This window comes from Mesorhizobium sp. P2_E10 (assembly GCF_056404235.1).
On record NZ_JBFUEK010000006.1, the window covers coordinates 279,363 to 388,786 of the forward strand.

General features: G+C 63.2%; 114 protein-coding genes, 1 tRNA gene and 1 riboswitch (2 of these 116 cut by a window edge). Of the genes, 65 read left to right on the forward strand and 50 right to left on the reverse strand.

All coding sequences use genetic code 11. The annotated features are described in order from the left end of the window. Positions 1-395 carry the 5' end (the start) of a response regulator gene (locus AC1D0N_RS18550; protein ID WP_477246376.1) on the reverse strand. The gene continues 400 nt to the left of window position 1, outside the view, so 395 of the gene's 795 nt are visible here — the first part of the coding sequence; its start codon is at positions 393-395; its stop codon lies off the left edge, out of view. Between the two features lie 222 nt (positions 396-617). Here AC1D0N_RS18550 and AC1D0N_RS18555 point away from each other — a divergent pair, with 222 nt between their 5' ends. Further along, complete coding sequence (locus tag AC1D0N_RS18555) at positions 618-821, forward strand: NepR family anti-sigma factor (RefSeq protein ID WP_477246621.1); 204 nt, start codon at positions 618-620, stop codon at positions 819-821. A 3-nt stretch (positions 822-824) separates the two neighbouring features. Continuing rightward, the gene (locus AC1D0N_RS18560) at positions 825-1,376 is read left to right on the forward strand and encodes a sigma-70 family RNA polymerase sigma factor (RefSeq protein ID WP_258607097.1); all 552 of its coding nucleotides are present in this window, start codon (positions 825-827) and stop codon (positions 1,374-1,376) included. A 32-nt stretch (positions 1,377-1,408) separates the two neighbouring features. Here the strand turns inward: AC1D0N_RS18560 and AC1D0N_RS18565 are convergent, their stop codons facing one another. Next, a complete protein-coding gene (locus AC1D0N_RS18565) occupies positions 1,409-1,729 on the reverse strand; it encodes a response regulator (protein ID WP_477246623.1) in 321 nt (106 codons plus the stop codon). A 207-nt stretch (positions 1,730-1,936) separates the two neighbouring features. Here AC1D0N_RS18565 and AC1D0N_RS18570 point away from each other — a divergent pair, with 207 nt between their 5' ends. The 3 genes from AC1D0N_RS18570 (at position 1,937) to AC1D0N_RS18580 (ending at position 3,634) form a co-directional block, all read left to right on the forward strand. Then, positions 1,937-2,698 (forward strand): Crp/Fnr family transcriptional regulator, encoded by a 762-nt coding sequence (locus AC1D0N_RS18570; RefSeq protein WP_477246378.1) that lies wholly within the window; start codon positions 1,937-1,939, stop codon positions 2,696-2,698. 133 nt (positions 2,699-2,831) lie between these two features. After that, on the forward strand, positions 2,832-3,158 hold the full coding sequence (locus AC1D0N_RS18575; RefSeq protein WP_477246380.1) for an ElaB/YgaM/YqjD family protein: 327 nt from the start codon (positions 2,832-2,834) through the stop codon (positions 3,156-3,158). A gap of 11 nt (positions 3,159-3,169) precedes the next feature. Beyond that, a complete protein-coding gene (locus AC1D0N_RS18580) occupies positions 3,170-3,634 on the forward strand; it encodes a hypothetical protein (RefSeq protein WP_477246382.1) in 465 nt (154 codons plus the stop codon). A 13-nt stretch (positions 3,635-3,647) separates the two neighbouring features. Here the strand turns inward: AC1D0N_RS18580 and AC1D0N_RS18585 are convergent, their stop codons facing one another. Beyond that, the gene (locus tag AC1D0N_RS18585) at positions 3,648-5,180 is read right to left on the reverse strand and encodes a sensor histidine kinase (RefSeq protein WP_477246383.1); all 1,533 of its coding nucleotides are present in this window, start codon (positions 5,178-5,180) and stop codon (positions 3,648-3,650) included. 151 nt (positions 5,181-5,331) lie between these two features. Between AC1D0N_RS18585 and AC1D0N_RS18590 the strand changes: the two genes are divergently transcribed. Then, positions 5,332-5,547, forward strand: coding sequence for a hypothetical protein (locus AC1D0N_RS18590; protein WP_477246385.1), 216 nt, complete (start codon positions 5,332-5,334; stop codon positions 5,545-5,547). Here AC1D0N_RS18590 and AC1D0N_RS18595 read toward each other — a convergent pair. Next, positions 5,529-6,449, reverse strand: a complete 921-nt coding sequence (locus tag AC1D0N_RS18595) for a diacylglycerol/lipid kinase family protein (RefSeq protein WP_477246387.1) — start codon at positions 6,447-6,449, stop codon at positions 5,529-5,531. The two genes, AC1D0N_RS18590 and AC1D0N_RS18595, sit on opposite strands and share 19 nt — an antisense overlap. 110 nt (positions 6,450-6,559) lie before the next feature. Further along, entirely contained in the window at positions 6,560-8,140 is a 1,581-nt protein-coding gene (locus AC1D0N_RS18600) for an alkaline phosphatase family protein (protein ID WP_477246389.1), read from the reverse strand. A gap of 234 nt (positions 8,141-8,374) precedes the next feature. Between AC1D0N_RS18600 and AC1D0N_RS18605 the strand changes: the two genes are divergently transcribed. The 4 genes from AC1D0N_RS18605 to AC1D0N_RS18620 all read left to right on the forward strand — a co-directional run bounded on the left by AC1D0N_RS18605 (position 8,375) and on the right by AC1D0N_RS18620 (position 11,452). Then, positions 8,375-9,307 (forward strand): VOC family protein, encoded by a 933-nt coding sequence (locus AC1D0N_RS18605; RefSeq protein WP_477246391.1) that lies wholly within the window; start codon positions 8,375-8,377, stop codon positions 9,305-9,307. 4 nt (positions 9,308-9,311) lie between these two features. Beyond that, a complete protein-coding gene (locus tag AC1D0N_RS18610; RefSeq protein WP_477246393.1) occupies positions 9,312-9,944 on the forward strand; it encodes an alpha/beta hydrolase in 633 nt (210 codons plus the stop codon). Then, positions 9,937-10,236 (forward strand): GNAT family N-acetyltransferase, encoded by a 300-nt coding sequence (locus AC1D0N_RS18615; protein WP_477246395.1) that lies wholly within the window; start codon positions 9,937-9,939, stop codon positions 10,234-10,236. The genes AC1D0N_RS18610 and AC1D0N_RS18615 overlap by 8 nt, the downstream gene beginning before the upstream one ends. 157 nt (positions 10,237-10,393) lie before the next feature. Beyond that, positions 10,394-11,452, forward strand: a complete 1,059-nt coding sequence (locus tag AC1D0N_RS18620) for a dipeptidase (RefSeq protein ID WP_477246397.1) — start codon at positions 10,394-10,396, stop codon at positions 11,450-11,452. 151 nt (positions 11,453-11,603) lie between these two features. On the opposite strand, the gene AC1D0N_RS18625 is transcribed toward AC1D0N_RS18620, so the two are convergent. The 4 genes from AC1D0N_RS18625 to AC1D0N_RS18640 are packed head-to-tail and all read right to left on the reverse strand — an operon-like array spanning position 11,604 to position 16,298. After that, the gene (locus AC1D0N_RS18625) at positions 11,604-11,861 is read right to left on the reverse strand and encodes a hypothetical protein (RefSeq protein ID WP_477246398.1); all 258 of its coding nucleotides are present in this window, start codon (positions 11,859-11,861) and stop codon (positions 11,604-11,606) included. 2 nt (positions 11,862-11,863) lie between these two features. Continuing rightward, positions 11,864-13,123 carry an aminomethyl transferase family protein gene (locus AC1D0N_RS18630; protein ID WP_477246400.1) on the reverse strand — a complete coding sequence of 420 codons (1,260 nt, stop codon included), beginning with the start codon at positions 13,121-13,123 and terminating at the stop codon, positions 11,864-11,866. Between the two features lie 3 nt (positions 13,124-13,126). Continuing rightward, complete coding sequence (locus AC1D0N_RS18635; RefSeq protein ID WP_477246402.1) at positions 13,127-14,692, reverse strand: phytoene desaturase family protein; 1,566 nt, start codon at positions 14,690-14,692, stop codon at positions 13,127-13,129. Next, positions 14,679-16,298 (reverse strand): phytoene desaturase family protein, encoded by a 1,620-nt coding sequence (locus AC1D0N_RS18640; RefSeq protein WP_477246404.1) that lies wholly within the window; start codon positions 16,296-16,298, stop codon positions 14,679-14,681. The genes AC1D0N_RS18635 and AC1D0N_RS18640 overlap by 14 nt, the downstream gene beginning before the upstream one ends. 200 nt (positions 16,299-16,498) lie before the next feature. Between AC1D0N_RS18640 and AC1D0N_RS18645 the strand changes: the two genes are divergently transcribed. The 5 genes from AC1D0N_RS18645 to AC1D0N_RS18665 all read left to right on the forward strand — a co-directional run bounded on the left by AC1D0N_RS18645 (position 16,499) and on the right by AC1D0N_RS18665 (position 21,624). Next, positions 16,499-17,299 carry a methyltransferase domain-containing protein gene (locus AC1D0N_RS18645; protein WP_477246406.1) on the forward strand — a complete coding sequence of 267 codons (801 nt, stop codon included), beginning with the start codon at positions 16,499-16,501 and terminating at the stop codon, positions 17,297-17,299. Positions 17,300-17,326: 27 nt separating this feature from the next. After that, entirely contained in the window at positions 17,327-17,992 is a 666-nt protein-coding gene (gene betI / locus AC1D0N_RS18650; protein ID WP_477246408.1) for a transcriptional regulator BetI, read from the forward strand. 54 nt (positions 17,993-18,046) lie between these two features. After that, positions 18,047-19,129 carry an ABC transporter substrate-binding protein gene (locus AC1D0N_RS18655; RefSeq protein ID WP_477246410.1) on the forward strand — a complete coding sequence of 361 codons (1,083 nt, stop codon included), beginning with the start codon at positions 18,047-18,049 and terminating at the stop codon, positions 19,127-19,129. Positions 19,130-19,240: 111 nt separating this feature from the next. After that, entirely contained in the window at positions 19,241-20,317 is a 1,077-nt protein-coding gene (locus tag AC1D0N_RS18660; RefSeq protein ID WP_477246412.1) for an extracellular solute-binding protein, read from the forward strand. Continuing rightward, entirely contained in the window at positions 20,314-21,624 is a 1,311-nt protein-coding gene (locus AC1D0N_RS18665; RefSeq protein WP_477246414.1) for a flavin monoamine oxidase family protein, read from the forward strand. The genes AC1D0N_RS18660 and AC1D0N_RS18665 overlap by 4 nt, the downstream gene beginning before the upstream one ends. Here the strand turns inward: AC1D0N_RS18665 and AC1D0N_RS18670 are convergent. From AC1D0N_RS18670 to AC1D0N_RS18680, 3 genes are read right to left on the reverse strand one after another with little or no spacing between them, the layout of a single operon-like run. After that, a complete protein-coding gene (locus tag AC1D0N_RS18670; RefSeq protein ID WP_477246625.1) occupies positions 21,588-22,661 on the reverse strand; it encodes an ABC transporter ATP-binding protein in 1,074 nt (357 codons plus the stop codon). The two genes, AC1D0N_RS18665 and AC1D0N_RS18670, sit on opposite strands and share 37 nt — an antisense overlap. A gap of 37 nt (positions 22,662-22,698) precedes the next feature. Continuing rightward, the gene (locus AC1D0N_RS18675; RefSeq protein WP_477246416.1) at positions 22,699-23,523 is read right to left on the reverse strand and encodes an ABC transporter permease; all 825 of its coding nucleotides are present in this window, start codon (positions 23,521-23,523) and stop codon (positions 22,699-22,701) included. Then, entirely contained in the window at positions 23,520-24,437 is a 918-nt protein-coding gene (locus AC1D0N_RS18680; RefSeq protein ID WP_477246418.1) for an ABC transporter permease, read from the reverse strand. Before AC1D0N_RS18680 ends, AC1D0N_RS18675 begins: the two co-directional genes overlap by 4 nt. Positions 24,438-24,708: 271 nt before the next feature. Between AC1D0N_RS18680 and AC1D0N_RS18685 the strand changes: the two genes are divergently transcribed. After that, entirely contained in the window at positions 24,709-26,124 is a 1,416-nt protein-coding gene (locus AC1D0N_RS18685; RefSeq protein WP_477246419.1) for an aminotransferase, read from the forward strand. Between the two features lie 183 nt (positions 26,125-26,307). Here the strand turns inward: AC1D0N_RS18685 and AC1D0N_RS18690 are convergent, their stop codons facing one another. Further along, the gene (locus AC1D0N_RS18690) at positions 26,308-27,510 is read right to left on the reverse strand and encodes an aromatic ring-hydroxylating oxygenase subunit alpha (RefSeq protein ID WP_477246421.1); all 1,203 of its coding nucleotides are present in this window, start codon (positions 27,508-27,510) and stop codon (positions 26,308-26,310) included. Between the two features lie 442 nt (positions 27,511-27,952). Here AC1D0N_RS18690 and AC1D0N_RS18695 point away from each other — a divergent pair, with 442 nt between their 5' ends. Next, positions 27,953-28,363, forward strand: coding sequence for a hypothetical protein (locus tag AC1D0N_RS18695; protein WP_477246423.1), 411 nt, complete (start codon positions 27,953-27,955; stop codon positions 28,361-28,363). 190 nt (positions 28,364-28,553) lie between these two features. Here AC1D0N_RS18695 and AC1D0N_RS18700 read toward each other — a convergent pair whose 3' ends face one another. Continuing rightward, the gene (locus AC1D0N_RS18700) at positions 28,554-30,641 is read right to left on the reverse strand and encodes a GAF domain-containing sensor histidine kinase (RefSeq protein WP_477246424.1); all 2,088 of its coding nucleotides are present in this window, start codon (positions 30,639-30,641) and stop codon (positions 28,554-28,556) included. Positions 30,642-30,695: 54 nt separating this feature from the next. Continuing rightward, positions 30,696-31,427: a response regulator gene (locus tag AC1D0N_RS18705; protein ID WP_477246426.1), complete on the reverse strand. Its 732-nt coding sequence runs from the start codon at positions 31,425-31,427 to the stop codon at positions 30,696-30,698. 94 nt (positions 31,428-31,521) lie between these two features. Here AC1D0N_RS18705 and AC1D0N_RS18710 point away from each other — a divergent pair, with 94 nt between their 5' ends. Then, positions 31,522-32,208 (forward strand): response regulator transcription factor, encoded by a 687-nt coding sequence (locus tag AC1D0N_RS18710; RefSeq protein ID WP_477246428.1) that lies wholly within the window; start codon positions 31,522-31,524, stop codon positions 32,206-32,208. Between the two features lie 19 nt (positions 32,209-32,227). On the opposite strand, the gene AC1D0N_RS18715 is transcribed toward AC1D0N_RS18710, so the two are convergent. Both AC1D0N_RS18715 and AC1D0N_RS18720 read right to left on the reverse strand, forming a co-directional pair. After that, a complete protein-coding gene (locus AC1D0N_RS18715; protein ID WP_477246430.1) occupies positions 32,228-32,437 on the reverse strand; it encodes a hypothetical protein in 210 nt (69 codons plus the stop codon). 34 nt (positions 32,438-32,471) lie between these two features. Next, positions 32,472-32,804 carry a hypothetical protein gene (locus AC1D0N_RS18720; RefSeq protein WP_477246432.1) on the reverse strand — a complete coding sequence of 111 codons (333 nt, stop codon included), beginning with the start codon at positions 32,802-32,804 and terminating at the stop codon, positions 32,472-32,474. Positions 32,805-33,161: 357 nt separating this feature from the next. Between AC1D0N_RS18720 and AC1D0N_RS18725 the strand changes: the two genes are divergently transcribed. Beyond that, complete coding sequence (locus AC1D0N_RS18725; protein WP_477246434.1) at positions 33,162-33,626, forward strand: L,D-transpeptidase; 465 nt, start codon at positions 33,162-33,164, stop codon at positions 33,624-33,626. A 148-nt stretch (positions 33,627-33,774) separates the two neighbouring features. On the opposite strand, the gene AC1D0N_RS18730 is transcribed toward AC1D0N_RS18725, so the two are convergent. Further along, the gene (locus AC1D0N_RS18730; protein ID WP_477246436.1) at positions 33,775-36,858 is read right to left on the reverse strand and encodes an efflux RND transporter permease subunit; all 3,084 of its coding nucleotides are present in this window, start codon (positions 36,856-36,858) and stop codon (positions 33,775-33,777) included. Further along, positions 36,858-38,165 (reverse strand): efflux RND transporter periplasmic adaptor subunit, encoded by a 1,308-nt coding sequence (locus AC1D0N_RS18735; RefSeq protein WP_477246438.1) that lies wholly within the window; start codon positions 38,163-38,165, stop codon positions 36,858-36,860. The genes AC1D0N_RS18730 and AC1D0N_RS18735 overlap by 1 nt, the downstream gene beginning before the upstream one ends. A gap of 148 nt (positions 38,166-38,313) precedes the next feature. Here AC1D0N_RS18735 and AC1D0N_RS18740 point away from each other — a divergent pair, with 148 nt between their 5' ends. The 6 genes from AC1D0N_RS18740 (at position 38,314) to AC1D0N_RS18765 (ending at position 44,530) form a co-directional block, all read left to right on the forward strand. Continuing rightward, entirely contained in the window at positions 38,314-38,850 is a 537-nt protein-coding gene (locus AC1D0N_RS18740; protein ID WP_477246440.1) for a TetR/AcrR family transcriptional regulator, read from the forward strand. Positions 38,851-39,356: 506 nt separating this feature from the next. Next, positions 39,357-40,145 carry a 3-hydroxybutyrate dehydrogenase gene (locus tag AC1D0N_RS18745; RefSeq protein ID WP_477246442.1) on the forward strand — a complete coding sequence of 263 codons (789 nt, stop codon included), beginning with the start codon at positions 39,357-39,359 and terminating at the stop codon, positions 40,143-40,145. A gap of 163 nt (positions 40,146-40,308) precedes the next feature. Then, positions 40,309-41,127, forward strand: a complete 819-nt coding sequence (locus AC1D0N_RS18750; protein ID WP_477246444.1) for a chromate resistance protein ChrB domain-containing protein — start codon at positions 40,309-40,311, stop codon at positions 41,125-41,127. Next, on the forward strand, positions 41,124-42,512 hold the full coding sequence (gene chrA / locus AC1D0N_RS18755; protein ID WP_477246446.1) for a chromate efflux transporter: 1,389 nt from the start codon (positions 41,124-41,126) through the stop codon (positions 42,510-42,512). The genes AC1D0N_RS18750 and chrA overlap by 4 nt, the downstream gene beginning before the upstream one ends. 85 nt (positions 42,513-42,597) lie before the next feature. Then, complete coding sequence (locus AC1D0N_RS18760) at positions 42,598-43,419, forward strand: M15 family metallopeptidase (RefSeq protein WP_477246448.1); 822 nt, start codon at positions 42,598-42,600, stop codon at positions 43,417-43,419. Positions 43,420-43,543: 124 nt separating this feature from the next. Continuing rightward, a complete protein-coding gene (locus AC1D0N_RS18765) occupies positions 43,544-44,530 on the forward strand; it encodes a methyltransferase (protein WP_477246450.1) in 987 nt (328 codons plus the stop codon). Between the two features lie 21 nt (positions 44,531-44,551). On the opposite strand, the gene AC1D0N_RS18770 is transcribed toward AC1D0N_RS18765, so the two are convergent. After that, a complete protein-coding gene (locus AC1D0N_RS18770; protein ID WP_477246452.1) occupies positions 44,552-45,439 on the reverse strand; it encodes a metal-dependent phosphohydrolase in 888 nt (295 codons plus the stop codon). Between the two features lie 376 nt (positions 45,440-45,815). Between AC1D0N_RS18770 and AC1D0N_RS18775 the strand changes: the two genes are divergently transcribed. The 4 genes from AC1D0N_RS18775 to AC1D0N_RS18790 all read left to right on the forward strand — a co-directional run bounded on the left by AC1D0N_RS18775 (position 45,816) and on the right by AC1D0N_RS18790 (position 48,009). Further along, positions 45,816-46,130 (forward strand): DNA methyltransferase, encoded by a 315-nt coding sequence (locus AC1D0N_RS18775; RefSeq protein WP_477246627.1) that lies wholly within the window; start codon positions 45,816-45,818, stop codon positions 46,128-46,130. Continuing rightward, positions 46,114-46,392: a DUF5681 domain-containing protein gene (locus AC1D0N_RS18780; protein WP_477246454.1), complete on the forward strand. Its 279-nt coding sequence runs from the start codon at positions 46,114-46,116 to the stop codon at positions 46,390-46,392. The genes AC1D0N_RS18775 and AC1D0N_RS18780 overlap by 17 nt, the downstream gene beginning before the upstream one ends. 250 nt (positions 46,393-46,642) lie before the next feature. After that, positions 46,643-46,924: a hypothetical protein gene (locus AC1D0N_RS18785; protein ID WP_477246455.1), complete on the forward strand. Its 282-nt coding sequence runs from the start codon at positions 46,643-46,645 to the stop codon at positions 46,922-46,924. A gap of 197 nt (positions 46,925-47,121) precedes the next feature. Further along, positions 47,122-48,009 carry a MurR/RpiR family transcriptional regulator gene (locus tag AC1D0N_RS18790; protein ID WP_477246457.1) on the forward strand — a complete coding sequence of 296 codons (888 nt, stop codon included), beginning with the start codon at positions 47,122-47,124 and terminating at the stop codon, positions 48,007-48,009. Between the two features lie 275 nt (positions 48,010-48,284). On the opposite strand, the gene AC1D0N_RS18795 is transcribed toward AC1D0N_RS18790, so the two are convergent. Next, positions 48,285-48,361 (reverse strand) — tRNA-Arg (locus AC1D0N_RS18795). 187 nt (positions 48,362-48,548) lie between these two features. Next, complete coding sequence (locus AC1D0N_RS18800) at positions 48,549-49,712, reverse strand: M20 aminoacylase family protein (RefSeq protein WP_477246458.1); 1,164 nt, start codon at positions 49,710-49,712, stop codon at positions 48,549-48,551. Between the two features lie 217 nt (positions 49,713-49,929). Between AC1D0N_RS18800 and AC1D0N_RS18805 the strand changes: the two genes are divergently transcribed. Continuing rightward, positions 49,930-51,108, forward strand: a complete 1,179-nt coding sequence (locus tag AC1D0N_RS18805; protein WP_477246460.1) for a D-alanyl-D-alanine carboxypeptidase family protein — start codon at positions 49,930-49,932, stop codon at positions 51,106-51,108. A gap of 4 nt (positions 51,109-51,112) precedes the next feature. After that, positions 51,113-52,225, forward strand: a complete 1,113-nt coding sequence (locus AC1D0N_RS18810) for a CobW family GTP-binding protein (protein WP_477246462.1) — start codon at positions 51,113-51,115, stop codon at positions 52,223-52,225. Between the two features lie 3 nt (positions 52,226-52,228). Here the strand turns inward: AC1D0N_RS18810 and AC1D0N_RS18815 are convergent, their stop codons facing one another. From AC1D0N_RS18815 to AC1D0N_RS18835, 5 genes are all read right to left on the reverse strand, one after another. Then, on the reverse strand, positions 52,229-52,471 hold the full coding sequence (locus AC1D0N_RS18815) for a sulfurtransferase TusA family protein (RefSeq protein ID WP_477246464.1): 243 nt from the start codon (positions 52,469-52,471) through the stop codon (positions 52,229-52,231). A gap of 10 nt (positions 52,472-52,481) precedes the next feature. Next, complete coding sequence (locus tag AC1D0N_RS18820; protein ID WP_477246466.1) at positions 52,482-53,759, reverse strand: L,D-transpeptidase family protein; 1,278 nt, start codon at positions 53,757-53,759, stop codon at positions 52,482-52,484. Positions 53,760-53,976: 217 nt separating this feature from the next. Further along, on the reverse strand, positions 53,977-54,927 hold the full coding sequence (locus AC1D0N_RS18825; RefSeq protein WP_477246467.1) for an acetyl-CoA carboxylase carboxyltransferase subunit alpha: 951 nt from the start codon (positions 54,925-54,927) through the stop codon (positions 53,977-53,979). A 99-nt stretch (positions 54,928-55,026) separates the two neighbouring features. Beyond that, on the reverse strand, positions 55,027-55,944 hold the full coding sequence (locus AC1D0N_RS18830) for a site-specific tyrosine recombinase XerD (RefSeq protein ID WP_477246469.1): 918 nt from the start codon (positions 55,942-55,944) through the stop codon (positions 55,027-55,029). A gap of 4 nt (positions 55,945-55,948) precedes the next feature. After that, a complete protein-coding gene (locus AC1D0N_RS18835) occupies positions 55,949-56,101 on the reverse strand; it encodes a histidine kinase (RefSeq protein ID WP_477246470.1) in 153 nt (50 codons plus the stop codon). A gap of 162 nt (positions 56,102-56,263) precedes the next feature. Between AC1D0N_RS18835 and AC1D0N_RS18840 the strand changes: the two genes are divergently transcribed. The 5 genes from AC1D0N_RS18840 to AC1D0N_RS18860 all read left to right on the forward strand — a co-directional run bounded on the left by AC1D0N_RS18840 (position 56,264) and on the right by AC1D0N_RS18860 (position 61,752). After that, positions 56,264-56,875: a shikimate kinase gene (locus AC1D0N_RS18840; RefSeq protein ID WP_477246472.1), complete on the forward strand. Its 612-nt coding sequence runs from the start codon at positions 56,264-56,266 to the stop codon at positions 56,873-56,875. Beyond that, positions 56,872-58,008: a 3-dehydroquinate synthase gene (aroB, locus tag AC1D0N_RS18845; protein WP_477246474.1), complete on the forward strand. Its 1,137-nt coding sequence runs from the start codon at positions 56,872-56,874 to the stop codon at positions 58,006-58,008. The genes AC1D0N_RS18840 and aroB overlap by 4 nt, the downstream gene beginning before the upstream one ends. Beyond that, positions 58,008-58,901, forward strand: a complete 894-nt coding sequence (locus AC1D0N_RS18850) for an HlyC/CorC family transporter (RefSeq protein ID WP_477246476.1) — start codon at positions 58,008-58,010, stop codon at positions 58,899-58,901. Before aroB ends, AC1D0N_RS18850 begins: the two co-directional genes overlap by 1 nt. A 365-nt stretch (positions 58,902-59,266) precedes the next feature. After that, positions 59,267-60,070 (forward strand): alpha/beta hydrolase, encoded by an 804-nt coding sequence (locus tag AC1D0N_RS18855; RefSeq protein WP_477246478.1) that lies wholly within the window; start codon positions 59,267-59,269, stop codon positions 60,068-60,070. A gap of 128 nt (positions 60,071-60,198) precedes the next feature. Then, entirely contained in the window at positions 60,199-61,752 is a 1,554-nt protein-coding gene (locus AC1D0N_RS18860) for an acetolactate synthase large subunit (protein WP_477246479.1), read from the forward strand. Positions 61,753-61,778: 26 nt separating this feature from the next. Here the strand turns inward: AC1D0N_RS18860 and AC1D0N_RS18865 are convergent, their stop codons facing one another. Beyond that, positions 61,779-62,081: a BolA family protein gene (locus tag AC1D0N_RS18865; RefSeq protein WP_477246481.1), complete on the reverse strand. Its 303-nt coding sequence runs from the start codon at positions 62,079-62,081 to the stop codon at positions 61,779-61,781. 135 nt (positions 62,082-62,216) lie between these two features. On the opposite strand from AC1D0N_RS18865, the gene AC1D0N_RS18870 reads away from it, so the two are divergent. From AC1D0N_RS18870 to AC1D0N_RS18895, 6 genes are all read left to right on the forward strand, one after another. Continuing rightward, positions 62,217-62,846 (forward strand): J domain-containing protein, encoded by a 630-nt coding sequence (locus AC1D0N_RS18870; RefSeq protein ID WP_477246483.1) that lies wholly within the window; start codon positions 62,217-62,219, stop codon positions 62,844-62,846. Between the two features lie 123 nt (positions 62,847-62,969). Further along, on the forward strand, positions 62,970-63,956 hold the full coding sequence (gene cobS / locus AC1D0N_RS18875) for a cobaltochelatase subunit CobS (protein ID WP_258590079.1): 987 nt from the start codon (positions 62,970-62,972) through the stop codon (positions 63,954-63,956). An 11-nt stretch (positions 63,957-63,967) separates the two neighbouring features. After that, positions 63,968-65,866, forward strand: a complete 1,899-nt coding sequence (gene cobT / locus AC1D0N_RS18880; protein ID WP_477246485.1) for a cobaltochelatase subunit CobT — start codon at positions 63,968-63,970, stop codon at positions 65,864-65,866. Then, complete coding sequence (locus tag AC1D0N_RS18885; protein WP_477246487.1) at positions 65,863-66,888, forward strand: esterase-like activity of phytase family protein; 1,026 nt, start codon at positions 65,863-65,865, stop codon at positions 66,886-66,888. The genes cobT and AC1D0N_RS18885 overlap by 4 nt, the downstream gene beginning before the upstream one ends. Before the next feature lie 140 nt (positions 66,889-67,028). Next, positions 67,029-67,406: an ArsR/SmtB family transcription factor gene (locus tag AC1D0N_RS18890; RefSeq protein ID WP_477246629.1), complete on the forward strand. Its 378-nt coding sequence runs from the start codon at positions 67,029-67,031 to the stop codon at positions 67,404-67,406. Then, positions 67,403-67,888, forward strand: coding sequence for an SRPBCC family protein (locus tag AC1D0N_RS18895; RefSeq protein ID WP_477246489.1), 486 nt, complete (start codon positions 67,403-67,405; stop codon positions 67,886-67,888). Before AC1D0N_RS18890 ends, AC1D0N_RS18895 begins: the two co-directional genes overlap by 4 nt. Positions 67,889-67,951: 63 nt before the next feature. Here AC1D0N_RS18895 and AC1D0N_RS18900 read toward each other — a convergent pair whose 3' ends face one another. From AC1D0N_RS18900 to rpmB, 3 genes are all read right to left on the reverse strand, one after another. Continuing rightward, positions 67,952-68,632: a spermidine synthase gene (locus tag AC1D0N_RS18900; protein ID WP_477246491.1), complete on the reverse strand. Its 681-nt coding sequence runs from the start codon at positions 68,630-68,632 to the stop codon at positions 67,952-67,954. Between the two features lie 65 nt (positions 68,633-68,697). After that, entirely contained in the window at positions 68,698-69,378 is a 681-nt protein-coding gene (locus tag AC1D0N_RS18905; protein WP_477246493.1) for a queuosine precursor transporter, read from the reverse strand. A gap of 89 nt (positions 69,379-69,467) precedes the next feature. Then, positions 69,468-69,764 (reverse strand): 50S ribosomal protein L28, encoded by a 297-nt coding sequence (rpmB, locus tag AC1D0N_RS18910; protein ID WP_477246495.1) that lies wholly within the window; start codon positions 69,762-69,764, stop codon positions 69,468-69,470. Between the two features lie 256 nt (positions 69,765-70,020). On the opposite strand from rpmB, the gene AC1D0N_RS18915 reads away from it, so the two are divergent. Genes AC1D0N_RS18915 through AC1D0N_RS18925 form a run of 3 tightly spaced genes read left to right on the forward strand, consistent with a single transcriptional unit; the run spans position 70,021 to position 72,408 of the window. Further along, positions 70,021-70,827, forward strand: a complete 807-nt coding sequence (locus AC1D0N_RS18915) for a DUF3108 domain-containing protein (protein ID WP_477246497.1) — start codon at positions 70,021-70,023, stop codon at positions 70,825-70,827. A gap of 28 nt (positions 70,828-70,855) precedes the next feature. Further along, positions 70,856-71,743 (forward strand): aromatic amino acid exporter YddG, encoded by an 888-nt coding sequence (yddG, locus tag AC1D0N_RS18920; RefSeq protein WP_477246499.1) that lies wholly within the window; start codon positions 70,856-70,858, stop codon positions 71,741-71,743. Next, positions 71,740-72,408, forward strand: coding sequence for a lysoplasmalogenase family protein (locus AC1D0N_RS18925; RefSeq protein ID WP_477246501.1), 669 nt, complete (start codon positions 71,740-71,742; stop codon positions 72,406-72,408). The genes yddG and AC1D0N_RS18925 overlap by 4 nt, the downstream gene beginning before the upstream one ends. Here AC1D0N_RS18925 and AC1D0N_RS18930 read toward each other — a convergent pair. Further along, positions 72,405-72,845, reverse strand: a complete 441-nt coding sequence (locus AC1D0N_RS18930; RefSeq protein ID WP_477246503.1) for a cupin domain-containing protein — start codon at positions 72,843-72,845, stop codon at positions 72,405-72,407. The genes AC1D0N_RS18925 and AC1D0N_RS18930 overlap by 4 nt on opposite strands. Before the next feature lie 22 nt (positions 72,846-72,867). Continuing rightward, positions 72,868-73,635 (reverse strand): hydroxyacylglutathione hydrolase, encoded by a 768-nt coding sequence (gene gloB / locus AC1D0N_RS18935; protein ID WP_477246505.1) that lies wholly within the window; start codon positions 73,633-73,635, stop codon positions 72,868-72,870. Positions 73,636-73,750: 115 nt separating this feature from the next. Between gloB and AC1D0N_RS18940 the strand changes: the two genes are divergently transcribed. From AC1D0N_RS18940 to AC1D0N_RS18950, 3 genes are all read left to right on the forward strand, one after another. Beyond that, a complete protein-coding gene (locus tag AC1D0N_RS18940; RefSeq protein ID WP_477246631.1) occupies positions 73,751-74,539 on the forward strand; it encodes a class I SAM-dependent methyltransferase in 789 nt (262 codons plus the stop codon). Positions 74,540-74,660: 121 nt separating this feature from the next. Next, positions 74,661-76,487, forward strand: a complete 1,827-nt coding sequence (locus AC1D0N_RS18945; protein WP_477246507.1) for an ABC transporter ATP-binding protein/permease — start codon at positions 74,661-74,663, stop codon at positions 76,485-76,487. Between the two features lie 84 nt (positions 76,488-76,571). Beyond that, positions 76,572-77,366, forward strand: a complete 795-nt coding sequence (locus AC1D0N_RS18950; protein ID WP_477246509.1) for a DUF1194 domain-containing protein — start codon at positions 76,572-76,574, stop codon at positions 77,364-77,366. 26 nt (positions 77,367-77,392) lie between these two features. On the opposite strand, the gene AC1D0N_RS18955 is transcribed toward AC1D0N_RS18950, so the two are convergent. The 3 genes from AC1D0N_RS18955 to metX form a co-directional block, all read right to left on the reverse strand. After that, the gene (locus tag AC1D0N_RS18955; protein ID WP_477246511.1) at positions 77,393-78,328 is read right to left on the reverse strand and encodes a glycosyltransferase family 2 protein; all 936 of its coding nucleotides are present in this window, start codon (positions 78,326-78,328) and stop codon (positions 77,393-77,395) included. A 347-nt stretch (positions 78,329-78,675) separates the two neighbouring features. Beyond that, positions 78,676-79,290, reverse strand: coding sequence for a methionine biosynthesis protein MetW (gene metW / locus AC1D0N_RS18960; protein WP_477246513.1), 615 nt, complete (start codon positions 79,288-79,290; stop codon positions 78,676-78,678). Continuing rightward, the gene (gene metX, locus AC1D0N_RS18965) at positions 79,287-80,456 is read right to left on the reverse strand and encodes a homoserine O-acetyltransferase MetX (RefSeq protein ID WP_477246514.1); all 1,170 of its coding nucleotides are present in this window, start codon (positions 80,454-80,456) and stop codon (positions 79,287-79,289) included. The genes metW and metX overlap by 4 nt, the downstream gene beginning before the upstream one ends. A gap of 73 nt (positions 80,457-80,529) precedes the next feature. Then, a riboswitch (SAM riboswitch) is annotated at positions 80,530-80,607 on the reverse strand. A 154-nt stretch (positions 80,608-80,761) separates the two neighbouring features. Between metX and hisC the strand changes: the two genes are divergently transcribed. Beyond that, on the forward strand, positions 80,762-81,871 hold the full coding sequence (gene hisC / locus AC1D0N_RS18970; protein ID WP_477246516.1) for a histidinol-phosphate transaminase: 1,110 nt from the start codon (positions 80,762-80,764) through the stop codon (positions 81,869-81,871). Positions 81,872-81,876: 5 nt separating this feature from the next. Further along, complete coding sequence (locus AC1D0N_RS18975; RefSeq protein WP_477246518.1) at positions 81,877-82,812, forward strand: prephenate/arogenate dehydrogenase family protein; 936 nt, start codon at positions 81,877-81,879, stop codon at positions 82,810-82,812. A gap of 121 nt (positions 82,813-82,933) precedes the next feature. Here AC1D0N_RS18975 and AC1D0N_RS18980 read toward each other — a convergent pair whose 3' ends face one another. Together AC1D0N_RS18980 and AC1D0N_RS18985 are read right to left on the reverse strand one after the other, a co-directional pair. Next, positions 82,934-83,878, reverse strand: a complete 945-nt coding sequence (locus AC1D0N_RS18980) for a sugar kinase (protein ID WP_477246520.1) — start codon at positions 83,876-83,878, stop codon at positions 82,934-82,936. 9 nt (positions 83,879-83,887) lie between these two features. After that, positions 83,888-84,886, reverse strand: coding sequence for a DUF2125 domain-containing protein (locus AC1D0N_RS18985; protein WP_477246521.1), 999 nt, complete (start codon positions 84,884-84,886; stop codon positions 83,888-83,890). Positions 84,887-85,036: 150 nt separating this feature from the next. Between AC1D0N_RS18985 and AC1D0N_RS18990 the strand changes: the two genes are divergently transcribed. The 3 genes from AC1D0N_RS18990 (at position 85,037) to AC1D0N_RS19000 (ending at position 87,317) form a co-directional block, all read left to right on the forward strand. After that, complete coding sequence (locus tag AC1D0N_RS18990; protein WP_477246523.1) at positions 85,037-85,558, forward strand: gamma-glutamylcyclotransferase; 522 nt, start codon at positions 85,037-85,039, stop codon at positions 85,556-85,558. Positions 85,559-85,668: 110 nt separating this feature from the next. Continuing rightward, positions 85,669-86,616, forward strand: coding sequence for an aldo/keto reductase (locus AC1D0N_RS18995; protein ID WP_477246525.1), 948 nt, complete (start codon positions 85,669-85,671; stop codon positions 86,614-86,616). Positions 86,617-86,699: 83 nt separating this feature from the next. Next, entirely contained in the window at positions 86,700-87,317 is a 618-nt protein-coding gene (locus tag AC1D0N_RS19000) for a LysE family translocator (RefSeq protein ID WP_477246527.1), read from the forward strand. A 9-nt stretch (positions 87,318-87,326) separates the two neighbouring features. Here AC1D0N_RS19000 and AC1D0N_RS19005 read toward each other — a convergent pair whose 3' ends face one another. Both AC1D0N_RS19005 and AC1D0N_RS19010 read right to left on the reverse strand, forming a co-directional pair. Further along, positions 87,327-88,127: a lysophospholipid acyltransferase family protein gene (locus tag AC1D0N_RS19005; RefSeq protein WP_477246529.1), complete on the reverse strand. Its 801-nt coding sequence runs from the start codon at positions 88,125-88,127 to the stop codon at positions 87,327-87,329. A 102-nt stretch (positions 88,128-88,229) separates the two neighbouring features. Next, the gene (locus AC1D0N_RS19010) at positions 88,230-89,141 is read right to left on the reverse strand and encodes a LysR family transcriptional regulator (protein WP_477246531.1); all 912 of its coding nucleotides are present in this window, start codon (positions 89,139-89,141) and stop codon (positions 88,230-88,232) included. Positions 89,142-89,255: 114 nt separating this feature from the next. Between AC1D0N_RS19010 and AC1D0N_RS19015 the strand changes: the two genes are divergently transcribed. Next, positions 89,256-89,879, forward strand: a complete 624-nt coding sequence (locus AC1D0N_RS19015) for a pyridoxamine 5'-phosphate oxidase family protein (RefSeq protein WP_477246533.1) — start codon at positions 89,256-89,258, stop codon at positions 89,877-89,879. Between the two features lie 16 nt (positions 89,880-89,895). Here the strand turns inward: AC1D0N_RS19015 and AC1D0N_RS19020 are convergent, their stop codons facing one another. From AC1D0N_RS19020 to ftsE, 3 genes are all read right to left on the reverse strand, one after another. Then, positions 89,896-90,618: a YdcF family protein gene (locus AC1D0N_RS19020; protein WP_477246535.1), complete on the reverse strand. Its 723-nt coding sequence runs from the start codon at positions 90,616-90,618 to the stop codon at positions 89,896-89,898. A 135-nt stretch (positions 90,619-90,753) separates the two neighbouring features. Further along, entirely contained in the window at positions 90,754-91,743 is a 990-nt protein-coding gene (locus tag AC1D0N_RS19025; RefSeq protein WP_477246537.1) for a cell division protein FtsX, read from the reverse strand. Beyond that, positions 91,736-92,395 carry a cell division ATP-binding protein FtsE gene (gene ftsE, locus AC1D0N_RS19030; RefSeq protein ID WP_258607522.1) on the reverse strand — a complete coding sequence of 220 codons (660 nt, stop codon included), beginning with the start codon at positions 92,393-92,395 and terminating at the stop codon, positions 91,736-91,738. The genes AC1D0N_RS19025 and ftsE overlap by 8 nt, the downstream gene beginning before the upstream one ends. A 190-nt stretch (positions 92,396-92,585) precedes the next feature. Here ftsE and AC1D0N_RS19035 point away from each other — a divergent pair, with 190 nt between their 5' ends. The 3 genes from AC1D0N_RS19035 to AC1D0N_RS19045 all read left to right on the forward strand — a co-directional run bounded on the left by AC1D0N_RS19035 (position 92,586) and on the right by AC1D0N_RS19045 (position 94,307). Further along, entirely contained in the window at positions 92,586-93,233 is a 648-nt protein-coding gene (locus AC1D0N_RS19035; RefSeq protein ID WP_477246539.1) for a hypothetical protein, read from the forward strand. A gap of 95 nt (positions 93,234-93,328) precedes the next feature. Further along, positions 93,329-93,871 carry a hypoxanthine phosphoribosyltransferase gene (gene hpt, locus AC1D0N_RS19040; protein ID WP_477246541.1) on the forward strand — a complete coding sequence of 181 codons (543 nt, stop codon included), beginning with the start codon at positions 93,329-93,331 and terminating at the stop codon, positions 93,869-93,871. 64 nt (positions 93,872-93,935) lie between these two features. Next, on the forward strand, positions 93,936-94,307 hold the full coding sequence (locus tag AC1D0N_RS19045; protein ID WP_477246543.1) for a response regulator: 372 nt from the start codon (positions 93,936-93,938) through the stop codon (positions 94,305-94,307). 3 nt (positions 94,308-94,310) lie between these two features. Here the strand turns inward: AC1D0N_RS19045 and AC1D0N_RS19050 are convergent, their stop codons facing one another. Beyond that, complete coding sequence (locus tag AC1D0N_RS19050) at positions 94,311-95,261, reverse strand: DMT family transporter (RefSeq protein WP_477246545.1); 951 nt, start codon at positions 95,259-95,261, stop codon at positions 94,311-94,313. Between the two features lie 230 nt (positions 95,262-95,491). Between AC1D0N_RS19050 and AC1D0N_RS19055 the strand changes: the two genes are divergently transcribed. Next, a complete protein-coding gene (locus tag AC1D0N_RS19055) occupies positions 95,492-96,373 on the forward strand; it encodes a LysR family transcriptional regulator (protein WP_477246547.1) in 882 nt (293 codons plus the stop codon). Here the strand turns inward: AC1D0N_RS19055 and AC1D0N_RS19060 are convergent. The 3 genes from AC1D0N_RS19060 to AC1D0N_RS19070 all read right to left on the reverse strand — a co-directional run bounded on the left by AC1D0N_RS19060 (position 96,352) and on the right by AC1D0N_RS19070 (position 100,408). Continuing rightward, positions 96,352-96,723: a glyoxalase superfamily protein gene (locus tag AC1D0N_RS19060; protein ID WP_477246549.1), complete on the reverse strand. Its 372-nt coding sequence runs from the start codon at positions 96,721-96,723 to the stop codon at positions 96,352-96,354. The two genes, AC1D0N_RS19055 and AC1D0N_RS19060, sit on opposite strands and share 22 nt — an antisense overlap. Before the next feature lie 38 nt (positions 96,724-96,761). Next, positions 96,762-99,353 carry a TIGR02302 family protein gene (locus AC1D0N_RS19065; RefSeq protein WP_477246551.1) on the reverse strand — a complete coding sequence of 864 codons (2,592 nt, stop codon included), beginning with the start codon at positions 99,351-99,353 and terminating at the stop codon, positions 96,762-96,764. A gap of 113 nt (positions 99,354-99,466) precedes the next feature. After that, the gene (locus AC1D0N_RS19070) at positions 99,467-100,408 is read right to left on the reverse strand and encodes a threonine/serine dehydratase (protein ID WP_477246552.1); all 942 of its coding nucleotides are present in this window, start codon (positions 100,406-100,408) and stop codon (positions 99,467-99,469) included. A gap of 52 nt (positions 100,409-100,460) precedes the next feature. Between AC1D0N_RS19070 and AC1D0N_RS19075 the strand changes: the two genes are divergently transcribed. Then, entirely contained in the window at positions 100,461-100,763 is a 303-nt protein-coding gene (locus tag AC1D0N_RS19075; protein ID WP_477246554.1) for an ArsR/SmtB family transcription factor, read from the forward strand. A 13-nt stretch (positions 100,764-100,776) separates the two neighbouring features. On the opposite strand, the gene lysA is transcribed toward AC1D0N_RS19075, so the two are convergent. From lysA to argH, 3 genes are all read right to left on the reverse strand, one after another. Beyond that, on the reverse strand, positions 100,777-102,045 hold the full coding sequence (gene lysA, locus AC1D0N_RS19080; protein ID WP_477246556.1) for a diaminopimelate decarboxylase: 1,269 nt from the start codon (positions 102,043-102,045) through the stop codon (positions 100,777-100,779). Positions 102,046-102,064: 19 nt separating this feature from the next. After that, positions 102,065-102,271 carry a hypothetical protein gene (locus tag AC1D0N_RS19085; protein ID WP_477246558.1) on the reverse strand — a complete coding sequence of 69 codons (207 nt, stop codon included), beginning with the start codon at positions 102,269-102,271 and terminating at the stop codon, positions 102,065-102,067. A 70-nt stretch (positions 102,272-102,341) separates the two neighbouring features. Next, complete coding sequence (gene argH / locus AC1D0N_RS19090) at positions 102,342-103,742, reverse strand: argininosuccinate lyase (RefSeq protein WP_477246560.1); 1,401 nt, start codon at positions 103,740-103,742, stop codon at positions 102,342-102,344. A 35-nt stretch (positions 103,743-103,777) separates the two neighbouring features. Between argH and tlpA the strand changes: the two genes are divergently transcribed. The 6 genes from tlpA to AC1D0N_RS19120 form a co-directional block, all read left to right on the forward strand. Then, the gene (tlpA, locus tag AC1D0N_RS19095) at positions 103,778-104,458 is read left to right on the forward strand and encodes a thiol:disulfide interchange protein TlpA (RefSeq protein ID WP_477246562.1); all 681 of its coding nucleotides are present in this window, start codon (positions 103,778-103,780) and stop codon (positions 104,456-104,458) included. A 311-nt stretch (positions 104,459-104,769) separates the two neighbouring features. Continuing rightward, positions 104,770-106,122, forward strand: coding sequence for an extracellular solute-binding protein (locus AC1D0N_RS19100; protein ID WP_477246563.1), 1,353 nt, complete (start codon positions 104,770-104,772; stop codon positions 106,120-106,122). Positions 106,123-106,225: 103 nt separating this feature from the next. Continuing rightward, positions 106,226-107,110, forward strand: a complete 885-nt coding sequence (locus tag AC1D0N_RS19105) for a carbohydrate ABC transporter permease (RefSeq protein ID WP_477246565.1) — start codon at positions 106,226-106,228, stop codon at positions 107,108-107,110. A 7-nt stretch (positions 107,111-107,117) separates the two neighbouring features. Further along, the gene (locus AC1D0N_RS19110; protein ID WP_477246567.1) at positions 107,118-108,032 is read left to right on the forward strand and encodes an ABC transporter permease subunit; all 915 of its coding nucleotides are present in this window, start codon (positions 107,118-107,120) and stop codon (positions 108,030-108,032) included. A gap of 19 nt (positions 108,033-108,051) precedes the next feature. Beyond that, positions 108,052-109,152 (forward strand): sn-glycerol-3-phosphate ABC transporter ATP-binding protein UgpC, encoded by a 1,101-nt coding sequence (gene ugpC / locus AC1D0N_RS19115; protein ID WP_477246569.1) that lies wholly within the window; start codon positions 108,052-108,054, stop codon positions 109,150-109,152. A gap of 44 nt (positions 109,153-109,196) precedes the next feature. After that, positions 109,197-109,424, forward strand: the 5' portion of a protein-coding gene (locus tag AC1D0N_RS19120) for a phosphodiesterase (RefSeq protein WP_477246571.1). Its footprint extends 576 nt past the window's final position; only the first 228 of its 804 coding nucleotides appear in the window; its start codon is at positions 109,197-109,199; the stop codon falls past the right edge of the window.

Here is a 109,424-nt window from a genome sequence, read left to right on the forward strand (position 1 = left end):
TTGCTCGCCTGGGCGAGGAGTTCGGAGAATTCCTTGTCGCCGACATCGAGGATTTCCGCCGCCTCGTCTTCGCTGAAGCCTTCGACGGCGACGAGCAGGAAGGCCTGGCGGGGAAGCGGTGCGATCGCGTTCAGATTGGCCGCGGCGCGCTGTTCCCACGCCGACTGCGCCTGCTCCTGCGGAACGCGGATGGCGACCGAGGTGAAAAGCTTGGCGAAAATCTTGTAGAGCGCGATGCGGTCGTTCGATGCGTCGGGAAAGATATCGACATCGGCGATGATGGCCTCGAGCATCGCGGCGACCAGCGCATCGCCGCTCTCCTGCGATCCGGAAACGGCGCGCGAGAAGCGGCGCAGGAACGGCAGGTGCGGGGCGATGGTTGCAGATAGGCTCATGGTAGACGTCTCCCTCAGATGACGTGATTGCACAGGTCGCAGGTCAAGCTGATTGCAAGCCCCGAAGACACAAACGCCGGTTTTCGCAAAAAGTTCCGATCACCATGGAACTAATATACCGGGGCGGCGTTTCAGGGTCGGGATGGGCAACCAGACGAGGGTGCCGCTTGCCTTGCGTATGTAACTAGTAGAGCGGCTCGGGTGCTGGAAATAAAGGGCGACATGAAGGACATGACGAGAGATACAATGGCTGGCGCCGCAGACAGGCGCCGGGCTGCTTCCGGTGACCCGCTCGGGCCGAATTCGGAAATCGGCCGCAAACTCAAACAATATTATGACGAGCTTGTCTCCGACAATGTGCCGGATCGCTTCGCCCAGCTGCTCAGCCAGCTGGAACAGGCCGAACCCGCACAGAAGAAGGACTGAGGCATGGCGGCTGTCTCTCAGGGCTTCAAGACCGATCTGCTCGGCTCGATCCCGAGCCTGCGCGCCTTTGCCGTGTCGCTGACACAAAATGCCGACAAGGCCGACGACCTGGTGCAGGAAACGCTGGTCAAGGCCTGGGACAAGCATGAAAGCTTCCAGCCGGGCACCAACCTCAAGGCATGGCTGTTCACCATCCTGCGCAATGAATTCTATTCGCAGATGCGCAAGCGTGGCCGCGAGGTGCAGGACAGCGACGGCATCATGACGGCCAGGCTTGCCGTTCATCCGGCCCAGCATGGCCAGCTCGACCTCAAGGATTTTCGCGGCGCGCTCGAGCAATTGCCCGAGGACCAGCGCGAAGCCATCATCCTCATCGGCGCGTCGGGCTTCTCCTATGAGGAAGCCGCCGAAATCTGCGGCTGCGCGGTCGGAACGATCAAGAGCCGCGTCAGCCGTGCCCGCACGCGGCTGCAGGAAATCCTGAAGATTTCAGGCGAAGACGAGTATGGGCCGGATGCAATTTCGGCGCAGGTGACGGGGTCAAACGCCGCTTAGGGCGTGACGGCTTGAACGGTCTGCGAGCAGTGTCACGCCGCAGACCGTCGTCCGCAGGCCGCCGCCACCGCCTCGACGAGATCGTCTCCCGAATAGGGTTTGGTGACCAGTCTGATGCCCGGAAAGGACGCCTTGATCTCGTCGGCGTCCGAATAGCCGGAGGCGAAGATGAAGGGCACGCCCGACTGGCGCAGCCGCGAGGCGAAATCGACCGTTGACGCCCCGCCCAGCATGAGGTCGACGATGGCCGCGTCGAATTGCGTTGCAACCTTCTGCTGATCGATTTCGGTCAGATCGCGGGCAATGACCACCTCGCCGGCGCCATAGTCGCGGCAAAGCTGCTCGACATCCATGGCGATCAGGAATTCGTCCTCCAGGACCAGTATCCGCAGTCCGTTGAGCAATGGGGGCACTTCGCAAAGTCTCCTTGGAACAGAGCGAGTCATGATCGTTATTTGGCAGCCTGTCATTTAAAAAAGACATGCTGATGCCGGAACTCCGATCGCTGCGAGACGTTTGCCTTCAGCCTGTCTCAAGCAGGCTTTCGAAGAGGGGTCGAAATGTCTGGCCAGAACGGTCGTTCTTTCTCCAGCCGCCAGTATCCATGCGAGAAATGCCCGCTGCGGCCGCTACCAGTGTTCCGGGAGTTCGAAAAGCCGGAACTCGCCTTCATCAGCACGTTCAAAAAAGGCGAACTCGCGGTCGACAAGGGCGCGACGGTGCTGGTCGAGGGCAGCCACAGCGCCCATCTCTACACGGTGCTGTCGGGCTGGGCTTTCCGCTACAAATTGCTGTCGGACGGCCGGCGCCAGATCCTCAATTATCTGATGCCCGGCGATCTCATCGGCCTGCAAGGCAGCGTGATGGGAGAGATGCAGCATTCGGTCGAGGCATTGTCGCCCATGCTGCTGTGCGTCTTCGAGCGCGAGTATCTGCACGAACTCTACCGCAACCATCCGGGCCTGGCCTACGACATCACCTGGATCGCCTCGCGGGAAGAGCGGATGCTGGACGAGAACCTGCTCAGCGTTGGCCGCCGCAGTGCGATCGAGCGCCTGGCCTATCTGATCGCCTTTATCGGCTGCCGGGCCAAGGTGGTCGGGCTCAACGGCAAGGCACCGGTTCAAATCCCGATCACCCAGCAGCATGTCGCCGATACGCTCGGCCTGTCGCTGGTTCACACCAACAAGACGATCCGCAAGCTGATGGACCGCAAGTTGATCGTCTGGCGCGACGGCGGCTGCGAGGTGGTCGACAATGAGGGGCTTCAGAACCTCGCGCGTTGGGAAGGACTGGGCGAAGGGCGCCGGCCGCTGATTTGAGCGAGCGGGGTTGGATGACGTTCGGCCGGGCTGGACTCATCCGTGGAAACATCTTTTGATGGAGCTTGTTCCGATTTCGGAACCTTGGCCTGTATCGAGCGTTTGAAACCAAGCAAACGCAAGGAGTTAAGCAATGGCAACTGCCACAGGAAAAACCGCTGGCGACAGCCGGACGAATACGGACCTTGAAGCCGACATCAAGCAATTGAAGGCCGATATCGAAAAACTCACCAAGCAGTTGGCCAAGACCGGCGAGCATGGCTACGGGACGGCGCGGCGCGCCGCCACCGAGGGTGTCGAACAATTGCGCGCCCAGGGCGAGGCAGCCTTCGACAATCTGCGCAGCAACGCCAAGGACATCGAAGCACAGATGATGGCCAGCGTGCGCGAGAAACCGGTGACGTCGCTGGCGATCGCTGCCGGCGTCGGCTTTCTCTTCGCGCTTCTGGCGCGGCGCTAGTTCCTGTCCAGATGGGAATGCTGGCATCGTTGATCTCGGCCTTCGCCTCGGGCGAAACAATTGCCGCCGTGCGCCGCGCGCGCACGGCGGCAATTGTCTATGGGTTCGCGGCGCTTATGGCGCTCTGCGGTCTCGGCTTCCTACTTGGGGCCGCCTATATATGGGCGGCCGACCGCTACGGCTCGCTGGCAGCCTGCCTCGGCTTCGGCGCCGGCTTCCTGGTGATTGCCGGGCTCATCCTGCTCATTCACCAGATATCGGCGGGTTCGCGCGCGCGGCGCCGTGCCAGACGGCGTAGTGCCGATATGAAGGCGATCGGCATCACAGCGGCTCTCGCCGTGCTGCCGGCGCTGCTCAAGGGTAGAGGCGGCCTGGGCGTCATTCTCGGCCCGGTAGTGGCGCTCGCCGCCTACGCCATCTATCGCGAAAACGTAAAGCCCGGCCCTGACGATCCGGATGGCGGCGGCGACAACTAGCGCTACCCGCGCGTCACTTCGACAGGTCTTCGAGCGGCATCGATATTTCGGCGAACACGCCCTCCGGGCGAAATTCGTGGATCACCTCGCTGGAGATGACCTTGGCGAGGCTGCGGCGGATGAGGATCGAGCCGAAGCCGTGGCGCTCGGGCGCCGAGACTGGCGGGCCGCCGCTTTCGCGCCAGGTCAATATCAGGCGCTGTGCGCCTTTCTTGCCCTGTGTCTTCCAGTCGAGCTGAACCTTGCCCGAAGCTACGGACAGCGATCCGTATTGCAGCGCGTTGCTGGCCAGTTCGTGCAGGATCAGGCCGAGCCCAACCGCCTGATCGGGCGAAAGCAGCAGGTCGGCGCCGGAGATCGCCATGCGCGGCTGCGAGGCGCTGTCGAACGGTTTCACTTCGATCTGCACCAGTTCGGCAATGCCGATGCCGCGCCATTCGCGATCCGACAACAGATTGTGGGCGGCACCCAGGGCCTGCAGCCGGGCGCCGAAAGCCTCGAGAAATTCGCTTGGCTGGCGGGCATGGCGCACGGTCTGCGTCGCCAGCGCCTGAACGGTCGCCAGCGTGTTCTTGACGCGGTGGTTCAGTTCGCGCAGCAACAGCCTTTGCCGCTCGTCGCCGAGCTTGCGTTCGGTGATGTCGTAATTGACGCCGAAGATCAGCGTCGGCTTGCCGTCGCCGTCGCGCTCGATGACTCGGCCGCGCGTGGCGATCCAGCGCGGCGGATTGAAACCCTTGACGCGGTACTCGCCGAAATAGTCGTCGCTGCCGGTCAGGGCGTCGCGAAAGCGCGTCTCGGTCTGGTAGACATCGCGCGGGTCGATGGCGCCAAGAATGTCGCGTGCTTTCAGCCGGTTTGAGCGTGGCAGGTTGAACAGTTCGGACAAAAGCACGTCGCATTCGATCATGTCGGTGCGGATGTCCCATGCCCAGCTGGCAAGCGAGGCGGCATCGAGCGCGATGGCGCGGCGCTTTTCCTCGCGCACGAGTGCTGCCTCGGCCAGCGCTCCGTTGCGGGTGGCGTCCTTCAAGGTGAACAGGCTGGCGGCGAGTGCGGCCAGAGTCTTGAGCTGATCGAGCTTGGCGGCAGACGGATGTGCATGCGGCTTTCGGTCGAGCACGCAGAGCGTACCGATCCGCGCGCCGGCCACCACCATCGGCGCGCCGGCATAAAAGCGGACATGGTGCTCGCCAGTGACCAGCGGATTGTTTGAAAAACGCGAGTCGATTGTGGCATCGGTCACCACCATCGGCTCGTCGCCGGCGGCGATCGCATGGGCGCAGAACGAAATGTTGGTTGCCGTCTCCGTCTCGTCCAGGCCGTAGCAGGCCTTGAACCATTGTCGCTCGACATCGAGCAGCGTGACCAGTGCGATCGGCGTTTGCATCACCGCGGCGGCAAGCCGGCTGATGCGATCGAAGTCGGGATCGGCAGCGGTGTCGAGCGCGTCGAGGCTGTGCAGCACGGCAAGCCGGTCCGCAGCGTTTACCGCGCGGCGTACATCGGCCGGCAGGCCCGGCGCCTTCTGTACCTTGCTATCCACCAAGCCCCCAATGACTTGCCTGCGGTCCGTCTGTGCCGCGCCGACGGTTGGCCGCTGGCCGCAGTATCCGGAACTTTTGTAGTGGAGAATCGTTACCCGACCATGCTTTGCCAGACACGCCTGTCGGCGCCACGCGATAGGGAGGCCGGCCTTGGTCAAGATCATTCCTGAAAATAAAGCCCGTCAGGGAGGCTGGGGGCGACATGGCCTGCGCATCCTGATTGCCGCGATGCTGCTGGTGTTCGTCGCCTGGGGCATCGCCGAAATCTATGGCGAGATGATCGACACGCCCGCCAGCCAGGGGCAGACGCCCAACAGCCAGGGTTTGCGGCTTGATGGCCTTGGACATCAAGCGGCCTTGGCCTGAGTGGCGCGCCGCGGTACCAGCACGTTCAGCACGCCGGGATGAATTTCGATCGTCGTCTCGCGGTCAAGTCTGACCAGCTCGCCATCGATGACGGCGCGGAATTTCTTGGCTGGCGAATGGATTTTGAGGGTCGCCCGCTCGGCCTGGTGTATCTCGACATGCTCGTTGTCGCGCCATTTGCCGCGCGCCATGTTGAAGAAGAATTTCACCAGTTCGCCGCGCTGGCGCGCCACGGTAACGTAGATACCGAGCACGCCGCCAGCGGGGTTGTCGGCGTAGGGCAAGTGGCCCTCGCCAAACAAATTGTTGGTGATGCCGATGCCGGTGATGCGTGTCACGATCTCGGCTTTGCCGACGGTCAGCGTCACCTTCATCGCCGGTGGGTTGTTGATCGTCGACCAGGCGGCCTTTGCCGAGGCGCGGATCTTTCCCAGCCGGGAGCCGAATTCCATGTTCTGGCGCAGCTGCACCATCCTGGCATGCATGCCGATCGAGAATTGATGCACGAAAGGCCGTCCGTTGGCGCTGGCGACGTCGACGGCGATCACCTCGCCGTCGGCGAATGATTTCAGCGCCGCGTCGAGGGTCTGCGGGATACCAAGCCCGCGGGCAAACAGGTTCATGGTGCCGGCCGGCAGAATTGCCAAGGCCTTCTTGCCGTTCATCAGCCGGGCCGCCGCAGCCGAAATAGTGCCGTCACCGCCGCCGGCCAGCACGACATCGATGCCGCGCCGTGCGGCGATCTTTGCGAGCGCTGCCTCAACGTCTTTGCCGGCAACGATGTCGATATCGATGGAGTGGCCAGCCGCTTCCAGCGTCTGGCGCATCCGATCGGAAAAGGCTGGAAGATCGGTCGTGCGCAAGGTGCCGCCGTCCCGGTTCAGCACCGCCGCAAATCGCATGCCCCACTCCGTATGCTCTGCAATCATTGAGCCGGAACAGGCCCAGCCACAGGCTGAAACGGAGCTGCGGAAGAAAGGTTCCGCCTGACGAGGCGAAATCTGTGCAAGCTCTATCGCGTTCCGGAAAGCGGCAAGCCGGCGACATGGCCGGCAACCCCGGCTTCAGTCAGTTCGGCAAGCGCCAGCGACTGGTCGAGATGCTCGGCCCGCCAGGCGAGCAGCCGTTCGGCGAACTCCAGCCGCACCACGAGATAGGCCGGGTCCATCGCGACATTGTTCAGCTCTCCGGGATCCTTCTTCAGGTCGAACAGCAGCGGCAGCAGGCCGCCACCGAAATGCACATATTTGAATTCCTTTGTGCGGATGACGGCGAGGTTGCACTGGCGCGGGCCGATGCCGAAATGCCGCTCCGCCTCACCCTCGGCAATCGAGCGGAAATCGAACTCCCAATGTGCGGCGTCGCGCCAGTCCTGGGGCGCTTCATTCGCCAGGAATGGTTTTAGCGAGCGGCCGTCGAGATGCGGCGGCGGCGCCTCGCCGAGCAGGTCGAGCAGCGTCGGCGCTATATCCACCGCCTCGGTGAAGCGGTCGACACTTGTGCCGGCTGCCTTGCCATGACGCGGGTCGCGAATGATCAGCGGAATATGGAAACTGCCGTCGAAGAAGCCGCCCTTGCCGAGCATGAAATGGTCGCCCATCATCTCGGCGTGGTCGGAGGTCAAAACGATGATGGTGTCGTCCCAGGCGCCCGCCGCCTTGAGCGTTTGCCAGATGCGGCCGAGCTGCGCATCGACCTCAGAGATCATGCCGTAGTAGAGCGCGCGGATGCGGCGGAAATTGTCGTCGCCCCAGTCGCGCACCAGGCCCTCGGCGCCGGGACGGAAATTCGCCCGCCGCTGCCGGCCCATACCGTAAGCGAGATAGGGGTGGCTCCCGGCTTCGGTCTGCCAGCTCCCGGCACGACGGAAGGCTGGACCGGCGGCCGGATCGTATAGGGTGTTGTAGGGCTCCGGCACGATGAAGGGCGGATGCGGGCTGAGGAAAGAGACATGCGCGAACCATGGCGTGTCGCGCTGTTCGCCAAGCCAGCGGACGAATTCGCCGGTCAGGAAAGCCGCCGGAGTTTCGTCATTCGAATAGATCGGCGCAGCATTGGTGACCGGCTCGTCGGTCTTGTTTCCCGAGGCCTCGCCAGCGGGGCGATGGATGTCGGGAAAGCCGGCGCCGGCATCGACACCGCGCAGTGCCAGCCAGGACAGCCAGGGCTTCTGGTGCTCGGGCAGAAGCTGGCGCACGCTAAATCCCGGCAGCACGCCTTCATAGGTTGTCAGCCTGGGGTCGCCGGGCGCCAAGGTGCGCGGATCGAGCGAGACGTCGGTGTAGCCGAACAGCGTCGGATCATAGCCGAGGCTTCGCGCCGAAAGCGCGATGTTGCCGTGGCGGGCGTCGAGCGGCGTGCCGTTGCGGCAGACGCGATTGTTCATCTGGTAGAGGCCGGTGTAGAGGCAGGCACGTGCAGGTGAACAGGGTGCGGCGCCGCCAAAATGCTGCCGAAACAGCACGCCCTCGGCGGCCAGCGCATCGGCGTTCGGCGTTTTCACCACCTCGTGGCCGGCAGCCGACAGACAGTCGCCGCGCCACTGGTCGCAAGAGATCAAGAGAACATTCGGGCGTCTGTTTTTGTCGGCCAATCGCGGTATCCTCGTCCTCACCAGGCGCCTGGAAGAGCGCCGCTCATGGAACCGAAATTTCGCGACTGCGCAAGCCTGACCGATTTGCAAAACAGTGAACAAGGACCGCGCCACTGTTCACCATTAGCGCACAGTCCATTCTGTGTTTGCTGCCTTTGATCCGGACGGCCAGGCCCTCATATTGGCGTGGACAGCGGCATGGGCCGCGCAGATACAAAGGGAAGGAGCAGGAAAATGCTCGACCAGATCAAAGGGCTGCACCACGTCACCTCGATGGCCAGGGATGCGCGCCAGAACAATGAATTCTTCACGAAGAAGCTCGGCCTGCGCCGGGTCAAGAAGACCGTCAATTTCGACGCGCCCGACGTCTACCACCTCTACTATGGCGACGAGGTCGGCACGCCAGGTTCGGTGATGACCTATTTTCCGTTCCCCAACATCGGCAAGGGACGCCATGGCGTCGGCGAAGTCGGAGCCACGGTCTATTCGGTGCCTGAAGGCACGCTCGGCTATTGGGAGAAGCGGTTTGCCGACGAGGGCGTGGCCGGGCTTTCTCGCGAAGAGACATTCGGCGAGAAGCGGCTGGCCTTCGCCGGTCCGGACGGCGACGGTTTCGCGCTGGTCGAGGATAAGGCCGACGCCAGAGCACCGTGGGCGAAGGGCAGCGTTCCCGCCGATGAGGCGATCCGCGGCTTTCACTCGGTGTCGCTGCGGCTGAAGGACGGCGGCGCCACCGAAGAGCTGCTGAAATTCATGGGCTATGAGGAGATCGACAAGTCCGGCGCTATCAGCCGGCTGGCAGTGAAGAACGGCAACGGCGCCGATATAGTCGACATCGAATCGCTGCCCGGCGCGGGCTTTGCCAATCTCGGTGCCGGCTCGGTCCACCATGTCGCTTTCGCCGTCGAGAACCGCGCCAAGCAGCTCGAAGTGCGCAAGGCGCTGATGGATACCGGCTACCAGGTGACGCCGGTGATCGACCGCGATTACTTCTGGGCGATCTATTTCCGCACGCCGGGCGGCGTGCTGTTCGAGGTCGCCACCAACGAGCCCGGCTTCGATCGCGATGAGGATACCGCTCATTTGGGCGAGGCGCTGAAGCTGCCGTCGCAGCACCAGCACCTGCGGCCCTATCTCGAAGAACATCTGCAGAAGCTGGAAGGCTGAGGTCATGAGCAAGGACGCTTATATCCACAAGGTGCTGGCAGGTTCGCCTGACGGCCCGCTGCTGTTCGTCTTCCACGGCACCGGGGCGGACGAGAACCAGCTGCTGTCACTTGGGCGCGATCTCGTACCGCAGGCCACCATCATCTCGGCGCGCGGCGATGTCTCCGAACAAGGTGCGGCGCGCTTCTTTCGCCGAACCGGCGAGGGCGTCTACGACATGGACGACCTGGCGCGGGCGACTGAGAAGATGGCGGGCTTCGTCAAGGCGCATATCGAAGCGGCAAAACCGTCCTCGGTGCTCGGCCTCGGCTATTCCAACGGCGCCAACATCCTGGCCTCGGTGGTGTTCGCGGCACCTTCGCTGTTCAATGCTGCGGTGCTGATGCATCCGCTGATCCCGTTTGAACCCGAGGTGAAGGGCAGTCTCGCCGGCCGCCGCATGCTGGTCACCGCCGGCAAGCGCGATCCGATCTGTCCACCGAACCTGACGTCGCGGCTCGAAGCCTATTTGCGCGCCGATGGCGCCGATGTCACAGTGGAGTGGCATGAAGGCGGCCACGAGGTGCGGCCGAACGAGATCGAAGCGGCGCGGCGGTTCTTCGCTGCCGTACCGGTTGAAGGAGCAAGCAATGCCTGACCAACTGCCTGAAATCGAACTGGAGGATCGCGGCTCCAAGGGCCGCTATTTCCTGCGCGGACCTGATGGCGCCGAGGCGGAGACGACCTTCACCAAGATCGGCGAGCACCAGATCATTATCGATCACACCGAGGTGCCGGATGCGTTCCGCGGCCAGGGTGCGGGGCTTCGCCTCGTCACCCGCGCCGTCGAGGATGCGCGGGCAGCGGGCAAGAAGATCATCCCGCTCTGCCCATTCGCCAACGCCCAGTTTCGGCGCCATCCGGAATGGGCTGACGTGCTCAAACAGTAAGGTCCATTCGCCTGCGTGGCGGGCGGCAAGATGGTGGAGAGCGGACAGCCACAAGGAGTTATTGTCTCTGGCATTTGCGCAGCCCGGCCATCTTGCCTAAGTAGACGGTTCGCCTGCAGACTGGCGCTCCGTCTCCCTTGAACCGAATGGCTCCTTGATGTCCGAACTCGATCTCGTCCCCGTCTTCGACGGCCACAACGACACGCTGCTCAGACTCTACCAGTCGAAAGACACCGATGTCGAAAAGCTGTTCATCGAGGGGACTCAGGGCGGCCATATCGACCTGCCGCGCGCCAAAAAAGGCGGCTTTGCCGGCGGCATGTTCGCGATCTTTCCGCCACCGGTCGAGAAATCCAAGCGTGCCGCGGTGCCGCCGGTACCCACCGACGATGAGCCGTTGCCGCCCGAGCTGCCGCGCACTGACGCGCTGACGTCCACCATCGCCATGGCCTCGATCCTGTTTCGGCTGGAGCGGGCCGGGGCGCTCTCCGTTTGCCGCAGCGCCGGCGACGTGCGCAATGCGATGGCCAAAGGCTCGATCGCCGCGGTGTTCCACATAGAAGGCGTCGAGGCGATCGATCCCGAACTCACCCTGCTCGACGTGCTGTATGAAGCCGGCCTGCGCTCGCTCGGCATCGTCTGGAGCCGTCCGAACGCTTTCGGCAATGGCGTGCCGTTCCGCTTTCCCTCGTCGCCCGACACCGGGCCAGGCCTGACCGACGCGGGCAAGGCGCTGGTCAAGGCCTGCAACCAGCTCAAGATCATGATCGACCTCTCGCATCTCAACGAGAAGGGCTTTCGCGATGTCGCCGCGCTCAGCGATGCGCCGCTGGTCGCCACCCACTCCAACGTGCATGCGCTCTGCACCCATTCGCGCAATCTCACCGACTGGCAGCTTGGCGCGATCCGTGAGTCCGGCGGCATGGTCGGGCTGAATTTCGCCACCGGCTTCCTGCGCGAGGATGGCAGGATGAATGCCGACACCAGCCTCGACATTATGGTGCGCCACGTCGATTCGCTGCTGCAGGCGCTGGGCGAAGACGGCGTCGGCCTCGGTTCGGATTTCGACGGCGCCATGATCCCGGCGCCGATCGGCGATGTCGCCGGCCTGCCGAAGCTGATCGATGCACTGGCCGCGCGTGGCTTCGGTCGTGCGCTGATCGAGAAGATCGCCTATCGCAACTGGATCAATATGCTGGAAAAAACCATAGGGTAGGCCTGTTGATATTCAGGTGAGGCCAGCCTGCAAACGGCGGCTTCCTGCGCTTCCGGTGCTCACGTACTTTAAGTACGCTCCGCTCCGGTTCTCGGAAGCCACCGTTTTCGACTCGGCCTGACCTGAATCTCAACAGACCTTCGGCGAAATACTAGGCACCCATGCGCTGCAGCCAGTCCTGGCCGACGCCACGATCGCGGACGATGGGCAGCGGATCGGTGGAATCCAGCCGGGCACAGATGCGGTAGACTTCGAGTGTCTCGGCGCTCAACTCGCCGCGTTTGTAGAAGAACATGGCGGCGGCATAGCGGGTGCGGCCCGACCATTTTTCGCCGAGCGGCGTGTTGACCAGCTCCCACTGCTCGGCGGCATCACCGTCATCATCCGGTGTGTCGGCCTCGTCGGTCATGCTCAGAAATCCGCCGGTGGATTGGCGGTGCGGCGGTCGAGCTTGATGAACGGCCGCGCCACCACCTTGGCCCGCTTCATCAGCTTCTGGTACTGCAGCTCGCGCATGGCATAGATCTCGACCCAGAGGTCTTCGGCCATCGTATCACCATAGGGACGCGCCAGCGAGGCGATGGCGATGTTGCGCTTGGCCATCGGCGACCACATGGCTGCGCTGACTAGCCCGACCTCCTGTGACTTCTTGTAGTAGACGATGGCGTGTTCGGCCGGGATGTTGCCTTCGATCTCCAGTCCGACCAGCACATGGCGCAGTCTGCGTTTGGCGCGGGCTTCGAGGATGGCGCGGCGGCCGTTGAAATGACCTTTTTCGAGGTCGATCATGAAGCCGAGACCGATCTCGTCCGGCATGCGCAAGCGGTCGGCGCGGATGGCATGCTCGGAGGTGGTGAAGTCCGCATTGGCGACGATCAGCCCGGCTTCCAGACGGGCGCGGTTCAAGGCCATGTAGCCAATGGCGCGAATGCCGCGTAACTCGCCCGCCATCATCAGCCGGTCCCAGAGGCTCAGCGCCTTGTCTGAGGGTACGAACAGCTCGTAGCCGAGATCGCCGGTGAAACCGGTGCGCGAGATGGTGACAGTGCCACCATCATGTGAGAAATCGGCGAGGTCGAACACCTTGAGTTTTTCGACGCCGGCAAAGCCGGCATCGCGCAGCACGGCGAAGGAGGTCGGTCCTTGCAAGGCCAGACCGGCGACGGCTTCGGTCTCTTCCTCGACCGTTACGTCGAAGCCTATGGCGCTGTCCAGCAGCCAAGGCAGATGCCGCTCCTGCGAACACAGCCGGAAGCGCGTCGGCGACAGGCGGAACAGCGTGCCGTCGTCGAGGACAAAACCCTCGTCGTCGCACCAGGCTGTGTAGTGGACGCGACCAGGCTTGAGCTTTGCCACATCGCGCAGCGTGACGCGATTGAGCAAGGCTTCGGCGTCCGGCCCCTCGATGCGGTATTTGGTCATCGGTGAGATGTCGAACAGCGCCGCCTGACTGCGGATGGCGAAATATTCGAGCTCCTCGTCCCACAGCGAATGCGGGGCGCGGTAGCCGGCCCAATTGTACCAGTCCTGGGTTCTGGCCAGCGCATCGATGCGCGGCTGGAACGGCGTGCCGAGACGAAGCGTGCGGAAATGCGATTGCGCCGCGATGCGGGCCGGGATGAGCGGGCTCGTCTTTGCCGCGTCTGGCTTCTTTTTGGTTGCTTGCGCCATGGCTTAGCCCTTCATCGCGATAATGCGCTTCGCCGCATTGAAGCCCGGTGCGCCGGAGACACCGCCACCCGGATGCGAGCCGGCGCCGGCAAGGAACAGCCCTTCGATCGGCGTGTCATAGCCTGACCAGCCGGACACCGGTCGCGACATCAGCATCTGGTCGGCCTGCAGTTCGCCATGGTGCCAGTGGCCGCCCGGCATCCGGTAGCGCGTCTCGATGTCGGCCGGCGTCAAAAGTTCGGTGTGGAGCACGGACTTGCCGATTCCCGGCGCGTAGGTCTCGAGCTGAGCCATGATCGCCTTCAGGAATTTCGGCTTGCCGGCGCTCCAGCCCTCTTTCAGCGCATAGGGCGCATACTGCACCACCGCCGACAGCACACAGGCGCCAGCCGGCGCGAGCGACGGATCGGCAAGGCTGAGCAGCGTGATCTCCATCACCGGTTCGGGCGAGAACTCGCCATATTTCGATGGATTGAAGGCGCGTTCGACATGGTCGGGCGAGGGCGCAATGACCAGCCGGCCCTTGTGGCCAGCGGCGTCGACACCGGTGAATTGCGGCGGCCGGTCGAGGGCCAGATGGAGCTTGGCCGCATCGCCCTTCATGCGGATGTTTTTCACCTTGCGCGCGAAGCCGGTATCGACTTCGCGCGGCCCAACCAGATCGAGGACAGTGGTCGCCGGATTGATGGCGGAAACGATTGTTTTCGCCCGAAGCACTTCGCCGTTCTCGAGGGCGACGCCGACGGCTCGGCCCTTCTCAACCACGATTTTCGCCACCGGCGACGCGGTGCGGATGGTGACGCCAGCCTGTTCCGCGGCTGCGCGAATGGCGGTGACGACCGCGCCCATCCCGCCCTTCGGTACGATCTGCGCGCCGGCCTTGCCGCCGGTCTCGCCCGCCAGCCGGTAGTAGAGGCCGAGCAACGAGGTCGGCGAGCGTGGGCCGAGATGGCTGCCGAGCGTCGCGTCGAAGGCGAGCAGGCCCTTCAACCTGGTATCGGCAAGCTGCTCGTCGAGCAGGTCGGCAACGTTCATCAACAGCACACGCAGGAAATCGCGCATGTCTTCCTTGCCGAGTTTCTTCAGCGCCAGCGCGGTCTGGCCAAGCGCTGCCGTCTCAAGCAGCGACATGGCGCCGAGGTCGGGTGGCCGGCGCGACAGGAACGGCTTCAGGATGGCGGCATAGCGCAGCAGCTGGGCGCGCAGTTCCTTCCATGCTGTCTGCTCGGAGGCACTGGAGCCGGTCAGCACCTCGCCATAGGCGCCATGCAGGACAAGCGGCGGGCCGTCCTTCGACAGTGCCAGCGACGGCACGAAGTCGCTGCGTTCGATCTGCAGTCCGTGCTTTTCCAGCTCCAGGGTCTTCACCACATCGGGATGCAAGCGGTTCAGCAGATGGGCGATGGAGGAGACGCGAAAGCCGGGCGCGAATTCTTCGGTGCGCGCGGCGCCGCCGACATCGGCGGCGGCCTCCAGCACCAGCACCTTGCGGCCGGCCTTGGCCAGCGTGGCGGCGGCGACAAGGCCGTTGTGGCCGCCGCCGATGATGATGGCATCAAATGACGTCATGGGCCGGGCTCATATGCGAGGTGGATTTGGCGAGGTCGCGCAGGATCTCTGCGGCGGCATTGCGGCCCGGCGCGCCCATGACACCACCACCGGGATGGGTCGAGGAGCCGCACATATAGAGGCCGCCGACCGGCGAACGGTATTGCGCGTAGCCCGGCACCGGGCGGTTGAACAAAAGCTGGTCGAAGGTCAGCTCGCCCTGGAAGATGTTGCCTTCGGTGAGGCCGACCTCGGCCTCGATCTCGCGCGGCGTGCGCACCTCCATATGGACGATGCGGTCGCGGAATCCAGGCGAATAATCGGCGATCTGCGCAACCACGCTTTCGGCAAAACCGTCGCGATCGGCATCGGTCCAGTCGCGACCGCCGATCTTCGGCGGCGCGTATTGCACGAAGCAGCTCATGAAATGCTTGCCGGGTGGCGCCATGGTCGGGTCGAGCGTTGTCGGAATGACCATGTCGAGGAAGGGATCGGCCGACCAGCGCCCGGCCTTCCAGTCGTCATAGGCGCGCTCCATGCGCTCCACCGAATCGGTGAAATGCATGTCGCCGCGACAGACCGGCGAATCCTTCGGCAGCGCCGGGAATTCGGGCAGCGAATCGAGCGCAATGTTGACCTTGCCCGACGAGCCGCGAATCTTGAAGTTCTTCACCCGGCGCAGGAAAATGTCGGGCAGTTCCTTCTCCTCGACCAGTTTCAGGAAGGTGCGTTTCACGTCGGCATTGGAGACGACGAGCTTGCCGTAGATCTCCTCGCCGCCGGCGAGCACGACACCCTTGGCCTTGCCGTGCCGGATCAGGACGTGATCGACCTCAGCGCCGGTGCGGATGGTGCCGCCCGAGGCCTGGAAGGACGCGGCGAGCGCCTTGGTGACCGCACCCATGCCGCCGCGCGCATAGCCCCAGGCGCCGACCGAGCCGTCGACCTCGCCCATATAGTGGTGCAACAGCACGTAAGCGGTGCCCGGTGACATCGGGCCGAGCGCGGTGCCGATGATGCCGGATAGCGCGAAGTTGGCCTTGATGACATCGGTCTCGAAATATTCGTCGAGGAACTCCGAGATCGACATGGTCCAGAAGCGCAACGTCAGCGCCATTTCCTCGGCTGAGAGGCCGGCAAACTTCTTGCCGAGATAGAGCAATTCGCCGATGTCGCGCGGCCGAAAACTGGTCGGGTCGGGCGCGGTGCGCATCAGCAGCGGCTGGATGAAGCGGCACTGCCGTGTCACGTCGCGGGCGTAGCGGTCATAGGCTTCGGCATCGCGCTTGGAGAAGCGGGCGAACTCGCGCCGATGGGCATCGTGGTCACGGTAGTTGGCGAGGTAGTCGCCATCCTTGGTGAATACCGCGCCGCCCTCATAGGAGATCACCTGCAGGCCGAAGCGCGGCAGTTCGAGGTCGCGCATGATCTCGGGGCGAAACAGCGAGCAGACATAGGAGCAGTTGGAATAGAGGAAGCCCGGTGTCAGCTCGCGGCTGGTGGCGGCGCCGCCGACCCAGCCGTTCTTCTCGACCACCAGCACATCGAGCCCGGCGCGCTGCAGATAGCAGGCATTGACCAACCCGTTGTGACCGCCGCCGACAATGATCGCGTCCCAAGCCTTCATTCGCGCCCAGCCTTCATCGTGCTCGACCCTTCATTTTTGCGTGATCAATCCCCGAATGCGCGGAATTTGGCACGGCAGCAGCCGTTCTGTCCAGCCATTCTGAATGAATGTTCAACAAATTATATTGCGTTTTCCTTGATATACGCTACGCTTTGCCGGCATTCGAACCTGCGCAATTCGGCCGATGGGACTGAGGTCTGATGATCGAAACGGCAGAAGCCGAGCCGGAGTATGACGACACCGCGATCCGCTTCCTCGAGGCGCTGTGGGGCGACGGCTATCTGTCGCCGGGTGGGCCGGACGAGGTCGATCGCGTCGTCGACGGGCTTGCGCTCAAGGGCAAGACGATCCTCGACATAGGCTGCGGCTCCGGCGGCATCACGCTGCATCTGATCGAGCGTCATGGCGCGGCGCACGCCACCGGCTTCGACGTTGAAAGGCCGGTGATCGATACAGCCAGGCGGCGGGCAGCGGCGCGCGGGCTCGGCAGCCGCGCCAGCTTTGTCCAGGCGCCGCCCGGGCCGCTGCCTTTTGCCGACGGCGCCTTCGATGTCGTGTTCTCCAAGGATGCGCTTTTGCATGTGCCGGACAAGGACGCGCTGTTTGCCGAGATCTTCCGCGTGCTGAGACCGGGCGGCGTCTTTGCGGCGTCGAACTGGATGATCTCGCATGACGGCGAGCCATCGCCGGAGATGAAAGCCTATGTCGCGGCGGAAGGCTTGTCCTTCGCCATGGCCTCGCCGGAGCGCTATGCGCAGGCGATGCGCCGTGCCGGCTTCACCGATGTCACCGTGCGCGACCGCAATCCCTGGTATCGCGATGTAGCACGCGGCGAGCTCGAAAGGCTCAAAGGTCCGCTCTATCCGACGGTCGCGGCGGTGGTCGGGGCAGCCTATGTCGACAAGAACATACGAACCTGGGAGGCCATGCAGAAGGTGCTTGACAGCGGTGAGCACCGTCCCACTCATCTTCGCGGGTGGAAGCCGGCTATGGTGGGATAGCCGGCAATGTGGAGCATGACGGCACCGATGAAAACTGCAGCGCGCGAAGAGCGATCCTCAGACATTTCCGGAAAAAGCGAACCGGAAAAACGCGGCCGCAAGGCATCGAAGGAAGTCAGGCAGCTGCAGCTGATCGAGGCGACCATCGATTCGCTGGCCAAGCGCGGCTATGCCGAGACGACGATGGCAGATGTCGCCGACGGCGCCGGCCTGTCGCGCGGCATCGTCAACTTCCATTTCGAGAGCAAGGAGAAGCTGCTCGTCGCCACGCTGCAGCATATGTATGACGAGTATTCGGCGCATTGGCGCGCTGCCTTGCAGAAAGCAGGTGAGGATCCAGCCCGCCAACTGCAGGTCCTGGTGTGGGCCGACTTCGACCGCTCGATCTGCAACAAGCGCAAGCTCGCCGCCTGGTGCGCGTTCTGGGGCGAGGCCAAGTCGCGGCCGACCTATCAGGCGCTGAGCAGTTCCCGGGACGCGTACTACCAGCAGGTCTTCATCGATCTCTGTGCGACGCTCAAGCAGAGCGGCGGCTATGCCTATGAGCCGCAGGTGATGGCGCTGGCGCTGTCGGCGATGCTGGAAGGGTTGTGGCTGCGGCTGATGATGGGAACCGAAGACACCACGCGCGAAACCGCCCTGCAAGCGGCGAACGCATTCCTCGCCGCGGCCTTTCCCAAGCACTACCGATAACCAGAAGCCAGCCAGTCGAGCCGGCAACGCAACAACAAAGAGGATGGAACTGCAATGAGAAAATTGAGCCGACGCCTGACACTGACTTTAGCCCTCGCCGGAACCCTCGCCGCTTCGGCGGCGGCGATTGCCGTCGCCGCCGACAAGGACCTGATCGTGTTCGACTGGTCCGGCTATGAGGACCCGAGCTTCCATCCGAAATATGTCGAGAAGAACGGCGACTCGCCGACCTTCGCCTTTTTCGGCGACGAGGATGAGGCGTTCGAAAAGGTTCGCTCCGGCTTCAAGGCCGATCTCGGTCATCCCTGTTCGCAAAGCGTGACGAAGTGGCGCGAGGCCGGATTGCTGCAGCCGCTCGACACCTCGAAAATATCAGGCTGGAAGGACCTCAATCCCGGCATCATGGCGATGAAGAACCTCGCCACTACCGACGACGGCAAGGCCTGGTTCATGCCTTGGGACTGGGGTAACACGCAGGTCACCTTCAACACCTCCAAGATCGACGAGAAGGACGTGCAGTCGCTGAAGGCCTTCGCCGATCCGAAGTTCAAAGGCCGGGTTTCGATCGGCGACAATGTCGACGATGCCTATGCGCTGGCCAGCCTCGCCATCGGCCTCAAGGACTGGACCAAGATGACGGACGACCAGTTCAAGCAGGCCTCGGACTTCCTGCGCCAGGTGCACAAGAATGTCCGATCCTACTGGACCGACACCACCGACGTCGTCCAGCTGCTGAGCGGCGGCGAGGTCGATCTCGCCTGGGCGTGGAACGACGCCACGGTGCAGTCGGTGGCCGCCGGCGTGCCGATCAAGTCCAAGAAGGACACCGACGAAGGTATTTCGACCTGGGTCTGCGGCTATGTGCTGTTCAAGGATGCGCCGGGCAATATCGACAAGGCCTATGATTTTCTGAACGCGGTCAACGATCCGGAAACCGCCAAGGTGCTGGTCAAGGACTGGGGTTATGGCCAGGCCAACGCCAAAGGCATGGCCGGCGTCGACCAGGCCGTGCTGAAGGAAAAAGGCTATGACGACGTCGGGAAATTCGTCGACAAGACGCTGTTCCAGTCGCCCGTTCCGTCGGAACTCAAGCTCAAGATGATCGCCGAGTTTGAGAAGATCAAAGCCGGCTATTGATCTCCGTTCTGCACCTCCCGTCTGCCTGCCATATGGCGGGCAGACAGGCTCGCCAAAGCCGCGGAATTTTCCTAACCTCGCTTCGGTTCCCGCGATGAGGAGTTTCGCGCCATGGATTCCATGCTTCGCCGCCTTGTCCTTGCCGCCGTCTTCACCATCGGCGCTGGCGCGGCCTATGCGCTTGCCGAAGGCGGCGGCGACCTCGTCGTGTTCGACTGGTCGGGCTATGAGGATCCGCTGCTGCATCCCGCCTATGCTGCCAAATACGGTGCCGCGCCGACCTTCGCCTTCTTCGGCGACGAGGACGAAGCGTTCCAGAAGATGCGGGCCGGCTTCAAGGCCGATATCGCGCACCCCTGCTCGCAAAGCGTGGTGAAGTGGCGCGAGGCCGGCATGCTGCAGCCCCTAGACACCTCGAAGATATCTGGCTGGAAAGACCTCAATCCCGGCATCATGGCGATGAAGGATCTTGCCACCACCGCCGACGGCAAGGCCTGGTTCATGCCCTTCGACTGGGGCAACACCTCATTGCTCTATCGCACCGACAAGGTGACGGCGGACGAGGCGCAGTCGCTCAGGATCTTCGCCGATCCGAAGTTCAAAGGTCGCGTCACTATCGGCGACAATGTCGACGACGCCTATGCGCTGGCCAGCCTGGTCATCGGTCTGAAAGACTGGACCAAGATGACCGACGCGCAGTTCAAGGAGGCGTCGGCTTTCCTGCGCGACGTGCACAAGAACGTCCGCTTCTACTGGACCGACGACACCGACCTCAACCAGGCGTTCATCGGCAATGAGGTCGATCTCGTCTGGGGCTGGAATGAAACCTTCGTGACGCTGAAAGGACAAGGACTGCCGATCGCCATGAACCGCGGCACCAGGGAAGGCATATCCACCTGGGTGTGCGGCTATGTGCTGATGAAGGACGCGCCTGATAATCTCGACCAGGCCTATGAATTCCTGAACGCGGTCAACGCGCCTGGTGTCTCCGACTACTTGGTCAAGACCTTTGGTTATGGCCACGGTAACGGCACCGGCATGGCGGCGATCGATGCCAAGGTCCTAAGCGAGCGCGGTTTCGACAATCTCGACAAGTTCCTCGACAAGACATTGTTCCAGCAACCGGTGCCGCCCGAGCTGAAGCAGCGGATGATCGACGAGTTCGAGAAGATCAAGGCCGGCTATTGAAGACCGGGATCGAGAGAACCGATGTCGTCATTGTCGGCGCCGGCTTCACTGGCCTGTCGGCGGCGCTTGAGCTGAAGAAGGCCAGCATCGATTTCATCCTGCTCGAAGCACGCGATCGCGTCGGCGGACGGGTGGAGTCCAGAGACAATGGGCTTGGCGAGCGCATCGACAGCGGCGGCCAGTTCTTCTGCGAGGATATGCCGGAATTGATGGCGCTGGTCAGGGCCTGCGCCAAGACATTGGTCGAGACCCATGTCGATGGCGACTTCATCGCCCAGCCGTCGATGTCGGCGCGGGAAGCGGAACGCGCCTATGCCGGGTCGATGGCGATCCGTGACCGCATGAATGCGATCGCGCCTGATGCCCCTGAGATCGCCGGGCTGACCGTCGCCGCCTGGCTCGAACGGCAGAATGATCCCGACCAAGCCAAGGCCGCCTTCCGGTCGATGATCGAGGGCCTATGGTGCCTGGCGCTGGAGAAGGTGCCGCTGTGGCACCTCATCGACAACGACCGCCGCATCACCAACGAGGTGCCGGAGCTACAATATTTTCTGCACGAAACCATGCAGTCGGTGGCCGAGGATCTGGCCAGCGATCTCGGCGGCCGGCTGCGCTTGAACACGCCCGTCACACTCATCGAACACGGACCGGAGGGGGTTCGTCTGGCTTCAGTGACCGGCGCGATCGAGGCACGAACGGTACTGATCGCGGTGCCGCCGGTGATGGCCTCGAAACTGGCGTTCGCGCCACCGCTTCCGGCTGCGCTCGGACGAGCCCTCAGCGTCTGGGAAAGCGGAGCTGTGATCAAGGTGCTGGTGCGCTATGACAACGCCTTCTGGCGCGACAAGGGCTTGAGCGGCATGGTGATGTGGCGCGACCTGCCGGGCCTGTTTGCCTGTGACGTCAGCAAGGACGACGACCATGCGGCGCTGGTCGTCTTCATTGGTGGTCCGCTGGCCCTGCGCTGGCGCGAGTTCGGCGATGCGGCGTTGCGCGACGAGGTGACGGCAAGATTGCAGGACGCGCTGGGCGACCATGCGAGCAAGATGCTCGATCTCAGCTATCGCGACTGGACGGACGACCGCTGGAGCGGCGGCGCCTACAGCGACCTGATCACGGATGTGACGGCAACCGACGCAGAGCGGACAATCCTGGCCGGCTCGCCGCCGCTGTATTTTGCGTCGTCGGAGCTGTCGCCGTCATTTCCCGGTTATGTCGAGGGCGCTATCATCGCTGGACGCATCGCCGCGCGAAAGATCATTTCCGAAATTCAGTCCGCCATCGCCACCAGCGCTTCCGGGTCGTAGGCGAGGCGGATCGAGGTGCCGACCGGGATGTCATCGGCGCCGAAATCATTGGTCTCGGTCACCGACAACGGCTTTTCCAGCCCCGGGATTTCGACGACCAGATGGGTGATCTCGCCGAAGTAATGGCGCTCGACCACCTTGCCTGCGACCTCGAATTTCGCCGTGGCATTGTCCCACAGCACACGCAGCCGTTCCGGCCGGATGCCCAGCGTGGCAGCGCCGCCATTGCGGACAAAGGCCTTCGGCTTGTCGGTCTTGACCCGGCCGAAGCCGAGCGTGTCGACAACCAGCGAGGCGCCGTTTTCCTCGACGATCTCAGCCTTGACGAAATTCATGCCGCCGAGGAAGTCGGCCACCTGGCGGTTGACCGGCCGCTGGTAGATTTCCTTGGGCGAGGCGACCTGGGCGATCTTGCCGCCGAACATCACGGCGATGCGGTCGGACATGGCGAGCGCCTCATACTGGTCGTGGGTGACCAGCACGAAGGTGATGCCAACGGCCTGCTGCAGGCGGCGCAGTTCGACTTGCATCTGTTCGCGCAGTTTCTTGTCCAGCGCCGACAGCGGCTCGTCGAGCAGCAGCACTTTGGGGCGCATCACCAGTGCACGCGCTAAGGCGACGCGCTGCCGCTGGCCGCCGGAGAGCTCGGTGGCGAGACGCTTGCCGAGGCCGGTCAACGAGACCTGCGCCAGCGCTTCCTCGACGCGGCGCTTTTCCTCCGAGCCTTCCAGCTTCAACCGCTTTAGCCCATAGGCGACATTCTGCTCGACATTGAGATGCGGGAAGATGGCATAGCTCTGGAACACCATGTTGGTGGGGCGGCGATTGGCCGGGATGCCTTCCATCGACTGGCCGTCGACCGAGATCGTACCGCTGGTCGGGTTGTCGAAGCCGGCGATCATGCGCAGCAGCGTGGTCTTGCCGCAGCCGGAGGGGCCGAGCAGCGAGAAGAATTCGCCCTCCTTGATGGTCAGCGAGGAGTCGTCGAGTGCCTTGAACGATCCATAGCTGCGGGTGACGTTCTTGATCTCGATCATCGGCCGTTCGGCTTGCGATCGTTCGGCTTGCGGCCGCTCAGGCATAGAGGCCTCCCTCGTTCTGGGTGCGTTTTGCCGCGCGGCGGCGCAGGATTTCGGCGACGGTCATCAACAGGAAGGAGGCCACCAGCAACAGCGTGCCCAGCGCCAGCACGCCCGGCAGTTTGGCGGCAAAGCGCAGCTGGCCCCAGATGTAGATCGGCAGCGTTGCCTCGGTGCCGGTCAGGAAGAAGGCGATGATGAATTCATCGAGCGAGATGGTGAAGCAGACCAGCAGGCTGGAAATGATCGCCGGCGCCACCATCGGCAATGTCACTCGCCGAAACGTGCCGAAGGCGCTCTCGCCGAGATCGGCGGAGGCTTCCTCCAGGCTGCGGTCGAAACCCTCGAAGCCGGAGGTCAGCACCGTCATCGAATAGGGAATGCAGACCAGGACATGGCCGAGCACGACGGTGAACAGCGACAGGCTCAAACCCAGCTGCAGCATCACCAGCAGCATGGAGATGGCGACAATGACTTCCGGCAGCACCAGCGGCGCCATGATCAGGCCGTTGATGGTGCGGCGGCCGGGGTAGCGGTAGCGGGTGATCGAGCGTGCCGCGAGGATGCCGAGAACGGTCGAAAGGATGGAAGCTGAGACGCCGACGACCAGGCTGTTCCAGGCGGCGTCGAGCAGTGCCGGCGTGCGCGGCAGATCCTCGTACCAATGCAAGGTGAGGCCGGTGAGCGGGAATTTCGGCGTCGCCGCGGTGTTCACCGAGAAGATCGGCAGGAAGATAACCGGCAGATAGAGGAAGACGACATAGAGAAACGCATAGGTCGACAGCCAGCCATTGGCCAGGAAGCGCCGCACGGCCGTCATCGCGCCAGCCTCTGGATGGCGCGGATGATCAGCACCGTGGCGCCCGCCATCAAGGTCACAATCAGCATGGTGGTTACCGAAAGGGCTGCACCCAGCGGCCAGTTTGACGCCTTGCCGAATTGCGCCTGGATGGCGTTGGCGATCATGACGCCATCCTTGCCACCGACAAGTTTTGGCGTGACGTAGTCGCCGACTGTCGGGATCATGACGATGAGCGCCGCCGAAATGACGCCGGGCGCCGACAGCGGCAGCGTCACGCGCAGGAACGAGCGCAACGGGCCGTCGCCAAGGTCCTTGGCCGCCTCGACCAAAGTGCGGTCGACCTTTTCCAGCGAGACGAAGATCGGCAGGATGGCAAAGGCCGCCCAGGCGTGGGTCAGCGTGATGATGACGGCGGTCGAATTGTAAAGCAGCGCGGTCGAAGGCTCGTCTATGATGCCGAGGCCCATCAGCCCGGAATTCAAGACGCCGTTATAGCCGAGGATGACCTTCCACGACATCACGCGCAGCAGATAGCTGGTCCAGAACGGAATGGTGATCAGGAACAGCCACAGGCTCTTGTGGCGGCCGCCATGGAACGAAATGAAGTAGGCGATCGGGTAGGCGAGCACGACCGTGAAGAAGCTCACCGTCAGCGAGATGTAGAGCGAGCGCCACAAGAGGTCGCGATAGATCGGCTCGGTCAGCGCGATGCGGTAGTTTTCCAGCGTGAAGGTGTGGTCGATGGTGAGGTAGTTCTGCGTCCAGAAAGAGTGGGCGATGACCACTAGGATCGGCCCCACCAAAAGGATCAGCGCATAGAGTAGGGTCGGGCTGATCAGCGCAAAGCCCTGGACGGGTTCGGACTGCAGAAGGGCGTTTCGCCTGGCCCGCGTCATGCCGAATGGAGGCGATCCTTCAGCCGCCGCCGTCATTGCAGCGCCCCTGGCGCGATCGCGGTTTCTGGCTCGGACTGTCCCGCCATGCGGCTCCCATTGTCTAACAGATCCTGGCGCCGGCTGCCTGTTCCCCATGCTCGCCGGCTTTCTTTCATCATGCGCGCATCCGTGGATTGAAATCAAGCGCTAATTCTGCAATATTGATTGAACGGACATTCAAAATGAAGTGAAGAAAGCCGACATTTCCAATGCTTGGTGCTTCGTTTCGTGTTCGACCATATCTGCGATCAAACAAGGCGAGGCGACAATGGCGGCTGCAAGAGATCTGAGGGCGACTGAAACGGCAGGGCCCGCCGACGATGCCGTCGAACTGGCCAAGCGCCATCTCGTCCAGCCCTGGCCGTTCGCCGGCTCGGTTGGGGCCGAGGCGCGTGCGCTGATCGGCGAGGGCGACGGCATCTACATCACCGACGCTGCCGGCAAAAGGCTGATCGACGGGCCGGCCGGCATGTGGTGCATCAATGTCGGCCATCGCCGCGAGGAACTGGCGAGGGTGATGTACGACCAGGCGATGAAGCTGTCCTACAACACGCCGTGGTACACGATGAACGCGCCGTCGGCGGAGCTTGCCATGCGCATCGCCGGCCATGCGCCGGGCGATCTCAGCCATGTCTTCTTCACCACCGGCGGTTCCTCCGCGGTCGAGACGGCGCTGCGCTTCATGCAATTCTACAACAATGTGCGCGGTCGCCCGGAAAAGAAGCTGATCCTCAGCCGCGGCGGCGCCTATCACGGCTCGACCTATCTGTCTGCCTCGCTCAATGGCCGCCCGCGCGACCGCGACTGGATGGACGGCGCCGACGAACTGGTCGTCAAACTGTCGTCGCCCGATCCGTTCCGGCGCCCGAAAGGCATGAGCCTTGCTGCCTTCACCGATTTCCTGGTCGATCAGTTCCGCGATACGGTCGCCCGTGTCGGCGCCGACAAGATCGGCGCTTTCGTCGGCGAGCCGGTGCAGGCATCGGGCGGTGTCATCGTGCCGCCGGATGGCTATCTCAAGCGCATCCGCGAGATCTGCCGCGACAACGATATCCTCTATATCTCCGACGAGGTGGTGACCGCCTTCGGCCGGCTCGGCCATGTCTTTGCCTCGGGCGACGTGTTCGGCATCGATCCTGATATGATCACTTTTGCCAAGGGCGTGACCTCGGGCTATTTCCCGCTTGGCGGTGTCATCATCTCGGAACGGCTGCTGCAGGAATTGCGCCGTTCGAATCATCCGGACGCCATGTTCGGCCATGGCCTGACCTACACCAGTCATCCGGTCGGCTGCGCCGTGGCGCTGAAGAACCTCGATATCCTGGGAGACAATGTGCTCGCCCACACGCGCGAGGTCGCGCCCTATTTTCAGGCGCAACTGAAGACGCTGGAGGAGCTGCCGCTGGTCGGCGAAGTCCGCGGCATGGGGCTGATGGGCTGCGTCGAATGCGTCGCCGATCGCGAAAGCAAGGACCCGCTGCAGCTCGACAAGGATGTCGGCAAACGCATCGATGCGCATTGCCACGAACTTGGCCTGCTGGTGCGGCCGCTGATCAATATGTGCGTGATGTCGCCGCCGCTGATCATTACGCGCGAGCAGATCGACGACATGGTGGCAATCCTGCGCGAAGGCATTTCGCGCACGATGGATGATCTGAGGAAAGAAGGGGTTTGGCAGGGGTGAGTTTCTCCCTTCTCCCCGTTCACGGGGAGAAGGTGCCCGAAGGGCGGATGAGGGGCGGCGCTGACATCGGCAGTTGGTCGTGTTCGACCCGAGTTGAACCTTGCTGGCCTCGCGCTGCCCCTCACCTGCCTGCCGGCATCCTCTCCCCGTATAGAGACGGGGGAGAGGACGCTCTGCTTGCTCCTACACCTGCGACCGAATGGCCTCGTTGAGGTTCCACATCTCCTTCTCGTCCGGCGCCGTCTCCAGCCCCAGGACGGGAATCTGCTTGCGCAGATGGTCGTGGTGGGTGCGCACGCCATATTCGAGGTCGGAGAGGTAAAAGCCCTCGAAGGCTTCCGACAGCATGGATTCGTTCGACCACACCGAGAGCTGCACGTCCTCGTTCATGGTGTCGCGATCGATGCGGTAGGCGAGGTAGCGTGCCGCCGCCTGTTCCCGGGTTTCGTCGGGGTAGCGGTAGATGGCGCCGCGCAGCAGCGTCTCGCCGGTCGTCAGCGGGAACTCCTGATAGAACTGCACTGATTCCGGCATGATCGACAGCGCGTTGTTGGGGAACATGCCGTAGTAGATCCAGGCCTTGCGCAGGTGCTCCGGCAGGTGCTCGGCCGCCGGCGCGTGCTTGATGTATTCACGCACGCTCCAGCGCCGTCCGGCATGCGGATTGTAGGTGGCGAAGGAACGCGACACGCCGTTGATGAACGGTTCGTCGAAATAGGTCGCGCCGTAGAGGTCCTGCAGCGCCGGATGCGCCATGGCGACGTGATAGCCTTCATTGTCGACGTCGCGCACCGACTTCCAGTTGACCGGGGACTTCTGGGTCCAGATGCCCCAGGACGGCACCATGTCGGCGACGCCATAGTGCGCCATCTCGGCTTCGATCGGCCTCAGCAGTTCTGCGACCGACGGCTGCGGGCCGCCCTTGCGGAAACGGATGAAGATAAACCCCATCCAGATTTCGAGGTCGAGCGGCATCAGGCCGAATTCGGTCTTGTCGAGATCGGGGAAGGAGCGCGGGCGGGCAGCGCCGCGCAACGTGCCGTCGAGATTGTAGACCCAGCCGTGGAACGGGCAGACCAGGGCGTTCTTGCAGTTGCCCTGGCTGTCGGCGACGACGCGGCTGCCGCGATGACGGCACATATTGTTGAAGGCGCGCACGACGCCATCCTTGCCACGCACGATCAGCGCCCGCTCGCCGACCACGTCCATGGTCATGTAGTCGCCGGCATTCGGCACGTCTGAGACATGGCCGGCAATCTGCCAATGGTTGCGGAAGACGTATTCTTTCTCGAGTTCGAGGAGGGCGTCGGAATGATAACTCCAGCCCGGCAAACCCCGCCGGTCCCAATCGTTGGGGATCGCCACGTCACGGAGGTGCGGGTTCATGGGCAGCTCTTCTTTTTGTTGAATACTCATTCAATATAATCATATTTTGCATTGAAATGCAATGACTTGTGGAAATCACAAGGTTTCCACCCGGCCAGTTCGCGTAGGTTCAACGCCCGTGCTGCAGCAGAAAATCCGGGGATTTCCGAGCGTTAACCAGGGTTGTGATGCGGGCGCGTTGGATCGGGATTGGCACTCGCCGTGTCGGCAAAATCGCGCCGGGAAAGAGCTGCCGTTCGCAATTTATTTCGGGAGTGTGAGATTGGTCATAGTTCGATCGAGCGGATGCGCGCTTTGCTGTCTGACCGAATATGCCCGGTAATGCCCGAATTATCTGTTTCGCCGCTGTTACACGGGCAGACTAGATGCATCATTCGTCGGTTACACAGCGCGATTAAGTTCGCTTCATAGCAAAAGAAATAAGAAACGAAGGGGAATGACGATGTACACGAAGGTTGAGACTGCCGACAGCGACATCCGCCTCCAGGCTCCGGAGCGCAACGACCGGCGCCCAAAACTGGCGCTGCGCCAGCGCGCAAGTGACCATCCGATGGCGATGTTCATGATGCTGAGCGCTGTCGCCTTTGTCGGGATGATGTTCACTCCGACGATTGGTCCCGCCTTCGCGTCACTCAATCCGCCGGCCAACGTTGTCGACGGTGCGCCGACCACCATCAAGACCGCGCGCCTGCCGATGCCGGAGATCGATTTTGCCTGCAAGGGCCAGGCCTGGGGCGCCGAGAGCGCGGACTGCCTGCGCGTCATTGCCGCGCAGTCGGGCAAGCACAGGGACCGCGCGGTTCGCATGATCGCCAATGCCGCGCCGCTGACCAATACGCCCAACGTCTTTTGATCTTTGTTGAACGTGACCGCGAAACATTCCCTGCTTCGCGATCATGCTTTGACCTCCCCGAGCGCTCCTCTTGCGCTCAGTCAGGCTCCCGCCGCACCGTCGGTCGGGAGCCTCTTTTTTGGAATCAATTGATATTCAGGTGAGGCCGGCCTGACCTGAATCTCAACAGATCCCGGGAAGGCGCTGAATTTCAGCTCGCAACAGCCGCCTGCTCGGCAATGGCCGAGAGCACGCCGCGGACGTCCAGCGTGCTGAAAGGCTTTTCCAGGATCTGCGGCCGCTGCGCTGCCGGCAGGGCCTCGATCTCGGCCTTCGCGCCGATCAGGTCGCCGGTGACCAGCACGAAGCGCCGTGCCAGATCCGGTTTTTCAGCGAGCAGTTCGCGATAGATTGATATGCCGCTGATGCCGGGCATGCGCAGGTCGGAAAAGACGATGTCGGGCGGCATGTGGCCGGTCAGGGTCGCAACGGCCGATGTCCAGGCCGGGACGATCCGCGACTTGATGCCCATCAGCTCCAGAATGTCGGAGAGCGAGCCGGCGACATCCGGCTCGTCGTCGATGATCAGTGCGTGGCGCAATCCGCTCGAGCGGGCCGGGCTGTCGCCGGCGGCGGCGACGCCGGCGGTGATCGCCGGCAACTGGACGACGAACCGCGCGCCCCTCGGCAACACCTCCTCGAACCAGACATTGCCATTGTGCCGCTCGATGATCGATTTCGAGATCGACAGGCCGATGCCGGTGCCGACACCGACCGGCTTGGTGGTGAAATAGGATTCGAAGATGCGCGAGCGAATCGCCTCGGGCACGCCCGGTCCGTTGTCCTCGACCGAAAATCCGGGATTGCCGCGGTCGCTGCGAAATGTGCGCACCTTGATCAGCCGGTCGCCGGCGACGCCTGCCAGCGCGTGCTGGCTGTTGATGAGGAAGTTGGCGGCTACCTGCGTCACATGGTCGGCATCGGCCATGGCCAGCAACGGGCCGGTGGCGAAATCGGTGTCGATGATGATGCCGCTCGACCTGGCGCCATAGGCGGTCACTTCGAGCGCGGCGCGGATCACCTGGTTGAGATCGGTCTCGGCCTGCGCCGTGGGGTGCAGGCGGACCATCGACAGGAAGCTTTTGACGATGCGGCCGCAGCGTTCGGCGGCGGCGCGCACTTTTTCGGCGCGCACCTTGGTCTGCGGGTCTGAGGCGAATTCATGCAGCAGCGTCGATTGCGCGACGACCACGGCCAGCGGATTGTTCAACTCGTGCGAAACGCCGGCAAGCAGCGAGCCCATCGCCGCCATCTTCTCGTTCTGGTGCAGCTTTTCGCGCTGGCGGCCGATCTCCTCCTCGGCGCGCAATTTGTCGCGCAGGTCGCGGATCGAGCCGAAGATGAGGCAGCGGTCGGCAACCCGCATCTCGGTCGCCGTCAGCTCGATCGGAAACACCTCGCCGGCTGCGTTTTGGGTGACGGTTTCGAGCCGCTGGCCGACCATCGGCGCGCCGCGGCCGGTCATGTATTCGGCCCCCGACGCATAGCCCTTGCGGTAATAGATCGGTACGATGGTGTCGAGCAGGTCCTTGCCGAGGATGTCTGAGCGCTGGAAGCCGAACATCTTTTCGGCGGCCGGATTGAATTCGATGATTGAGCCGGTCTCGTCGATGACGACGATGGCGTCGAGCGAGGCCTGCAGCATGGTGCGGCGGATGACTTCGCTGGCATGGGCTTCGGACGGCGATCGTTCGATGGCGTCGCCGATGGCGAGCGCGACGATATGCAGTGTCGCCTCCTCCTCGTCGCTCCATTCGCGCTCGTTGACGCAGTCGTTGACGGCGAGCGTGCCCCACAGATGGCCGTGCGCAAACACCGAAACCGACAGGAACGACTTGATGTTCTGCTTCTCGAAATCGGTTCTGAGGAAGCCTTCAAGGTTGCGTGTGTGTCCGGCGAAGATCTTGCCCTGCCGCTCATCCTCCGCCAGACGCTCCAGCAGCGGGTCCGAGTTGACGATCGACTGCATGATGACTGTCGGTGATGCCAGTTCGGTGCCGAAGCGGGGGGCGATCCAGTAGGCTGCAACCGACTGGGCGAAGCCCTGGCCGGGCAGTTCGCGCAGCCTGAACAGGATGCCGCGCTGGCAATCCATGGCAACGCAGAGCGTCTCGAGGATGCCCACCATCTCGCGCTGCCAATCGCCGGCCTCGCGGAGCCGCCGAACGACGCGGACAGCCGCCATTGCGGCGCCCTGACGGGTGCCTTGCATGTCCGTGCGTGCCGGTTCAGCAGTCATGGTCAGTCGTTACCCAGGTCGTGCCGGTGAGGTCACAGCAGCCTATCGCGCCGCTCAGTGTCCGTCGCCGGTCGGCAGCGAAAAGATATAGCCTTCGCCGCGCACCGTGCGCAGAAATTTCGGATTGGCCGGATCCGCCTCGATCTTCTTTCGCAGCCGCATGATGCGGATGTCGACCGCGCGTGACGATTCAGGGTCCTCCACGAAGCCGATCGCTTCGGAAATTGCCGCACGCGTCAACAGCCGGTTGGCGCGGGTCAGGAAAACCTCGAGCACGTCGAACTCGCTCTTGGCCATGTCGATGACCGCGCCATTGGCGCCGGTGACCAGCCTGCCGTCGAGATCGGCCTGGAAAGAGCCGAAGCTCATGAAGCGGCGGCCGGCACCGGTTTCGACCTTGGCGGCTTGCGGCGCGGTCGGCTGCGGCACGCGGCGCAGCACGCTGCGAACCCGCGCCAGCACTTCACGCAGTTCGTAAGGCTTGACGATATAGTCGTCGGCGCCGAGTTCCAGCCCGACGATGCGGTCGAGCGCAGTGCCGGCGGCGGTGGCATAGATGATGCCGATCGGCATTTTCGAGCGCAGCCAGCGGCCGAAAGACAGGCCGTCCTCGCCTGGCATGGCGATGTCGAGGATGGCCAGATGAAACGACTGTGTTTCCAGCAAGGTGCGAGCTTCGGCGGCGCTTTCGGCCGTGGTCATTTCGTAACCATTGGCGCCGAGATACTCGGCGACCGCGTCCCTCAGATCGGGCTCGTCCTCGACGATGATAATTCGTGCCCGCACTATGATCTCGCTCCCGCTTTCAGCGGAAAGTAGATTGGGTATAAACATCATGTCCAGCACTCATCTCGGGTTGCGAAGGGAACGGTAAGAAAACATGGCCGCACGATCCGTCATCGCGCTTGTTTCCGTCGCCGAAGTGGTGGCAACCGATCTCGCCGACCATCTCGAGCGGCGTGGCCATGATGTGCGCGAGGCGCGCCAGCCATGGGAGGCCGAATCGCTGCTTTCGGCAAAGGGCATCGACATCGTCATTGTCGGCGACAGCCTCAGCCAGGCCGAGGGGCGCGACCTGCTCAGGCGCCATGGCGGCGAGGGTGGGCCCGATTTCATCCTGATCTGCCGGCCGGCCGACCTGGTCGACAAGGTGCTGGCGCTCGAACTCGGCGCCGCCGACGTCATCGAAAGTCCGCTTAATGTCAGGGAGCTTGCCGCACGCATTGGCGGCCTCTTGGCGCGGCGCGGCCGCAACACCGGGGAATTGCTCGTGCTGGAGAACGCTACCGTCGACCTCAGGTCTGCCATGGTCATGCATCGTTCTGGTACCGAGGAACAGCTGTCGCCCGGTCAGGTGGCGTTGCTGAAACTGTTTCTGGCCAGTCCGCGCAAGGTGCTGACGCGCGACGACATCATTGCCGCCGCACCAGCCGAAAATGCCGATGCGTTCGATCGCTCGATCGATTCGCGGATCGTGCGGCTGCGCCGCAAGCTCGACACCGAAACCATCACCACGATACGGGGCGCCGGCTACCGGTTCGATCCGCCGACACAGCGCGCCGATTGAGGGCAACGCGTCTTTTTGTTTAGCATCGGATTTTCCCAAAACCGGTTTCCCCTTTTGGGTCCGATGCGCCTGCACTCAGCGCACCTCCAGATGGCATTTCGCTGGCCACGACGACTTCACTGGCGTGAGCGCGGTCCTTCAGCAGCACGGTGGCGAGACCGGCAAAGCCGAGCAGGCCTTGTGTGTAGAGCAGTGCGGAAAGCACCGAAGCGGCAAATTTCGTGTTCATCTGTCTCTTCCCCAATTTCAGAATTGTCGGTGCTTCAGGAAACCCCCGAAGTGCCCGCGCCGCCCACGGAGCCCCCCGTCGCGGCGCGGGCCTTCGGTCCTCTCGGCAGCAAGTTGCCGGAGGGGCCGCGCATCCCCGTCAGTCCAAAGCCGACCCGCCAGAGGGCCTTGAAGCGGTTGATGCGCAGACTGGAAACAATCCAGACCAAGGCAATGAACAGCGCGGCATGCAGCGTCGAAACCTCGCCCGAGTTCATGGCCGCAAGCGTCGTCATCGGGCTGCCGGCGACTGTGCCGACGCCGCCGACGATGACCGCGGCAATGCTTATCCTGAGTAGCCAGGACAGGGTGTTCGATTTGATGCTCATCTTCGTTTGCGCCGGCTGTTTTCGTTACGTCAACTGTGCCGTCGGCCCGTATCCAGATCATGCCGCCCAGGCCGCGCTTTGTTGCAGATTGGTTTCGAGCCAGACGAAATGTCTTTCACATAAGGGAAGGTCGCACGTTCGTTTGACGGCAACCCTGGCATCTTGATCCTGCGAGGCAGATTACAAGGCCGACGATGGCATCCCTTGTTTCGCTGCTTTGCCTGTCATTCTCGTTAACCTGAGGAAACAGATTCGAAACACAAACGAGCAGCAAGCGAAATCAGCTTGAAACATGACGTTGGGATAAGCCGGTCATCGAATTGGAACCGGCCCGACCGGCAAAAACAGGGGAACATCATGTACGCTGCCATTTCCGCCAAGCTCATCAACATCACCGCCGCCGCCCTGACCGGTGCGGCTCTTCTCTTCAGTGCCGGCAATGGCGCTGCCCACGCCGCCGCAAGTCAGATCGTGGCGCGTGTCTCGCTGTCGCAGCAGACCATGGAAGTCCTGGTCGATGGCCGCCCGACCTTCGCCTGGAAGGTCTCGACCGGCGACCGGGCGCATATCACCCCGACCGGCTCGTTCAAGCCGACCCGCATGCATGAGATGTGGTACTCGAAGAAATACGACAACGCGCCGATGCCGCATTCGGTGTTCTTCAGCGGCGGCTACGCGGTGCATGCGACCTACGCCATCAAGCGTCTTGGCCAGCCGGCTTCGCATGGCTGCGTGCGGCTGCACCCGGACAATGCCGCCGACTTCTATCAGCTGGTCGAGACCTTCGGCCCGGCCAATACCAGCATCGTCATCGTCAAGTAGTCGGCTGTGGTTGGAGCGGTCGCGCGGCGCAGCTGCACAGCAAGCTCCCGCCTGAAGCTCCACTGAGCTTCGCGGTAATCAATCCAGTCAAAGAAAGAGGCCGGAATTGTCCGGCCTCTTTTTTTGTTTGTTCGTTGGTGTTCGCAGTTCAGTCGACGGGCACCGGCATCAGCTTCGGGTCCGGCTTTTCGGCATGATGCGGCAGGTCCTTGCTTGCGATGAAGGTGTAGAACATCGGCACCACGAACAGAGTGAACATGGTACCGACCAGGATGCCGGTGAAGATCACCAGGCCCATCGAATAGCGCGCCGCGGCACCAGCACCACTGGAGATGATCAGCGGCACCACGCCGAGCGCCATCGCCGCCGTCGTCATCAGGATCGGCCGCAGCCGCACCTTGGCCGAGGCGATGATCGCTTCCCTGCGTGACATCCCATGCTTCTCGCGCTGCTGGTTGGCGAACTCGACCAGCAGGATGCCGTGCTTTGTGATCAGGCCGATCAGCGTGATCAGGCCGACCTGCGTGTAGATGTTGAGTGTTCCCAGCCCCAGATTGAGCGGCACGATGGCGCCGAAGATCGACAGCGGCACTGCCATCATGATGATCAGCGGATCGCGGAAGCTTTCGAACTGCGCCGCCAGCACCAGATAGATGACGAGGATTGCGGCTGCGAAGGCGATCAGGATGGTGCTGCCTTGCTCCTTCTCCTGCCGCGACTGGCCGGAATAATCGATGAAGAAGGTGTCGGGCAGGCTCTCCTTGGCGATGTCCTCGATGGCCTTGAGCCCGTCGCCGGTGGTGACGCCGGGCAGCGGCAGCGCGGAAATCGTTGCCGAGTTCAGCTGGTTGAATTGCTCGATCGCGGCCGGCGAGGCGTTGGTCGAGATCTTGACCACGGCCGAGAGCGGCACCATCTGGCCCGAAACGCTGCGCACGAAGTATTCTGCCAGCTTTTCAGGATTGTCGCGGAAATCTTGTGGCACCTGCGGGATGATATCGTAGCTGTTTGAATCGCGGTCGAACTGCGCCACTTCGGCGCCGCCGACCAGCAAGGTCAGCGTGCGGCCGATATCGGCGATGGGCAGGTTGAGGGCCGCGGCGCGGTCACGGTCTATCGTTACCGTCACCTGTGGCGCGTCGTAGGCCATCGAGTTCTGCACAACAATGAAGCGACCGGAAGCCTGCGCCTTGTTCTTGATCTGCTCGGCTGCCTCGAAAACATCGGAAGCATTGCCGGTCGAACGCACCACCATGGTGATCGGCAGACCGCCACCGGAGCCAGGCAGCGTTGGCGGCGCGAAGACGAAAGCCTCGACACCGGCGACCTTGGCGAGGCGTCCCTGGATGTCGGCCTGGATCTCCTTCGAGCTGCGCGTGCGTTCGGCCCAGTCCTTGAAGGCAAAGCCAACGAAGGCACCGCTGGTCTGGCCGCCAAACGCGACTGCCGAGAACTGCGCCCGCGTCTCCGGTATGTCCTTGACCAGGCCAAGCATCTGGTTGACGTAGAGTTCGGTATAGTCCGACGTCGCATAACGCGGCGCGTTGACGATCGACAACAGGAAGCCCTGATCTTCTTCCGGCGCCAGTTCGCTAGAGGTTTTGGTGAACGCAAACCCGGTGACGGCGACCAGCGCAATGACGATTATCAGCGTCAGTGGGCGATAGTTCAGAGATCCGGTGACCGCCTTTTCATAGACGCGTTCGACGCGTCCGAAAGTGCCGTCGACAATGCGCTGGAAGCGGCCGGGTGACCCGGCTTTCAGCAGGCGCGCCGACATCATCGGCGTGATGGTGACGGCGATGACACCCGAAAGCACCACCGAGCCGGCAAGCGTCACCGCAAATTCGCGGAACAGGGCGCCGGTCAGGCCGCCGGTGAAGGCCAGTGGTGCGAACACGGCGGCCAATGTCACCGTCATGGCGACGATGGCGGAAAAGATTTCCCGCATGCCGTTGAAGGCCGCCTGCATCGGCGACATGTGGTCTTCTTCCATGTGGCGATGGATGTTTTCCACCACCACGATGGCGTCGTCGACGACGAGACCGATCGCCAGCACCATGGCCAGCAACGACAACAGGTTGATCGAATAGCCCACCGAATACAGCAGGAAGCAAACGCCGATCAACGACAGCGGAATGGTGACGATCGGCATCATCACCGAGCGGAACGAACCAAGGAAGAGCAGGATGACGACGATGACGATGGCGACGGCCTCGGCAATGGTCTTGAACACCTCGTAGATCGAGGCGCTGATCTGCTCGGTTGAATCGTAGACGATCTCGATCGTCATGCCTTGCGGCAGCGTGTCCTGGATCAGCGGCACGATCTTGTGGATCGCCGCCGCCGTCGTCAGCGGGTTTGCCGCCGGTGTCGGGAAGATCGCAAGGAAGGTGCCGGGCTTGCCGTTGAAACTGACCCTGGTGTCGGTGCTTGCCGCGGCTAGTTCGACACGCGCCACGTCGCGCAGTCGCACCACATTGCCATCCGTCGAGCGCAGCGGCAGTTCGGCGAAGGCCTCAGGCGTCTGCAGTGTCGAGCGCACCGTTATCGAGGAGACGACATATTCGTTCTGGGTGTTGCCGGGAGCCGAAAGGAAATTGGAATTGTTGATCGCGGCCAGCACTTCGGATGCGGTCACGCCGCGCGCGGCGAGCTTGACCGGGTCGATCCAGACACGCATCGAATATTCCTGGGCGCCGAAGATCTGCACGTCGGCGACGCCTTCCACCGTCGACATGCGTGGCCGGATGACGCGCTCGATATACTCGGTCAACTGCTCCTTCGTCATGTTCGGATTCTGCATTGAGATGTACATCATCGCGAACTGATCGCCGGTGCCCTTGACGATGACCGGGTCCTTGGACGCATCGGGCAAGGTACCGCGCACGCCTTGCACCTTCGACAGCACTTCGGTCAGCGCGACATCGGGATTGGAGCCGAGCTTCATCTGCACCGTCACGGTGCTGGAAGAGGGACGGCTCGACGAGGTGACGTAGTCGATGTTCTCGGTCGAGGCGACGGCACGGGCAATAGGCGCCGAAATGAAGCCTTGGATCAGGTCGGCGCTAGCACCCGGATAGGCCGTCGTGATCGTGATGGCCGTTTCATCGACCTTCGGATATTGCCGGATCGACAGGTTGAAAATGCCCTGGAAGCCCAGGAGCAGGATCATGCAAGCCAGAACCGTCGACAGAACCGGGCGGCGGATGAAGATGTCGGAGACGTTCATTACTGGGCGGCCTGCTTGTTTGCCGATTGGGTCGGGTCGATGGTGTTGTCGACAGCAACGGACATGCCATTGAAGAGCCGGTTCTGGCCGGCGGTGACAACCTCGTCGCCAGCCGTCAGACCTTCAAGGATCTCGACCATGCCGGCGTTGCGGCGGCCAGGCTTGACGAACACCTGTGACAGGACGAGCTCGGGCTTTTGTTCTTCCGCCGCCGGTTTAGCCGGGTCGGCAGCCGCCTTGTCAGCGGGTTTTGCCGCGGCAGTGTCGGCAGGCTTGGCGGCATCAGCGGGCTTGGCCGCATCGGTAGGCTTGGCTGCATCGGCAGGCTTGGCTGCATCGGCAGGTTTGGCTGCATCGGCAGGTTGGCCTTCAGGTGCCTTGGCCGGACGCACCACGTAGATGAAGTCGCCGTAGAGGCTGGACGTCAGCGCCGTTTGCGGCAGCGCCAGCACATTGTTTTCCTCGGGCAGTTCGACGCGTACCTGCACAAACTGGCCGGGGGTGAGCTTGCCTTCGGTGTTAGCGACCTCCGCCCGGATGGTGACCAGCCGGCTGGTGGGGTCGATCTTGGGATCGATGCCGCGGATCTTGCCGGCGTAGGGCAAGTCGCCGCCACCGATGCCCAGTCGCACCTTTTGCTCGATCTTCAGCAGCGGGAGCTGCTGTTCGGGAACGGAGAAGTCGACCCGCATCGTGTCCAGGTCTTGCAAGGTCACCACCGCCGTGCCGGGCGTCAGATACTGGCCAAGATCGATTTTCGGAATGCCCACCGTGCCGCTGAAAGGTGCGGTCAATTGCTTCTGGTCGAGCACCGCCTGCAGCTTGTTCACCTGCGAGGCGGAGACCGATGCCGCTGCCCGCGCCGCGTCGAGCGTTGCGTCGGTGCCGACGCCGCGCCGCTGCAGTTCAAGGGCGCGCTGCAGCGTCGTCTGGTCGGATGCGGCCTGCGCCTTGGTCGCCTCGAGATCGGCGCGCTCGACGGCGTCGTCGAGCTGCAGCAAGGTTGCGCCGTCGGCAATCTTCTGGTTGGCGTGAAACAGGATTTCCTTGACGATGCCGGCGGTTTCGACAGTGAGGTCGACGCCGCGCACCGCGCTGACCGTGCCGATTGCCTCGACGCCCGGGGTCCAGTCCGACGGCTTGACGATGACCGTCGATACAGTTGCTGCAGGCGGCTTCATCGTGGCGAAATACTGCTTGATGCCGTTGTCGCGAAGAAAGTTGAAGCCGACGATCCCGCCAACCACGACCGTGAGCACGAGCAAAACCAAGGCGATGACGATTATCTGGATTATGCGCTTGAACACAAACAGTCCCCTCGAACGGCGACCCACATAGCGGTCGGTCTCGGGACACTAGCAATGGCAGGTCCCGGTTTCAAATGACGGCGATCTTACTGTACCGTCTGGACGGTCTTGTCAATTCCGCATAAGCTAATGTATGGGGGACGGATCGATGAAAACACGCAGAGCAAATTCGCGCGACAGGATACTCGCCGCCGCCGCCGAAGTGGCGCGCGTTACCGGTCCCGGCAGCCTGTCGCTGGATGCGGTCGCCAGCCGAGCCGGCGTGTCGAAAGGCGGCCTGCTGTACAATTTCCCGACCAAGGCGAAGTTGCTGCAGGCGCTGGTGCAAGGCTATCTGGATGAGTTCGACGCCGCGCTGGAAACCACCGCCAAGGCCGGCGCCAGCGGCGAAAGCCTGCTTGCCGTCTATATCAGGCTGTCGGCCAATGAGTGGGAGAAACCCCAGCCATCGGCCTCGTGGATTTTTTCGGCGATCGCCGAGGATCCCGATTTCCTGACGCCGATCAAAACCTTCAAGCGACAGCTGTTCGAGCGGCTGAAGGGGGAGACGCCTGATATCAAGGCGCTGCTGATCTGCTATCTCGCCATCGAGGGGCTGCGCAGCATGAACCTGTTCGATTCGGATGTTCTCTCAACCGAAGAACGCCGGCTGCTGGTATTGTCCCTGCTGCAAATCGCGGGATAGGTCGTCAACGTGCCGTGCCGGGTTCAGGAGAGAGGGGCTGGCGAGGGCAGCTCGAAACGGACCCAACCGTTAGACGTGGTTTGCCCGGCCGTCACATCAGCTTCATCGTCGAGTACCTGCACCGGCGTCAGCTTCGCGCATGGCTCCGATGACGGACAAAAAGGCATGGGCCTGATCATGCTGATCCTGATCGGCGTGGTGCCGACCGCCTTTGCGCTCAACCGCACTCCCGACATCAAAGCGGCATCGCATAGGCGCGCTTCACGACATCGGCGATATCCAAGCTTCTCACCCACGGGTTCAGGAACGATCCATACGAGACGTGCAGGAGAATTATGTTGCACGGCAGCATGACAGTGCCATGTCACGCCGCGCCAATGCCAGCTTCAAGGCGCTCGCAAAGGATCACAACATTGTAATCGCAATGACATATGGTCATGCCATTGTTATGTTGCAATGCACAAACTATGTGCGCCAACAGCTCCCCACCTGTCGCGAGATCTCCCATGGGTTCCCTGTCTTCGAAGAATGCGCTTGTCACCGGCTCGACCAGCGGTATCGGCCTGGCAATAGCCCGCGCCTTTGCTGGCGAAGGTGCCAACGTCACCATCAATGGGCTCGGCGATGCCGCTGCCATCGAACAGGAGCGCGCCGGCATCGAGAAGGATTTCGGCGTCAAATGCCGCTATTCCGACGCCAACATGATGGACGGCGCCGCGGTGACCACCATGGTGCGCGAGGCCGAGGCCGCCTTCGGCAGTCTCGACATCCTGGTCAACAATGCCGGCATCCAGCATGTCGCGCCGATCGAGGAGTTTCCCGACGATAAATGGGAAGCCATCATCCGCATCAATCTGCTGGCGGCCTTCTATGCGATCAAGGCGGCGCTGCCCGGCATGAAGGCGCGCAAATGGGGTCGCATCATCAACACGGCTTCCGCGCACGCGCTGGTCGCCTCGCCGTTCAAGTCCGCCTATGTCTCGGCCAAGCATGGCATTTCAGGCCTGACCAAGACGGTGGCGCTGGAGGCCGCGCAGGATGGCGTCACCGTCAACGCGATCGCGCCCGGCTATGTCTGGACGCCGCTGGTCGAAAAGCAGATCCCCGACACGATGAAGGCACGCGGCATGACCGAAGAGCAGGTCAAGCACGATGTGCTGCTGGCCGCACAGCCGACCAAGGAGTTCGTCACCGTCGACGAGCTGGCGGCGCTGGCGCTGTTCCTGTGCTCGGATGCGGCCAGGCAGATCACCGGCACGACCTTGCCGATGGATGGCGGCTGGACGGCGCAGTAAGCGGTCCCAGGGACGGGCTCGATGGCATTGCCCGGTGCAGCTCTTTCCTTGACAAGCGCGAAGGATCAATCCAGCATCATGGCAAGGGGTTCCTTCGCGACGACCCCGTGAGGCGTCAGCCCAACGATCGCGTCCAAACTCTCACTTTCAGGAGGTGGACGCCATGCCGTCAACAACCGCAATCACCGTATCGCAACTCTCTCGCCTCGTCGGCCTGCAGGATGCGCCGACACTTGTCGATGTGCGCATCGACGATGATTATGATGCCGACCCGCGCCTGCTGCCGGCTTCATGCCGGCGCGATTTCAAGACCGTGTCCAACTGGGCGGCCGAATTCACCGGTTCCAAAATCGTCGTCATCTGTCAAAAAGGGCAAAAGCTGTCGCAAGGCGTCGCCGCATGGCTGCGCCACGAAGGCATCGCGGCGGAATCGCTGGATGGCGGCTTCGAGGCCTGGCTGGCGGCCAAAGGGCTTCTGGTCAAGGCCGACAAGATACCGCGCCGCGACGACAAGGGCCGCACGGTCTGGGTGACGCGTGCCCGCCCCAAGGTCGACCGCATTGCCTGCCCCTGGCTGATCCGCCGTTTCATCGATCCTTCGGCGGTGTTCCTGTTCGTCGAGCCGGCCGAAGTGCTGGCCGCTGCCGATCGCTTCGCAGCCACCCCCTTCGACATCGACGATGTGTTCTGGAGCCATCGCGGCGAACGCTGCACCTTCGACACGATGATCGAGGAGTTCGGGCTTCGCTCCGAAGCGCTCGACCGCCTCGCTTTGATCGTGCGCGCGGCCGACACAGCGCGCCTCGATCTCGTGCCGCAGGCAGCGGGCTTCCTCGCCGCTTCGCTTGGCCTGTCGCGCATGTTCCGCGACGACCTCGAACAGCTCGAGGCCGGCATGCTGCTCTACGATGCGTTTTTCCGGTGGTGCCGCGATGCCACTGACGAAACGCATAACTGGCCAAGCGGGGGCAAAGCACCATGAACGCCCTTGCCGCTGGCAACGACGCGCATGCCGTCGATATTCCAGAAGCGCCGACCTTCAGGGAAGCAGCAAAACTGTGGGCCAAGATCGGCCTGCTCTCCTTTGGCGGGCCGGCCGGACAGATCGCGCTGATGCACAAGGAACTGGTCGAGGAGCGCCGCTGGATCGGCGAGCAGCGCTTCCTGCATGCGCTCAACTATTGCATGCTGCTGCCCGGTCCGGAGGCGCAACAGCTCGCCATCTATATCGGTTGGCTGTTGCATCGGACCGCCGGCGGTCTCGTCGCCGGCATTCTGTTCGTGCTGCCGGGTGCCCTGGTCATGCTGGCCTTGAGCACATTCTACATGCTCTACAACGACGCGCCGGTCATTGAAGCGCTGTTCTTCGGCGTCAAGGCGGCGGTGCTCGCGGTCGTCGTCGAAGCGGTCATCCGTATCGGCCGGCGGGCACTCAAGAACCGGGTGATGATGGCGATCGCGGTGGTCGCCTTCCTCGCCATCTATGTCGTCAAGCTGCCGTTTCCGCTGATCATCCTGGCGGCAGGGCTGACCGGCTGGATCGGCAACCGTTTTGCGCCGGTGCCGTTTTCCGGCGCCGCGCACGGCAAGGGCAACGCGCCCGATGTTCGCGGCGCCGTCGACCTGATGTTCGAACGCGGCGAACTCGCCCACACCAGGCCGACGAAATGGCATGCGCCGCGCACCATCGCGACCTGGCTGCCGATCTGGCTCGGGCCGGTCGCGCTGATCTGGATGCTGACCGGCTCTGCCAGCGTGTGGACGCAGCTTGGCTCCTTCTTCAGCCTCATGGCGGTGGTCACTTTCGGCGGCGCCTACGCAGCACTCTCCTATGTCGCGCAAGCCGCCGTGACGTCGTTCGGCTGGCTTGCGCCGGGCGAAATGGCCGATGGCCTTGGCCTAGCCGAGACGACGCCAGGGCCGCTCATCCTGGTGCTGCAGTTCGTCGGCTTTGTCGCCGCCTACCGGCACGCCGGCGCCATGAGCCCACTCGCCGCCGGATCGCTCGGCGCGCTGCTGACGCTCTGGGTGACCTTTGTGCCGTGCTTCTTCTGGATTTTTCTCGGCGCCCCCTACATCGAAGCGTTGCGCGAGAACAAGGCGCTCTCGGCAGCCTTGAGCGCGATCACGGCCGCTGTGGTCGGCGTGGTGATGAACCTTGCTTTGTGGTTCGCGCTGCATGTGATCTTCGGCAAGGTGCAGAGCATCGGCCTTGGCACCGAGGTCCCGGTGCTGTCCTCCATCGACTGGCGTGCCGCGCTGCTGTCGGCCGCCGCGATGATCGCCATGTTGAAATTGAAGATTGGCATGCTGCCGACGCTAGCCGGATCGGCATTGGCGGGACTGGTGTTGCTGGCCATATTTTGACGTCAATCAAATCGGATTGGATCAGAGTATAACCGGCGGACCAGGTCGTCTTTAGCAGCGATCGGCTATCCCAGGAGGCAGGACAATGATCGACCATCCAGGACGCATGCTGTTGCCGCTGGTGATGGTGTTGGCGATCTGCGGCCATGGGCGGCTCGCCTATGCTGCCGATACAGGCGACGGCGTGGACCAGCCTGCCGCCAAGGCGGCCCTGCTCAAGGCCTATCCGGGACTTTTCACCATATCGGGCAACACGCTGACCTGGACCGACGGCACCACGATGGTGTGGGATGACGGCAAGACGCGCGACGCCGACGCGCTGCTGGACGCCCCCGACATCGAAGACATGTTTCACTACGCCTATCCGCCGGCCAGTGCGGGAGCCCTGATCCCGGCGGATGATTGCGATCCCGGTCGTATCCGCAACCAGGCCTTCTTCGAGAAGCTCTACGGCGGTAGCGCTGCCGCGGTGGGCAAGCACATCGCCGATGTCAAATGGCTGCCAAAACTTGGCAAGAAGGTCGTGCAGGTTAGCAGGCTTTTTGGCATCGATGACCGGCTCGGCAAGGTCTCCGACGCGCTTGAGGCCATGCCCGCAGAGCTAAGCCGCTACGGGCTCATGCCAGGCGGCGGTTTTGTATGGCGGCCGATCGCCGGCACCAATCGACTGAGCGTCCACTCTTTCGGGGCAGCTTTCGACATCAATGTCGGTTTCTCCGACTATTGGTACAACAACCGAAACAAGAAGGATCCGAAGGCACACATTCCGTTCAAGAATCGTATCCCGCTGCCGGTTGTCGAGCTGTTTGAGAAACAAGGGTTTATCTGGGGTGGGCGCTGGTATCACTACGATACGATGCACTTTGAGTACCGCCCGGAATTGCTGTTGTACAAGAAATCCGGCTGACCGGGATTGAGGTCGGCGTTTCCGGGCGCGGATTTCTGCCTGCGTGAGGAAAGCGCGCCTCCCAGTTGAATCCGATCTTCCAAACTGCTTCAAAGTCGGCCTGGATTGCGGAAGGGGATGAGACGTGGTGGATTCCGATCGGATCGACAAGCTGATCGCAGCGGTGCCCCCCGCCCTGGCGCTTCGCGCCGGATTGGACCTTGGCATCTTCACCCGGCTCGGTGGCAATGCTGCGGCTGCTGACAGCCTTGGGGCCGCGCTCGAAGTCGAGCCCGATCGTCTGTCGCGGCTCCTCTACGCGCTCGCCAGCATCGGTCTCCTCGAAGTCGAGGATGGTCAATTTCGCAACGGAGCCGAAGCGTCGGAGTTTCTCGACGCGTCCAAGCCGACCTATCGCGGCGGCGATCATGCGCTCCTGCGCGAGCTCTGGGGAGCCGACCTTTTGACCGCAGAGTCCCTGCGGCAGAACCGGCCGGCCGCGCTGCACGACTTTTCCGAAGCGGGGCCTGAGTCCGCGGCGGCCTTCAGCCGGATGCTGGCGCCGGGCGGGGTGATTTTCGGCCGAAATCTGGCCCAGGAGATGGACCTCTCGGCGACCGGTTCGGTGATCGACATCGGCGGGGGCGCCGGGACCATTCTCGTCGGACTTCGCGAGCAGTGGCCGCATATGGCGGCGACGCTGATGGAACTGCCGACGGTCGCATCGGTCGCGCCAGCGATCCTGTCCGAATACGGTGCCGACGACGTGGTTGTCGAAGAGGGCGACATAACTGTCGCCCCATCGGTCGGTAGGCACGATCTGGCGATCCTCAAGGCCGTCGTCCAGGTCCTGCCGCCGGACCAGGCGCGCAGTTCGATCCTGAACGCGGCGCGTTGCCTCACACCGGGAGGCGAGATCGCAATTGCCGGGTGGGGTGTCGTCGATGACGACCGCCTCGGCCCGCCCGAGGGTGTGTTTCTCAATCTCACCTTCTTGAACCTCTATCGTCACGGCGAATCGTACACGGAAGGTCAGTATCGCGCGTGGATGACCGAGGCCGGATTCCAGGATATCTCCAGGTCGCGCCTGACGGACGGCTGCACGTTGTTTCGTGCGCGCCTCACGGGCTGATCGTGGCTGAAATCCCGGCTCTTAAGTTACCACCGAAAGGCTCGCCGAGGTCGGCTGCAACAGGCCGGGGAACGGCCCGATCCTGGCCGGGCGGAGCCCGGACTGGAAGAGGTTGCTGTGGAGGTTGGCGACCCACTGCTTGCCTTCGGTCGTCAGCTCCAGATAGCGGATCGCGTCGCCGATATAGGGCTCGACCTTCAGCGTGAAGAAATCGGTGAAGATGGCGCCGAGATCGGCGGCGGTCTTGCAGCCGAGCTTTTCCACCATCCCGGTCTCAGAGAACTCGGCAAACAGCGCCGGCAGCTTGCGGTGGTAGAAGGGATCAGCGAGTTGGCCGATCAGATCCGCGGCCCTGACCAGCGCCGGCTCGGTGTTGGTGACCTGGTAGGCCGGATCGTTCGGCACCGGAAAGCGCGTCATCTCGATCGCCTCGACAATGCGCTCCTCGTTGATGAACTTCGAGGAAGCAAAACGTTGGCGCGCATAGATCTTGGCGCGCTCGATATGATAGGGCGCAAGCACCGCGTCGGAGGCGCCGCGCGGTGGCGTATAGCGGTCGCCGGCCTCGTTGATGACGAAGCTGTCGTCGGTGTCGCCATGGCACACGCCGTGCACCATGCCAATGTCGTGGACAAGCAGCGCGCAGGTATAATGCAGCCAGTCATCGGGGGTCAGCGATTCCGAAAGCAGCCGGCCGCGGATGATCTGCTGGCCAGCGAGCGTAACCATCAGCGTGTGCTCGATGTTGTGATAGAGGGCGTTCGAATTGCCGATGCGCTCCAAGACAAGGCGGGCCGCCCCGCCTATGTAGCTCGCATATTCCGGATTGCGATGCGAGAAATACTGGAGATAGAGTTCTGACAGATGGTCGCCGAGCCGGTCGGCCATGATGGAGATTGGATTGAGCATGACAATCGCTCCTGAGCGCGTTGAAGTACGACAAGTCGCGCGGCGGCGGCCATCCTAGCACGGTTCCGGCGTAGATATTATCTTAGGACCAAGGCCCCCAACGCAGCGGCGACTACCGAATGTTGCTGCGGTCGCACAATAGGGCACGGAAAGCCGGTCACAGAGACGGGCCTTGGAAACTCGGCGGAAACAGAGACGGGTTGCGCGGCTCAGCCCTACTTTGCGGAGACTGCTGCGGCTAACCCTTGGATAAGTCAACCGAATTTCGAGCCGGCCGATGGGCTGTTTCTGCAGTGACTGAGTGGTGAACCGAGCCGTCACGGGCGAATGCCGGCATCAGCAGCGCCTGGGCGCCAATCGCTTGGACGAACTTTCCATGCATCCGACTGTAAAGCCAGTCGCGTTGGTCGCCGACGCTATCAAGGACTGTTCGCGGCGCAATGATATTGTGCTCGACCTGTTTGGTGGGTCTGGCAGTACGTTGATTGCAGCGGAGAGCTGCGGACGACGGGCCAAGCTCATCGAATACGATCCCGCCTATTGCGACACCATTATTACGCGCTGGCAAACGTATACGGGAAGAGCGCCACGCTCGTCGCCACGAGCCAGTCATTCGAATCTGTTGCTGAGGAGCGGCGTGTCGCCTGCAACTCAGCCACCAAAAGGAAGCGCTAATGTCAGCGCAAGATGAAGATAGAAAGCAAAGGCGGCTCAGCGACGAGGCAGCCGCCAACATCCGAAGCGAAGTCGTTTCAGCCACCGGATACGGTCAGCCGCCTAGGCAAAACCGTTTCAAGAAGGGCCAGTCGGGCAATCCTCGCGGTCGTCCGCGGGGATCGCCAACAGACCTTTCCTTCTCTGATCAACCGGTTCTCGCGGCAACCCTACGCGCGGGCAGGAAGAAGATCAGAGTCCGAGAGGGAGAGCGGGTTAAGGAGGTGTCTGCCCCATGAAGCGCTGGTCGAAGCTCTCATAACATATGGTCTTAAAGGCAACGCGCGATTTGCAGGAGTTGGTCTTGACCTTATTCGGACAGCCGAACAGGCGCACGCTCGCGAAGTCACCGAAAAAATAGAGTTCTGGACTTCCTACAAAGAGACGTTTTCAGAGCAGATCGCGCACGCGCGCCGCAACGGCCTGCCCGAGCCGGCAATCAAGCATTCGGACAGTGCTATATTCCGACTGCAAATGCGCTTTGAGCGCATGACGAAGCGCGAACTCCTGAAACAGCTTCATGCCGATTGGCGCAAACTTGGAAAACCGAAACCGCGTGGCTTTGTCTCAGCCGACCTGACGATGGTGCTGCCAACGTTTGTCGCGCTGCAGGAGTTGGCGCTCAAAGTCGCATCGAGTGCGATCGATATCGCCGGCGCATCGTTGCAGGAGATTACTGACACTATCCAAAACCACGGGGCCGAGCGGGTGGCTCACTTTAGAGCGTTGATGGGTTCGATCTTGGCCGAGCGGAAAGGTATCTATTGTTGAGTGGTGCCGGTCAGCGCGGCCGAATTAGGTTCCCCGGCGCCTCGTAGGCGTCGGACTGAGCCCAAAGACCGGCCCTTTATCCTCCTTGGCCAGGACGATTTGGCTGCGAAGGGGCCGGTTTTCCGTTGCTACTGATTTCACTAGCGGAATCGACGCAGACGCGTCATTGTGCAATGAATATTGCGAAAGAGTGCAACATGAAGCCGACCACTGAAGCGCCGCGTGACTATGAAGAGCTGATCCGGCTCATCCACGATCGCTACGATGAAATGAGCAAATCCTACCAGAAGATCGCGCTCTATCTCACCCAGAATCCTAACGACGTCGCTGTCAGGTCGGTGAATGCGATTGGGGATAGCAGCGGAGTGCATGCCTCGAGCTTCGTGCGCTTTGCGCAGGCGCTCGGCTATGAAGGCTTCAAGGAGCTCCAGTCCCTTTTTCAGAAGCGTCTGTCGACCGCGGCGCCCGGCTTCGAGGCCCGCATCAAGGCGCTGGAAGGCGAATTGGGAGCGCGAACAGACCGAAGCGAAGTCGGATTCATGCGCGACCTCGTGGTCCGCGACATTGCCTCGCTGCAGGACATGCTGACGCAGATACCGCCCGAAGACCTGGCCAAGGCCGTAACCCTTCTCGAAAAAACCGATGCGATCTACCTCATCGGGCAATTGCGGTCGACGCCTGTGGTCGAACTTCTCCGCTATATCTTGACCATGCTTGGCAAACGTTGCGTGCTGCTTGACCCCGGCGGCGGACTTGCCACGCAAATGGCGCGCATGATCCGCAAGACCGATGTCTTGTTCGCCGTGTCCTTTCGCTTCTATGCCAATGAAGTGGTCAATGTCGTGGAAGAGGCCGCTCGCAGCGAAGTTCCGATCATCGCCATTTCCGACAGCACGCTGTCTCCGCTGGCCAAGAGCGCCAGTGTTCTCTTCGCCGTACCGGAGCATGAATATACATTTTCCCGTTCACTTGCCGCCCCGATGTGCCTGGCCCAGGCTCTGACGGTTGCACTCGCGGCGCGACTGCAGAACAACGCTGTCAGTCCGCGCATACCGACCGTCACCGGGCAATACGTTCGCGCGTAATCCCAAAGTAGGCCCCGAAGGCCACCGCTCGGTAGCTGCGACAGCAATTGGAACCCATTCTACGTCAATCGCCTCGCCGTTAGTTTCTGCAATCGCCTGTGACGATGACCTACCTCAATCTGGGCTTCCTAACGCCCCGATTCGTAGCGGATTTGGGCCATGTCGGCCTGGGCAGGCGTACCCAAAGTTTGAAGATCTACGAAATTCTCCGTACCAATTTGGAAAAGATCTCCCAAAAAAGTACGGGAACAATTTCGCTAAGTGCTTGAAATTGTTGGTGATCCCGACAGGAATCGAACCTGTGACCTACAGATTAGGAATCTGCCGCTCTATCCTACTGAGCTACGGGACCACGCGGCCCGACACATAGACGCTTCGGGCCGTTTCGCCAAGAGGCAGGTTGATGCCCGCCACACGGCTATTTCACACCATGGCGCGGTCTTGAATTCCAAGCCTGCCCGGTTGCAGCCAGCCCTAGATCCGATCGCACCAAGGGCCAAAAACTCCGGTGCCGCTTACGCGGCCCGGCGTCAATTTCGTCAGGCGGCCAGCGCCGTTTCCGCCAGCTTCACCCAATAGCTCATGCCGTGCGGGATCACCTCGTCGTTGAAGTCGTAGGCCGGGTGGTGGAGACCCGCGCTGTCGCCATTGCCGATGAAGATGAAGGCGCCGGGCCGCGCTTCCAGCATGTAGGAGAAGTCCTCGCCGCCCATTACCGGCTGGATGGCGCGGTGCACCTGGGCGTCGCCGGCGACGTTGGCGGCGATATCGCCGGCAAAGACCGTCTCTTCCGCGTGGTTGAAGGTCACGGGATAGTTGGCGTCGTAATCGACCTTGATCGTCACCCCGAAGGCCGTCGCCAGCCCGTCGCAGATGGTGCGGATGCGCTCCTCCGCCTTCCTGGCGATGTCCTTCTTCAGCGTGCGCACCGTGCCGGCGATCTCGGCGGTCTCGGGAATGACATTGTAGGCGTCGCCGGCGTGGAATTTGGTCACCGACACCACCACAGCCTCGACCGGATCGATGCTGCGCGAGGCAATGGTCTGCAAGGCGCCGACAAGCTGGCTGGTGATGACGATCGGATCGATCGTGCCATGCGGCATCGCGGCATGGCCGCCGCGGCCCTTGACGGTAATGGTGAACTCGGCGGTCGCCGCCATGATCGGGCCTGGCCGGATGGCGAACTCGCCGACCGCCAGGCCCGGCATGTTGTGCATGCCAAACACCCTGGAGATGCCGAAGCGCTCCATCATGCCGTCCTTGACCATTTCGTTGCCGCCGCCGCCGCCTTCCTCGGCCGGCTGGAAGATCACCGCCACGGAGCCGGCGAAATTGCGCGTCTCCGCCAGATATTTGGCGGCCCCCAGCAGCATGGCCGTGTGACCGTCATGGCCGCAGGCGTGCATCTTGCCGGGAACCGTCGAGGCGTAAGGTTTGCCGGTGATCTCGTTGATCGGCAGTGCGTCCATGTCGGCGCGCAGGCCAACGGTTGTGCCTTGCCCCTTGCGGCCGTGGATGACGCCGACGATGCCGGTCTTGCCGAGCCCCGTCACCACGTCATCGCAGCCGAATTCCTTCAGTTTCTCGGTGACGAAGGCGGCGGTCTTGAAGACGTCGAAATTCAGTTCTGGCGTCTGATGCAAATGGCGTCGCCAGCCGGCGACCTCATCCTGCATCTCGGCGGCGCGGTTCAGGATCGGCATAAAGGTTCCATCTCGCTGTTGGAGCAGACGGCTTCGGCCTGCTGCATTGCAATTGTGATTGTCAGGCACTTTGCCATGTTGACGTCACATAGGGTAAATAGCACCGCAAGCAATGTGGTTCGAGGATGAGGGTCGGACCGCATTGTGCTGGCCATTGCGTAATGAAACCTTACGGAGCCAGAAGCGACTACGGCAAGAGGCGATTTCGGATTCGATCATGCGGCACAGGCATTTCCTCACATTATTGCTGGCGGGCGCCGTGGCGCTGCCCGTGCTGGCCGGACCGGCTCTGGCCAATCCGTCGATCCTGTTCGACCTGAAAAGCGGCAAGATTCTTCAGCACCAGGATGCTTTCAGGCGCTGGTATCCGGCCTCCCTGACCAAGCTGATGACCGCCTATGTGGCATTCCGCGCCATCGCGGCCGGCGAGGTCCAGCTCGATTCGCCGATCAAGGTCACAAAACATTCCGCCGGCGAGCCACCGAGCAAGATGGGCTTCAAGCCGGGCTCGGTGATGCGGCTCGACAACGCGCTGAAGATGATGCTGGTCAAATCGGCCAATGACATCGCCATGGCTGTCGGCGAGAATATCGGCGGTTCGCAGGACGCGTTTGCCGTACGCATGAATGCCGAGGCGCAGCGGCTCGGCATGACCGGGACGCATTTCGTCAATCCGAACGGGCTCTATTCACCGGACCAGTATACGACGGCGCGCGATCTTGCCTTGCTGGTGATGGCGATCCGCAGCGAATTCCCGCAATACGCCCCCTGGTTCTCGATCGAGGGTCTTGCCGTCGGCAAGAAGACGCTGCCGAACTACAATCTCTTGATCGGCCGCTATCCGGGCGCCGATGGCATGAAGACGGGTTTCGTCTGCTCTTCGGGCTTCAACATGATCGGCTCGGCAACGCGCAACGGGCGCACGCTGGTTGCCGTGGTGCTTGGCGAAAAATCGGCGGTCAGCCGTGCGGAGACCGCCGCCAAACTGCTCGATCAGGGCTTTGCAACACCGGCACCGAATTGGGTCACGGTCGCAGCCCTGCCTTCCTATGGCGATGCCGTGTCGGCCAACGATCTGCATGACGAGATCTGCAAGAAGAAGGCTCCCCAAGAACAGTCCGAGGCCGCACCGCCGGTGGCCGAAAAAGACAAGGACGTGCCCAAATCGCCCTATCAGGAAAAGCTCGACCATGTGCCGACACTGGTTGCCGTCGGCCTCGGCGGCGCCACCGGGCCGGCGCCGAAGGCCATGCTCGACCAGGGTGGCCAGGAGTTTGCCGATGTGCCGCTGCCGACATGGCGGCCCGATGTGCCGCCGCCGATCGGCGGCGAGCCGACAGCGTCGGGTTCCGCCGCTGCAGCCCAGGGCGACCAGCCGGTCAAGGTCGCGAACTAGCCCGATGGGCAGCGGCTTTCCCATTCCCGTCTCGGTGCTCACCGGTTTCCTCGGCGCCGGCAAGACGACGCTGCTCAACCGGCTGCTCAAAGACCCCGCACTCACCGACACCGCGGTCATCATCAACGAATTCGGTGAGGTGGCGATCGACCATCTGCTGGTCGAGCAGGCCTCTGACGGCATCATCCAGCTGTCAGATGGCTGCCTGTGCTGCACGGTGCGCGGCGAACTGGTCGACACGCTGGCCGATCTCGTCGACCGGCTGCAGACCGGCCGCATTGCCCGGCTTGCCCGCGTCGTCGTCGAAACCACGGGGCTCGCCGATCCGGCGCCGGTGCTGCAGTCGATCATGGCCCATCCAGCCCTTGTCCAGGCTTTCCGGCTCGACGGTGTCATCACGCTGGTCGACGCCGTCAACGGCAACGCTACTCTCGATGCCCATGTCGAGGCGGTGAAGCAGGTGGCGGTGGCCGACCGCATCGTGTTGACCAAGGCCGATCTGGCCACCGACCCCGGCGATGTCGAGGCGTTGCGGACCCGGCTGCGGCAGATCAATCCGGGGGCAATGGTGCTCGATGCCGGCGACAGAATGACCGGCGTGGCGGCGCTGTTTGACTGCGGCCTCTACAATCCGGCCACCAAATCCGCCGATGTGCGGCGCTGGCTGGGCGAAGAAGCCGGCCATGACCATGGCGACCACCATCACCGCCACGGCGATCACGGCCATGACCACGACCACCATCGGCACGATTCGCGCGTGCGCTCCTATTCGCTCGTCCATGACAGACCGGTGCCGTTTTCGACGATCGAGATGTTCCTCGACCTGCTGCGCTCGGCGCATGGCGAACGCCTGCTGCGCATGAAAGGCGTCATCGAGCTCGCAGAAGACCCGTCGCGGCCGCTGGTCATTCATGGCGTGCAGAAAATCCTGCATCCGCCGGTGCAACTGGCGTCCTGGCCGGACGGCCAGCGTGGCACAAGGCTGGTGCTGATCACGCTCGACATGCCGGAAGACTATGTCCGCCGGCTGTTTGCCGCCTTCACCAACCGGCCGTCTATCGACACGCCGGACCGTGCGGCGCTGGAAAACAACCCGCTGGCCATCGCCGGGCGTTGATCCTTAAGCGCGCGGTTCGCCGCGCTCGACCAGAAAGCAGTGGCCGCCGGACATCGCCGCCGTTTCAATCAGCTGATGGCCGTCTTCCGAGCAGAAAGCCGGGATGTCGATGACGGCAAGCGGGTCGGTGGTCTCCAGCCAGAGCCGGCTGCCCGGTTTCATGGCAGCCAACCGTTTCTTGGCCTTGAGTACGGGCAGGGGACAGTTCAGACCCTTGAGATCATAAACGGCAGCGCGCTTGGGCAAGGCCGAAACCTCAGCCGCCGAACATGCCGAGAAGCTTCTTCTTCAATTTGCTCACCGTGCCTTCGTCGGCGCTCGCGGCCTGCGTTTCCGCCGGCTCGACGCCCGCGGTGGTGACCGGCTGCTGGGCAGCCTGCTTGGCGGTTTCCGCCTCGGCGAGCGCCTGGGCCTTGGCTGCGGCTTTTGCAGCCTTCGCTTCTTCTATGGCCGCAAGCCGTTGTTCCTCGGCCTTCTGCTTGGCGGCCTTTGCCGCGTCGAGCGCTGCCATCTTGCGGCCGGCCGGGGAATCGATGCGGCCCATGCGCGCCGTCTCCGTCACCGAGCCGTCCGAGTTGAGCGACGGCGGGTCGATCGGCACGCGTTCGCCGCGCGCCCGGCGCTTCGACCAGTCGGAAACGATGCTGGCTTCCTTGACGCCGGCGATGGTCGGCTTGGGTGCCGGCACCGAGGCCTTGACCGCGCCGCTGAAGGCTGCGTCGTAGGTGCTCTGGTAGGCATTGTAGGCGCTCTTCAGCGAATCCGGCTGGGTGGTGGCAGGACAGGCGCCGGTCGGATCGAAGGTGGTGCCTTCGGGCGCAACCTGGTTGAAGACATAGCGCTTCTCACAGACGTCGACCTTCGGCGGCACCTTGGTGATCTCGAAATTGTCGTAGCCGACCTTCAGCATTTTCCAGAAGTCGTAGTTCGGGTCGTTGCGATAGCGCGCCATGTTGGCGGCGGTCATGCGGAACGGAAAGGCCTGGATCTGGAACTCGGTCTGGCCGCCCTGGAAGGCGTCACGGCCGAAGGCGTAGATCTGCTCGATCTGCGGATCTGTCATCGAATAACAGCCAGACGACGAGCAGGCGCCGTGCACCATAAGATTGGCGCCGGTGCGGCCATTGGCACGGTCATAGGCATTGGGATAGCCGATGTTGAAGGACAGATGATAGTTCGAGCGCGGATTCATCTGCGACGGGCGAACCGTATAGAAGCCTTCCGGCGCCTGGCGATCGCCCTCAGTGTATTTCGGCCCGAGCTTGCCTGACCATTTGCAGATGTCGTAGCTGGCGACCATCTCGTAACGGCCGTTGGTCTTGGCCTTCCAGATTTCGAGCTTGCCCTCTTCCTTGAAGATGCGGGCCATCACCGACGAGGTGCGGACCATGCCCTTGGCCTGCATGTCGGCGAGGATCTTGTCCGGCAGCGGCTTGTTGGCTTCCGGAGCAAAGTCCTTCATCGACGAATCATTGCAGCCGGCGACGCCGAGGGCGGCGATCAGAAGTCCGGTGCGGGCAAGCTTGGCGAACATGGTTACGGCTATGACTTTTCTCTCGGGCCACGGGCTTCGGCACTGCCAGGCCCGTACGCTGAACATTGACGGACACTAAGCCCGTTAACCTTGAAAATTCCTTACCGCAAGTTTTCGGCAGCTTCCCTCACGGCAATTTCATTGAGCCGAATGCAGCGGCATTTTTGTGGCGAAATTGCTCCCGGCCGCCACATTGCGGTGGGGGAATGGGCTGAAACTAGAGGCTGCGGCCCATCGATAGGTATTTTTCGCGCCGATGTTCGCGGAAATCCGTGTTGGCGCCTGCAAAGTCCTTCATCGTCCTGGCGATGAGGTCGCCGGTGGCGGCGATCACCGTTTCAGCACCTCGATGGGCACCGCCGAGCGGTTCGGGAATGATGGCGTCAATGATCTTCAGCTCCAGGAGATCCTGGGCGGTGATCTTCATGTTGGTCGCCGCATCTTTCGAGCGGGTGGTGTCGCGCCACAGGATCGAGGCCGCACCTTCTGGCGAGATCACCGAATAGATGGCGTGTTCGAGCATGTAGACGCGGTTGGCGGTGGCAATGGCGATGGCGCCGCCGGAGCCGCCTTCGCCGATGACCACCGAGATCGACGGCACTTTCAGGCCGAGACAGGCCGAGGTCGAGCGGGCGATGGCTTCGGCCTGGCCGCGTTCCTCGGCGCCGACGCCGGGATAGGCGCCGGCAGTGTCGACCAGCGTCAGCAGCGGAATCTTGAAGCGGTCGGCGAGTTCCATCAGCCGCACCGCCTTGCGGTAGCCCTCCGGCCGCACCGAACCGAAATTATGCTTCAGCCGGCTGGTGGTGTCGGAACCCTTTTCCTGACCGATGATCGCCACCGGCTCGCCGCGGAAACGGGCAAAGCCGCCGACGATCGCCTGGTCCTCGCCGAAATTGCGGTCGCCGGCGAGCGGCGTGAAATCGTTGAACAGGCCCTTGATGTAGTCGACGCAATGCGGCCTGTCGGGATGGCGGGCGACTTGTACCTTCTGCCACGGCGTCAGCGCCTTGTAGGCCTCGCGCAGCGCGTCGCGCGAGCGCTTCTCGAGACGGCTGATCTCATCGCCGACATCGACGGCCTCGCCATTCTCGGCAAGCTTCTTCAGTTCGAGGATCTTGCCTTCGAGATCCTGCACCGGCTTTTCGAAATCGAGGTAATTGTACATTCTTGAGCGGACCGATACGTCGGAAGGCAATGACTGATGGAACCCTGAAATCATAGGCTCCGCGCGGGGGAACGTTGTCCTCACATAGCGATATGAGGCCTAGTCGGCAAGCGGATGATGATCGTTGACCAGCCGCACCAGCCGCTCTTCCAGCACGTGGGTGTAAATCTGCGTGGTCGAGATGTCGGCATGGCCGAGCAGTTGCTGCACGGCCCGGAGATCGGCGCCGTTCTGCAACAGATGGCTGGCAAAAGCATGGCGCAGCACGTGCGGCGATATTTTCGCCGTTGATATGCCGGCCCGGGCGGCGAGGCCTTTGAGGTCGCGGGCAAAGACCTGCCTGGAGAGATAGCCGCTGTCGGAAGCCGCCGGAAACAGGAACGGGCTGTCGGCAAAGGCCGGCACCTTGGCACGTACGGCCAGCCAAGCCCGCATCGCGATGCGCGCCTTGGCCGAGAGCGGCACCATGCGTTCCTTGTCGCCCTTGCCGCGCACCATGAAGAAGCGATCGTCGCGTTGCGCCACCGTCACCGGCAGGCCGACCAGTTCGGAAACCCGCAAGCCCGTGGCGTAGAGCACCTCGACCAGCGCATGCAAGCGAAGCGCCGCCAGGCTGTCACCATCGACCAGGGAGGCGGCCAGCGCTTCCTGCGCCGCCCTGTCGATCAGCCGGCCGGTATCGGCCTCGCTCATCGTCTTGGGCAGCGGCCGGCCTTTTCTAGGGCTGTCCAGGGTTCCAGTCGGGTCGTCGCCGCGCAGGCCTTCGGTATAGAGGAATTTGAAGAACTGGCGGATCGCCGAGAGTTTGCGCGCCTGCGACGTGGCGGCAAAGCCGCGCGCGGCGACGTCGTCGAGATAGCTACGGATATCGGCGGCGGCGGCACCGGCAAGTCCGCCGCTGATTTCAGCCGAGGCGTCTTCAAGGTCGCGGCGATAGGAGGACAGAGTGTTTTCGGCCGCCCCCCGCTCGGCGCTCATCATTTCGAGAAAGGCTTCGATGCGGGCGGCGCTGTTCATTGGCTTAATTTTTCTTGGGGTTCAGCTTTTCCAAGGGGATGCGCACGCTCATTTCCGCTTTCTTTGGCTCGACGAACATCACCAGCGCGAACATCGTGCCATAGGCAATGCCAGCCAGAATCGTGAGCGTCACGACAAAGCGGAACAGTGTCGGCATCAATTTTCGCCCGTCTTCTTGTTCTGCGTTTCCAAACCCAGTGCCCTTATGGGACGCCAATCCGGCCAATTCAAGGACGAAGCTCGCTCGCTGCCTGCTTGACGCAAACAGGCTTTTGATGTCGATACGCCGGCAAAGAGGGCCTAGAAACATCATGGTCTCATGAACGCGCTACCCGCAAATCCTCCCGGCGAGAGCCATGCCGCGCTGCTCGGCCAGTTGGGCAACCGTTCGATTGTCTTTGTCGGCCTGATGGGCGCCGGCAAGACGGCGATTGGCCGCAAGGTGGCAGCGATGCTGGCGCTGCCCTTTGTCGACAGCGACCAGGAGATCGAAAGCGTCTCGCGCATGACGGTTCCGGAACTGTTCGAGCGCTATGGCGAAACCGAGTTCCGGGCGCTGGAGCAGCGCGTCATCCTGCGCGTGCTGGAGAATGGGCCGCAAGTGCTGTCGACCGGCGGCGGCGCCTTCATGAATGCACAGACGCGGGAAGCGATCGCCAGCCATGGCGTTTCGGTGTGGCTGAAGGCCGAGATCGAGCTGTTGATGGACCGGGTGTCCAAGAAGCAGAACCGCCCGCTTTTGAAAAGTGCCGATCCCCGCGCCGTGCTCGAGCGGCTGATGGCCGAGCGCTATCCGGTCTATGCCGAGGCAAACGTCACCGTGCCGACCCGCGACGACCGCAAGGAGGTCATTGCGGCCGAGGTGGCGGACGCGCTTTGCCGGCATTTCGGCGTTGCCGAAATTGCCGCAACAGACGAGGTGCGGTCGTGAGCGTTGGTGAAACCGTCACCGTCGAGGTCGGGCTTGGAGACCGCGCTTACGACATATTGATCGGTCCCGGCCTGCTCTCGCGCGCTGGCGCCGAGATTGCGCGCCACCTGCCTGGCACAAGGGCGGCCGTGGTCACCGACAGCAACGTCGCTGCCGCGCATCTCGAGACACTCAAGGCCGGCCTCGAAAAAGGCGGCATCCAGCCTGCCGTGATCACGCTGCCGGCGGGGGAAAAGACCAAGAGCTTTGCTCATCTAGAAGAGGTGGTCGACGGTGTGCTGGCGGCGAAGCTGGAGCGCGGCGATGTCGTCATCGCGCTCGGCGGCGGTGTCATCGGTGATCTCACCGGCTTTGCCGCCGGCATCGTGCGCCGCGGCATGAATTTTGTGCAGATCCCGACCTCGCTTTTGGCGCAGGTCGATTCCTCGGTCGGCGGCAAGACCGGCATCAACAGTGCGCGCGGCAAGAACCTGGTTGGCGTCTTTCATCAGCCGAAACTGGTGCTGGCCGACACCGAGGTGCTCGACACGCTGCCGATCCGCGAATTTCGCGCCGGCTATGCCGAGTTGGCCAAATACGGGCTTATCGACCGGCCGCACTTTTTCGCATGGCTGGAACAGAACTGGAAACAGGTGTTTGCCGGCGGTCCGGAGCGGGCTGAAGCCATCGCCGAGGCCTGCCGCGCCAAGGCCGACGTCGTCGCCCGCGACGAGTTCGAGACCGGCGATCGTGCCCTGCTCAATCTCGGCCACACTTTCGGTCATGCGCTGGAAGCCGCCACACGCTATGACGGCGCCAGGCTCGTGCATGGCGAAGGTGTCGCCATCGGCATGGCGCTGGCGCATCGCTTTTCCTCCAGGCTCAATCTGGCGAGCCCCGACGATGCGGCGCGCGTCGAGGCGCATCTGCGCGCCGTCGGCCTGCCCTGGCGGATGGCCGACATCCCGGGCGAATTGCCGGATGCCGAGACGCTGCTGGCTTTCATAACCCAGGACAAGAAGGTGTCGCGTGGCGCACTGACCTTCATCCTGACGCGCGGCGTCGGCCAGGCCTTCATCGCCAAGGATGTGCCGGCGTCGGAAGTCTTGTCGTTCCTGAAAGAAAACCGTCCGGTCTCAAGGGAAACCCGGTAATGGACCAGGCCGGCTGGATCGCGCTTGCCGTTCTTGCTGGCCTTTTCCTGCTGGTCCTTCTCTTGCGGACGCGCCTGCTCGCGCTCTTCGGCTATGAATTGCTGCGCATCGAGCCGCAGCGTTCGAGCCATGACGAATTGCGCGGCGCCGTCGATGATTTTCGCCGCGACGGCCAAGTGGTGCGCGAGGATCGTGACCGCATCGGCGGCCTGTTCGACCTTGCCGAGCTCGAAGTCTCCGACATTATGGTCCACCGCACCAATATGCGCTCGGTCAATGCCGACAATGCGCCGGAAGCGGTGGTGCGCGAGATCCTGCAGAGCCCGCACACCCGCATGCCGCTGTGGAAGGGCTCGCTCGACAACATTGTCGGCGTGCTGCACGCCAAGGATCTGCTGCGGGCGCTGAACGATGTCGGCAACGACTTTTCCCGGATCGACGTGATGAAGATCGCGTCAAAACCGTGGTTCGTGCCCGACACCACGACGCTGCAGGAACAGCTCAACGCCTTTCTGCGCCGCAAGGCGCATTTTGCCATCGTCGTCGACGAGTATGGCGAGGTCGAAGGACTGGTGACGCTGGAGGACATCATCGAGGAGATCGTCGGCGAGATCGCCGACGAGCACGATGTCGAAATCCAGGGCGTCAAGCAGGAGGCCGACGGCTCTGTCGTCGTCGACGGCAACGTGCCGATCCGCGACCTCAACCGGGCGCTCGACTGGAACCTGCCGGACGAGGAAGCCACCACCATTGCCGGCCTCGTCATCCACGAGACGCAGTCGATCCCGGAGGAGAAGCAGGCCTTCACCTTCCATGGCAAACGCTTCACCGTCATGAAGCGCGACAAGAACCGCATTGCAAGGCTCAGGATCAGGCCAGCCGGCGACGCCTAGGTAAGGCGACGACCATCATAACACTTGGGATTGGCGCAGCCCAACTTCGTCATCCATGGGCGGAGCAGACGCGAAGCGGCGTCGCGAAGACCCGAGGATCCATGCCGTAACCCAGATCGAAGAGCGCGGCGGAGCAGAACTTCTGCACCGCAGCAGCGCTCTGACGTCGCGGCATGGATCCCGGGGTCTGCGCCGCGTCGCTTCGCTCCTTGCTACGCCCCAGGATGACGAAGCGATGGGCGTAGCCGCCAATCGCCAAGGTATGCGACCCGCAGATTTCTGCGCCGAGGACTAGGTTACCAATCATTCATTGGAACTTGACGGCGCCAGGGTGCATTTTGCGCTCGGGTGGCCAGGAGAGAATGATGATCGATCGGAGAACCTTGCTTGTGGCCTCGTTAGCGGCGCTGTTGCCGGCTGGTGGCGCAGCGGCCTGGGGTCGGCAACCGCCATCCCAGACCTTCGACTACGGGCCGGCCAAGCTCGATATCTATGCGCCCGATGGCGCGCGCGGTCTGCCGGTCGTCCTTTTCGTTCACGGCGGCGCCTGGGCGTTTGGCAGACGCAGCCAGGTGGGCGCCAAGCCGGCCTTCCTGCTGGCCAATGGCTTCTGCTTCGTCTCCATCGATTATCGCATGTTGCCCGAGGCCGATGTCGCCACACAGGCCAACGATGTCGAAAAGGCCTATGCCTATGTGCGCGCGAATATCGCCCAACATGGCGGCGACCCCGATCGCATTGTCGGCATGGGCCATTCGGCCGGCTGCCATCTGGTTGCATTGACCGGCATGCGCGGTGGGCTGCCAGGTATTGCTGCCCTGCTTCTCGACGATACCAGAGGCTATGATCTTGCGGCGCTTGCCAAAAACGGCGGTATGGTCCGGGCCTACGCCCGCGCTTTTTCCGATCCGGCACAGTGGCATGCGCTGTCGCCGGCCAGTTATGTCCAAGGCCGCAAGCATCCGCCGACCTTCATCGCCTATTCGCGCGCCTCGGACCGCGGCGAGCTTTCGAAGGCCTTTGCCGAGCGCCTGCGCGCCACCGGCACGAAGGTCACGCTGTTCGATGGCAGTGCCTATACGCATCTGTCGATCAATCGCGATTTCGGCGAGGATGGCGACGCTTTGACCGCCGCTGCGCTGGCGTTCCTGAAATCGACCGTGGGCTGATCCCAAGGCTTTCTAACGAGGCACAGACGTCAGCCGCACTGGATCAGACCAAAAGTGCTGGCGGGATATTGCCGCGCGCGCTGCGGCGGGTGCAATGCTCTCTTCGATCGTCAGACGGAGAGAATTGCATGAATGGCGCCGATGTCCTGTGTGACGTGCTTCTGGCGAATGATGTGACGGTCTGCTTCGCCAACCCCGGCACATCCGAGATGCATTTCGTTGCCGCGCTTGACCGCAAACCTGAGATGCGTTGCGTGCTGGGCCTGTTCGAGGGCGTGGTGACAGGTGCTGCCGATGGCTACGCGCGCATGACCGATCGGCCGGCCGCAACGCTGCTGCATACCGGGCCGGGCTTGGCCAACGGCCTGGCCAACATGCACAATGCCCGGCGAGCGCTCAGCCCGATGATCAATATTGTCGGTGACCACGCCTCCTACCATCTGCCGCTGGATGCGCCGCTCACCAGCGACATCGAGAGCCTTGCGGCGCCGATGTCGAACTGGGTCCGCCGGGTCGATGGCCCAGGCGATGTCGCGCCGGCGGCGGAAGCTGCCTTCCGTGCCTCGCTGACGCCGCCTAGCATCGCGACGATGATCCTGCCAGCGGATGCGGCCTGGGGCGAAGTTGGCGCGGTCTCAGTCGGCAAGGTGAAGCTGGCGCCGCCGCCCGCCGTCGACATGGACGCGGTGCGCAAGGTCGCCGCAGCCATCCGCACCGCACCGGGGCGTGCCGGCATCATTGTTCGTGGGCGGGCGGCGAGAGCCGATGCGCTTGCGATTGCCGGCCAGATCTCGGCAGCCAGAGACGTCCGTCTGTTCAGTGACGTCCTCGTGGCGCGAATGCAACGCGGCCGTGGGCGCGTCGCACCGACTCGCATCCCCTATCCGATCGACGCGGCAACGGCGCTGCTTGGCGACATCGACGTTCTGGTGCTGGTCGGAGGCAGGGAGCCGGTTGCCTTCTTCGCCTATCCGGGAAAACCGGGACGGTTGGTTCGGGAAGGCTGTCAGGTGCTTACGCTGGCCGCCCATGGCGACGATCTGCATGCGGCGCTGGAAGCGTTGCGCGACGAACTGGGCGTAAAGCCGTCGCAGCAACCGGTCCACGCCGCCGCCTTCCCCGACGAGCCCACGCCGCGCGGCAGGCTGACCGACGATGCCATCGGGCTCTCGGTGGCACGAAAGCTGCCGGCCGATGCCATCGTCTGCGACGAGGCGGTCACCTCGGCACGGCGCTTCTTCGCTTTGTCCGCCTTTGCCGCGCCGCACGACTACATGATGGGCACAGGCGGATCAATCGGCGGCGGCATTCCGATGGCAACCGGGGCGGCGATCGCCTGTCCCGACCGCAAGGTGATCAATCTGGAGGCCGATGGCAGCGGCATGTACACGGTGCAGGGGCTATGGACCCAGGCCCGGGAAAATCTCGACGTGGTGACGATCGTCTTTGCTAACAGGACCTATGCGATCCTGCATGGCGAGATGAAGAATGTCGGGGTCGAGGCGATCGGCGAGAATGCCAGGCGAATGCTGGATCTCGACCAGCCCGCGCTGGACTGGGTTTCGCTGGCGAAGGGCATGGGCGTCGAAGCAGCTCGCGCCGACACATGCGAGCGGTTCGATGCGCTGCTGGACAGCGCCTTGTCACGGCGCGGGCCGTTCCTCATCGAAGCGGTGATCTGAGGCGAAAGGCCAGGGGCTGATCCGGCCTACCAGCGGGTCTTTTCGCCTGGTGCAGCCGGTTCGATCGCCAGCGCATGCACGCCGGCCTTCAGTTCGTCGGCAAGCAGTTCGTTGACGGCGCGGTGGCGGTCGATGCGGCTCATGCCGGCAAAATTCGGCGAGACGATGCGGACGCGGAAATGCGTCTCGCCGGTGCCGTCATAGGCGCCGTGATGGTCGGAGCCGTAGTGATGATGGCCGGCATGGAGATGGCTTTCATTGACGATCACCAGCCGCTCCGGCGAAAACGCCTTGTTCAGCTTGTCTTCCATCGTTGCCTGTATGGACATCGCCGCTTCTCCTCACCACATCTAGGGTCGCCGCCACAAAATTCGCCATTCGCCGGTTTTATGCCGCGATTCAGCGGTTAGGGCGATCATCGCGAAAATGTCAATTCTTGTTTCGCAGTAGCGAACAGCCCATAAATGGGTGAGATGAAACCGTATCCCAAATATTTCGAGAAGATTCGTGTCCGCCCCGACAAGGATGCGGAACTCAAGTCGCGCTCGCCGATCTGCCAGTGGGATGGCTGCAAGGAGGCCGGCACCCATCGCGCGCCTGTGGGACGCATGAAGGAAGGCGAGTATTTTCAGTTCTGCTTCGATCATGTGCGCGAGTACAATAAGGGCTTCAACTACTTTTCCGGCGTGCCGGACACCGAGATCGCCCGCTTCCAGAAGGAAGCGATGACCGGCCACCGGCCGACCTGGAAGATGGGCGTCAACGGCGCCTCGACGCGTTCGTCGCCTGACATGGCCCAGATGCGGTCCGGCCGTGCCGGCTATTACAACCGCATGCGCGACCCGTTCGACCTGTTCAAGGGGCCGAAGGATCCGCGCGAGGCGCGCGCGCGCAAAGCCAAGCCGCTTGAGGCCAAGGCGCTGGAAACGCTTGGCCTTGATACAAAGGCGACTGGCAAGGAAATCAAGGCGCGCTATAAGGAACTGGTGAAACTCCACCATCCGGATGCGAATGGTGGCGACAGAGGTTCGGAAGACCGGTTCCGCGATGTGCTGCAGGCCTATCGCGTGCTCAAGCAGGCAGGTTTGTGCTGAGCGACCTTACGGTTCGTGTCGTTTTCCAACTTTCATAAGGTTGGAAAAGGCTCTAAGACCGCCCCCGAACAAAATAGATTGCCGGCGAAATCAGGCATTTCGCCCGTGGAGACGTTGATAGAGATGAACAAGGTCGATCGCGACATCGCCAACCTGCCCGACACCACGGTGTCGGTGAAGGAGAAATTCGGCTTCGAATCCAAGATGGTGGTGCCGGCCTATTCGGTGACATCAGAGCATGTGCCCGACATCGATCCGGACTATCTGTTCGACAAGAACACGACGATGGCGATCCTGGCCGGCTTTGCCTACAACCGCCGCGTCATGGTGTCGGGCTATCACGGCACCGGCAAGTCGACCCATATCGAACAGGTCGCCGCCCGCCTCAACTGGCCCTGCGTGCGCGTCAACCTCGATAGCCATGTCAGCCGTATCGACCTCGTCGGCAAGGACGCGATCGTCGTCAAGGACGGCTTGCAGATCACCGAATTCCGCGACGGCATCCTGCCCTGGGCCTACCAGCACAATGTCGCGCTGTGTTTCGACGAGTACGATGCCGGCCGTCCGGACGTGATGTTCGTTATCCAGCGCGTGCTGGAATCCTCGGGCCGGCTGACGCTGCTCGACCAGAGCCGGGTCATTCGCCCGCATCCGGCGTTCCGCCTGTTTTCCACCGCCAACACGGTTGGCCTCGGCGACACCACCGGCCTTTATCACGGCACCCAGCAGATCAACCAGGCGCAGATGGACCGCTGGTCGATCGTCACCACGCTGAACTACCTGCCGCATGATAATGAAGTCGCCATCGTGCTGGCCAAGGCCAAGCACTATCGCGACACCAAGGGCAAGGACATCGTCAACAAGATGGTGCGCGTCGCCGACATGACGCGCTCGGCCTTCATCAATGGCGACCTGTCGACCGTGATGAGCCCGCGTACCGTCATCACCTGGGCCGAGAATGCCGAGATTTTCGGCAACATCGGCATGGCGTTCCGGCTGACCTTCCTCAACAAATGCGATGAGCTGGAACGCTCGGTGGTGGCTGAGTTCTACCAGCGCGCCTTTGGCGAGGATCTGCCGGAAAGCGCCGCCAACGTGGTGCTGGGCTAAGCAGAGTCTCGATGGCGGGTCCGGGCGACAACACGCGCAACAAGTCGAAGACGGGGTCTGAAGCCGACAGCTTCAAGCGCGCCGTCACCGTCTGCATGCGCGCCATCGCCGGCGACAAGGAACTCGAAGTCGGTTTCGCCAAGGACCGGCCGGCGCTGGCCGGCAACCGTGCCCGGCTGCCGGAACTGCCGAAGAAAGCCTCGAAGGCCGACATTGCGATTACCCGCGGCCTCGGCGATTCCATGGCGCTGAAGCGCGCCTGCCACGACACCCGCATCCACAACAAGCTGGCGCCGGAAGGCAAGGCTGCCCGCGCCATCTACGATGCGGTCGAGCAGGCTCGTGTCGAGGCGATCGGTAGCCGCGCCATGCAAGGCGTCGCCGACAATATCGGCTCGATGCTCGAGGACAAATACGCCAGGGCCAACCTCATCGACGTCAAGGACAAGGCCGACGCGCCGATCGAGGAAGCGCTGGCCCTGATGGTGCGCGAAAAACTGACCGGGCGCGCGGTACCGAAGAGCGGTGAGCGGCTGGTCGATCACTGGCGCCCCTGGGTCGAGGAAAAGGCCAGCGCCGATCTCGACGGGCTCTCGGCCAAGCTCGACGACCAGCAGGCCTTCGCCCGCGTCGTGCGCGACATGCTGGCCTCCATGGAAATGGCCGAGGAACTCGGCGACGACCAGGAGACCGAAGACTCCGAAGACAATGACGACAACCAGCCGCAAGGCGAGGAGCAGAGCGAGGAGGGCGGGGAAGACGATTCCGGCTCCGAGCAGTCGCAGTCCGACGATACCGAGGCGTCTGCCGATGACGAGCAGTCGGCCGAGACGGAAGCGTCCGACGCCACCGCCGACGATCTGTCCGACGATGACGACGCCGATGCCGAAACCCCCGGCGAGGCGCGCCGCAACGACAATCCCTTCACCAATCTGCCAAAAGAGATCGACTACAAGGTTTTTACAAACGCCTTCGACGAGACGGTTGGTGCGGAGGAACTGTGCGAAGAGGAAGAGCTGGACCGGCTGCGCGCCTTCCTCGACAAGCAGCTTGCCAATCTGTCCGGCGTCGTCGGCCGGCTGGCCAACCGGCTGCAGCGCCGGCTGATGGCGCAGCAGAACCGCTCCTGGGACTTTGATCTTGAAGAGGGCTATCTCGATCCGGCGCGGCTGGTGCGCATCGTCATCGACCCGATGCAGCCGCTGTCCTTCAAGCAGGAACGCGACACAAAATTCCGCGACACGGTGGTGACGCTGGTGCTCGACAATTCGGGTTCGATGCGCGGCCGGCCGATCACGGTCGCTGCCACTTGCGCCGATATCCTGGCGCGCACGCTGGAGCGTTGCGGCGTCTCGGTCGAAATTCTCGGTTTCACCACCCGCGCCTGGAAGGGCGGGCAGGCGCGCGAGAAATGGCTGAAGGACGGCAAGCCGCCAAACCCGGGGCGATTGAACGATCTGCGCCACATCATCTACAAATCCGCCGACCATCCATGGCGCCGCGCACGGCGCAATCTCGGGCTGATGATGCGCGAGGGCCTGCTCAAGGAAAACATCGACGGCGAGGCGCTCTTATGGGCGCACAACCGGCTGATCGCCCGGCCGGAGCAGCGCAAGATCCTGATGATGATCTCGGACGGCGCGCCGGTCGACGATTCCACGCTGTCGGTCAATCCGGGCAATTATCTCGAACGGCATCTGCGCGCCGTGATCGAGCTGATCGAGACGCGCTCGCCGGTCGAACTGCTCGCCATCGGCATCGGCCATGACGTTACCCGCTACTATCGCCGCGCCGTCACCATCGTCGACGCCGAGGAACTGGCCGGCGCCATGACCGAGCAATTGGCCTCGCTGTTTGGCGAGGAAAGCGCGCGCGACACGCGGCGCGGCGGCCTGCGGCGCGCCGGATGACCTTTTCGCGCGGCGGCTTTCGGCACGTGTTTTTCGCCGCCGCCACGCTGTTGGCTGCAGCCCTGTCGCCGACCATCGCCGCCGGCCCGACATCGGTCGAGCCGATCGAAATTTCCGCCCGGCCGATCAGTGAATTCCAGATTGGCCACGCCGAGAAACAGTTCGGACCGCTCGAATTCGTCGGCGGTCTGGAAATGACCTCGCCATCGCGCGATTTCGGCGCACTGTCGGCCTTCCGCTTCCTCAAACCGGGCAGCGACTTCGTCGGTGTCGCCGACACCGGTTTCTGGTTCTTCGGCACCGTGGCTCACGATGCCGACAAGCGCCCCTCGGGCATCCAGAATTTCAAGATGCAGCAGATGGTTGATGCATCAGGCCGGCCGATCGACAGGAAATGGGAGGTCGACGCCGAAGGCCTCGCGGTCAAGGACGGCATCGCGACCGTCGGTTTCGAGCGCAATCAGCGCATCGCCCAGTTCAGAATAGACCCTGACAATATGAAGGCCCCGTTCAAGCAACTGGATTTTCTGGTTCCGGCCCGGGAAATCCGGCAGAACCGCGGCTTCGAGACGGTCACCCACGCCAATCCTTATGGCCAGCATGAGGGCGGGCTGGTGGTCGTTTCGGAAAAGAGCCTGGACAAGGCCGGCAACATCTTTGCGGCAATCATCGAGGGGCCGCACAAGGGCGTCTTCACAGTCAAGCGCAATGGCGAGTTCGACATCACCGACGGCGCCTTCCTGCCGGATGGCGATCTTCTGCTGCTGGAGCGCAGTTTTTCGATGGCGAGAGGCGTCAAGATGCGGCTGCGCCGCATCTATGGCGAAAGCGTCGAGAAAGGCGCCGTCGCCGACGGCCCCGTGCTGATGGAAGCCGACATGGGCTACCAGATCGACAACATGGAAGGGCTCGACGTCTGGACCCGTGACGACGGCGCGCTGATGGTGTCGCTGGTCTCCGACGACAACCATTCGATCCTGCAGCGCAATCTCTATCTGGAATTTATTCTCCACCAGGATTGAGCGGCGCTCCAACCGCGTACCTGAAGTTGAGGTTTTCAACGGCGGGTTCGATTTGGTCGGGCGCCTGCCCCGATTTTCGCTCGCCAGAATACTTTAGTCTGAACTTGACAATTGGTGCGCCTCGCTCAATACTCAAGTCCATGCTTAACTATTCCGAGATCGACAGCATCTTGCGGGCCCTTGTCGAGCCCACGCGCCGCCAGATCCTGGAAAGGCTGAGCCGCGGACCGGCAACCGTCAGCCAGCTGGCGGAACCGTTCGGCATGACCTTCGCTGCCGTGCTGCAGCATCTGCAGGCGCTGGAAGCCTGCGGGCTGATCCGCAGTGAAAAGATCGGGCGGGTGCGCACCTGCCGGATCGAACCGGGCGGGCTCGCTCCGCTCGCCGACTGGATCGCGGAACGCCGCTTACCGGCGGAACGCCACCTCGATCGTCTTGGCCAGATCCTGGCCGAGACGGACCAATCCTCCAAAGGCCAATCCCCCAAGAAAAATCAGGACAAGGACCAAGAGACATGAACCAGATTGCATCAGTGAAAGACGAGCACTCCGTCATCCACTCCACCTTCACCATCGAGCGGACCTATCCGCAATCGCCAAACCAGGTCTTCTTCGCCTTCGCCGACAAGGCGACGGTGCGGCGCTGGCGGGTGGAGGGCGATGGCTTTGCGATCGCCGAATTCACTTTCGATTTCCGCGTCGGTGGCGGCGAGGTGTCGCGCTTCAGCTACCAGGGCGGCCCGGAGGTCCGGCTCGACGCGCAATTTCAGGACATCGTTGCCGACAAGCGCATCGTGTTTTCGTACCGCATGGCGATCGGGCCACAGCCGCTGTCGGCGTCGCTCACCACCATCGAGCTGACGCCCTCAGGCGATGGCACCCGGCTGACCTACACCGAACAAGGCGTCTTCTTCGACGGTGTCGACTCGGCGCAGGGACGCGAAGAAGGGACACGCGGACTGCTGGCGGCTCTCGCGGCAGAGCTGCAGAAAGCGAAGTAGGACTTTCGGCGAGCCCCGACCAACACCGGACGCCTGGCCATCCTGCACGAGATGCAGGGTGGCCTACCTGCTCGGCACAGCCGTTGCGATCCAGATGACGTGGCGGGCGCCACGTTTGCCGTTGGCCCGCACCTTGACTTCGTCGACCGCGAAACCCGCCTGCTTCAGCCTCCGCGTGAAGCCTGTGTCCGGCCCTTGCGACCAAACTGCCAGCACGCCTTGAGGCTTGAGGGCGGCGCGTGCGGCGTTCATGCCAGCCACGCCGTAGAGGGCATCGTTGGCCTTGAAGACAATCCCTTCCGGGCCGTTGTCGACATCGAGCAGGATGGCGTCATACGTCGAGGCCTCCGAGCGGATGATTTGTCCTACATCGGTCTCGCGGATGCTGACGCGAGGATCGTCCAGGCACCCTTCGAAAATCTCGGCCATCGGGCCGCGCGCCCAGGCGACGACCGCCGGTACCAGTTCCGCGACGACGATGCCGGCATCGTCGCCAAGTTCGGTGAGGGCGGCACGCAGCGTAAAGCCCATGCCGAGGCCGCCGATCAGGATCTTTGGCTGCCGACGTCCGGCAATCCTGACGCAGGAGAGTTTTGCCAGTGCTTCCTCGGAGCCGCTGAGGCGGCTGTTCATCAGCTCATTCGAACCGAGCATGATCGAGAATTCGTTGCCGCGCCGCTTCAGGCGCAGTTCCTGGCTGCCATCCGGGGTTTTCGCGCTATCGAGTTGGACCCAGGGGATCACGGGCGGTTTCTTTGTGTGGCCATGATCTTTTCCGAAAACCGGAAACCACTTTTCGGGATCATGGCCTAGACCGCGACCGCCGGCTGGCTCCAGCGGGCGGCGAGCAGCCGGTAGGGGATCAGCGCCACCACGGCGATGATCAGCTTCACCGAGAGGTCGCCGAGCGCCCAGGATACCCAGCGCATGGTCTCTACCGGCAGCACGCCCATCAGCGGCGCCGTCTCCAGCGCAAAACTGTCGTTCGGCCCGGCGAAGGCAAAAGCCGCGGAAAAGGCGATGGTGAAGAACACGACGGTGTCGAACACCGAACCGACCAGCGTGCCGACGATCGGCGCGCGCCACCAACTCTGCCTGCGCAGCCGGTTGAACACGGTGACGTCGAGCAATTGCGCGGTCAGGAACGCTGCACCGGACGCCGCCGCGATGCGCACCAGCCGGTCGGCTGCGGTCTCGAACTCGATCAGGCCGTGGCGAAACAGGAAGGGCGGGACGAGGATCGAGCAGACCACCGCGGTCATGAAGCCGACAAAGACGATCCGGCGCGCCACGGCGGGGCCATAGCGGCGGTTGGCAAGGTCGGTGACCAGGAAGGAGAAGGGATAGGTGAACGCACCCCAGGTGAGCAGGTCGGCCAGCGACAGGCCGCCGATCTGGCCCTGCATCGGGAACTGCACAAGAATGTTCGACGCCACGACGACAAGCGCCATGGCGGCCACAAAGGGCAAATATCGCGAGAAGAAATTCATTTTTTTATCCTGGGTAATGGAACCAGCGAAGCGCGATCCGAACTGCGGACTGCGCTCCTTGGAAGGCGGTTGTCCCCCGCCTAAAAATATTAAGCGGCGGGCTGCTCGGCCAGCTTCTTGGCGATCTGCTTCTTCAACAGACGCGCGCGCTGCGACAGCTCCTTGGCGTCTGCCTTGACCAGGAACGCGTCGAGGCCGCCGCGATGCTCGACCGAACGCAGTGCGTTGGCGGAAATGCGCAGGCGCACATTCTGGTTCAGCGTCTCCGAGATCAGCGTCACATTGACGAGATTCGGCAGGAAGCGACGCTTGGTCTTGTTGTTGGCGTGGCTCACATTGTTGCCGGACATGACTGCCTTGGCAGTGAGTTCGCAGGTGCGGGACATGGTTCTAACCTTCAGTTCTCGGTCTGGCCAAACCTTTGTACCCGCGCCGGGTGGCGCGCGGTTTCGGTCAGGCGGCCTTTTGGAAAAGTTGGCGTTCCATAGTTGCATTTCGCCGATGCGTCAAGCTCCGGCTTGCCGCCGGCGTGATGGCTTAGTCCATATAAAGGCCGAAATTCAGCCTATAAGCGGTCGCACAGGGACATGCCAGGCCTGAGCTGCCCATCTCCGGCCGAAAAATCGAGGATCGATCCCCGCCATGCTTCGTTCGTCACGTGCTCTTGTTGCCTTGCTTGCCGTTGCCTTGCCGACGGCGACGTCCGCCGCCACGGCCAATTCTGCCGCCTCGCCGCAGTCCTTCAAGGGCGAATACACCGTATCGTTCCTTGGTCTTTCGATCGCCAGGTCGACGTTTTCCAGCCGCTATCAGGACGGCACCTATTCGATCGATGGCACCGTTTCCGCCGCCGGCCTCGCCAAGCTGTTCGACGATACGCGCGGCACGATCTCGTCCAAAGGCACGATTTCGGGCAAGAAGATGGTGCCGCAGGCGTTTCGTGCCGACTATACGTCCGGCAAGAAGGCATCGGTGGTCGATATCCGCTTTGCCAATGGCACCGTCACCTCGACGCAAGTCATCCCGGCTCCGGGCAAGCGCGACCCAAAGAGCTGGGTGCCGCTGGGTGCCAGTGACCTGGCAGCGGTACTCGATCCAATGGCGGCCACCGTCATTCACGCCGACAGCCTCGATCAGGTCTGCGGGCGCACTGTGAAGTTCTACGACGGCGAAATGCGCGCCAACCTGACGCTGACCTATGATTCGAAAGGGTCGATCTCTGTGCCCGGCTACAAGGGCGATACGGTCACCTGCAGAATGGGTTTTGAGCCGGTGGCCGGCTACCGCAAGGGCCGCAAGGCGCTGAACTACCTGAAGAACCGCAGCCGCATGATGGTGACGTTTGCACCGCTTGGCCAAACCGGCGTATATGCGCCGATCCACGCCACGGTCGGCACCCAGATCGGCACCCTGACCGTCAGCGCTGGGCGTTTCGAAGCAATCAACTAGGCGCCTTAGCGCGCCGCCGGAGACGGGCATGGCGCGCGCGACACTGATCGGCTTCTCGGCGGTCGCCATGTGGGCGCTGCTGGCCCTGCTCACGGACGCGTCCGGCGCCGTGCCGCCGTTCCTGCTTTCGGCGATCACCTTCACCATCGGCACCGCCGTCGGGCTGGTTGCCCGGCTGTTCATGCCGGCGGCCGACAAAGGCCAGGAGATCCCTCGTCAGGTCTGGGTGATCGGCATTGCCGGCCTGTTCGGCTACCACTTTTTCTACTTCACCGCTTTGCGGAACGCGCCGGCGGTGGAAGCGAGCCTGATCGCCTATCTGTGGCCGCTGCTGATCGTGCTCGGCTCGGCGCTGATGCCGGGCGAAAAGCTGGCCTGGAACCATGTCGTTGGTGCGCTGCTCGGCCTCGCCGGAACGGTGCTGATCGTCACCAAGGGCGGCGGGCTTGCTTTCGACGCGCGCTACACCTTCGGCTATGCGATGGCCGGAATCTGCGCGGTGCTGTGGTCGTCCTATTCGCTATTGTCGCGGCGCTTCCCCTCGGTGCCGACCAGCATCGTCACCTGGTTCTGCGCGGCGACGGCGGCCCTTTCGCTCGTCTGCCACCTCTTGCTGGAACAGACGGTGCTGCCTGACGGCGCCGGCCAGTGGCTGGCCGTGCTCGGCCTTGGGCTGATGCCGGTGGGCGCTGCCTTCTACGCCTGGGACATCGGCGTCAAGCGCGGCAACATCCAGGTGCTCGGGGCGGCGAGCTATGCCGCGCCGCTTTTGTCGACACTGGTGCTGATCGCCGCCGGCGTCGCCGACCCGTCCTTGCGTATCCTTGCTGCCTGCGTGCTCATCACCGGCGGTGCGGCACTGGCGGCGAAATCGCCGTTCCTGCGCAAGCCGGCAACGAGCGGGGCACAGGCATGATGCCGTTTCCCGGCGGCATCGACGCCAACGCCAATGCGACGCTGGTGTTTTCGCTGGTGGCAGCGGTGATCTACGCCTTCACGCTTGGCATGCAGCCAACGCTTGCCCGCTCCGCGGTCAAGACACTGGCCGTGGCGATGCTTGCCGTGCTGGTGTTGCTGCAGGGCGGCCCATGGCTGCTGGTCGCGGCGCTGGCGCTCAGCGCCATCGGCGACGCCTTCCTGTCGCGTGACGGTGAAAAGGCCTTTCTCGGCGGGTTGGCCAGCTTTCTCGCCGCCCATGCCGCCTATGTCGCGCTGTTCCTGCGCTCTGGCGGTGGGCCTGGATTGCTTGGCGAACCGTGGCGGGGAGCGATTGCGCTGGCGATGGCGGTGTTCGCGTTTGCCATGCTGGCCGCACTTTGGCGTCGTGTCGGCCCCGGCCTGCGCCTTCCGGTCAGCGTCTATGTCGTCGCCATCCTTGCCATGGGCATGTCGGCACTGACCACGAGCAGTTTCTGGGTCATCGCCGGCGCCGTGCTGTTCATGGTGTCCGACGGGCTGCTCGCGGCGGAAAAGTTCCTCGTATCCGCCATCTCGCCCCAGCGCCTCTGGATGCGCTATGCGGTCTGGGCGCTGTACTACGCCGCCCAATTGGGGATCACCCTGGGTTTCCTGTTGGGCTAAGATCCTTTTGGCTGCCAGCCAGGCTTAGCCATCTCAAATGCGGCGAAGTCAAAGCCAGGCGCCACGGTGCAGCCGACCAGCGTCCATTCGCCCAGGCTGCGCGCCGATTGCCACCAGCCGGCCGGCACGACGATCTGCGGCCGTTCGCCCGCGGCAAGTGCCGGGCCTAGCACCTGTTCAATGACCTGCTCGACGACGGCGCCGTCGTCCTGATGCATCGACAGCGCCAATGGCGCGCCGGCATAGAAATGCCAGACCTCGGCCGCGTCCTTGACCCGGTGCCAGGCCGAAATCTGGTCCTGTTCCAGGAGAAAATAAATCGCCGTCGAATGGCCGCGCGCGCCGCCGGCGCCGTCGCGAAAGGTCTCGGCATACCAGCCGCCTTCCGGATGCGGTTTCAGGCCGAGCATGGCGATGATTTCGGCGGAACTGGTCATGGTTTGGAGACTAGCACCGGGTTCAGAAATTGTCCTTGCGCTTGCGGATCTCGGCGAAGACGTCGGCGTCGGAGGCGGTCTCCATGCCGAGGTGCTTGCGGATTGCCGGATCGTGCCAGCGCAGGAATGGATTGGTCGACAGCTCCTCACCGATCGTGGTCGGCAGCGTCGGCTTGTTGTCGGCGCGCAAGGTTTCGATTTTCGCAGCGCGTTCCTTCAGCGCCGAATTGGTCGGGTCGACGGTCAGCGCGAAGCGGGCATTGGCGAGCGTGTATTCATGGCCGCAATAGATGACCGTCTCGGCCGGAAGGGCGGCGAGCTTTTGCAACGAATCATACATCACCGGCGGCTTGCACTCGAACAGCCGGCCGCAGCCGAGCGCAAACAGCGTGTCGGCGGTGAAGGCGACTTTCGACGCCGGCAGATGGTAGGAGACATGGCCTGCCGTGTGGCCGGGCGTGGCAATGACGTCGATCCTTTCTTCGCCGAGGTAGACGACCGAGCCTTGCTCGACGGTCTCGTCGATGCCGGGGATCTTTGCCTGTTCCGCCTCCGGTCCGACGATGCGCAGCTTGAAGCGCTCTTTCAGCGCCAGATTGGCCTCGACATGGTCGATATGGTGGTGGGTGGTCAGGATCATCGTCGGCGCCCAGCCGGTGCGCTTGATCGCAGCCAGGATCGGCGCCTCCTCGGGCGCGTCGATGATCGCGGTCTGACCGCTTTTGGGGTCATGCACCAGCACGCCGAAATTGTCGCTGCGGCACATGAACTGTTCGATTTCGACCGGCATCGTCTCTCTCCATTGTCGCCGCAGACATAGGGCGCTTGCCCGCCGATGTCATCCGGCTTTGTCGAACTTGGCGCCTTTGTTGAACTTCGGCGGCATCGAAGCTACCGTCCCGCGCATGCATTCCGATATTGTCGATCTCCGCTCCTTCTACTCCACCACGCTCGGCCGCCTGGCCGAACGCTCGATCGCCATGGCGCTGTCCTCTATTTGGGCTGCCGTGCCCAACGAGCGGCTGGTCGGCCTCGGCTACACCTTGCCGTGGCTGGAGCGCTTCGGCACCGACGCCGAGCGGGTCTTTGCCTTCATGCCGGCGACGCAAGGCGCGGTGGTCTGGCCGGCGACGGGGCCGACCGCCACCGCCCTGGTTTTCGACGAGGAACTGCCGCTGGTCGATTCCTGCATCGACCGCATGCTGCTCGTCCATTCGCTCGAGCACGTCGAGAACCCGCGCGAGACGCTGAACGAGATCTGGCGGGTGCTGTCGCCCGCGGGGCGCGTCGTGATCGTCGTGCCCAACCGGCGCGGCGTCTGGGCCCGTTTCGAGCATACGCCGTTCGGCAATGGCCGGCCGTTCTCGCGCGGCCAGCTCACCGAGTTGCTGCGCGAAGCGAATTTCACGCCGGCAGCCTGGTCCGAAGCCCTGTTGTTCCCGCCATCGCGGCGGCGCTTCATGATGCGCTTCCACAATGTGCTGGAACGCGTCGGCCGGCGCTTCTGGCCGATCTTTTCCGGCGTCATCGTGGTCGAGGCGCAGAAGCGGCTCTATCAGGGCGTGCCGGTGGCCCAGCGCGCCTCCCGCCGCGTCTTCGTGCCGGTTCTGTCGCCGCAAGGCGCCACCAGGCTCGGCCGGCTGTCGCAAGCCGGAGATGGACCGTCTTTGGCTGGGCGAGTGACGCGTTCGTGATCGGCGTTGCGCTGTCTCGCACCCTATCTGTCGGGGGCGAATTCGCCGCCCGATCGAAGGGCATATGTCGGCAGCGCCGAGACCGGTTTCAGCACCGCCTTTGAACGCAAGGACTTCACCCATGGCTGATCACCCGGACGACAAGGCCAGCGCCGTGCCTGTTGCCGCGCCGGTCGAGACCAGCCTTGGCGAGCAGATTGCGACAGTCAGGCTGGCGCTGACGGCCTCACCGGTGCGCAAACAACTGCTGTGGGCCTGCCTCGGCATCGTTGCCGTCATTGTCGCAACCGCGGTCGGGCAAGTTCTGCTCAACCGCTGGAACCAGCCCTTCTATGACGCGCTGGCGCGGCGCGATATGCAGGACTTCCTGCATCAGCTCATGGTGTTTGCGGCAATAGCCGGCGGGCTTCTGGTGCTCAATGTCGGCCAGACCTGGCTCAACCAGATGATCCGGCTGAAACTGCGCGAGGCGCTGACGCTCGACCTGATCGATGAATGGCTGCGGCCGGCGCGTGCCTTCCGGCTGGCGCATGCCGGCGCCATCGGCGTCAATCCCGACCAGCGCATGCAGCAGGACGCCGGACACCTTGCCGACCTTTCGACCGATCTGGGCGTCGGCCTGCTGCAGTCGTTCATCCTGCTAGCCTCGTTCATCGGCGTGCTGTGGTCGCTGTCTTCGGGCTTCGTCTTCCACTTCGGCGATCATGCGGTAGCGATACCCGGCTACATGGTGTGGGCAGCGATCCTTTATGCCGGCATCGCCTCCTGGCTGAGCTGGCTGGTCGGCCGGCCGCTCATCCGCCTGAACAGCGATCGCTACACGCGTGAGGCGGAGCTGCGTTCGTCGATGGTCCGCGTCAACGAGAACGTCGACGCCATTGCGCTTGCCCATGGCGAAACCGATGCCAAACGCCAGCTTCAACTCGACCTTGGAACGGTGCTGGGCGCCATGCGGCGTATCTACGGCGCCCAGATCAACCTCGCCTGGGTGACCGACACCTATGGCTGGATCACCGTCGTGGCGCCGATCCTCGTCGCTTCGCCGGTCTATTTCGCCGGCGATATCAGCTTCGGCGGGCTGATGATGGCGGTCGGCGCCTTCAACCAGGTGCATTCGTCGCTGCGCTGGTTCGTCAACAATATTGGCGGCATCGCCGACTGGCGCGCGACGCTGATGCGCGTTGCCGACTTCCGCATCGCGCTGGCTGAAACGGATGTGCTGCATGACACGGAAAGGCGTATCGCCTTCGGCGAAAACCCGGACGGCAGCCTGACATTCGAGGCGCTGCAGGTGTCGTCACCCGAGGGATGCACGAAACTCGCCGAGCCGCATGTCGAAATCCGCGTCGGCGAGCGCGTCATGATCACCGGAGAACAGGGCGCCGGCAAGACGCTGTTCTTTCGCGCCATTGCCGGTCTGTGGCCCTGGGGAAGCGGGCGCATCGGCATGCCGGCTGCAGAAGTGCCGGCGTTCGTTCCGCGCACGCCCTATTTCCCGCTTGGCACGCTGCGCGAAGTGCTCAACCATGCCGGTGGCGTCATCACGGCGGATGCCGACATCTCAGCGGTGCTGGCCGAGGTCGGTCTTGCGCGGCTGTCGTCCTCGCTCGACCGCTCGGCGCGTTGGGAACATGAGCTCAGCGATGACGAGCAGCGCCTGCTGGCCTTTGCCAGGCTCGCGCTGCTGCGGCCGAAATGGGTGATCATCGACGAAGCGCTGGACACGTTTGACGGGGCGACGCTGCGGCAGGTGCTGGCGATGCTGGAGAAGCGTCTCACTGGTGCTGCGATCCTCAACATCGGCCGTGGCCAGCACAACAGCCAGTTTTTCCCGCGTTCGCTGATGATCGTGAAGGATACCGCCGGATCGGCTCTCAAACCTGCGCGTGTCCGGGCCGGCGCGATCGAGCCACCACCGCAGACCGCTGCACGCGGCAAGAGGAAATAGGTTCGCGACGGAAGAGGCTGGGCAAGCTTTATTTCGCCGTGATCGCAGGAAAAACTGCCGGCATCGTTCGGAAAGCCTGTGGCCATGCTTGACGCACTCAGCCTGCTTGCTTGCCTTGCCTGCGCTCCTGCCTCAGCGCAGGCCGCGCCTACCAGTGCCGTGGATGTCGAGCTGGTGCTGGCGGTCGACATCTCGCAGTCGATGGACGAAAGGGAGTTCGCCCTGCAGCGCGCCGGCTATGTCGAGGCGCTGCGCCACCCCGATTTCATCAAGGCTGTGCGTTCGGGCAGCACGGGCCGTGTCGCGCTGGCCTATTTCGAATGGGCAAGCGTCGTCCGCGACGATGGTGTCATCGCCTGGCAGGTCATCGACAGCGCCGAGAGCGCCAACGCTTTCGCCGACAAGATCGCAGCCCGTCCCTTCCGAAGCTTTCGCGGCACCTCGATTTCCGGCGCGCTGGCCTTCGGCGCCGGGCTGTTCGAGGGAACCGCATTCGACGCGACGCGCAGCGTTATCGACATTTCCGGCGATGGCCCCAACAATACCGGGCTGCCCGTGACGTCGACACGCGACGCGGCGGTGGCAAAGGGCATTGTCATCAACGGCCTGCCGATCCTGATCAGCCCGTCGCCGACCTTCAGCCATCTCGACCAGTATTATGCCGAGTGCGTCACCGGCGGCCCCGGCTCCTTCGTGCTGCCGATCTACGCGGCGTCCGAGTTCGCGACCGCCATACGCCGCAAGCTGATTCTCGAGGTGAGCGGCGTTTCCGATCCCAAGACGATCCGGATCGACGCGGCAGCTCCGATCGATTGTCTGCAGGGCGAGCGCGACCGGCGGTTCTATTCCGACCCGTTTTTTCCGGAACTTGATCGCTGAAGCTGCAATGCTATTCGGGTGACAATTCAGGCCGGCCGCGCGCCATACTTGTCGCGGAATTCATCGTAGACATCGCGGCGCCAGCGGCGGCCGCCGACGTAGCCGCGCACCAGCTGCGGTAGCGAATAACCAAGCGTTTTGGCCGACCGGTTGGCCAGATAACCGGCAAATGCCTGCGAAACCCTGCCCTTTATGGCGTCGGCGATGATCTGCCGCGCGATCATGTAGGGGGGAATGTCGGGATAGCGGTCGACGATATAAGGGTGCTTGCCCATCAGGTTTGCGTAGGCTTCGACATAGCCGTCACGCCGGCCGGAAATCGAATTCTCCGAATTGTACTTTTTCCAGTCGATATCCTCGGACAGCAGCGCGCCGCCGCGCCGGGCAAAGCGCAGCAGCAACTCGCGATCCTGCATGCGCACAATGTCGCTGTCGTAGCCGCCGATTGCCAGCAGCGATTCGCGCGTGGCCGTTATCGCGGTGCCGGCGATGAATATGGTCTGCGCGACCAAAGCTCTTTCGAACGCGTTTCGGGCCAGGAAGGCTTCGCGGTTGACGCATCTGGTGCTGCGGCCGCCCTTGACCGACACGAAGGAACTGATCAGCACTTCGAGCGATGGATTTTCCTCGAAGCGCGCCAGCGTTCGCTGCAGCCGATCCGGCAAGTAGACATCATCGGAATCGAGGAAGGTGACGATGGGCGCTTGCGCGCGCTCGATGCCGGCATTTCGGGCGGCATTGGCGCCCCGCCATTTGGCGCCGATATAGATCAGGCGCGGATCGTGAATCCGGGCCAGTGCCGCTTCCGTTCCATCGGTCGAGCCGTCGTCGACGACGATGTGCTCGAACCGGGTCTCGTTCTGCGCCAGCACGCTTTCCACGGCGCGTACAACCTGATCGCGCCGATTGTGGGTCGGCGTGATCACCGTGATGAGAGGCGCTCGATCAGTCTTTCTGGGCATGTCGCTTCCGCTATGCCCCGGGTCCTGCGAGGATCGAATTGCTCGGATGGTCGCCTTCTAATGCCCGCCCCGGAATCGCATTCGCTTCGAACGCTACAAAGAAGAAGCGATGGTGTCATCACAAAGTGTTGATGCGGGGCCTGTCCGAGAGGGCGAATTCCACGAGCCAGCGCCTCAATTGCAACACCGCCTGCCGGCTGGCAGATCCCGAAACCACGTGGTGCGCGGATGGTACCATTCGCCCGCCTATCAGATCCTGGCGCTGCGCACCGGCGATTCGGAGTCCGCCGTGGTTTTTGTCGACGACGTTGACCACAAAGCTACGGACGTTTTGGGATAGGCAAAGACTACCGCTTCAGCAGGAACACCGCTTGCTGGCCGAAGAAATTCCAGAACCACCATGGCATCGACAGGCCGATCTTCTGGCCGTTGGCGTCGAGCGCGGTTGCCTTTTCGACCGTCGCGCCGAGTTCGTCGCAGAGATTGACGAAGTCGCGGATGGTGCAGAAATGGATGTTGGGCGTGTCGTACCAGGAATAGGGCAGGTCCTTGGTCACCGGCATGCGGCCATTGAGGAACAGTGACAGCCGCACCCGCCAATGGCCGAAATTGGGGAAGGAGACGATGGCGCGGTTGCCGATCCTGAGCAACTCGTCGAGCACCAGCTTCGGGTTGCGGGTCGCCTGCAAGGTCTGCGACAGGACGACGAAATCAAAGCCCTTGTCGGGATAGAATTCGAGGTCCTTATCGGCGTCGCCCTGGATGACCGAGAGGCCGCGCGCCACGCATTCGTTGACGCCACGCTGCGACAGTTCCAGCCCGCGACCGTCGACCTGCTTGCTGTCCTGCAGCAATTCCAGCAGCAGCCCGTCGCCGGAGCCGACATCGAGCACCCGCGAGAGCGGCGGGATGAGATCGGCGACGACTTCGAGGTCGACGCGCTGGGCGCGGTTGACGCTCATGCGCTGAGCCCCCTTGCGCGGGCGGCAGAACCGATGAAGCCGTTGATGGCAGCGAACAGTTCCGGTTCGTCGAGCAGGAAAGCGTCGTGGCCGCGGTCGGTGTCGATCTCGACGAAGGATACGGACGCGCCGGCGGCGTTCAGGGCGTGCACGATCGATCGGCTCTCCTCGGTCGGGAACAGCCAGTCGCTGGTGAAGGACACCAGGCAGAAGCGTGTTTTGGTGCCGGCAAAGGCGTCGGCCAGCCGTCCGCCATGGTCGGCGGCGAGATCGAAATAGTCCATCGAACGGGTCATGTAGAGATAGGAATTGGCGTCGAAGCGGTCGACGAAGGTCATGCCCTGATGGCGCAGATAGCTCTCGATCTGGAAGTCGGCATCGAAACCGAAGGTCAGTGCTTCACGGTCCTGCAGATTGCGGCCGAACTTCCGGTGTAGCGCGGCTTCCGACAGATAGGTGATGTGGGCGGCCATGCGCGCCACCGCCAGCCCCTTTTCCGGGCGCGCGCCAAAGTCGAAATATTTGCCGCCATGCCAGTCCGGATCGGCCATCACCGCTTGCCGGCCAACCTCGTGGAAGGCGATGTTCTGCGAGGAATGGCGGGCGCCGGTGGCGATCGGAAGCGCCGAGAAAACGCGCTCTGGATAGCTCGATGCCCACTCCAGCACCTGCATGCCGCCCATCGAGCCGCCGAGCACCGAAAACAGCTTTTCGATGCCGAAATGGTCGACCAGCATCAATTGCGCGCGCACCATGTCGCGAATGGTAATGATCGGCAGGTCGAGCCCGTAGGGCTTGCCGGTGGCGGGATTGGTCGAGGCGGGGCCGGTGGAACCGAGGCAGCCGCCGATGACGTTCGAGCAGATGACGAAGAAGCGGTTGGTGTCGATGATCTTGCCCGGGCCGATCAGCACTTCCCACCAGCCGGGCTTGCCGGTCACCGGATTGGTGTTGGCGACATGCTGGTCTCCGGTCAGTGCGTGGCAGACGAGGATGGCGTTGGAGCGGGCATCGTTCAGCGTGCCGTAGGTCTGGTAGGCGATCTGGAACGGCGACAACAGCGTGCCGGCGTCAAGCTTGAGCGGCTTGTCGGCGCCGAAACGCAACACCGGGCTCGACGGTGCGTCGGCCTCGTTGTTGGTTTTTGCAGCGCGCAGAGCGGCCATCACGTCTCTCTTACATCGGTCGTCCGGCCGGTCGCGGACAACAAAAAACCGGCATTGCCGTCGCAAAGCCGGTTACAGGATGCAAACGGCCCTTTAGCAAGTTGTTTAACGTGGCTGCAAGCCGACCGGCCAAATCACCACGGAACTGTTGCGTCCTTCTAGAACTCGCGCGGCCCGACGTCAACGGCCAGCCGTCCGCACCACTGCCACCTCTCGACATTCCGGGCCACGGCTTGTATTTCCGCTGCGGCTTGCCGGCGGAAGTGTTCTCGCCAGCCGAAATACTCTCGACGGATATTGCGAAGATGAACCAGAGACCGGATCAGGCACGTCCAACCCCGCGCGCGGGCATCATGGACATCGAAGCCTATGTGCCGGGCAAAAGCACGGCGCCCGCCGGTGTCGCCAAGGTCCACAAGCTGTCGTCGAATGAGAACCCGCTCGGGCCATCGCCGAAGGCGATCGAGGCGGCGCGCGAGATTGCCGGAAAGCTCGACATCTATCCCGACGGCACCGCCAGGCGGCTGCGCGAAGCGATCGCCGAAGTGCATGGCCTCAACCCGGCAAACATCATCTGCTCCAACGGTTCCGACGAGATCCTCGGCCTGCTGGCGCAGACTTATCTGGCTCCCGGTGATGAAGCCGTCATCACCGAACACGCCTTCATGGTCTACAAGATCTACATCCAGTCGGCCGGCGCCGTCCCGGTTGTGGTCAAGGAAACCGACGACCGCGCCGACATCGATACAATCCTCGCGGCCGTCACGCCGCGCACGAAAATCGTGTTCCTTGCCAATCCCAACAACCCGACCGGCACCTATGTGCCGTTCCAGGAGGTGCGCCGCCTGCATGCCGGCCTGCCCAAGCATGTGCTGCTGGTGCTGGACGCGGCTTACGCCGAATATGTCCGCCGCAACGATTATGAAGCCGGCATCGAGCTGGTCGGCAGCGCCGAGAACGTTGTGATGACCCGCACCTTCTCCAAGATCGGCCTTGGTGGTGCCAGGATCGGCTGGATGTACGCCCCGATGCACATCGTCGACGCGATCAACCGCATACGCGGTCCCTTCAACGTCAACGCCACGGCGATCGAGGCCGGCATTGCCGCGATCCGCGACCGCGACCACGTCCAGCGCAGCGTGGCGCATAACGAAACCTGGTTGGCCTGGCTGAGCGAGGAATTGACCAGGCTTGGGCTGCGGGTGACGCCGAGCGTCGGCAATTTCGTCCTCATCCACTTTCCCGAGGACAAGGCGCATTCGGCCGCAGCGGCGGACGACTATCTGGCAGCACGCGGCTATATTTTGCGTCGCGTTTCCGGCTACGGCTTTCCCAACGCGCTGCGCATGTCCGTCGGCACCGAAGAGGCCAATCGCGGCGTCATTGCCGCTCTTTCGACGTTTCTGAAAAGTTAGAAAAAATGACCGCACCGATGTTCGAAAAGATCGCACTGGTCGGCATTGGCCTGATCGGCTCGTCGCTGGCCCGCGTCATCCGCCGCGAAGGCCTCGCCCGCCACGTTGCTATTTCGACCCGCAGTGCCGCGACGCTGGCGCGGGCGCAAGAGCTTGGCCTCGGCGACTCCTACAGCACGGATGCGACAGAAGCGGTCCGCGATGCAGATCTGGTCATCGTTTCGGTGCCCGTCGGCTCTTCGGGCGCTGTGGCGGAAGAAATCGCGCCGGCGCTGAAGCGGGGCGCCATCCTCACCGATGTCGGCTCGACCAAGGCATCGGTGATCGCGCAGATGCAGCCGCATGTGCCTGCCGGCGTGCATTTCATTCCCGGCCATCCGCTGGCCGGTACTGAAAAGTCGGGACCGGATGCCGGTTTCGCCGATCTGTTCGAGAACCGCTGGTGTATCTTCACGCCACTGCCCGACACCGATCCGGCGGCGTTGGAAAAGCTCTCGGGATTCTGGCGGCGCTGCGGCTCCAACATCGACACGATGGACCCGCAGCATCACGACATGACGCTGGCCATCGTCTCGCATCTGCCGCACATCATCGCCTACAACATCGTCGGCACCGCGGACGATTTGCAGTCGGTGACCAAATCCGAAGTCATCAAATATTCGGCCTCGGGCTTTCGCGATTTCACCCGTCTCGCCGCTTCCGACCCGACCATGTGGCGCGACGTCTGCCTGCACAACAAGGATGCCATCCTTGAAATGCTGGCGCGGTTCTCGGAGGACCTCGCTTCGCTGCAGCGGGCGATCCGCTGGGGCGACGGCGAAAAGCTGTTCGACCTGTTCACCCGCACCCGCGCCGTCCGCCGCTCGATCATCGAGGCCGGCCAGGACATCGATGTGCCGGACTTTGGTCGCCAGGCGGTCGAGCACCCCAAAGGGAACTGATATTCAGGTGAGGCCGGCCTGCAAATGGCTGATACCTGCGGTTCCGGTGCTCACGTACCCAAAAGTACGCTCCGCTCCGGTTCTCGGCATCAACCATTTTCGACTCGGCCTGACCTGAATCTCAGCTCCCTTTGCCTTGTCCGGATGTCGGCCACGTCGCCGCCATCATCGCCAGCGTCTCGGCCCTGTCGGGCGCGCCGAGCCTGCCGCCGAAGCGCAGGCATTTGAGCGCGGCGGCGGCGCTGGCAAAGCGTAGGGCCTGTTCGATCGGCATGGCTTCCGCCAGCCCGATGGCAAAGGCGCCGTGAAACACGTCACCGGCGGCCAGCGTGTCCACCGCTTTGATGCTCGGCGCCGCCACATGACGCACGGTGCCGACCGAGCGGTCGAACCACCAGGTACCTGCCGCGCCGCCGGTCACCGCGACAAAGGCATCGATGCGCTGCGCCAGCTCGGCGCAGGCGGTCTCCGGGTCCATTGCTTTGCCGCACAGAATGCGCGCCGCCGGCTCCGAGGCGACGACGTGCGATGCCAGCGGAAACAGGCGTTCCAGCACGTCCAGAGGCGCGGTGTCGGCGTCCAGTATGGCCGGACGGCCGATGGTGCGCGCTGCCGCGAGTGCAAGGGCTGCCGCACCCGGCCAGCGCACATCGACCAGCACGGCATCGAATGCAGCAAGGTCGGCGTCGGGCAGCGCCTCGGGATCGGCCTGCGCTTTTCGGTCGTAGAAAGGCACGATGATGCGTTCGCCCTGCGCGTCGACCAGGATGGCCGACAACGCCGACCGCGCGCCGGCAACGCGCCGGACAAAACGGCAATCGACGCTCTCGGCTTCGATCCCGGCGATCAGCTGATCGCCGACGCTATCGTCGCCGGCGCTGGCCCACAGCGATACCTCGGCACCGAGGCGGCGTGCGGCGCAGGCCGCGCTCGACGCCATGCCTGCGGCGATCTGGACGCCGTCCGAGGCGATGAATTTGCCCTGATGCGCGGGCAGCGTGTCGACGCGAAGGATGGTGTCGAGCGTCAGTGCGCCAACGCTGAGGAGCTTCACAGGTCTGTTCATGGGACTTTGCTATTCGACCGGCTTGATCTTGCCCAGCGGGATAAAGCCGAACGAAGCCTTGCCCTTGACCACCTTGAGCGGCATCGACGGTTCGTTGCCGAGCAAAGCGAGTGCGGCAAAACCCTGTTCGATCTGGCTCTTCTGCTCGGGAATGGCGGTGGCAAGGATTGCCGCCACGGCTTTCGGGTCCTTCAGCCTGATCGTCAGGTCGGCGTTGACAAGGCCGTCGGCATCGACCGACACCGGTCCGGAAACGGTGATGCGCGCGGTGCCCGACGACAGATCGAGCTTGCGGATGTCGACCGCCTGGCCGCGCAGGCTTTTTGCCTCGGTCTTGATCAGCGCCACGCCGTTCTTCAGCGTCGCGTCGCCGCTGCCGTCGAGCGCCGGCAGCACACGCCCGCCGATCGCGCCGGCATCGATCTCAAGGTCGGTGAAGCTTCCGACATAACCAATGTCCTGGCCATCGGGCTGCAGCTCTCCCGCCGCGGTCCCCGCGCTGAACAACGAAACCGGGTCGGTATCGTCGGCCGGGTCGGTCTGGCCGGACAGGCCCTCGGCCTGCAGCGATACGCGCTGCGGCAGCGGATACCATAGTTTGACGTTGGCCTGCAGGTTGTCCCAGTCGATCCACAGCGGCATCATGCCCGGTACGGAGGTTCTGAGCGGACCGCGCAGATTGGCAAACGGTGACAAGGGTTGGACGATCTGGGCAATGGCATTGAAACTGCCGGCCGACGCCGCGATGTTCTTGGCCTCATCCTCGTAGGCAAGGTTGTCGCAGGAAATGACAAAGCTCAACGGGTAGCCACTGACCTGGAGATTGGCGCAATCAGCTTCGACGCCATTCTTGTTGAGTGTGGCAACGGCCTTGTCGGCCTCGGTTCTTACCTGGTCAGCCAGATAGAACCAGCCGCCGCTATAGATGGCAAACAACACAACGATGAACGCCACAAGCCAGAACAGGCCGCGGCGGGACTTTGGTTGGCGTTCGTCACTTGACGTCATGCTTTGGCTCTCATTAACGCATGGGTATTGTGGACGGACTTTCGATTCCGACACCAACAGGTAGACAGAGACGAATAGGTAGACGGGGACGGGCGGAAAAACACCGATTCCCTGCGGTGTTGGCATTCTTTTGCAATCAGGCGCGGCGATATGGGCGATTTTTGGGTGTTTGGCTACGGTTCGCTGATCTGGCGGCCGGGGTTCGCGCATGTCGAGACACGGCGCGCGCGCCTGCACGGCTATCGCCGCTCGCTCTGCGTCTATTCCTTCGTGCATCGTGGAACGCGCGAGCGGCCGGGGCTGGTGCTCGGCCTCGACCATGGCGGCTCCTGCATCGGCCTGGCGTTTCGTGTTCCCGGCGATCTGCGTGACGAAGTCATTGCCTATCTGCGTGAGCGCGAGTTGGTCACCAGCGTCTATCTTGAGCGCACGCTCAAGGTTCGCCTCGACGGCGGCGGCACGGTCGAGGCGGTGGCCTACATCGTCGACCGCCAGCATGAGCAATATGCCGGCGCGCTCGACGCGGCGCATGCGGCGGCCGTGGTGCGCGGCGCCGTCGGCCAGTCCGGCAACAATGAGGATTATGTGCTGAGCACGCTCGAACACCTCGAGGCGCTGGGCATTCGCGATCACTGGCTGGAAGAGGTGGCGCGGCGGGTCGCGCCTTTGTGAAGCGCTGGCCCGTTGGAAAAGGCGAGCAGGCCTTTGACCTCGGCGCGGCAAGACCTAGGTAAGGTCTCCGGACTTTCCCCCGATCCTTCCCGGCACCACGGAGTTCAGTCTTGCAGAAACGCCGCCTCGGTCAAACCGACCTTTCCATCGCGCCGCTGGTTCTGGGCGGCAACGTCTTCGGCTGGACCGCCGACGAGAAAACCTCGTTCGACCTGCTCGACCGGTTTTTCGACAACGGCCTCAACGCCATCGACACGGCGGACGCCTATTCGCGCTGGGCTGCCGGCAACAAGGGCGGCGAGTCCGAAACCATCATCGGCAAATGGATGAAGAGCCGCGGCAACCGCGATCAGGTCATCGTCATCACCAAGGTCGGCTCGGATATGGGCCAAGGCAAGAAGGACCTCTCCGCGGCCTATATCGAAAAGGCCATCGATGCGTCGTTGCAGCGGCTGCAGACCGATGTCGTCGATCTCTATCTGTCGCACTGGCCGGATCCGACCACGCCTTACGAGGAAACGCTCGGCGCCTATGAGAAGCTGCTGGCCAAGGGCAAGGTCCGCCACATCGGCGCCTCCAACCTCGACGCCGGCCAGTTGCGCGCAGCACTTGATGTCGCGAGCCTGCGCAGCCTGCCGCGCTACGAAGTGCTGCAGCCTGCCTACAATCTTTACGACCGCTCATCCTTCGATGGTCCGCTGCGCGACATCTGCCTCGCGGAGGACATTGGCGTCATCAGCTATTACGGTCTCGCCAAGGGGTTTTTGAGCGGCAAATACCGCAGCGAGGCCGATCTTGGCAAAAGCCCGCGCGGCGGTGGCGTGAAGGACTATCTCAATGTGCGCGGCATGCGCATCCTCGCCGCGCTCGACACTGTCTCGGCGCGGCATTCGGCCAGCCAGGCGGAAGTGGCGCTCGCCTGGGTGATGGCGCGGCCCGGCGTCACAGCGCCGATCGCCAGCGCCACGACGCTCGACCAGGTCGACAGCCTCGTCCGTGCCGCGTCGCTGAGGCTGGGTGCGGAAGACATGGCCGAGCTGGACAGAGCCAGCGCGTAGCCGGGACTGCACAATCGTTCAAGACGTCCGGCGCTGCCTGGTTCTATCGTCGTCCGCATCCAGACAGGATGCGGGCAAAGCAGATGGCCGGTCAGGTTCTTTCCCACACGTGGCAGCAATTGCTGGCCCTGGTGCTTGCGGCGGCTGTCGTCATGGGCAGTCCCGGGCCGGCGACGATCAGCGTCACCGCCATCGGCGCTGCTTTCGGCCTGCGCCAATCGCTCCGCTATACCTCGGGGATCATCGTCGGCACGATGGGAGTGCTGCTGATCGTGGCGGGGGGCGTCATGGCCGTTCTCGCCTCAATGCCGAAGCTGGCGCCGCTGCTGGCTATCGCTTCGGCAGCCTACATCCTCTATCTCGCGTTCAAGATAGCGACGGCACCGCCGCTGGCGGAACGCACGGGCGGGGCCAAGCTCCCGACTTTCCTCGGCGGGTTTCTTCTCGCCGTCGCCAACCCGAAAGCCTATGTGGCGATCGCCGCCGTGTTAGGCACGTCTTCGGGGGCCAACGGCGGGGATCTCGGTATTCCCGCCAGGCTGGCGGTGCTCGCCTTGATGATCGTCGCCATCCATGTGCTGTGGCTTCTCGCCGGGGCAGCGTTTGCGCGCTTCCTGCGCCAGCCGTTGGCCTCACGGATCATCAATCTGGTGTTTGCGGCGACACTGGTTTTGACTACCGCGCTGGCGGTGTGGCGATGAGCGCGCGGTTCAGGCTTTCGCCTTTGCGGCCGCGCCAAGTTCCGCCAGCCGCTTCACCGCCGTTGGCGGCATTGGCGGCGCGTTCGGTGCCTGAGATGCCTCGATGAGCAGTTGGTCGCAGGCGGCTTCGGTGTCGCCGATCAGCCGTTCCATGAACTCGTCTTTGGCCAAGCCAGGCGGGATCGGCGGCAGGAAGCGCGCCTTGATGGTGCCGGGGAAGCGCAGGAATTTCCGGCGTGGCCAATAGAGGCCAGCGACATGGGCGACCGGCACCACCGGAATGCCAAGCTGCGCATAGATTTCGACGATGCCGTATTTGTAGGACGGTTCGTCGCCCGGCGCCCGGCGCGTGCCTTCGGGATAGATGATCAACTGGCGGGGATTGCGCGCCAACTCCTCCTTGGTCGCGGCGACCACGGCCTTCAACGCCTTGGAACGGCTGCCGCGATGCACCGGGATCATCCGCATCTTCAAGATGTACCAGCCGAAGAACGGGATCCAGGTCAATTCCCGCTTCAAGATGTAGAGCGGGTCCTGCAGGAAGGGGAAGAAGGCGATCGCGTCCCAGAAGGACTGGTGCTTGGGCGCCAGGATGAACGAGCCTTCGGGCAGGTTTTCCTGGCCGGTGATCTCGCTCCTGGTGCCGGCGATCTTGGCGTAGAGCCACAGGCTGGTGCGCGACCAGAATTTCGGCACAAACCAGGCGCGATGGCGCGGCGAGAGGAAATAGTAGGGCGTCCACAGGATCATCTGGACGATCAGACTGACATAGAAGACGAAGTTGAACGCCAGCGAGCGGAAATAGAGCATGCAGGAAGGCCCGGTGAGGAGGTGTGCGTTGGTTACACCAAGCGCGGGCAAAAAGGAAACGTCGCAATGGCCGGGATCAATCCGTCCTGCAATGAACCGCTGTCAGCCCTGCCATGCCGCCCGGGCCAGCCGTTGCTTCAGGCGCGGGGCGGCGAAATCGAGGAAGGCACGCAGCTTCACCGGCAACAGGCCCTGGCCGGCATGGACCAGGCTCGCCGGCCACGGCTCGGGCTCGAACGCCTCCAGCACGGGATGGAGCGCGCCCGACCGCACCGCGGCTGATATCTGGTAGGAAAGCACACGCGTCATGCCGACGCCGGCAATCGCGGCATCGATCGCCGCTTCGGCGGTGTTGACCTGAAGCCGGGAACGGATCGGAACCGTGAGTTCCGTCTTGTCGGCGAGGAAGGTCCAGGTGGCGAGAGAGGCAAGCCCCTCGAAGGTGATGCAGCTGTGTGCCGCAAGCTCGTTCGGCGTCTTCGGCGTGCCGTGCTCGGCCAGATAGGCCGGGCTTGCGCAAACAACATGCCGGATCGAACCGACACGAATGGCGACCATGCTCGAATCGGCAAGCGGGCCGATGCGGATGGCGAGATCGATATGCTCTTCGATCAACTGGCTTATCCGGTCGCCAAGCGTCAGACGCACATTCACATCGGGATAGGCCGCGAGGAATTCGGTGACCACCGGCAGCACATGCAGGCGGCCGAAGACAATCGGTGCGGTGATGATCAGCTCGCCTGTCGGGGCGCTGTATTCGCCGGCAGCAATGCGCTCGGCCTCGCCGACCTCGCCCAGAATGCGACGGCAGGCGACAAGATAGGCGTGACCGGCGTCGGTCAGTGTCAGCTGACGCGTCGAGCGGTTCAACAGGCGTGTCTTCAGATGCCGCTCCAGGTCGGAGACCTTGCGGCTGACCGTCGCCAGCGGCACGCCGAAACGGCGTCCGGCGGCGGACAGGCTGCCGGCCTCCACCGCGGCGACGAAAAGCGACATGGCTTCAAGACGATCCATGACTCTCCCGAAAAATGGAAGAATAGGTTACAGATATGCCATCTACATCCGAAAGATGGAAGGCTTTATCTGTGGCGTGTAACGGCCGGCAGTTCGGCCTTGAAGGAGGCTTCCATGAACGCTCACGCTTTCACCAGCGACGTCGCCTTTACGCCGACCATCAAGGCGATTCAGACCCGCAAGGGCTCGCGCCAGGCCTATGCCCGCGTCGAGGAGCGCGGCGGGTGGCAGGCTGATATCACACCGGATCTCGCAGCCTTCATCGAGGCGCAGAGCAGTATTTTCCTGTCGACCGCCAATGCCGACGGCCAGCCCTACATCCAGCATCGCGGCGGGCCGGCCGGCTTCCTCAAAGTGCTCGACGCGCACACGATCGGCTTCGCGGATTTTTCAGGCAACAAGCAATTTATCACCCAGGGCAATCTGAACGACAACCCGCAGGCCTTCCTGTTCCTGATCGACTATGCCCATCGGCAGCGCATCAAGATCTGGGGCACGGCGCGCGTCGTCGAGGATGACGCCGAGCTCCTGGCGAAGCTGATGCCGCAGGACTACAAGGCCCGTCCCGAGCAGGTCATCCTGTTTACGGTCTCGGCCTGGGATTCCAATTGCCCGCAGCATATTCCGCAGCGTTTTGAGGCCGCCGACGTGGCGGCAGCACTTGCCGAACGGGACAGGCGCATTGAACGCCTCGAGCAGGAACTCGCGCGCCTGCGTGGCGCATCGGGCGCCAGGTAACGGCTGTCAGTACGGCTCAGTCCTTGGCCGTTGAAACCTCGGCCAGCGCAATGCCGTCAGCGGTCTGGCGAAGCGGTACGATGCCGCGTGCCAGCGCCAGCAGATATTTGCTGTATTCTGTCAAAAGCACGCGCAGCGCCTCCGGCTTGGTCAGCCAGCCGCCATTGTCGAGGTTGCTGTTGACCACCGGATAGGGTTCGAGCTTGGCGCCGTGCAGCAGCCGGCCCATTTCCAGCAGGCTGCGCGGCATGTGGTAGTTGTTGGTGACCAGGATGACGGTGCCATAGGCGTGGCTCTCCACCCATTTGGCGCTTTCCTCGGCATTGCCGATGGTGTCGAGTGCGGCACGGTCGATGTCGACACAGCAGGAAAACAGCGCCTTGTCGCCACCGGTCGCGGCTTGGAGCTGACGGCGGCTGGCAGAGGGATGAACGCCGCTGATCAGCAGCCGCGCGCCCTTGCCTGAAGCGAGCAACTCCATCGCCGCGTCGAGGCGCGACTGGCCGCCGGTGAGCACGATGATGGCGTCGGCCTTTGCCGGATTGGCCGGGGTCGTCAGATGGCTGACCGTGTTGGCAAACCAGCCGAAGCCGCCGGCAAACAGGGCTACCAGCAGAAGCAGACAGAGAAGTGAGATACGCAACGCGGCCATCAAACGGCTCAGCCTGCCGCGTTCATGCGAACGGGCAACCACCACTGGCATCTGTCCAACCGTTCCGGTCGAATCCGCGTCCATCATCCTATGGTTAATCCTGAAATGCGGCCTTTGGTAGGTAAAAAAGCGCACATTGCGTTACGGCAGTCTTCATCCGTGATCTTTTCCTGGATGCATGTCGTTGCCCCAAGCCCGGTTCCCACCGTCGGGCGACACGCACTAGCCTCCATCCGGTTGGCGAACATCGATGTCGCTGAGATAAGCGACGACGGTGGCGTGGGACGTTGCCGCGGTTAGCGCGCCGATCACCAGCACCATGAGGCCGACGCCGAGATAGCCCGCCGAGCCGATGGCGAAATTGCCGAACAAAGCGGTCGCCTGGTCGGCCTGCGGCGTTGCCATGTTGCGAGACGACCACCAGGAAAAGACGATGAAGACGAGGATCGCCGCGGCGCCGCCGGCGGCTGCGCCCTTCATGCCGGTGACGAGAAAGTGCCGGCGGAATTCACGCGCGATGAAGCGCGCCTCGGCGCCGACGAAATGCAGCACTTCGATGATGTGGCCGTTGCCGGCCATGGCGCCGCGCGTCGCGAACACCACCGTCAGCACGGTTGCCGACAGCATCAGCGCCAGCACGGCGATGCCGATGGTCACCGTGGTGCGGGCCATGGCGACCAACCGGTCGACCCAGGTGCGGTGATCGTCGAGCGAGGCGCTCGGCAGTTTGGGGGTGATCGCCGCGCGCATGGCAGCGAAATCGGGCGGGCTGTTCTCATCGATGGTGACGATGATCAGACGCGGCACCGGCAGCTCGTCGATGTTCAGGCCCGAGCCTAGCCACGGCTCCAGCAGGCGGGCCGTTGCCTCGCGGTCGATGATCTGGGTGGCCTTCACGCCGGGGAATTCGCCGGCGATCTGCGAGGCCTGGGCAAGGGCTGCCTCCATGTCGAGGCCGTCGGCCGGTTTGATCTGGATCGTCGCCTCGCGCGAAATCTGGTTCTCCCAGACGGAAGCCGTGTCGCGCACCAGCGTCACCGCGCCGAAGGTCAGGCACGACAGGAAGGTCATGATGGCGATGACCAGCACCAGCGCCCGGCCGGCAATGTTCTGCGCCGGCACGATCGGCGCCATCTTGCGTTGGGCACGCTGCGGTGCCTCGGCCTGCTCGATGTCCTGGTCGTGGAGATGGTCGGCGGACAGGTCAGTCATAGATATCCAGCCTTCCGCCGGCCAGGATCATGCGCCGCGCGTCGACCTGTTCCATCAGGCCGAGGTCGTGGGTTGCGATCACCACAGCGGTGCCCAGCCGGTTCAGCTCGATGAACAGCCGCAAAAGCCTGCGCGCCAGCGGCGGGTCGACATTGCCTGTGGGTTCGTCGGCAAGCAGGATCTCGGGCTGTTCGATGAGCGCGCGGGCAATGGCGGCGCGCTGTTTTTCGCCGCCGGACAGCACCGGCGGCAGCACATGCATGCGTTCGCCAAGGCCGACCCATTTCAACAGCTCGGTGACGTCGGTGCGGTAGCTTGCCTCTTCGCGCCCGCGCACGCGCAGCGGCAGCGCCACATTCTCATAGGTGGTCATGTGGTCGAGCAGGCGAAAATCCTGGAACACCACGCCGATGCGGCGCCTCAGATGCGGCAGTTCGTTGCGCGAAATGCGCGAACGGTCCTTGCCGAAGATGGTGATCAGCCCGCGTGTCGGCTTCAGCGACATGAACAACAGGCGCAGCAGCGTCGTCTTGCCGGCGCCCGAAGGGCCGCTCAGGAACTGAAAGGAGCGCTCCGGAATGTGCAGGGAGATGTCACGGAGGATTTCCGGACCCATGCCATAGCGGAGGCCGACATTTTCGAAGCGGATCACGTTCGACGACCTGAAACTCTCGGCGGCAACGAGCCAGCCATTTCTGTGAAAAGACCATCGGCCGGCATGGTTAACCCTTGGTTAATTTTGGGGCTTTTTCGGGTCGACACTGAGGTTCCGGTGGGGAAGCGTTAACCATTTCCGTTTACGCAAAAGAAACGAAGAGCGAACGTGTTGCAATACTGGGGCCGTGATGGCTGACGATCGAACGGCGCGCCCGGTTTCCGGCGAAATCATGACCGGGTCAGCGCCCGCACCGGAACACATCATGCGTGGACCGGCGGCCGACATCATCGATGCCGACTATGAGGTGCTGCCGCGCTTTGCCGCGACGGCGGAAGCCGTGCCGTCGCCGCTGCCGCGCAGCATTGCCGCGCCATCGATCGAAGGCATGGATATGCTGCGCAAGCCGGAAGCCACACTAGGCCGGCTGCCGGCCGCACGCGGCGGGCCGATCTTCTGGATCGCCGGCGTCAGTGCCGCTTTGGCTGCCTTCTGGGTCTCGGGCGGCCACGCTCTGGTGCGCCAGACGCCGTTCTGGGCTGCCGCACAGCCGGCCGGTGCCGCACTCCGCCTTTCAGGCGTCACCTCGCACGTCGACGCGTCCGGGCCGACGCCGATCCTGTTCGTCGATGGCGAAGCCGCCAATGAAGGGGCCAAGCCCGCGCAATTGCCAGCGCTGGAAATCCGCGTCACAGGCAATGACAGCCACATCACCCGCTATAGGTTGGGGACATCCGACCGTTCGCTGGGGCCGGGCGAAAGATTTGGCTTTGCCAGCCGCCTCGACCTGCCTAGAAGCGGGGTAAGGACCGTGTCGGTCGCCTTCGCCGACTAGGGTGTATTGATATTCAGATGATGCCGGCCTGACCTGAATTTCAACACACCCTGGCGCGAGGGGCGTAGTAGACGAGCATCTTGGAGAGGCGAAAAATGCCAGTCGTGCGCGGCAAGGACATCGAAGTGCTGTTCTCGGCGTCCGCCATTGCGCGGCGCAATCTCGAGCTCGCCAAGGAGATCGCCGAACACGATTACCATGACCTGCTGGTGATCTCGGTGCTGAAAGGCTCGTTCATCTTCGCCGCCGATCTCATTCGCGCCATGCACGATGTCGGCCTGTCGCCCGAGGTCGAGTTCATCTTCATTTCCAGCTACGGCGCCGGCACCACCAGCGGCGAGGTGAGGGTGCTGCGCGATATCGACAACGAGGTCGCCGGCCGCGATGTGCTTTTGATCGACGATATCCTCGAATCCGGTAAGACGCTGAGCTTCACCCGCGAGCTGATGCTGTCGCGCGGCGCCAAAAGCTGTGCCATTGCCGTGCTGCTCGACAAGCGCATGCGCCGCCAAACGGCGCTCAACGCCGACTATGTCGGCTTCGACTGCCCCGATTACTTCGTCGTCGGCTACGGCATGGACGTGGCGCATGCCTTTCGCGAATTGCCGTTCGTCGGCATCGTCAAAGGCGACGCCTGACTTTTGTTTTTTGATGCTTTTGCGGTTCAGAAAAGTCAACTTTTCCCCGTCAAGTATCCTGCCCATGGCAAAGCTTCTGATCGTCGAGGACGATGAGTCCGTCCGCACCCTCGCCGCCCGCGCGCTCGAACGTGACGGGCATTCGGTCACCGTTGCCGCCGATGGCGCGCAAGGGCTTGCCCTGATTCGCGCGGCACTTGGCGGCTACGACCTCGTTGTCTCCGACATCCGCATGCCGGAGATGGACGGCATCGAGATGGCCATGGCGGCCGCCGCACTTTTCCCGACGATGAAGATCCTGCTGATGACCGGCTATGCCGACCAGCGCGAACGCGCCGAGGAACTGAACGGCATCATCCTCGACGTCGTGCAGAAGCCGTTCACGCTGGCCGAAATCCGCGCCCGCGTCGAAAAGGCGCTCGCCTGCTTCGCTTGATGGTCATGCCGCGTCGCCGGTTGCAACAAGCGCAGATGTTGTGCCCTTGCGTCGCTCGGTGTTGAGGGCGAGCAGGCCGGCGCCGACGATAACCGCCGCGCCGATCGCGGTCGTCGATCGCGGCACTTCGGCAAAGAACAGGAAACCCCACAGCGGCGACCAGATGATGCCGGTGTATTCGAAGGTGGCGACGCGGTTGGCGGGCGCCAGCCGATAGGCCTGCGAGAGCAGGATCATCCCGGCCGAGGCGACGAAACCGCAAGCAGCCATCTTCAGAAAATCCGGCGTCGCCGGCCAGATCCATGGCCGCACCAGGAATTCGAGGCTGGGGTGGACGGCATGGGTGATGCCGGCCAGCCGGAACATGCCGGCAACCACGGCCGCGCCGACCAGATAGGCGCCGTTCTGGTAGAACGCCATGACGGTGGAGGATTCGGTGTCGCCGATCTTGCGCGCCATCAGCTGCGAAAAACCGTAGAGCAGCGCCGAGCCGAGCGACAGCAGCGCCGCCCAGTCGAACAGGCCGGCACCCGGGCGCACCATCACGAGAACGCCGAGCATGCCGATCAGCACAGTGGTGAGCGTCTTCCAGGAGACGCGTTCGCCAAGATAGGGGCCGGCCAGCGCCATGATGAACAGCGGCGCCATGAAATAGAGCGCCACCGCGTCGGCCAGCGGCAAAGCGGCGATGGCCAGATAGTAGATCGTGTAGGATGAGAACTGGATGAAGGCGCGCGCCGTCAGCATGCCAAACCGCTTCGACAGGATCGCCGGCAAGCCGACATCGATGTGGACGAGAAAGATCAGGATGGGCAGGGCGACGATCGAGCGGATCGCCATCACTTCAGTCACCGGATAGGTGCTCGATACGGCCTTGACCAGCGGATCCTGGAGCGAGAACACCAGCACGCCAAGGCAGAGGCTTATGATGCCAAGGACGATCCGGTTCTGCATGTCGTTCCAATCGGCTCCCTGCGCGCATCACCCGAAGCCTTGTTCGCTCAGGGTCAAAAAGAACCCGCCACCGTTTCGGGCAGCGGGTACGAGTGAGGACTCTACAAATTGGTCCGCGGCCGCTTTCGCAGTCGCATATCCAATGGGTGAGCTGACTATCCTCCGGCGTTTGACATGTTGCAAACGAATTGGAATGATACCAGCAATCAGATTTTCTTATGGCGAGTAACATGAAGCCGACGCTCGACAGCGATCTCCTGCGCACCTTCGTCGCGGTGGCCGAAACCGGCAATTTTACCAAGGCGGCGGAGCAGGCCGGCCGTACCCAGTCGGCGGTCTCGATGCAGATGAAGAAGCTCGAAGGCATGGTCGGCGACAGCCTGTTCGAGCGCGGCTCGCGCGGCGTGGCGCTGACGCGGCGTGGCGGTGAGCTCATCGCCAACGCCCGGCGTATCGTCTCGCTGCTCGACGAGACTGCGGCGTCGATGGTGGCAGCGCCGCTTGGCGGTCCTGTGCGCATAGGCATTCCCGAGGAATATGGCCACGCCATTCTTTCGCGCGCGCTCGGCGCATTTTCGAAACGTCACACCAAGGTCGAGGTGACGGTGCGCTACGCCCATTCGGGGGCGCAGACGGCGGCGCTCGCCGCCGGCGAACTCGATCTCTGCGTGGTGTTCGAATGGCAGGACCCCTCCGGCGGCGAAGTGCTGATGCACGACCCGACCGTGTGGGTGACGTCGAACCTGCATCACATGCATGAGGAACAGCCGGTGCCGATCGCCCTCTACAACCGGGCAGGTTGGTGCAAGGACTTCGCCATCAAGTCACTTGAGCAACGGGGGCTTGCCTATCGTGTCGCTTACACCAGCGACACCACCGGCGGTCTGAAACTCGCTGTCACCTCAGGGCTGGCAATCGCGCCGATTTCGCGCAGCAACATTCCCGATGGTTGTCGCGAACTCACATTGGCCGATGGCTTTGGTGCCATCGATGCCTCCAATGTCGTGATGCACCGCAATCCGAATGCGTCGGGCGAGGCGATCGACGGCATGGAGGAGGCAATCCGCGAGGCGTTCGTCAACAGGCAGGGTCAGCCAGCCGCTTCCTCGTAGAAATGCAGCCGGTTGCCGAACGGATCGGTGACCGATATCTCGCGGCTCTTCCACGGCGTGTCTTCGAGACCCGGCCGCGCGAAGCGGTATTTCTTGCCGATCAATTCGCGATGCAGTGCCGCGATGTCCTCGACCTGAATGCGCAAGGCCGCGCCCGGCGCACCGTCACCGTGATGTTCACTGAGATGCAGGATGCAGCCGTCGCGGCGGACCGCCATGTAGAGCGGCGCGTTGTCGTCGAAGCGGTGCTCCCATTGAATTTCGAAGCCGAGAAAACCGACATAGAATTCCTGCGCCTTGGCGATGTCGAAGATGCGCAGAATGGGGGTGATCGCGCCGAGTTTCGGCATGGCGTTGCAACCGTTCGATAGGTTCAGGGGCAGGGTGGTTATTTGAGCTCCAACAGCCGCTCGAGATAGCTGCGCTCGATATCGGGGCTCAGCGCATTGCCGAGCCGCTTGCGGATCGCTTCGAGGATCTGGCGGGCGCGCTGCACGTCGATCTCGTCCGGTACCTTCACCGAGTTGCCGTCGTCAGGGCCGTTGGTAGCGCGCGGCCGGCCGAGCGGATCACGGTCGGCGTCCTGCTGGCGGCCGCCTTGCTCGCTGCCGCCCTGGTCGCCTTGCATGGCCTGCAACTGTTTCATCATGTCCTTGGCGCCCTTGCGCAGCGCCTCCAGCGCTCGGCCCTGGTGGCCGACGGCCTGGTCGCCTTCGCCCTCGCCGAGCGCCTGTTCGGCATTGCCCATCGATTTGCCGGCCTCGCCAAATCCTTCATTGGGCTCCATGCCCAGGCCTTCGAGACCCTTCTTCAGTTGCTCTAGGTCGCTTTGCAGCTTGCCCTGGCCTTCCTGCAACTGCTTCAGCGCGTCGGCGAACTCCTGCGGCGTCATCGGCTTCTGCCGGGCGAGCGGGTCGCGGTCGTCACCCTGGCCGGGCTTGTCCTGATCCTGTCCACCGCCGCCGTTTTCGCCGAGCTGCTCGTCGCGGTTCTGGCCGCGCTGACGCTGGCCACGCTGCATCTGGTCCATGCGGAAGGTGTCGTTCATCATCTCCTGCTGGCGCCGCATGATCTCGCCCAGCTTGTCCATCTGCTGGCGCATCTCGCTGTCCTGCTGGTCGCCCTGTTGCTGGCGTCCGGCCTGCAGATTGTTCATCATGTCCTGCAGTTGCGACAGCAACTCCTGCGCCTTGTCGCGATCGCCTGATTTCGCCAGATTCTCGATCTGGTCCATCATGCGGTCGATATCGCTCTGGCGCAGTTCCTGGCCGTTCTGCTGCATCTGCGGCGCGTTCGGATTCTGCTGCGCGCGCTGCGCGAATTCCTGCAGGAACTCGTTCATCGCCTCGCGCAGTTCCTTCATCGCCTTTTCGATTTCCGCATCGCTGGCGCCGTTCTTGATCGCGTCCTGCAGCGCCTGCTGCGCCTGGCGCAGCCGCTTCTCGGCGGCCGACAGATTGCCTTCCTCGATGCCGAGCGCGATTTCCCAGAGATAGGACACCTCGTTGCGCAGCTGATCGTCGCTGTCGGCCATCTTCAGCCGGCTGCGGGCGCTCATGATGGCGAGGTAGTGCGCCATGTTGTCGAACGTGTCTTCGGGGCGGATGGTGATCGCGTCCATCAAGTCGAGCACGTGGTTCTTGGCGTTGGCGTCGAGCGCCAGCAGGCGGCGCTGCTCGATCACCGCCCTTGCCAGCGGATTGGAGAATGGCCGCTCCGGCATCACCAGCGTCTTGGTCTCGCTGGTTGCGGTATGTCCGGCATCGTCGGTGGCGACCAGCGTCAGCTTGATGCTGTCGCCCGCCCAGACGTGCTCGGTCAGGTCCTTGGTGGTCTTGGCGACGTTGGTCTTGCCGCCGCGGCGCGGCAGCGCCAGCGGCAGTTCGGGCGGGCCGTAGAGCGGGTGGGCGGTGGGCGCCTGCGGGTCGGCCAGCGCGAAAACCGCCTTGCCGGTGGCCGCGCCATAATCGTCGTCTATCTGGTAGCTAAGTTCGAAGGCGCCGTTGGCGGCACGCTTTGGTTCGCCGACGAAATGGATCTGCGGCGGCTTGTCCGGGATCACTGTGAAAGCCCAGTGGCCAAGGTCGGCTTCGCCCGATTTCAGCGTCAGCGTGCCGTCAGCAGTCAGCTTGCCGGTGAACTGGCGCAGCTTGGGCGTGGCGGCCGCCGGCTTGGCCGTGGTGGCTTTCGGTCCGGCCGGGTCGATAATGCGGGCGTTGCCGCTGGCGTCGGCGTAGCTCAGCGTTTCCTCGCCCGAACCGCCGGTGACGCGCAGCGAGACGTCGCTGCCTTGCGGAACGTTAAAGGTCAAGGCGGCCTGATTGGCGTCAGCGGTGAGGAAGACCGGCGGCTTGCCGGTATAGGCAGGCGGCGTCACCCAGGCATCGATGCGCGGCGGAACCGTGTCGCGTGCCGCATGGGCATTGAAGCCGTCGCCTATCCGGCCGCCCGACGGTCCGAAGGAAAAGGCAAAGGCGGTGACCAACAAAAGGGCAGCCACCGCGCGCAGCCCCCATGGGTCGCGCTCCGGCACGCGCGTGCGCGGCAGGTCGGCGCCGAGGTTGCCGAGCTGGTCGGCCATGCGCTTCTGGTGCTCGCGCCACAGCGCCTGCGAAAAGCCGCTTTCCTTGCCGCTCGGCCGATCGGTCTGCACCAGCACGGGGCTGTGCAGCAAATTGTTGGCCGCTTCGATGCGGCGGTCGATCTCGGCAGCGGACGGCAGTTTGAAGAAACGCAGCGGATAGAGTGCCGCAAGGCCGGCGATGGCGAATGCGGCGACGAGGCCGATGCGCACCATGTCGGGCAAGCGGGGGAAGAGGCCAAGCCAGGAGATGCTGAGGAACAGGCTGGCGACGATGACCAGCGGCAGCAGCAACGGCCAGCCGCGCTCGACCGTCATCGAGACCCGCGTCGCCAGCCGGCTCAAGGCAAGGCGCCCGGCCAGGCCGCGATCGCTGCTGGAAGTGGGTCGTTGCGTCATCGGCCCTTCCTGTCCGGGCGGGATAGCCCGGACTCACGAACGGAAGTTTACCAGCAAACACGGCAAAGGCGAGGCGGCAGTTAAAACGTGAACAGGTCTTGTCGCGGTTGCGCCTAGAAATTCGCCGGATTTGCGTTGGCGCCGCAGACCAGCACGGCGACACGCTCGCCTGGCGATGGTTCGTAGCGGCCGGACAGGATCGCCGCGAAGGCGGCCGCACCACCCGGCTCGGAGATGATCCGCACCCGGTCCCACAGCGCTTTCTGTGCGGCGATGATGTCGTCGTCGCTGACCAGGAGGGAGCGTTCGACGAAGGCCTCGGCGATCGGGAACATCATTTCGCCGACGCGCTTGGGGGCCAGCGAATCGGCGGCGATGCCTTCCGCCGGTGCGTCGACCGGCTGGCCCGCCTCCAAAGCGCGGAAGAGTGTCGGAGCCCCTTCGGGCTCGACGGCGATGATGCGGATCCGGCCGGCAAACCAGGCGGCGATGCCGCCGATCAGGCCGCCGCCACCGACAGCGACCAGCAGCGTGTCGAGTTCGGGCAGGTCTGCCTCGATCTCGAGCCCGAGCGTGCCTTGGCCGACCAGCGTTTCCGCCTGGTTGAAGGCGTGGATCTGCAGCGCACCGGTCTTTTCCGCGAAGCTTTCACTGGCAGCCAGGGCCTCGGCATAGCGGGCGCCGCCGACAACCAGATCGGCGCCGTAGCCGCGGATGCGGTCCAGCTTTGCCTGCGGGCTGACTTCGGGAACGAAGATCGTTGCCTTGTGACCGAGCCGCATGGCGGCATAGGCGACCGCGGCGCCATGGTTGCCGCCCGAGGCGGCGACGACGCCGGCCTTGGGCACCGGACGTTCAAGCAGGTTGGTGAAGGCGCCGCGCGCCTTGAACGAGCCGGAATGCTGCAGGCTTTCGAGCTTCAGGTCGACGGCATGGGCGGGGCGGCCGAAATCGGCCATGTCGACCCGCAGTGTCGGCGTGTGGCGCACGAAGGGCCGGATGCGCGGCTCCATCGCGGCGATGCGCTCGCGGGTGATTGTGTTGCCGTCCGGCATGGTGCGCTCCTGACAAGATTGACATTGCTTAGTAACTTAGCAAAATGGCTAAATGCAAGAGGTTGATGTCTTCAAGGCGATCGCCAACGAGCGCAGGCTACAGATCCTCGATTGGCTGAAGGATCCGCGCGCCCATTTCCCACGCCAGTTGGATGGCGATCTGGTCGAGGATGGCGTTTGCGCGCTGCTGATCGCCGAAAAGCTCGGCATCACCCAGGCGACGCTCAGCGAACATATGCGCGTACTCACCCAGGCCGGTCTTCTGCGCGCCAAGCGCATCAAGCAGTGGACATTCTACCGCCGTGACGAGGACAGGATTTCCGAAACCCGGTTGCTCGTTCAGCGCAGGCTGTAGCGCCGTAGGCTCTCTATTCCAGCCAGTCGGGAACTGAATCCAGTCCGATCAGCTCTTCATAGGTCTGGCGCGGGCGCACGACATGGAAGCGGTCGCCGTCGACCAGCACCTCCGGAACCAGCAGGCGGGTGTTGTAGGTGCCGGCCTGCACCGCGCCATAGGCACCGGCGGTGGAAATGGCGATCAGGTCGCCGGACTTCAGCCTGGGCAGGTCACGGTCGAGGCCGACATAATCGCCGGTCTCGCAGACCGGGCCAACCACGTCGACCATCATGCGTGGCGCAGCGGCCGGCTGCTGCACTACCGGCCTGATCTCGTGGAACGCGTCATAGAGCGTCGGTCGGATCAGATCGTTCATAGCCGCGTCGACGACGAGGAAATTCTTGGCGTCGCCTTCCTTCACGAAGATCACTTCGGAAACGAGGATGCCGGCATTGCCAACGATCAGCCGGCCGGGCTCGAACATCACCTTCATCCCGAGCTTGGTGACATGCTTCCTGACGATCTGCGCATAGGCGTCGGGCAAGGGCGGCGGGCTGTTGTCGACGCGGTAGGGGATGCCGAGGCCGCCGCCGAGATCGATATGCTCGATGGCGTGCCCATCGGCGCGCAGCGCGCCGACCAGTTCGACCAGCAGGGCAAAAGCATCGTCGAAAGGCTGCAGTTCGGTGATCTGGCTGCCGATATGGGTGTCGATGCCGGTGATCCTGATGCCGGGCAGCTGCGCTGCGCGGGCATAGATCTGCCGCGCCTTCTGCCAGGGAACGCCGAACTTGTTCTCGGCCTTGCCGGTGGAGATCTTCTTGTGGGTCTTGGCGTCGACATCGGGATTGATGCGTAGCGAGATCGGCGCCACCTTGCCAAGGGCTGCGGCGCGGGCCGACAGCAAGTCGAGCTCCGGCTCGGATTCGACGTTGAAGCAGAGGATGCCGGCCTCGAGCGCGAAGTCCATCTCGCGCGCGGTCTTGCCGACGCCCGAAAACAGGATCTTGTTTGCCGGAATGCCGGCGGCCAAGGCGCGGCGCAATTCGCCTTCCGAGACAACGTCGGCGCCGGCGCCGAGTTTTGCCAGCGTGCGCAGCACCGCCTGGTTGGAATTCGCCTTCATGGCGTAGCAGACCAGCGTGTCCAAACCGGCGAAGGCTTGCGCGAAGACACGAAAGTGCCTGGTCAGCGTTGCCGTCGAATAGCAGTAGAACGGCGTGCCGACGTTGGCCGCGATATCTGAAATCGCCACGTCCTCGGCATGCAGCACGCCGTCGCGGTAGTCGAAATGGTTCACGAGAATGGTTCCGGACTGATCAGAGCAGCGGGTCGAGAATGAACTTCTTGTCCTCGACCGGTTTTTCCGGCTCCGGCGGCACGGGCTGCTTGGCTCGCTCGGCATCCTTGCGTGCCTGCACGGCCGCTTCGTAAGGCGTGTCGAGTCCGGCCTTCCTGCCGCAGGCCGTAACAGTTGCAAGTGCCGCAAGCAGCGTCAGCGTCACCAAAATCCTGCTTCCGGTCATCGATCCATCCGTCCGAAACTCTTTGTACGCCGCTGCTTTTAGCCGAGTTTTCGGCGCATTGCACCCCGGCCTATGCTTTCGCCAGCCGCTTTTTCCAGGTGCGGATCTGCTTCCTCACTTCCGACGGCGCGGTGCCGCCGAAGCTGACGCGGCTTTTCACCGAATTCTGCACGGCAAGCACCGAGAAGATGTCGGCGGTGATGCCAGGGTGGATGGACTGCAAGTCCTCCAGCGACAGCCTGTCCAGGCCGATTTTTTTCTCTTCGGCCAGCGCCACGGCGCGACCGGTGACGTGATGCGCTTCGCGGAACGGCAGGCCGAGCGTGCGTACCAGCCAGTCGGCAAGGTCGGTCGCGGTGGAATAGCCGGCGCCGGCGGCCTTTTTCATGGCGGCGGCGTTGACCGTCATGTCGCGCACCATGCCGGTCATCGCCGCCAGCATCAGGTCGAGCGTCTCGGCGGCGTCGAAGACCGATTCCTTGTCTTCCTGCATGTCCTTGCCATAGGTCAGCGGCATGCCCTTCATCACCGTCAAAAGGCCGACCAGATGGCCGGTGACGCGGCCGGTCTTGCCGCGCACCAGTTCGGCGGCGTCCGGGTTCTTCTTCTGCGGCATGATCGAGGAGCCGGTGGAGAAGCTGTCCGACAGCCTGACGAAGCCGAATTGCGGCGTCGACCAGATGATGATCTCCTCGGCCAGCCGCGACAGATGGGTGGCGCAGATCGCTGCCATGGCAAGGAACTCGAGCGCGAAATCACGGTCCGAAACGCTGTCCAGCGAATTGCGCATCGGCTCGCGGAAGCCGAGGCTTTTTGCCGTCTGATGGCGGTCGATCGGGAAGCTGGTGCCGGCCAGCGCGGCAGCACCGAGCGGGCTTTCGTCCATGCGCTCGATGGCGTCGCGGACGCGGGACAGGTCGCGTGCAAACATCTCGACATAGGCCATGCAATGGTGGCCGAAGGTCACCGGCTGCGCCGCCTGCATATGGGTGAAGCCCGGCATCACCGTTGCCGCATGCTCCTCGGCCCGCTCCAGGAAGGCCGCGATCAGGCCCTTCAGCGCCTCGGCGACGCGCAGACACTCGTCCTTGACCCAGAGTCTCAGGTCAACCGCCACCTGGTCGTTGCGCGAGCGGGCGGTGTGCAGGCGGCCGGCGGCCGGGCCGATCAGATCGGCAAGCCGCGCCTCGACATTCATGTGGATGTCTTCCAGTCGGGTCGAGAACTCGAAGGTGCCGGCCTCGATCTCTTTCAGAATCGTGTTCAGCCCGTGAGCGATTTTTTCTTGATCGGCCGCTGAAATAATGCCCGTTTGCGCCAGCATCTGGCTGTGGGCGATCGAGCCGCGAATGTCTTGAGCATAGAGTTTGCGGTCGAACGAGATCGACGCGTTGATGGCTTCCATGATCGCGGCCGGACCCGAGGCAAAACGTCCGCCCCACATCTGGTTGCTGGCCTTCTTGTCGCTCATCGCTATAACCCGTGCTCCGGAGCAGTTCTTAGAAAATGGCAGACGGCAATAGATTCTTCCCGGCCCCGCGCCTGATCCTCGCAGCCTTGGTGGCGGGCGTGCTGGCTGGCGCGGTCGCGGTATATGTCAGCGAGAGCGGTTCTGGCAACAACGCTCCGGCACAGATCGGTGCCGGCGACAGCAAGGACGACGTCGCGTGCGCCGCCAAGAGCGAGCGCGCCAAGAAAGTCGCGGCCGCGGCCACCGGCCAGGTCGCCGCGCTTTTGCCGGCCGATCCGCCGCAATCGCTGAAAAGCCTCGCCTTCAACGATCCCGACGGCAAGCCGATGACGATCGCCGATCATGCCGGCAAGACGGTGCTGCTCAATCTGTGGGCGACGTGGTGCGCCCCTTGCCGCGCGGAGATGCCGGCGCTGGATGCGCTGCAGAAGGAAAAGGGCAGCGACGCCTTCCAGGTCATCGCGGTCAATGTCGATGCCGGCGACGACGTCAAGCCGAAGAAATTCCTCAAAGACATCGGCATCGAAGCGCTCGGCTACTATCGCGATGCGACGATGGGGCTGTTCAACGACGTCAAGACGCGCGGCCTGGCACTCGGCCTGCCGGTCACCATGCTGATCGACGGGCAAGGCTGCCTGATCGCTCATATGAACGGCCCGGCCGAATGGTCGGGGCCGGATGCGAGGAGGCTGGTCGAAGCGGCACTTGGCAGTTAAGGCCGGAGACGCCGCCGGCCATTCGGCTGACATGCGACCGCTGCGATACCCTGCATTTCATTCATCCAATAGAGCTCGATATGAGCAGCGTTTCTCCCCGGCCTTTACGCCGCCGCGCAGTGCCCTAGCTAGCCAATGGCGCCGAAATAACGGGCTCATTTCGCCGCGGCGCACGTCGTCCCGGGAGGAGAAAAATGCCTGTCCGCAGGTCAAAAAGGGCACAACAGAACTGTCACATACATTCTCTAAGAGACGGTCAGGGACCCGCGCGACGATCCTTGAAACGAACCACTCAACAGGGAATGAGATTCATGTCGATGATCAAAAAGAGCCTGGCGGCTGTGGCCGCCGGCGCAATCAGCGTTTCCATGGCGCTGCCCGCTGCCGCGGAGCCGACCAAGTTCGATTTCTGGTTCGGCCTGTCGGGCGATCTGGCGCGCGTCGTCGATACGATGTGCAAGAACTTCAATGCCTCGCAATCCGACTATGAAGTCGTCTGCACCAGCCAGGGCAACTACGATGCCACGCTGCAGAACACCATCGCCGCCTTCCGCGCCGGCAAGCAGCCGGCAATCGTCCAGGTCTATGATGTCGGCACCGCCACCATGATGCTGTCGGGCGCCTACAAGCCTGCCGACAAGCTGATGGAAGAGAACGGCTACAAGATCGATTATGCCGACTATTTCCCCGGCATCGCGCGCTACTACGCCACGTCGAAGGGCGAGATGCTGTCGTTCCCGTTCAATTCCTCGACCCCGCTGATGTACTGGAACAAGGACGCCTTCACCAAGATCGGCAAGACCGAGGCGCCGAAGACCTGGGAAGATGTCGGCGCCGACCTGCAGGCGCTGAAGGACGCCGGCTATGAGTGCCCGATGGCGATCAACATCTCGGCCAACGAAAGCTGGCAGCTGATGGAGCAGTTCTCGGCCATCCACAACCAGCCGATCGCCACCAAGAACAACGGCTATGACGGCCTCGACGCCCGCCTCGAAGTCAACAAGACCAAGTTCGTGCAATACGTCACCGATCTGAAAAAGTGGTATGATGCCGGCCTCATCAAGATCAAGTCCAAGGACCTTGGCCAGGATATGGTCCAAGCCTTCGCGTCCGGCACCTGCCAGGTGATCATGACCTCGGTCGGCGATCACGGCACGGTCGGCAAGACGCAGAAGGCAGGCATGAACTGGGATGTCGCCGAACTGCCGGTCTATGCCGGTACCGAGCGCAAGAACTCGCTTGTCGGCGGCGCCTCGCTGTGGGTTCTCTCCGGCAAGTCGGATGCGGAATACAAGGGCGCGGCTGCGTTCCTCAACTTCATCCACGATCCCAAGACCGCTTTGTTCTGGTCGACCAACACCGGCTATATACCGGTGACCAAGTCGGGCTTCGAGTACCTGAAGTCCCAGGGTTTCTACGACAAGGCGCCCTACAAGGGCCGTGAAACCGCGATCGCCAGCCTGACCGCCTCGGAGCCGACCGAAATCACCCGCGGCATCCGGCTTGGCAATTTCACCCAGATCCGCGCCGAGTTCGGCACGCAGATGCAGGCGATCTTCGCCAACAAGGTCGGCGTCCAGGAAGGCCTCGACACGCTGGTCAAGAATGGCGACGCCATCCTCGAGCGCTTCCAGCAGACCTATCCGGGCAAGACGCTGCCCTGATTTCAGGCAGTTCCAGGCCGCCCGCCGAAAAATCGACGGGCGGCCGTTTCACATCTAGTCTCTTCACTTGAAGGCGGGCTGGCGGTTCAACGTCGGCGGATCGATGGAAAAACGCGTTACGTTCAGCAGATGGACCATTGGCATCCTGTTTGCGGTGCCGCAGCTGCTTTTGATCTTCACCTTCTTCTACTGGCCGGCCGGCCAGGCGGTCTATTGGTCGCTGACGCTGCAGCAGCCATGGGGCGGCGGCAACATCTGGGTCGGGCTGGACAATTTCCGCGCGATCCTGTCCAGCGCCGATTACTGGAATTCGATCAGCGCCAGCCTGGTCTTTGCCGGCATCAGCACCGGGCTTGCCATGTTCATCGCGCTGGTTCTGGCCGCGCTGACCGACCGGCAGCTTGCCGGCTCACGGTTTTATCGCGTCGTGCTGATCTGGCCCTACGGCATCGCAGCGCCGGCCCTGGCACTCGCCTTCCGCTTCATCCTGGCGCCGGAAGCCGGCTTCATGGCCGTCGTCAACAAGATGTGGCCCGGATTCTGGGATCCAGGCCTCGACGGCACCGACGCGATGGCCTCGATCATCGCCGCTTTCTCGTGGAAATATGTCGGCTACAATTTCATCTTCTTCCTGGCCGCGTTCCAGGCCATTCCGCGCTCCTTGATCGAGGCGTCGGCCATGGATGGCGCCGGTGTCGTCAGGCGGTTCTGGGATATCCAGTTTCCGCTGATCACGCCGACGATCTTCTTCCTGCTGGTCATCAACATCACCGAGAGCTTTCAGGATTCCTTCGGCATCGTCGACATCATGACATCGGGCGGACCGGCGAACGCCACCAATCTGATGGTCTACAAGATCTATTCCGACGGCTTCAAAGGCCTCGATTATTCAGGGGCCGCCGCACAAAGCATCATCCTTATGCTGCTCATCGTCGTGCTCACCATCTTCCAGTTCCGCTTCATCGAGCGGCGCGTGCACTACAGGTGATGTCTAGATGGTAGAGCGCACACCGTTCCTGAATTTCTTCACCCATGTGATCCTGTTCGTCGGCTTCGTGTTTTGCGTGGCGCCGTTCGCGATCGTGGCCATCGCGGCGTCGCACAACCTCAAAGACGTCAATGATGTACCGATGTCGCTGCTGCCGGGCAGCGATTTCTGGGTCAACATCAAGACGGCATGGATAACGGCCGACCTCGGGCCGAAGCTGCTCAACAGCTTCATCATGGCGGCCGGCGTCGCCGCCGGCAAAGTGATCATCTCGGCGCTTACCGCCTTCTCGATCGTCTATTTTCGGTTTCCCGGCCGCACCCTCATTTTCTGGCTGATTTTCGTAACGCTGATGCTGCCGCTGGAAGTGCGCATCGTGCCGACCTACGCGGTCGTCGCCAACGTGCTCGAGCCCTACCAGACGATCATGGATCTGACCGGTCTATCGTGGCTGATCGAGAAGGTTTGGGGCGTGCATGTCGCGCTCAACCTGGGGATGCTCAATTCCTATCCCGGCCTGATCCTGCCGCTGATCGCCACCGCCACCGGTACCTTCCTCTATCGGCAGTTCTTTCTGACCGTGCCGGACGAATTGACCGAGGCCGCGCGCATGGATGGCGCCGGCCCGTTGCGCTTCTTCATCGACATCCTGCTGCCGCTGTCGCGCAACAACATGGCGGCGCTCGGGACGATCATGTTCCTGTGGGCGTGGAACCAGTATCTGTGGCCGCTGCTCATAACCACCGACCAGTCGCACGCGACGGCGGTCACCGAGCTCAAGCAGCTCATTCCGAACGTCGGCGGCATTCCGGAATGGAACATCGCCATGGCCGGCACGCTCATCGTCATGCTGCCGCCGCTGATCGTCGTCGTTGCCATGCAGCGCTGGTTCGTGCGTGGCCTGATCGCCACCGAAAAGTGACTTCAAAAGGAGATAGCTGATGGCCTCCATCACCATTCGCGGCGTCACGAAAAGCTATGCCAAGTCGCAGGTCGTGCACGGCGTCGATCTCGACATCGCGTCGGGCGAATTCGTCGTCATCCTCGGACCTTCCGGCTGCGGCAAGTCCACGCTGCTCAGGATGATCGCCGGCCTGGAAGAGATTTCCGGCGGCGAGATCGCCATCGACGGTACCGTCGTCAACAAGCTCGAGCCGCGCGAGCGCGGCTGCGCCATGGTGTTCCAGAACTACGCGCTCTACCCGCATATGAGCGTGGCGCAGAACATCGGCTATTCGCTCAAGGTGGCCGGTGTTCCCGCCGCCGAACGCACACAGCGCATCCAGGCGGTGGCGCGCACGCTGGAGCTCGAACAGTTGCTCGATCGCAAGCCGATGGCGCTTTCCGGCGGTCAAAGGCAGCGTGTCGCGATGGGGCGCGCCATGATCCGCGAACCGAAGGTGTTCCTGTTCGACGAACCGCTGTCCAACCTCGACGCCAAGCTGCGCGTCCAGATGCGCTCGGAGATCCGCAAGCTGCACCGCCGGCTCAATGCGACCTCGGTGTTCGTCACCCATGACCAGGTCGAAGCGATGACGCTCGCCGACCGGCTGGTGGTGATGAATGGCGGCCGCGTCGAGCAGGTCGGCACGCCGGGCGAAATCTACAAACGTCCGGCGAGCCGTTTCGTGGCCACCTTTGTCGGCGCGCCGGCGATGAACATCCTCGAGGGCGTGGTTACGCTGGACGGGCTGTCGCTGCTTGGCGGCAGCCGCAAGCTCAACGTTTCCCGCGCGGGCCTGCAGGTCGGCACCGAGGTCGCGGTTGGCATCCGTCCGGAAGCCGTTCGCCTGGTCGCGCCCGGCTCGCCGGGCGCGCTCGATGCAAACGTCGACCTCGTCGAGGAACTGGGCGCCGGCCGGGTCATTTATGTCGATCTCGACGGCGCGCCGTTTTCCGTGGTCACCTCCGAGGCCGTCCACCCGCAGCCAGGCACCGCCGTCGGCGTGCTGTTCTCACAGGCCGACATGCATCTCTTCTCGTCGCAGACGGGCAAACGTCTCGATGACATCAGAGCGCCGACACCGGTTCCGGCACTTTGAATGGACAGCGCAATCTCCTTCTGAAGCCATGAACGGGTTGTCGAATGAAAATCATCCAGGTCTCGGATCTTCATCTTGGCCGACGCGGCGAGCTTCACTTCGGCGTCGATCTGCACCAGCGGCTTGACCGGTGCATTGCGCACATCAATGCGCGTCATGCCGATGCCGCGCTTTGCGTCTTCACCGGCGATCTGACCGACGCCGGCGAGCCCGGCGCCTACGCCGATCTCAAGGCGGCCCTGCAGGCGCTTTCAGTGCCGTACCGGCTGCTG

What these genes read in the sequence shown, in the direction of transcription:
- AC1D0N_RS18555 (WP_477246621.1), top strand. Translation starts at nt 618, where the DNA reads ATGAAGGACATGACGAGAGATACAATGGCTGGCGCCGCAGACAGGCGC.
- AC1D0N_RS18560 (WP_258607097.1), top strand. Translation starts at nt 825, where the DNA reads ATGGCGGCTGTCTCTCAGGGCTTCAAGACCGATCTGCTCGGCTCGATC.
- AC1D0N_RS18565 (WP_477246623.1), bottom strand. Translation starts at nt 1,729, where the DNA reads ATGGATGTCGAGCAGCTTTGCCGCGACTATGGCGCCGGCGAGGTGGTC.
- AC1D0N_RS18570 (WP_477246378.1), top strand. Translation starts at nt 1,937, where the DNA reads ATGTCTGGCCAGAACGGTCGTTCTTTCTCCAGCCGCCAGTATCCATGC.
- AC1D0N_RS18575 (WP_477246380.1), top strand. Translation starts at nt 2,832, where the DNA reads ATGGCAACTGCCACAGGAAAAACCGCTGGCGACAGCCGGACGAATACG.
- AC1D0N_RS18580 (WP_477246382.1), top strand. Translation starts at nt 3,170, where the DNA reads ATGGGAATGCTGGCATCGTTGATCTCGGCCTTCGCCTCGGGCGAAACA.
- AC1D0N_RS18595 (WP_477246387.1), bottom strand. Translation starts at nt 6,449, where the DNA reads ATGCGATTTGCGGCGGTGCTGAACCGGGACGGCGGCACCTTGCGCACG.
- AC1D0N_RS18605 (WP_477246391.1), top strand. Translation starts at nt 8,375, where the DNA reads ATGCTCGACCAGATCAAAGGGCTGCACCACGTCACCTCGATGGCCAGG.
- AC1D0N_RS18610 (WP_477246393.1), top strand. Translation starts at nt 9,312, where the DNA reads ATGAGCAAGGACGCTTATATCCACAAGGTGCTGGCAGGTTCGCCTGAC.
- AC1D0N_RS18615 (WP_477246395.1), top strand. Translation starts at nt 9,937, where the DNA reads ATGCCTGACCAACTGCCTGAAATCGAACTGGAGGATCGCGGCTCCAAG.
- AC1D0N_RS18620 (WP_477246397.1), top strand. Translation starts at nt 10,394, where the DNA reads ATGTCCGAACTCGATCTCGTCCCCGTCTTCGACGGCCACAACGACACG.
- AC1D0N_RS18625 (WP_477246398.1), bottom strand. Translation starts at nt 11,861, where the DNA reads ATGACCGACGAGGCCGACACACCGGATGATGACGGTGATGCCGCCGAG.
- AC1D0N_RS18630 (WP_477246400.1), bottom strand. Translation starts at nt 13,123, where the DNA reads ATGGCGCAAGCAACCAAAAAGAAGCCAGACGCGGCAAAGACGAGCCCG.
- AC1D0N_RS18635 (WP_477246402.1), bottom strand. Translation starts at nt 14,692, where the DNA reads ATGACGTCATTTGATGCCATCATCATCGGCGGCGGCCACAACGGCCTT.
- AC1D0N_RS18640 (WP_477246404.1), bottom strand. Translation starts at nt 16,298, where the DNA reads ATGAAGGCTTGGGACGCGATCATTGTCGGCGGCGGTCACAACGGGTTG.
- AC1D0N_RS18645 (WP_477246406.1), top strand. Translation starts at nt 16,499, where the DNA reads ATGATCGAAACGGCAGAAGCCGAGCCGGAGTATGACGACACCGCGATC.
- betI (WP_477246408.1), top strand. Translation starts at nt 17,327, where the DNA reads ATGAAAACTGCAGCGCGCGAAGAGCGATCCTCAGACATTTCCGGAAAA.
- AC1D0N_RS18655 (WP_477246410.1), top strand. Translation starts at nt 18,047, where the DNA reads ATGAGAAAATTGAGCCGACGCCTGACACTGACTTTAGCCCTCGCCGGA.
- AC1D0N_RS18660 (WP_477246412.1), top strand. Translation starts at nt 19,241, where the DNA reads ATGGATTCCATGCTTCGCCGCCTTGTCCTTGCCGCCGTCTTCACCATC.
- AC1D0N_RS18670 (WP_477246625.1), bottom strand. Translation starts at nt 22,661, where the DNA reads ATGATCGAGATCAAGAACGTCACCCGCAGCTATGGATCGTTCAAGGCA.
- AC1D0N_RS18675 (WP_477246416.1), bottom strand. Translation starts at nt 23,523, where the DNA reads ATGACGGCCGTGCGGCGCTTCCTGGCCAATGGCTGGCTGTCGACCTAT.
- AC1D0N_RS18680 (WP_477246418.1), bottom strand. Translation starts at nt 24,437, where the DNA reads ATGACGGCGGCGGCTGAAGGATCGCCTCCATTCGGCATGACGCGGGCC.
- AC1D0N_RS18685 (WP_477246419.1), top strand. Translation starts at nt 24,709, where the DNA reads ATGGCGGCTGCAAGAGATCTGAGGGCGACTGAAACGGCAGGGCCCGCC.
- AC1D0N_RS18690 (WP_477246421.1), bottom strand. Translation starts at nt 27,510, where the DNA reads ATGAACCCGCACCTCCGTGACGTGGCGATCCCCAACGATTGGGACCGG.
- AC1D0N_RS18695 (WP_477246423.1), top strand. Translation starts at nt 27,953, where the DNA reads ATGTACACGAAGGTTGAGACTGCCGACAGCGACATCCGCCTCCAGGCT.
- AC1D0N_RS18700 (WP_477246424.1), bottom strand. Translation starts at nt 30,641, where the DNA reads ATGACTGCTGAACCGGCACGCACGGACATGCAAGGCACCCGTCAGGGC.
- AC1D0N_RS18710 (WP_477246428.1), top strand. Translation starts at nt 31,522, where the DNA reads ATGGCCGCACGATCCGTCATCGCGCTTGTTTCCGTCGCCGAAGTGGTG.
- AC1D0N_RS18715 (WP_477246430.1), bottom strand. Translation starts at nt 32,437, where the DNA reads ATGAACACGAAATTTGCCGCTTCGGTGCTTTCCGCACTGCTCTACACA.
- AC1D0N_RS18720 (WP_477246432.1), bottom strand. Translation starts at nt 32,804, where the DNA reads ATGAGCATCAAATCGAACACCCTGTCCTGGCTACTCAGGATAAGCATT.
- AC1D0N_RS18725 (WP_477246434.1), top strand. Translation starts at nt 33,162, where the DNA reads ATGTACGCTGCCATTTCCGCCAAGCTCATCAACATCACCGCCGCCGCC.
- AC1D0N_RS18730 (WP_477246436.1), bottom strand. Translation starts at nt 36,858, where the DNA reads ATGAACGTCTCCGACATCTTCATCCGCCGCCCGGTTCTGTCGACGGTT.
- AC1D0N_RS18740 (WP_477246440.1), top strand. Translation starts at nt 38,314, where the DNA reads ATGAAAACACGCAGAGCAAATTCGCGCGACAGGATACTCGCCGCCGCC.
- AC1D0N_RS18745 (WP_477246442.1), top strand. Translation starts at nt 39,357, where the DNA reads ATGGGTTCCCTGTCTTCGAAGAATGCGCTTGTCACCGGCTCGACCAGC.
- AC1D0N_RS18750 (WP_477246444.1), top strand. Translation starts at nt 40,309, where the DNA reads ATGCCGTCAACAACCGCAATCACCGTATCGCAACTCTCTCGCCTCGTC.
- chrA (WP_477246446.1), top strand. Translation starts at nt 41,124, where the DNA reads ATGAACGCCCTTGCCGCTGGCAACGACGCGCATGCCGTCGATATTCCA.
- AC1D0N_RS18760 (WP_477246448.1), top strand. Translation starts at nt 42,598, where the DNA reads ATGATCGACCATCCAGGACGCATGCTGTTGCCGCTGGTGATGGTGTTG.
- AC1D0N_RS18770 (WP_477246452.1), bottom strand. Translation starts at nt 45,439, where the DNA reads ATGCTCAATCCAATCTCCATCATGGCCGACCGGCTCGGCGACCATCTG.
- AC1D0N_RS18775 (WP_477246627.1), top strand. Translation starts at nt 45,816, where the DNA reads ATGCATCCGACTGTAAAGCCAGTCGCGTTGGTCGCCGACGCTATCAAG.
- AC1D0N_RS18780 (WP_477246454.1), top strand. Translation starts at nt 46,114, where the DNA reads ATGTCAGCGCAAGATGAAGATAGAAAGCAAAGGCGGCTCAGCGACGAG.
- AC1D0N_RS18785 (WP_477246455.1), top strand. Translation starts at nt 46,643, where the DNA reads ATGACGAAGCGCGAACTCCTGAAACAGCTTCATGCCGATTGGCGCAAA.
- AC1D0N_RS18790 (WP_477246457.1), top strand. Translation starts at nt 47,122, where the DNA reads ATGAAGCCGACCACTGAAGCGCCGCGTGACTATGAAGAGCTGATCCGG.
- AC1D0N_RS18800 (WP_477246458.1), bottom strand. Translation starts at nt 49,712, where the DNA reads ATGCCGATCCTGAACCGCGCCGCCGAGATGCAGGATGAGGTCGCCGGC.
- AC1D0N_RS18805 (WP_477246460.1), top strand. Translation starts at nt 49,930, where the DNA reads ATGCGGCACAGGCATTTCCTCACATTATTGCTGGCGGGCGCCGTGGCG.
- AC1D0N_RS18810 (WP_477246462.1), top strand. Translation starts at nt 51,113, where the DNA reads ATGGGCAGCGGCTTTCCCATTCCCGTCTCGGTGCTCACCGGTTTCCTC.
- AC1D0N_RS18820 (WP_477246466.1), bottom strand. Translation starts at nt 53,759, where the DNA reads ATGTTCGCCAAGCTTGCCCGCACCGGACTTCTGATCGCCGCCCTCGGC.
- AC1D0N_RS18825 (WP_477246467.1), bottom strand. Translation starts at nt 54,927, where the DNA reads ATGTACAATTACCTCGATTTCGAAAAGCCGGTGCAGGATCTCGAAGGC.
- AC1D0N_RS18830 (WP_477246469.1), bottom strand. Translation starts at nt 55,944, where the DNA reads ATGAACAGCGCCGCCCGCATCGAAGCCTTTCTCGAAATGATGAGCGCC.
- AC1D0N_RS18835 (WP_477246470.1), bottom strand. Translation starts at nt 56,101, where the DNA reads ATGCCGACACTGTTCCGCTTTGTCGTGACGCTCACGATTCTGGCTGGC.
- AC1D0N_RS18840 (WP_477246472.1), top strand. Translation starts at nt 56,264, where the DNA reads ATGAACGCGCTACCCGCAAATCCTCCCGGCGAGAGCCATGCCGCGCTG.
- AC1D0N_RS18850 (WP_477246476.1), top strand. Translation starts at nt 58,008, where the DNA reads ATGGACCAGGCCGGCTGGATCGCGCTTGCCGTTCTTGCTGGCCTTTTC.
- AC1D0N_RS18855 (WP_477246478.1), top strand. Translation starts at nt 59,267, where the DNA reads ATGATCGATCGGAGAACCTTGCTTGTGGCCTCGTTAGCGGCGCTGTTG.
- AC1D0N_RS18860 (WP_477246479.1), top strand. Translation starts at nt 60,199, where the DNA reads ATGAATGGCGCCGATGTCCTGTGTGACGTGCTTCTGGCGAATGATGTG.
- AC1D0N_RS18865 (WP_477246481.1), bottom strand. Translation starts at nt 62,081, where the DNA reads ATGTCCATACAGGCAACGATGGAAGACAAGCTGAACAAGGCGTTTTCG.
- AC1D0N_RS18870 (WP_477246483.1), top strand. Translation starts at nt 62,217, where the DNA reads ATGGGTGAGATGAAACCGTATCCCAAATATTTCGAGAAGATTCGTGTC.
- cobS (WP_258590079.1), top strand. Translation starts at nt 62,970, where the DNA reads ATGAACAAGGTCGATCGCGACATCGCCAACCTGCCCGACACCACGGTG.
- cobT (WP_477246485.1), top strand. Translation starts at nt 63,968, where the DNA reads ATGGCGGGTCCGGGCGACAACACGCGCAACAAGTCGAAGACGGGGTCT.
- AC1D0N_RS18885 (WP_477246487.1), top strand. Translation starts at nt 65,863, where the DNA reads ATGACCTTTTCGCGCGGCGGCTTTCGGCACGTGTTTTTCGCCGCCGCC.
- AC1D0N_RS18890 (WP_477246629.1), top strand. Translation starts at nt 67,029, where the DNA reads ATGCTTAACTATTCCGAGATCGACAGCATCTTGCGGGCCCTTGTCGAG.
- AC1D0N_RS18895 (WP_477246489.1), top strand. Translation starts at nt 67,403, where the DNA reads ATGAACCAGATTGCATCAGTGAAAGACGAGCACTCCGTCATCCACTCC.
- AC1D0N_RS18905 (WP_477246493.1), bottom strand. Translation starts at nt 69,378, where the DNA reads ATGAATTTCTTCTCGCGATATTTGCCCTTTGTGGCCGCCATGGCGCTT.
- rpmB (WP_477246495.1), bottom strand. Translation starts at nt 69,764, where the DNA reads ATGTCCCGCACCTGCGAACTCACTGCCAAGGCAGTCATGTCCGGCAAC.
- AC1D0N_RS18915 (WP_477246497.1), top strand. Translation starts at nt 70,021, where the DNA reads ATGCTTCGTTCGTCACGTGCTCTTGTTGCCTTGCTTGCCGTTGCCTTG.
- yddG (WP_477246499.1), top strand. Translation starts at nt 70,856, where the DNA reads ATGGCGCGCGCGACACTGATCGGCTTCTCGGCGGTCGCCATGTGGGCG.
- AC1D0N_RS18925 (WP_477246501.1), top strand. Translation starts at nt 71,740, where the DNA reads ATGATGCCGTTTCCCGGCGGCATCGACGCCAACGCCAATGCGACGCTG.
- AC1D0N_RS18930 (WP_477246503.1), bottom strand. Translation starts at nt 72,845, where the DNA reads ATGACCAGTTCCGCCGAAATCATCGCCATGCTCGGCCTGAAACCGCAT.
- gloB (WP_477246505.1), bottom strand. Translation starts at nt 73,635, where the DNA reads ATGCCGGTCGAAATCGAACAGTTCATGTGCCGCAGCGACAATTTCGGC.
- AC1D0N_RS18940 (WP_477246631.1), top strand. Translation starts at nt 73,751, where the DNA reads ATGCATTCCGATATTGTCGATCTCCGCTCCTTCTACTCCACCACGCTC.
- AC1D0N_RS18945 (WP_477246507.1), top strand. Translation starts at nt 74,661, where the DNA reads ATGGCTGATCACCCGGACGACAAGGCCAGCGCCGTGCCTGTTGCCGCG.
- AC1D0N_RS18950 (WP_477246509.1), top strand. Translation starts at nt 76,572, where the DNA reads ATGCTTGACGCACTCAGCCTGCTTGCTTGCCTTGCCTGCGCTCCTGCC.
- AC1D0N_RS18955 (WP_477246511.1), bottom strand. Translation starts at nt 78,328, where the DNA reads ATGCCCAGAAAGACTGATCGAGCGCCTCTCATCACGGTGATCACGCCG.
- metW (WP_477246513.1), bottom strand. Translation starts at nt 79,290, where the DNA reads ATGAGCGTCAACCGCGCCCAGCGCGTCGACCTCGAAGTCGTCGCCGAT.
- metX (WP_477246514.1), bottom strand. Translation starts at nt 80,456, where the DNA reads ATGGCCGCTCTGCGCGCTGCAAAAACCAACAACGAGGCCGACGCACCG.
- hisC (WP_477246516.1), top strand. Translation starts at nt 80,762, where the DNA reads ATGAACCAGAGACCGGATCAGGCACGTCCAACCCCGCGCGCGGGCATC.
- AC1D0N_RS18975 (WP_477246518.1), top strand. Translation starts at nt 81,877, where the DNA reads ATGACCGCACCGATGTTCGAAAAGATCGCACTGGTCGGCATTGGCCTG.
- AC1D0N_RS18980 (WP_477246520.1), bottom strand. Translation starts at nt 83,878, where the DNA reads ATGAACAGACCTGTGAAGCTCCTCAGCGTTGGCGCACTGACGCTCGAC.
- AC1D0N_RS18985 (WP_477246521.1), bottom strand. Translation starts at nt 84,886, where the DNA reads ATGACGTCAAGTGACGAACGCCAACCAAAGTCCCGCCGCGGCCTGTTC.
- AC1D0N_RS18990 (WP_477246523.1), top strand. Translation starts at nt 85,037, where the DNA reads ATGGGCGATTTTTGGGTGTTTGGCTACGGTTCGCTGATCTGGCGGCCG.
- AC1D0N_RS19000 (WP_477246527.1), top strand. Translation starts at nt 86,700, where the DNA reads ATGGCCGGTCAGGTTCTTTCCCACACGTGGCAGCAATTGCTGGCCCTG.
- AC1D0N_RS19005 (WP_477246529.1), bottom strand. Translation starts at nt 88,127, where the DNA reads ATGCTCTATTTCCGCTCGCTGGCGTTCAACTTCGTCTTCTATGTCAGT.
- AC1D0N_RS19010 (WP_477246531.1), bottom strand. Translation starts at nt 89,141, where the DNA reads ATGGATCGTCTTGAAGCCATGTCGCTTTTCGTCGCCGCGGTGGAGGCC.
- AC1D0N_RS19015 (WP_477246533.1), top strand. Translation starts at nt 89,256, where the DNA reads ATGAACGCTCACGCTTTCACCAGCGACGTCGCCTTTACGCCGACCATC.
- AC1D0N_RS19020 (WP_477246535.1), bottom strand. Translation starts at nt 90,618, where the DNA reads ATGATGGACGCGGATTCGACCGGAACGGTTGGACAGATGCCAGTGGTG.
- AC1D0N_RS19025 (WP_477246537.1), bottom strand. Translation starts at nt 91,743, where the DNA reads ATGACTGACCTGTCCGCCGACCATCTCCACGACCAGGACATCGAGCAG.
- hpt (WP_477246541.1), top strand. Translation starts at nt 93,329, where the DNA reads ATGCCAGTCGTGCGCGGCAAGGACATCGAAGTGCTGTTCTCGGCGTCC.
- AC1D0N_RS19045 (WP_477246543.1), top strand. Translation starts at nt 93,936, where the DNA reads ATGGCAAAGCTTCTGATCGTCGAGGACGATGAGTCCGTCCGCACCCTC.
- AC1D0N_RS19050 (WP_477246545.1), bottom strand. Translation starts at nt 95,261, where the DNA reads ATGCAGAACCGGATCGTCCTTGGCATCATAAGCCTCTGCCTTGGCGTG.
- AC1D0N_RS19055 (WP_477246547.1), top strand. Translation starts at nt 95,492, where the DNA reads ATGAAGCCGACGCTCGACAGCGATCTCCTGCGCACCTTCGTCGCGGTG.
- AC1D0N_RS19060 (WP_477246549.1), bottom strand. Translation starts at nt 96,723, where the DNA reads ATGCCGAAACTCGGCGCGATCACCCCCATTCTGCGCATCTTCGACATC.
- AC1D0N_RS19065 (WP_477246551.1), bottom strand. Translation starts at nt 99,353, where the DNA reads ATGACGCAACGACCCACTTCCAGCAGCGATCGCGGCCTGGCCGGGCGC.
- AC1D0N_RS19070 (WP_477246552.1), bottom strand. Translation starts at nt 100,408, where the DNA reads ATGCCGGACGGCAACACAATCACCCGCGAGCGCATCGCCGCGATGGAG.
- AC1D0N_RS19075 (WP_477246554.1), top strand. Translation starts at nt 100,461, where the DNA reads ATGCAAGAGGTTGATGTCTTCAAGGCGATCGCCAACGAGCGCAGGCTA.
- AC1D0N_RS19085 (WP_477246558.1), bottom strand. Translation starts at nt 102,271, where the DNA reads ATGACCGGAAGCAGGATTTTGGTGACGCTGACGCTGCTTGCGGCACTT.
- argH (WP_477246560.1), bottom strand. Translation starts at nt 103,742, where the DNA reads ATGAGCGACAAGAAGGCCAGCAACCAGATGTGGGGCGGACGTTTTGCC.
- tlpA (WP_477246562.1), top strand. Translation starts at nt 103,778, where the DNA reads ATGGCAGACGGCAATAGATTCTTCCCGGCCCCGCGCCTGATCCTCGCA.
- AC1D0N_RS19100 (WP_477246563.1), top strand. Translation starts at nt 104,770, where the DNA reads ATGTCGATGATCAAAAAGAGCCTGGCGGCTGTGGCCGCCGGCGCAATC.
- AC1D0N_RS19105 (WP_477246565.1), top strand. Translation starts at nt 106,226, where the DNA reads ATGGAAAAACGCGTTACGTTCAGCAGATGGACCATTGGCATCCTGTTT.
- AC1D0N_RS19110 (WP_477246567.1), top strand. Translation starts at nt 107,118, where the DNA reads ATGGTAGAGCGCACACCGTTCCTGAATTTCTTCACCCATGTGATCCTG.
- ugpC (WP_477246569.1), top strand. Translation starts at nt 108,052, where the DNA reads ATGGCCTCCATCACCATTCGCGGCGTCACGAAAAGCTATGCCAAGTCG.